Below are 113635 nucleotides of genomic sequence, written 5' to 3'. Positions count from 1 at the left end.
CACGGTCGCCAGCGACGACATCGCCGAGGGCGAGCGGCTCGCGGACCGGCACGTGTTCGACGACTGGGGTTTCAGCGGCGGCAACGAGTCCCCGCACCTGCGCTGGTCCGGGTTCCCGGACGCGACGAAGAGCTTCGCGGTGACCTGCTACGACCCGGACGCGCCGACCGGCAGCGGCTTCTGGCACTGGTCGCTGTTCGACATCCCCGCGAGCGTCACGGAGCTGCCGACGGGCGCCGGGACCGAGGACGCCAAGGTCGGCGTGCACGCCCGCAACGACTACGGGGGCAGGGCGTTCGGCGGCGCCGCTCCGCCGCCCGGCGACCCGCACCGCTACGTCTTCACCGTCCACGCGCTGGACGTGGAGTCGCTCGGCCTCGGCCCGGACACCTCCCCGGCCGTCGTGGGCTTCAACATCACCGCCCACACCCTGGCGCGCGCCACGATCGTCGCCGAGTTCGGCGTCTGACGCCGCACCGCCCCGCCGAAGCCGTCCCGGAGACCTTCCCGGGGCGGCTTCAGCCGGTTCCGGTGGGGTCTAGTCGGCTCCGATGACGACGTCGCCGACGGCCGTGCGGCGGTAGAGGACGGAGCGGCCGCTGCGCTCGCGCGTGACCAGCCCGGACTCCCGCAGCACCGCGAGGTGGTCGCCGATCCCGCCGACGCTCATCCGGAGGCGGGCGCTCAGCCAGCTGGTCGTGGCGGGCTCGGCGAGCAGGCGCAGCAGGTCGGCCCGCGTGCGGCCCACCAGCCTGGCCAGGGCGTCCTCGCCGCGCGGCTCCCGGCTCTCCCAGAGGGCCGCCACCCCCCTGGCCCGGTACATGAGCGTGTACGGCCAGTCCTGTTCGAGCGCCGCGCCGAGCTCGGCGAAGACGACGGGCACGAACGTCAGCCCGGCACCGCCGAGGCGGTAGGTGGCGTCGCCGTGGATGTCCGCCTCGATGAGGCCGTCGCGCCACCGCACCTTGCGGGACAGGCCGTCCAGCGCCGCCGCCCAGCCGTAGGCGGCGAGGCGTCCCGCGCGGTGGACGATGTCACGTTCCAGGATCGAGCGCAGCACCGGCCAGTCCGGCTCCAGGAGGGCGCGCCAGGCCGTCTCCAGGCCCGCCGCGAGCCGCTCGACGACGTCGGGGGCCTCCAGCACCTCCCGGACGGCGGCGTCCGGCTCGGGCAGCCCCTCGAGGTTGCGGGCGAGTTCGCGGCGCGCCTGGTCGAGCGGCGTCGCCCGGACGGTCGCCAGCTGGTCGGCGACCGTCAGGTTCGGGCGGGAGGGCGGCGGGACGACGAAGTCGGCCATGTACCCGTGCGGGCGGCGCAGGAAGGCCAGCGCGCGCAGGGCCGGGTCCCCGGCCACGCGGCGGTACGCCGGCCGGGCCCGCTCCACCCAGGGGCCGAGGGGCCCGACGGGCATCCGGCCCGCGACCACGCCGAGCGCGCTGTGCACCTCGATCAGGGGGGCGATCCCGAAACGGCTGGCCGCGAGGTCGCCCGGGCCCACCACGATGCGGTACATGTTTCGTTCCTCCCCGAAACATTGTCCCGTACGGGGCCGGCGCCCGCAGAGTCGCCGCCATGACCGCTTCTTCGACGACCTCCGCGCGGTACCGCGACGTGTTCGGCGTCCCCGAGTTCCGGACGCTGTTCTCCCTCCAGACGCTCCAGGTGGCCGGCGACTCGGTCCGCACGATCGCGCTGTCGGTCCAGACCTTCGAACGCACGGGCTCGCCGGTCGCGGCGGCCCTCGTCTTCGCCGCCGGAATGCTCCCGTACGTGGTCGGCGGGGCCCTCCTGCTCTCGCTCGCCGACCGCGTCCCGGCGCGGCGGCTGCTCACCGGCTACCACCTGCTGCGCCTGGCGGTCACGGCCGTCCTCGCGGTGGGCGGGCTGCCGCTGCCGCTGACCATGGCGCTGCTCGTCGCGGTGGGGCTGTTCGCCCCGGTCGGCAGCGCGACCGTCCAGGCCCGGCTGCCCGTCCTGCTGCCCGGGGACGGCTACGTGCTCGGACGGTCGCTGTTCACGATGACCAGCGCGGGCGCGCAGATCGCCGGCCAGGCGGCGGGCGGGCTGCTGCTGTCGGTGCTCGCCCCGGCGGGGACGCTCTGGCTCGCCGCCGCCAGCGCGGCGCTGGCCGCGGGCCTCGCCCGCTTCCGCCTCCCGGACGCGCCGGCGCCGGCCCCGTCGGCGTCCACCGGGGCGGCGCGGGCGACGTGGCGCACCAACCGGCTCCTGCTCGGGCGCCCCACGACGCGCGGGCTGCTGCTGGCCGGGTGGCTGCCGATCTCCCTGTCGGTGGGGGCGGAGGGGGTCGCGGTCCCCTACGCGGACGGCCTCGGCCGTCCGGACGCGGCCGGGCTGCTGCTGTCGGCCGCCGCGGCCGGGATGTTCGCCGGGAACCTGGTGGCGGCCCGCTGGATCCGCCCGGACCTGCGGGAGCGCCTCGCGCTGCCGCTGGCCGCGCTGACCGGCGCGCCGCTCCTGCTGTTCGCCTTCGGGCCGGGCCTTCCGGCGGCGTGCGCGCTGATGGCGGCGGGGACGTTCGGGCTGGGGTACGAGCTGGTCGTCCAGCGGCGGCTCGTGGACGCGGTGCCCGAGGAGATCCGCGGGCAGGCGGTCGGCCTGTACGGCAGCGGCCTCATGACCGGACAGGCCGCCGGAATCGGATTGGCGGGCGCCCTGGGCGAGGCGGTGGCGCCCGGACGGGTCATGGCGCTGTGCGGGGCCGCGACGCTGGTGGCGTGCCTCTGGCTCCACCGGCCGCTGCGCCGGGGGGTGTGGCGTGTTCGCCCTGTGAGAAGCGAACACGCCACGGACGCGGCTACTTCTGCCAGGGGAAGCGGTCGGCGAAGGCCGGCTTGAGGTGGTCCAGCCAGACCGCCTCAGGGTCGTACTGCGCGAAGAAGGGCTTGCCGACGAGATCGGCGTCGCGGCACTGGATGAAGTGCAGCGCGAAGACCTTCTGGCCCGCGATCTCCATGACCCCGTCCACGCAGACCTTGCCGGGCGTGGCCGACATGGACGGGCCGCGGACGGTCCGCGCCAGTCCGGAGACGTGCTTGTAGGCGTCGCGGAAGATCTCGTACGCCCGGCCGAGCGGCACCGCGAAGTAGTCCTGCGGGCCCGTGTCGCGCTCGACGAACATGTAGTACGGGATCAGACCCATCCGGGTCTGCGTCCGCCACATGCTCTCCCAGTCGGCGGGGTCGTCGTTGATCGTCCGGATCAGCGGCGCCTGGGTGCGGATGACCGCCCCGGTGTCGCGGATGCGGCGGCACGCCTCGGCGACCATGAGGGGTTCGAGCTCGCGCGGGTGCGTGAAGTGCGCCATGAACGCCAGGTTCTTGCCCGAGGCCACGACCTGCTCGAACAGCCGGAGCATGTCGTCGGCGTCGGGGTCGGTGACGAACTTCTGCGGCCAGTACGCCAGCGACTTGGTCCCGATCCGGATGGATTCGAGCTGCTCGATGTCGAGCAGCGGCTCGACGTAGCGGCGCAGCACCGGCTCGCCCATGATCATGGCGTCGCCGCCGGTGAACAGGACGCTGGTGACCTCGGGGTGCGCGAGGATGTACTCGCGCAGCGCGGTGGGCTCGTCGCCGGCCATCTTCAGGTCGGCCTCGCCGACGAACTGCGCCCAGCGGAAGCAGTAGGTGCAGTAGGCGTGGCAGGTCTGGCCCTGCTTGGGGAAGTACAGCACCGTCTCGTCGTACTTGTGCTGCATCCCGGGGATCTTGCCGTCCCCGAAGCTCGGGATGTTGAGCTCCATCTGGCCCGCCGGATGCGGGTTCAGCTTCATCCGCACCAGGTGGGCGGCGGCCTCGATCTCCGCCTTCGGCGCCTCGCGGCTCAGCAGGTCCGACAGGCGCGCGACGTCCTCGGCGGGAAGCATGTCCTCCTGGGGGAAGACGAGCCGGTAGATCGGGTCGTCGGGCGCGGCCGACCAGTCGATGAGCTCCTCGATGACGTATGCGTTCGTCCGGAAGGGCAGGACCGTCGCCACCGCCCGGGTCGCGAGCCGCTGCGCGGGTGTCAGCCCCGCGCGAGCGGTGAGCTCGTCGAGGTGCTTCGCCGTGAAGGCGCGGAACTTGCGACCGGTGGATCGCATTGCGGGAGCCGCGTCGTTCACCAGTGTCACGTGTTGGTACTCCTTGCTGTCAGCGGGGGAAGCGCACCCGGGCGCGCCGCCACGTACCGTGATCAGAACCGCTCGGGCCACCTCATTCAACCGTTTGGGGTGGCTTCATGCCGAATTAGTACCCCCTGTACGTCCCCGACAAAGCCATGGTCAGGACATCCCCGACAAATAGGCTCCGTCATCATCGTTGACGCCTCATGTCTTGTCCAACGGCTACAGGACGTCAACTTCTCCGTCAGCCGCCCCCAAGTCTTCGGCCAGCGGATACTCGGCAAAGAGCGCCCCAGGTCACACACCCGCGGCCGGTTCGGAAATACTGGGGGGCGGGTAGGACCGATCGGCGCGCGGGACCGCGCGCGCGTGAGGGGGCCGGGTGAACGCTGACCACCGGGGCGGGCCGGGTGTCGTCCCCATGCACCTGATCGTTCTCGCGGGGCTGGCGTCGGTCACCTACGCCAGCTTCGTGCTGGAGAACCTCCTCAGCCCCAAGCTGGACTTCTTCAACGGCTATGTGAGCGAGCTCTCGGCCTCCGACCAGCCGTTCCACTTCGTCTACAGCGCCGGCGACCTCATCACCGGCGTCCTGTCGATCCTGGTGGCGGCCGGGACGCTCCGCAAGCTCACCCGCGCGCCCCTCGCCACCGCGGGGTGGGTGTTCCTCGGCCTGTTCGGCGTGTGCGCCATCGGCGACGCGTCCTTCCCCCTGGACTGCGCGCCGAGCCTGGAGACCTGGTGCGCCCTCCGGGAGCGCTCCGAGAACGTGTCGTTCTCCCACGAGTTCCACTCGGTGACCAGCAGCGCCGTGATCGTCTGCGGGGTGGCGGCGCTGCTGCTGCTGTCCCTGGCCGCCCGCCGGTACGGCTGGTGGCCCGCCCTGGCCCGGTGGGGCTGGCTGCTGGCGCTCGCCGAGTCGGTGGCCGCGCTCGGGACGCTGGTGGCGATGTACGCGGGGCAGTGGCTCGGGATCGTCCAGCGCGTCCAGATCGGCATCCTGTGCCTGGGCCTGCTGACCATCGCGTGGGCGCTGTACTCCGACCGGAGGGACGCGGCGCGCGCGGCACGGGGCGCGCCGGACGAGCGGGCGGAGGCCCTTCTGTGAGCGGCACGGACGGCAGGGCGGACGGCGGCGCGGACCTCGGCCCCGGCGAGATCGTGAACGTGGGCCGCGAGCAGGTGCACGTCGTCGAGTCGGGCCCGGCGGACGGGCCGCCGCTGCTGCTCAGCTCCGGGCTGGGCGGAGCCTGGTTCGACTGGGAGCCCTCCGTCGCGCTGCTCCGGGAGGACCACCGGGTGATCGTCTACGACCGTCCGGGCCTCGGGCTCAGCCCCGCGGCCGCCGCGCCGCCCTCGCTGCGCCGCGACACCGCCGTCATGGGGGCCCTGGCGGAGCGGGCCGGCCGGCCGGTCACCGTCCTCGCGCACTCGATGGCCGCGTTCGCCGCCGAGGCGCTGGCCAGGACGCGCCACCGGCTCGTGCGGGGCATGGTGCTGCTCGATCCGAGCTACGAGGGCGACGCGTGGGTGCCCGTGCGGCTGGCCGCCGCGCTGGCCCCGCTCGCCGCGGCGGCGGGCGCGGTGCTCGGCGCGACCCGGCTGGCGCGGGTCGCCGGGCCGTTCGGCCGCCGCATGGTCCTCAAGCGCACCAGCCTCCGGGACGACACCGTCCCGGAGGAGGTCGTCCTGTCGGTGTACGGGCGCGGGACGGTCCTCGGCACGGTTCTCGCGGAGGACATGGCCTACCGGGAGATGGCCGCCGACCTGGCGGGTCTCCGCGCGCGGCGCCCCTTCCCGCCCGTCCCGCTGGCCGTGGTGACCGCGCTGGGCGACGTGGACGGCGACGACCGCAAGCGCGCCTGGGCCGAGGCGCACGAGCGGCTCGCCGGGATGACCCCGCACGGCACGCGGATCGAGCTGCCCGACGCCCTGCACATGGTCCCGCTCGACCGTCCCGACGCGGTGGCCGACGCGGTCGCCGGCCTCCGCCGGATGGAGGGGGCGGCATGAGGCGCCTCCCCGCCGCCGTGCTCGCCGTCCTGCTCGCCGTGACGATGTCCGGCTGCAAGGTCATGCAGAGGATCTCCGACGGGGCGTACCGCAACGCCGTCACCGACGGGGTCGTGGACGAACTGGGCGAGCAGGGCATCGAGCTGCGGGAACGCCCGGACTGCAGGTCGCCGGGCCGGGAGACCGACGCGGAGGTGCGCGTCGGCTGCACGGCCCTGACCACGACCGGGGAGCCGGTCACCGTGGAGGGCGTGGTCCACGACGCCGACACCGAGCGTCCGCGCGAGTCCTACGTGGTGAGCGTCGGCGGGCGCGAGGTGCTCCGCAAGAGCTGCCTCGGCCTCGGCTGCGAGCACCCGAACGGCTGACCGGGCAACGAATCCGCATACGGAACGGAAAATCCGAACACGCAGTGCATACGGGGCCGTACCGTCGGTGACGTAGCGAGTGTGAAGATTCCCAGCGTGAAGATGCCGCGCCTCCGGATCGGCCGCAAGCCGGCCCTGATCCTGGGGTCCGTAGCGCTCCTCGTGATCGCCGCCGTGGGCGGCGGCGCGTTCCTGCTGCTGTCGGGGGGCGAGGAGTTGCAGTACAAGACGCAGGCCGCACTGCGCAGGGCGCTTCCCGTGACGGCCACCGCCGAGCTGCAGAAGCGCGGCGTGCGGCTCGGGGCGCCGCTGCGGTGCGCGGACCTGCCCGGCTGGACGCGGACGAAGATGCGCGTGTCCTGCACCGGCATGACCTCGGACGAGAAGCCGGTCGAGGTCATCGGCAGCGGTGAGCAGGAGTCGCGCCGCAACTACTACACGATCCTCGTGGACGGCCGGCCTGTCGTGGAGAACGCGTCGTGCCTGGGCGCCGACTGCCGCAAGGACGAGGGCTAGGGGCCGGTCCCGGCGGCGTGAGGATCGCCACTCCGGGCGTGGGGCGCCGAGGCAGGCGAAAGGACGCCATACGATGCGATGAGCTGCGTTCTTGCGGCCCACCGTGTTTCCTTCCGTCCTCCTGGAGCGGCCATGACCGGCACCGGCGAGCCGTCGCGGCCCGTGACGCCTCGCCCGGCGGAGCCCGGCCCGCCCGAGCGGGCCCCCGCGGCGCCCCGCACCGCACCGTCCAGCACCGGGCCGTCCGGCGGCGCCCCGCCTCGCACGAGCCCGGCGCCGCCGCGGTCCGCCCCGCCGCCCGGAGGCACCGCGCCGCGCCCGGCGCCGCGCCGTCCCGCGCCGGTGCGCCCGCTGCCGATCGCGGTCGACACGATGGGCGGCGACCACGCCCCCGAAGAGATCATCGCGGGGGCGGTGGCCGCGGTCCGCGAGCACGGCGTCCGGCTGGTGCTGGTCGGGCGGGCGGCGCGGATCCGGCGGGAGCTGGACCTGCACGGCGTCCTCGGCACGATCCCCATCGTGAACGCCGACGAGGCCCTGGACATGGGCGAGGGCGCGCTCGCGAGCTGGCGCAAGCCCCGCTCGTCCATCGCGATCGCCTGCCACCTGATCAAGCAGGGCCGGGCGTCGGCGCTGGTCTCGGCGGGCAGCACCGCCGGGGTGGTGGCGACGTCGCGGCTGCGGCTCAAGGGCCAGCAGGGCGTGATGCGCCCGGCGATCGCGGTGGCCCTGCCGACACGGCCGCGCCCCACGATCCTGCTGGACGCGGGCGCCACCGCGGACGTCAAGCCGGAGGGCCTCGTCCAGTTCGCCGCGCTCGGCACCGCGTACGCGCAGATCCTGCTCGGGGTGGACCGGCCGTCGGTGGGCCTGCTCAACATCGGCGCCGAGGCGGGCAAGGGCAACAAGCTCACCAAGCGGGCGCACGAGCTGCTCGCGACGGGCAGCCACGGCATCGAGTTCGCCGGGAACGTGGAGGGCCACGACCTGCTGAGCGGGCGCGTCGACGTCGTCGTCGCCGACGGCTTCACCGGCAACGTCGCGCTCAAGGCCGTGGAGGGCACCGTCGCCACCGCGTTCGCGGAGATCCGCGACGCGATGACCTCCACCCCCGCCGCGCGGATGGGCGCGCTGCTGCAGCGACGCCGCCTCCAGGACCTGCGCGACCGCCTCGACCCCGACACCTACGGCGGCGGCGTCCTGCTCGGCCTGAACGGGACGGTGGTGATCGCGCACGGCGCCTCCCGGGCCCGCGCCATCACCTCGGCCTGCGACCTGGCGCACCGGCTGGCCGCCGGACGGATCGTCGAGCGGATCCGCGAGCAGGTCGCCGCGACCCGCACGTCCCGCTTCGGGCGCTGGACGCACGGCGAGCGCGACGGCGACAGGCCCGCCGACAAGCCGGCGGACCGGCCCGGCGAGAAGGTCCCGGAGGTCCCCTCCCCCGCCGCCGACACCGTCCCCGACCGCACGGAGCCGCCCACCGGGCACTAGCCCCGCCCAAAACCGATTCCGGGCCCCTCCGCGTCGCCGATAACCTTGGAACATGCCCGATCCGCAACTCGTACTCGCCGCCCGGGTCCAGGCCGCGCTGAGCGCCGCCTTCGGACCGTCGTACGCGGACACCGACCCGGTCATCCGGCCGTCGCAGTTCGCCGACCTTCAGGCCAACGTGGCGCTGCCGCTGGCCAAGAAGCTGGGCCGCAAGCCGCGAGACGTGGCCGAGGAGATCGCGGCGCACCTCGACACGGCGGGGGTCGTGTCGCAGGTGCAGGTCAGCGGGCCCGGGTTCATCAACCTGACGCTCAGCGACGAGTGGATCGCCGGCGAGGCGCAGCGGGCCCTGGAGGACGAGCGGCTCGCCGTCCCCCCCGCCGACAAGCCGCAGAAGGTCGTCGTCGAGTACTCCTCCCCGAACGTGGCGAAGGAGATGCACGTCGGGCACCTGCGGACCACGATCGTCGGCGACGCGATCGCGCGGATCCTGGCGTTCCTCGGGCACGAGGTCGTCCGGGACAACCACGTCGGCGACTGGGGCACCCCGTTCGGCATGCTGATCGAGCACCTGCTCGACCTCGGGGAGGACGCCGCCGCGCGGGACGACTCGTCCGTCAGCGACCTGACCGCGTTCTACCAGGCCGCGCGGGAGAAGTTCGACGGCGACGAGGCGTTCGCCGACCGGTCCCGGCGCAGGGTCGTCGCGCTCCAGGCGGGCGACGCCGAGACGCTGCGGCTGTGGAACGTCCTCGTCGAGGTGTCGAAGCGGTACTTCAACTCCGTCTACGGGCGGCTCGGCGTCACGCTCACCGACGACGACATCAAGGGCGAGAGCTACTACAACGACCTGCTGGCCCCGACCGCCCGGGAGCTGGAGGACAAGGGCATCGCGGTGATCAGCGACGGGGCGCTGTGCGCGTTCCCGCCCGGGTTCACCGGCCGGGAGGGCGAGCCGCTCCCGGTGATCATCCGCAAGAGCGACGGCGGCTACAACTACTCCACCACCGACCTCGCCACGATCCGGTACCGGGTCGACACCGAGCACGTCGACCGGATGATCTACGTGGTCGGGGCGCCGCAGGCGCTGCACTTCCAGATGGTGTTCGCCGTCGCGCGGATGGCGGGCTGGCTGAACGACGAGGTCAGGGCCGAGCACGCGCAGATCGGGAACGTCCTCGGCACCGACGGCAAGATCCTGCGGACCCGGGCCGGCGGCACCGTCAAGCTGGCGGAGCTGCTGGACGAGGCGGTCGAGCGGGCCGGCGCCGTGTTCGACGAGATCCAGCACGACGAGCCGTTCGACGACGCGACCCGGGCCGAGATCGTCCAGGCGGTCGGCATGGGCGCGGTGAAGTACGCCGACCTGTCGGTGGCGCGCGACAGCGAGTACACCTTCGACTTCGACCGGATGATCTCGTTCAACGGCAAGACCGGCCCGTACCTGCAGTACGCGACCGCGCGGATCCGGTCGATCTTCCGGAAGGGCGGCCTGGCCCCCGAGGACGCGACCGGCCCGATCACGCTCGTCCACCCGGCCGAGCGCGCGCTGGCGCTGGAGCTGCTCGGGTTCGGCGCCGTGCTGAAGCAGGCCGGCGAGACCGCCGAGCCGCACCGGCTGGCGAGCTACGTCTACTCGGTCGCCGACGCCTACACGACGTTCTACGAGAACTGCCCGGTGCTGAAGGCCCCCGACGAGCAGACGCGGGCGTCGCGGCTCGCGCTGTGCGCGGCGACGCTGCGCACGCTCGTCACCGGCCTCGACCTCCTCGGCGTCCCCACCCCCGAGCGCATGTGAGACGGGGCGCCGGGCGCGGCGCCCCGCGTCACGGCACGCTCGTGCCGCGCGGCGAGGGCTGTCCGGGAACGGACGGAGCCTGCGGCCGGGCCTCCCCCTGGGCGGGGCCCTGCGCGGGCCCGGCCCGTTCGCGGGTGACCTGCTCGCGGACGGCCGGCACGATCTCCAGGGCGAACACCGGGAGCTGCTCGGGGTCGCCCCCGTACAGGAACGTGTCGACGCCGTGCCCGACGGCCAGCTCGGTCAGCTCGTAGATCCACTGGCGCGGCGGGCCGTGCAGGAAGCCCCGCGACTCCCGCCCGTCGACCTCCCCTTCGAGGACGTAGACGCGGCGGATCTCGCCGGGCCGGCGACCGGCTCTCAGCGCGGCCTCGTCGACGCGGCGCTGCCCGTCCGCGAGCCGCTTCGGCGGGACGAGCGACGACGGCGCGATCCAGCCGTCGGCGACCCTCCCGGCGAGGTCGAGGCCGCGCGGCCCGGTGACGCCGAACCAGATGCCGATCTGGTGCGCGGGCGCCGGGCCCGCCTGCGCCGCCGCGAACCGGTAGTGCTCGCCCGCGAACCGCAGCCCGTTCTGGTCGCTCCAGTGCAGCCGGATGAGCTGCACGGCCTCCTCCAGGGCGCGCCGCGACGCCGCGTCGTCCAGGCGCGGCCCGCCGTAGGCCTCGACGCCGCCCGGCTCCATCCCCGTGCCGAGACCGAGCTCGGCGCGGCCGCCGCTCAGCCGGTCCATCGTCGCGATCGCCTTGGCGAGCGCGGCCGGCGGTCGCAGCGGCAGGCACGCCACCGCGGGCAGCACCCGGATCCGGGACGTGCCGGCCAGCACGGCCGCCATCAGCGCGAGCGCGTCGGCGGTGTCGCGCCGGTACGGCTGGTCGCGGATCCCGAGCAGGTCGAGCCCGAACCGGTCCGCCTCCCGGGCGGTGTGGAGCAGCGGAGCGGAGGCGTCCGGGACGACGGACAGGCCGAACCGCAGCGGGCGCCGCGGCCGGGACGCCGTCATTGCAGGTAGCCTTCGACCTCGTCCGGCGGCCGGACCTCCGCGCCGCCGGGGTCCTCGCCGGCCTCCAGCCTGGCCCGGCGGCGGCGCAGCAGGTCCCAGCACTGGTCGAGCGCGACCTCCAGCCGTTCCAGCCGCCGGTGCTCCTCCTCGCGGTCGAGCTCGTCGCGCTGGTACCGCTCGCGGAGCCGCCGCTCCTCCCCCACGTACTCGTCGATGCGCGCCAGGATGTCCTTCTCGTCCATCGCGGTCTCAGCGCTCGCGGCCGCGGTCGGTGAGCCCGCTCAGGAACCCGCCGTCCGTCCGCGTCGAGTGCTGGAGCGAGTTGGTCTTCGGCTCCACGACGGGCGGTGGCGGCGGCGCCGGCCGCGCGGCGGACGTGCCCGCGGTCGTCGTCCGCGCGGGCGTCCTGCGGGCCGGAGCCGCGGGCTTGGCGGTCCCCGATCTGGCCGACCCCTTCGCGGTGCCCGACCTGGTGCTCGCGGTCGTCCGCGACGACGTCGACTTGCGGGCGGCGCTGGCCCTGGACTTGGGCGCGGCCGGCTTGCGGGCCGTCCCGGACGCCTTCGCCGTCCCCGACGTCTTCGCGGTGCCGGACGTCTTCGCCGATGCCGCCGTCCGCGACGTTGCCGCCCTGGACGTGGACTTGCGCGCCGTGGACGACTTCGAGGCGGTCGTCCGGGCCGAGGCCGTCCCGGACCGGCTCGACGCCGCCGTGGTGGACTTGCGGGCCGTGGTCCGGCTCGTGCCGCTCCTGCTCGCCGCCGTGGTCCTCCTCGCCGGCGCGGCGCGGGTCCCCGTCGGCTTGGCGGTGGTGGTGATGACCTTCGCCGCCGCGTCCATCGCCTTCGCGGCGTCGGACATGGCCTTGGTGGCGCTGGTCATCGCCTTGGTCATCGCCGTCATGGCCTTGGCCGACGAGGACGCCTTGGTCGCCACCGACTTCATCTGCGTCGCGGCGGTCTTGGCCTGGCTCGCGGCCTTGGTGACGCGGGTCGCGGCCGCCGACGACGACGCCGACGACCGGCTGGGCGCGGCGGGCTTCCTCGCCGTGCCGCTCCTGGTCGCGGTCGTGCGGCTGGTCGTGGACCGCGACGGCGCCTTCGCCGCCGAGGTCCGTTTCGCCGCCGGCTTCCTGGCGGCAGTGGACTTGGTCGCTGATGTGCTCTTCGTACGGGCGGCCGACCCTCGGCTCGCCGTACGCGATTCGGTCTTGGTAGGCACTGATCTCCCCCCACTGTGATCAGTTACGGGGAGATCTATTCCACACTTCGTGACCCTCTACACACGCCGCGTCATTTCAGCTCAGACGCCCACCGGATGCCAGACGGTCTTGGTCTCCAGAAACGCGGTCATACGTGCGGTTCCCGGCTCATCGGTCCAGTCGCCGCCCGTCGGAAGCAGGACGCGCTTGAGGTTGCCCGCCGCCTTCTCCTCCAGTTCCTGGAGGTGCTCGGGGAGCGCGCCCGCGAGGTCGAGGGCGTTGACGTCCATGTGGGCGGCCAGCCAGGGGGCGATCTCAGTGCGGCGGCCGGTGAGGATGTTGACGACGCCGCCCGGCAGGTCGGAGGTCGCCAGCACCTCGGCGAGGGTGACGGAGGGCAGCGGAGCCGGTTCGGACGCCACCACCACGGCGGTGTTGCCGGACACGATGACCGGGGCCAGGACGGACACCAGGCCGAGCAGCGGCGAGTCGGGCGCGACGACGGCGACGACCCCGGTCGGCTCGGGCGTGGAGAAGTTGAAGAACGGCCCGGACACGGGGTTGGCGGCCCCGGCGACGGCGTCCAGCTTGTCGGCCCAGCCGGCGTACCAGACCCAGCGGTCGACGGCGGCGTCCGCCTCCGTCCCGGCGGCGCCCTTGGACGCGCCGGCCTGGCGCAGCTCGTCCACGAACTGGTCGCGGCGGCCTTCCAGCATCTCGGCGATCCGGTACAGGATCTGGCCGCGGTTGTAGGCGGTGCGTCCGGACCAGCCGGGGAACGCCTTGCGGGCGGCGACCACGGCGTCGCGGGCGTCCTTGCGGGACGCCTGGGAGGCGTTGGCGAGGAAGCGCCCCTTGGAGTCGGTCACGGGGTAGGACCTGCCGGATTCGGACCGGGGGAAGGCGCCCCCGATGTAGAGCTTGTAGGTCTTGCGCACGGAGAGACGGTCAGGCATTGAGGTAGGCCTCCAGTCCGTGGCGTCCGCCCTCGCGGCCGAACCCCGATTCCTTGTAGCCGCCGAACGGGGAGGCCGGGTCGAACTTGTTGAACGTGTTGGCCCACACCACTCCGGCCCGCAGCCGCTGCGCCGTCCACAGGATCTGCGACCCCTTCTCGGTCCAGATGCCCGCCGACAGCCCGTACGGGGTGTTGTTGGCCTTGGTGACGGCCTCCTCCGGCGTGCGGAACGTCAGCACGGACAGCACGGGCCCGAAGATCTCCTCGCGGGCGATCCGGTGCGACTGCGCCACCCCGGTGAACAGGGTCGGCGCGAACCAGAAGCCCTGGGCCGGCAGCTCGCAGGGCGGCGACCAGCGCTCGGCGCCCTCGGCCTCGCCCGCGTCCGACAGCTCCCGGATCCGCGCCAGCTGCGCGGCGGAGTTGATCGCCCCGATGTCGGTGTTCTTGTCGAGGGGGTCGCCGACCCGCAGCGTCGCCATCCGCGCCTTCAGCCGCTCCAGCACCTCCCCGGCGACCGACTCCTGGACGAGCAGCCGGGACCCGGCGCAGCACACGTGGCCCTGGTTGAAGAAGATCCCGTTGACGATGCCCTCGACGGCCTGGTCGAGGGCGGCGTCCTCGTAGACGATGTTGGCGGCCTTGCCGCCCAGCTCCAGCGTCAGCCTCCTGCCGGTCCCGGCGAGGGTGCGGGCGATCTGCCGGCCGACGTCGGTGGAGCCGGTGAAGGCGACCTTGTCGATCCCCGGGTGCGCGACGAGGGCCGCGCCGGTCTCGCCGGCGCCGGTGACGATGTTGACCACGCCGGGCGGCAGCTCGGCCTGGCGGCAGATGTCGGCGAACAGCAGCGCCGTCAGCGGCGTCGTCTCCGCCGGCTTGAGCACGACGGTGTTGCCGCACGCCAGCGCGGGGGCGATCTTCCAGGCCAGCATCAGCAGCGGGAAGTTCCACGGGATGACCTGCCCCGCCACCCCGACGGGCCTCGGGTCGGGCCCGAACCCGGCGTGGCGCAGCTTGTCGGCCCAGCCCGCGTAGTAGAAGAACCACGCCGCCGCCAGCGGCACGTCCACGTCCCGCGACTCGCGGATCGGCTTGCCGTTGTCGATCGACTCCAGCACGGCCAGCTCGCGCGCCCGCTCCTGGACGATCCGCGCGATCCGGTACAGGTACTTGGCCCGCTCGGCCCCGGGCATCGGGCCCCAGACCTTGTCGTAGGCGGTGCGGGCGGCCCGCACGGCGCGGTCGACGTCCGCCTCGTCCGCGCAGGCGATGTCGGCCAGGACGGTCTCGTCGGCCGGGTTGACGGACTTGAACGGCTCGCCGTGCCCGTCGGTGAACTCGCCGTTGACGAACAGCCCGTAGGAGCCGCGGATGTCGACGACGGACCGGGACTCGGGCGCCGGCGCGTACTCGAAAACCATGATCAGTCCAACGTGAAGTAGTCGGGACCGGAGTACACCCCGGTGGCGAGCTTGCGTCGCTGCATCAGCAGGTCGTTCAGCACCGAGGAGGCCCCGAGCCGGAACCACTCGGGCGCCAGCCAGTCGGGTCCCGCGGTCTCGTTCACCAGCACCAGGTACTTGATCGCGTCCTTGGTGGTGCGGATCCCGCCCGCGGGCTTGACCCCGACCTGCCGCCCGGTCGCGGCCCGGTAGTCGCGGACGGCCTCCAGCATGACCAGCGTCACCGGCAGCGTCGCCGCCGGCGACACCTTGCCGGTGGAGGTCTTGATGAAGTCGGCCCCGGCGCGCATCGCCAGCCAGGAGGCGCGCCGCACGTTGTCGTAGGTGGCCAGCTCGCCGGTCTCCAGGATCACCTTCAGGTGCGCGGTCCCGCAGGCGTCCTTGACCGCGACGATCTCGTCGTGCACCTTGGCGTAGTCGCCGGCCAGGAACGCGCCCCGGTCGATCACCATGTCGATCTCGGCCGCGCCCGCCGCCACCGCCGCCCGGGTGTCGGCCAGCTTGGCCTCCATCGGCGCCCGCCCGGACGGGAAGGCCGTCGCCACGCTCGCGACGCCGATCCCCGTCCCGGCCAGGGCCCGCACCGCGACCTCGACCATGTCGGGGTACACGCAGACCGCCGCCACCGCCGGGACCGAGGCGTCCGCCGGGTCGGGGTGCGCGGCCTTGGCGCACAGGGCCCGCACCTTCCCCGCCGTGTCCGCGCCCTCCAGCGTGGTCAGGTCCACCATCGAGATCGCCAGGTCGATCGCCGCGGCCTTCGCCGACGTCTTGACCGACCGGGTGGCGAGCCGCGCCGCCCGCTCCTCGGCGCCCACCCGGTCCACCCCGGGGAGGCCGTGCAGGAAGGCGCGCAGCTCGGCGGCGCTGTTCAGAGTCTCCATTGACACTCCCCCAGCATCGCCGAACTACGTCCCAGGCACAAAACGGGCGCTCAGCGCAGCGGTCCGGCTCCTCGACGAAGTTCGCCGCCCGGTGGCGCCGTCACCGGCCGTGGCCGGCGCGGGCCTCGGCGGCGGACTTCAGGTCGGCCAGCCAGGCCCGGAGCCCCTGACCGAGGATCTCCGTGGCCCGGGGGACGTCCGCTTCGACCTGGTCGCCGGTCCAGGTCTCCTCGGTGTGCACGCGGACGCCTCCCCTGACCCTGGTGAAGGTCCACAGGTGGACGCCCTCGTCGATGCGGACCCCCTCACCGATCGCGGGCCCGCTCCACAGGACGCAGACTCCGGGCCGCAGCCGCTGGACGGTGGAGGTGATGGTCAGCGTCGTGGCGGGCGTCGTCGGGGTGGGGGGCGCCGGCGTGGTCCACCGGAACCTCGACCCCTCGCGGAGGGGGCCCGGGTCGAGGCGCTTCATGGACAGGACGGGCTCCTGCCAGTCCGGCCAGCGCTCCACGTCCGCCTGGAGCCCGAAGACGGTGCTCAGCGGCGCCTTGATCAGGATGTCGCTCCGGTAGCGGATGAGGGCGGCGGGATCGACGCCCTCGCCCCGGCACTGCGACCGGCCGCCGCGGTCGGCCGGAGCGGCGTGCGCGGCCGGGACCGCGCCCGCGAGCACGCCCGCGGCGAGCGAGAGCGTGAGCGCGGTCGCGCGCGTCCGCCCCCCGGAACGGAGGCGGCGGACGGACGGGCCCGAGGTGCTGTTGCCGAACATGGTGTCCCCTTCGATAGAAGCTCGTGCTTTCGTTAGAAGTTATAACCATCCGGGCCGGGCCGCGTCAACGGGCTCGGTGATACCTTCTAACTAATTCTTGGCGGTGTAGCTTCGTCGGCGGAGAGGAGGCCCGTCATGGCGGAGCCGGACACCGGGAGCCCGCGCGGGCGCTACCGGGCGCAGGTGCGTGCGGAGATCAAGGAACGCGCGTGGGAGCAGATCGCCGCGGCGGGCGCGTCCGCGCTCTCCCTCAACGCGATCGCCAAGCGGATGGGCATGAGCGGACCCGCGCTCTACCGCTACTACGCCGGACGCGACGAGCTGATCACCGAACTCGTCCGGGACGCCTACCGGAGCCTCGCCGACACGCTCCGCTCCGCCGCCGAGGCGGGCGCCGGCCTGGCGGGCCTCGCGCACGCCGTGCGCGGCTGGGCCCTCGCCGACCCGCACCGGTACTTCCTCGTCTACGGCACCCCCGTGCCCGGCTACCACGCGCCGGACGACACGACGGCCGTCTCGGACGAGATCATGGCGATCCTGCTCGACGCCTGCGCGGCGCCTCCCGAGGAGGAGCCCGCCACGCCGTTCGACGCGCACCTGGAGGGCCACCGCGACTGGGCGCGCGGCCATCCGGCCCCGCCGGCGGCCCTGCACCGCGCCCTGACCTTCTGGACCCGCTGCCACGGCGTCCTGTCCCTGGAGCTCGCGGGCCATTTCGCCGGCATGGGCTTCGACCCGGCGCGGCTCTTCGCGGCCGAGGTGGACGGCCTGGCCGCGCACTGACCCGGAGGCCCGGGTCGCGGCGCGGCCCTTCCCTGCGCCCTCAGTGTCTGAGAAAATGGCGCTAATATTGTTGCGAATATAGGCACCCGTCGAGACCCGGCGGGCATCCGGAGGGAGAGTCCCCGTTGGTGTCCCGAAGGAGCGGTCCCGCCGCCGACGACCAGAGCCCGGCGGACCGGCTGCGCGCGCTGATCCTCGCGGGCGAGATGGCCCCGGGGCAGCGGCTGGTGGAGGGCGATCTCGCCGAGCTGCTCCAGGTGAAGCGGTCGGCGGTGCGCACGGCGCTGGTGGAGCTCACCGCCGAGAGGCTCGTCGAGCGGATCAAGAACCGCGGGGCCCGGGTCCGCGTGATCACCGTCGCCGAGGCGATCGCGATGTACGAGTGCCGCATGGTGCTGGAGGGCCTGTGCGCCCGCAAGGCCGCGGAGAACGTCACCGACGACGAGGCCGAGGAGCTGCGCACGATCGGCGCGAGCATGGAGGCGGCCGTCCGGGACGGGGACCCGCTCCGGTACTCGCAGCTGAACGAGCGGCTGCACACCCGGATCCGGGAGATCGCGGCCCAGCCGGTCGCGATGGAGATGCTCGAGGGCATGCACGCGCAGCTCGTCCGGCACCGCTTCCGGCTGGCCCTGCGCCCCGGGCGGCCGGGGCAGTCCCTGCCCCAGCATCTGCGGATCATCGCGACCGTCGCCGCCCGGGACGCCGAGGCCGCCGAGGCGGCCATGCGCGAGCACGTCCTCGATGTGATCAGGGCCCTCGGCGAGGGCGACGAGCTGGCGCTGGGACCGCTCCCGGCCGAGTGAGGCCGCCGGCGGCCGGGCGCCTCAGCCGCGGGGGAACGCCGTCCCGTCGAACAGCTTGCGCGCCGTCCGCACGACGCCGCTGCGCCGCACTACCGGCGGTTCGGCGGCCGGATCGACGTCCACCTCGATCACCAGGTGCCCCGTCGGGTGCTCGACGTCCACGCGGGTGCCGCCGGCCGGCCAGGACGCGGTGAGGTCGTGGCCGACGGCGCCGGGCAGGCGGACGGCGGTCACGGCGGAGATGGCGCCCAGCACGCCGATCGCGGTGTGCGGGGTGACGGGGATGAACGTCCGGGTGGCGAGCATGCCGCCGTCCCTCGGCTCGGCCACGAGCGTGGTCTTCGGGACGGACGAGGCGGTGACGTCCCCCAGCCCCATCAGCGCACCGGCCCGGATCCGCAGCCGGTCGACGCGTTCCAGCAGCCGCCGGTCGGCGGCCAGTTCAGCGTGGGACTCGTGGCCGCTCAGGCCGAACGACGCGGCGGCGGCGACGACCACCGGCATGCCGTTGTCGACGCAGGTGACGGGGATCCCGTCGACCACGTCCCGCACGCCGCCCGTGGGAAGCAGCCGGCCGGTCGCCGACCCGACGGTGTCGGCGAACTCCAGCACCACCGGCGCCGCCGTCCCCGGGACGCCGGCGATCGCGGTGCCGCCGGCGTACCGCACGACGCCTCCCGGAGTGGGGAAGCGCGTGCGGGCCACGCTGCCGGAGTTGACCATGCGGATGCGCACCACGGTCTCCGGGTCGCCGGCCGGAACGAGCCCTCGCTCCACGGCGAACTGCCCCACCCCGGCCAGGAGGTTGCCGCAGTTCTGCCGGTCGCTGACCACGGCCTCGTCCACACCCACCTGGAGGAAGAGGTAGTCGACGTCGACGCCGGGACGGGTGGAGCGCGAGACGACCGCGACCTTGCTGGTCAGGGACGTCGCCCCGCCCAGCCCGTCGATCTGCCGGGGGTCGGGGGCGCCCATGACGCGCAGCAGCAGATCGTCCCGTTCGGCGGGGTCGCCGGGAAGGTCCCCGGCGAGGAAGTACGCGCCCTTGGACGTGCCCCCGCGCAGGAGCATGCAGGGCACGCCGCCGTCCGCCGTTCCCGCCGTCACCGGGCGCTCCCCGTCGCCCGGTCCTCGGCCGCGCGCTCCGCGGCGTACTCCCGGGCGGTGACGTAGCGAACGCCGAGCCGGACGAGCGTGGCCCGCAACCCGTACCGGTCCAGACCGAGTTCGCCCTCCCGGAAGGCGGCGCGTGTGGCCTCCTCCTTCTCCGCGCGAGCCCGGGACGCCGCCAGCGCCCGGTCGACCGCGGTCCGGGGGACGCACACCACTCCGTCGTCGTCGGCCAGGACGGCGTCCCCCGGGCGGATCGTCTGCCCGCCGATGACGACGGGCGTGTTGACGCATCCGGCGGTGGCCTTGACGGAGCCCTGGGCGCTGACCGCGGCGGACCACACGGGGAAGCCGATGCGGTGCAGGTCGTCGACGTCGCGGACCCCGGTCGCGGTGACCAGTCCGCGCACCCCCCGCTTCATCAGCGCGGTGGCGAAGAGCTCGCCGAACAGGCCGTCCGCGCAGTGCGAGGTCGTCGCGACGACCAGGACGTCGCCGGGGCGGCACTGCTCGACCGCGGCGTGGATCATGAGATTGTCGCCGGGCCAGCAGAGCGCGGTGACGGCCGTCCCGCCGATGCGCGAGCCGAGGTGCACCGGCCGGATGCCCGGCCCGAGGTATCCGGCGCGGCCCAGCGCCTCGTGGACGGTGGCCACGCCGTGGGCGGCCAGCGCGTCGACCCGGTCCAGCGGGGCGCGCGGCGGGTCGGTGACGATCACCTTCTCCATCACGACTCCTCCCGGATCCGGCCGCCGCTCATGCCAGCGCCCCCGTGACCTGCGGGTAGAGCCGCGTGTAGGCCTCGCCCATCGTGGCGTGGGGCAGGCCGAGGTTCGGCCCGGCGTTCCGCTTCAGCTGCACGCCGCGCCGCCGGGCGAGATCGGTGTAGTAGTCCCACATGTGCTGCTGGGCGGGCAGGCACTCCATCGCGGCGCGCTTGCGCTCGAACGTGGACGTGATGTCGAGCAGGACGTCGGGACGGAACTCGCACATCTCCGGCTGGTGCGGTTCGAAGCAGAACACCGGCGGGGCGCCGAGGGGGTCGCCCGGCGCGTCGTACCCGATCGCCTGGGCGAGCACGCGCGCCTGCAGGGCCATGCGGGCGGCGGCCGGGTGATCGCCGTTGTAGGGGTCCGCGAGCGTGTGGGTCAGGACGACGCTCGGGGCCACGTCGCGGTAGACGCGGACGAGGCGGTCGACCAGCTCGGGGGTCTCCCGCAGGGGGTAGTCGCCGGCGTCGAGGAAGACGACCTCCGCGCCGAGGGCCTTCGCGGCGTTCTCGGCCTCGGCGCGCCGGATCTCCTTGATCTCGTCCAGCTGCCTGCCCTCGCGCCAGGCGCGGGCGGACTCCCCGCGCTCGCCGTAACTCAGGCAGACGACGGTGGCTCTCTCGCCCCGTTCGGCGGCCAGCGCGATCGCGCCGCCCGCGCGCCAGACGAAGTCGCCGGCGTGGGCGCTGACGACCAGGAGCGATGCCGGGCTCTCCGGTGGACGTGTGGACATGCTCTACCTCATCTCTGGGGGCTCCTCGCCCGCCGACCCGGCAGGTCGCTTCGGGGGTGCGGCGGGGGCGCGTCGAGTGGCGGGCCGCCTTCAGCATGTGAGGTGCCCGACGGATTGTCAACAATCTGGGTGCACAAAATTGTTCGCCAGAATAGTTGACAGCGCGGCGGGGGCGCGCCAACCATAGGGCCACCCACCTTTACCCAGGTCAACGGAGGGAGTGGGCTATGACCGCAGTCGACATCGGCGCCGCCGACGAGGAGCTGGCGCCCTCTGCGCGCATCGACCCGATCACACTGGAGATCCTCTGGAGCCGGCTGATCGCCATCGCCGACGAGGCCGCGACGACCCTGAAACGGACGGCCTTCTCGCCCATCGTCACGGAGTCCAACGACTTCGCCTGCGTCGTCTTCGACGCCCGCGGCAACGCGATCGCCGAGAACACCATCGGCATCCCCAGCTTCAACATGACGATGGGCGTGACCCTCGCGGAGATGCTCGCCTGGCGCCCCGCCGACCAGTGGCGTCCCGGCGACGTCGCCTGCACGAACAACCCCTGGATCACCTCCGGGCACCTGCCCGACGTGACGGTCATCGCCCCGGTCTTCCGGGAGGGCCGCCTCCTCGGCTGGACCGGCAGCATCGCCCACATGGCCGACATCAGCGGCGCCCTCTGGTCCGCCGACACCCGCTCGGTCTACGAGGAGGGCATGTTCATCCCGCCGATGCTGCTCATCGAGCAGGGCGAGCTCAACGAGACGCTGCTGAGGATCCTGCGGGCGAACCTGCGCATGCCGGTCGAGGTGGTGGGGGACCTGATGGCGCAGGTCACCGCAGGCAGAACCGCCGCCCAGCGCCTGGTCGAGTTCGCCGACGAGACCGGCGTCGACTCCCTCGACGAGATCTCCGGCGAGATCTGCCGGCTCTCCGAGCGGTCGATGCGCCGGGCCGTGGCCGCGATCCCCGACGGGACCTACCGCGCCGGTCACGACCTCGACGGGACGATGGACGGGGAGGCCGTCCACCTGGAGGTCGCCGTCACCGTCCGGGGCGACGCCATGACGGTCGACTACACCGGCACCTCCCCCGAGGTGACGCGGGCGCTCAACGTGGTCAAGCCGTACACCGACGCGTACACCTGTTACCCGCTCAAGTGCGTGCTCGACCCGAACACCCCGCGCGCCGAGGGCTCCTACCGCTGCATCACCGTCTCGGCCCCCGAGGGCTCGATCCTCAACCCGCGCTACCCCGCGCCGGTCAACGCCCGCCAGCTCGTCGGCCACTGCCTGGCCATCACCCTCTACAAGGCCCTGGCGCCCGTCATCCCCGACCGGGTGATCGCCGAGTCGGGCAGCGCGCCGTCGCTGCGCGCCGTGATCTCGGGCCCGCGCGACGAGTCCGGGAGGCAGTTCACCGCCATCCCGTTCATCAACGGCGGCATGGGGGCCCGCCCGGTCGCCGACGGCCTGTCGACGACGTGCTTCCCCTCGAACATCGAGGCCGGCTCCATGGAGGCCCTGGAGGCCACCGCCCCGCTGCGGATCCGGCGCAAGGAGCTCCTCCCCGACTCCGGCGGAGCGGGGAAGTACCGCGGCGGTCTCGGGCAGAACGTCGAGATCGAGCTGCTCGCCCCCGGCGAGTGCACGCTGTCCCTCTTCGTGGAACACGTCCGCAACCGCCCCGAGGGAATCCTCGGCGGCCACCCGGGCGGGGCCTCCCGGGTGACGGTCAACGGCCGCGGCGAGGGCTTCCCGCTCAAGGGACGCAGCAGGATCCGTCCGGGAGACCGGATCAACATCGACTATCCGGGCGGCGGCGGTTACGGCGACCCGGCCGAGCGCGACCGCGACGCCGTCCGGGCCGACGTCCACGCCGGACTCGTCTCGGAGACCGCGGCCCGGGAGGTCTACGGACTGTGAACGACATCCAGGTACCCAGAATCGCCGGCGTCGACGTCGGCGGAACCTTCACCGACATCGCCGTCCACGACCCCGTCCGCGGCGTGGTGGAGGTGCACAAGCTCCCCACCACCCCGGACGACCCGACCGACGCCATCATCGACGGCCTGAACGCCCTCGGCGGGGCCCCGCTCGTCGTGCACGGCACCACCCTCGTCACCAACGCCCTGATCGAGCGCCGCGGCGCCCCGACCGGACTGATCACCACCACCGGGTGGCGCGACGTCCTGGAGATCGCCAACGAGCTGCGCTACGACACCTTCGACCTCTTCCTGCGCCGCGCCGAGGCGCTGGTGCCCCGGCACCTGAGGCTGACGGTGGACGGGCGGATCGGGGCCGACGGCTCCGAGGTCGAGCCGCTCGACGAGGAGGCGGTGCGCGAGGCCGGCCGCCGGCTCCTCGACCAGGGCGTGCAGGCGGTCGCCGTCGGGTTCATCAACTCCTACCGCAACGGGGTGCACGAGCGGCGCGCGGTCGAGATCCTGCGCGAGGCGTTCCCCGAGCTCACCGTCTGCGCCTCCGCCGACGTGGCGCCCGAGATCCGGGAGTACGAGCGGTTCTCGACCGCGGCCGCCAACGCCTTCGTGCAGCCGCTGGCCACCCGGTACCTGCGGCGGCTCGCCGACCGGCTCGGCACCCCACCGATGATCATGCTGTCGGACGGCGGCATCACCACGGCCCGCGCCGCCTCCGAGCGCCCGATCGCCCTGGTCGAGTCCGGACCGGCCGCCGGCGCCATGGCCGCCGCCCACATGGCGACGACCTGCGGCTTCGAGGACGTCGTCGCGTTCGACATGGGCGGCACGACCGCGAAGGTCTCCCTGGTCCACGACGGCGCGCCCGCGCGCACCCACCTGATGGAGGTGGCCCGCGCCCACCGCTTCAAGCGGGGCAGCGGGTTCCCCGTCCGGGTGCCGACCGTCGACCTCATCGAGATCGGCGCCGGCGGCGGCAGCGTCGCGTGGGTCGACGACCTCGGGCTGCTCAAGGTCGGCCCGCGCAGCTCCGGCGCCGTCCCCGGCCCCGCCTGCTACGGCAAGGGCGGCACCGAGCCCACCGTCACCGACGCGGACCTGGAGCTCGGCTACCTGGCGCCGGACAGCTTCCTCGGCGGCGCCATGACGCTGGACACCGCCGCCGCGGGACGGGCCCTGGACCTGCTGGCCGCCCGCCTGCGCACCGACAGGCGCACCACGGCCGCCGGCATCGCCGACGTCGTCAACAACGCCATGGCGACCGCGGCCCGCCTCTACATCTCCGAGCAGGGGCGCGACCCGCGCCGCTACCGGATGGTCGCCTTCGGCGGGGCCGGGCCCGTGCACGCCTACGACGTCGCCCGCCTCCTCCACATCGGCGAGGTCGTCTTCCCGCGCGGGGCCGGCGTCGCGTCCGCGATCGGCATGCTGGTGGCGCCCCGCGCCGTCGAGTGCACGACGTCGCTGGTCGTCCCTCTCGACGAGCCGGACTGGAACGCCGTGGACGCCGTCCTGAAGGAACTGGAGAGCCAGGCGCGGGCACAGCTCGACGAGGCGGACGTCGACCCCGCGGACGTCAGGCTGGAGGCCGCGGCCGACATGCGGTACGTGGGCCAGGGATACGAGCTGACGGTGCCGATCCCGCTCGACGTCGTCCGCGACCACGACACGGCCGGCCTGGTCGAAGCCTTCGAGACCGAGTACCGCGCCCGGTTCGACCGGGTCCTCAAGGGCATGCCCGCCCAGGTCATCTCCTGGCGGCTGCGCGCGCTCTCCTCGCCCGTGGTGAGGACCGTGGAACTCGCCACCGGCGCCGCCGCGCACTCCGCGGCCCCCCTCGGCACCCGCCCCGCGTACTTCGCGGAAGTCGGCGACTACACCGACACGCCGGTGTACCGCCGCGTCGACCTCGCCCCGGGCAGCACCGTCGCCGGGCCCGCGCTGATCGAGGAGACGGAGTCGACGGTCGTCGTCGGCCCCTCCGGATCCGTCCGGGTCGACGACATGGGCAATCTCGTCATGACCATCACGAGCGGAGACGGCGAATGACCACCTCTCAGCGCCCCGAGCCGATCTATCCGGCCGGCATCCTGCCGAGCAAGTACACCGACACCGCGATGTACGAGGCGATCGGCGAGGCGACCGACCGCCGCACCCTCGTCGAGGAGTTCACCCTCCCCATCCGCACGGGGAAGGCGTGGCGCGTCGAGGCGGGCCAGGTCTGCCGGGTGTCGACGCCCGAAGGCCCGCAGGTCGGCGACTTCAACTTCTTCAACGCGGACAACCCGCGCGAGCGGTTCTGGGCCGCGCGCACCCGGCAGATCCAGGGCACGCACGTCACGACCGGCGACCGCCTGTGGTCCTGCCTGCCCTACCTGCGGCCGATGCTGACGATCACCGGAGACAGCGTCGCCTACGGCGTCGACGAGTACGGCGGCGGCTGCCACGACCTGCTCGGCTCCCGCTGCGACCCGCACATGAAGAAGCTGCTGACCGGCGAGGACGTGGACGACCACTGCCACACGAACCTCGTCTCCGCCGTCGAGCCGTTCGGGCTGGGCGAGATGGACGTGCACGACGTCCTGAACGTCTTCCAGCTGACGGGGCTGGTCGACGGCAAGTACTACACCGCGGCGTCCCCCGCGAAGCCCGGCGACCACATCGAGTTCCTCGCCGAGATCCCGCTGCTGTGCGCGCTGTCGAACTGCCGCGGCGGCGACCTCTCCCAGCCCCGCTGGGGACCGGGCGCGCAGGACACCACCGAGCACTGCCGCCCCCTGCACATCGAGATCTTCGACCTCGACCCGTCCCTGCTGGACGGCTGGACCACGCCCGAGCCGTCCACCTACGGCGGGCCCCAAGGACACGGCACGACCCGAACGAGGACCCCATGAACGTACTGCGACACTCTCGACGTGACCGCGCGCTGCTCCTGGCCGCCTCGGCGGCGGTGGCCCTGACGGCCTGCGGGGTCACCTCCGCCGAGGACGGAAAGGGACCCGACACCGGGGCGGCCCTCAAGATCGACGCGATCGCCGTCGACAAGAAGGCGCAGGCCGAACTGCCGGAGGCGCTGAGGAAGTCCGGCACCCTGAAGGTGGCGAGCGAGCTCGACTGGCCGCCGTTCTCCTACAAGGACGACAGCGGGCAGACCACGGGCATCGACGTCCTCATGGTCCAGGCGATCGGCAGGAAGCTCGGCCTGAAGACCAGCATCGCCGACCTCGGCGCCGACACCATCATCCCCAGCGTGCAGAACGGCCGCTACGACGTGGCGGTCAGCCAGCTCGTCACCACGCCCGAACGGCTCCGGGCGGTGAACTTCGTCGACTACATCCAGAACACGCTGGGGATCATCCAGCACAAGGACTACTCCCCCCAGGTCACCCCCGCCGACATGTGCGGGAAGACGTTCGTGGGCACCCAGGGGACCGGGCCCCTCGACTTCACGCGGCAGTACTCCGAGAAGGAATGCGTCGCCAAGGGCAAGCCCAAGATGACGATCCACGTCTTCGACAAGAGCGCGGCCACGATCCTCGCCGTGGGCAACAAGCGCGGCGTCTTCCTCACCAACCGCGCGGTGGGCGAGTACGTGGCGGCCACCTCGGGCAACGGCCTGGTGATGGGCAAGGAGACGATCCCCGGGTCCCGCACCCTCTCGGGGATCGCGTACTCCAAGAAGCAGCCCGAAGTCGGGAAGGCCGTGCAGGCGGCGCTGCTGTCCCTGATGAACGACGGCACGTACCAGAAGATCCTCGAAAGGTGGAAGGTCACCGACCAGGCCCTCAAGACGAGCGAGATCCGCAATGAAACCGGGTCCTGACGTCGCGCGGCCGGCCGCCTCCGGCGGGGGGCGGCCGAACCGCCCCCGCGCCCACGAGGTCGTCCCGCACCCCGATCCGAGCGAGGCGACGCCGGTCGAGGCCGGCCGCGCCCGGGAACCGGGCAACTGGATCGCGTGGCTCCTCGTGGCCTTCGTGGCGGTGTGGCTGACCCACGCCCTGTTCACCAATCCCGGATTCGAATGGGACGTCGTCGGCGAGTACCTCTTCGCCCCCGAGATCCTCAAGGGCACCGCCGTCACGGCGCAGCTCGTCGCCCTGTCGATGCTCATCGCCATCGCGCTGGGGATCGTCCTCGGCGTGATGCGCCTGTCGAACAACTCGGCGGCCTACCTCGCCTCGAGCGCCTACGTCTGGTTCTTCCGCGGCACGCCCGTGCTGGTCCAGCTGATCTTCTGGTACAACATCGCGACGCTCTACCCGCACTTCAAGCTGGGCGTCCCCTTCGGGGGACCGGAGTTCGCCGCCGTCGACAGCAACCGGGTGATGACGTCCTTCACCGCGGCCGTGATCGGGCTGAGCCTCAACGAGGCGGCGTACTACGCCGAGATCGTCCGCGCGGGCATCCTCTCGGTCGACCGGGGGCAGACCGTCGCCGCCAAGGCGCTCGGCTTCACCCCCGTCCAGGTCGTCCGGCGCATCGTGCTCCCGCAGGCGATGCGGGCGATCGTCCCGCCCACCGGCAACCAGATCATCGCCATGCTCAAGTACTCGGCCCTCGCGAGCGTCATCGCGGTGCCCGAGCTCCTGCACTCCGCCCAGACCATCTACAACCGCACGTTCGGCACGATCCCCCTGCTCATCGTCGCCTCGATCTGGTACCTCGTCCTCGTCACCGTCCTGTCGATCGGCCAGCGCTACGTGGAGCGGTACTTCTCACGCGGTCACCTCGACGACGGCGTCGACCGCTTCGCCGCCCTCAAGCGGCGCATGCCCATTCTGCGGAAGATCTAGGAGGAGGGCCGCCATGGAGCAACCGATGGTGCACGCCGACAACGTGCACAAGTCCTACGGCGCCACGCCGGTCCTCAACGGCGTGTCGCTGACGGTCGAGCGCGGCGAGACGGTCTGCGTGATGGGACCGTCCGGGTCCGGGAAGAGCACCTTCCTGCGCTGCATCCACAACCTGGAGACGATCGACGCCGGACGCATCCGGGTCGACGGGGAACTCGTCGGCTACCGCGAGGGGAGGGGCGGACGCCTCCAGCACCTCGGCGGCAGGGAGGTCTGCCGCCAGCGGTCCCAGATCGGCATGGTCTTCCAGCACTTCAACCTCTTCCCGCACATGACCGTGCTGGAGAACGTCACCGCCGCCCAGATCCGGGTGAAGGGGGTCAGGCAGGGCGAAGCAGAGGCCACCGGCAGGAAGCTCCTCGCCGACGTGGGGCTCGCCAACAAGGCCGGCAGCTATCCCCGGCAGCTCTCGGGAGGGCAGCAGCAGCGCGTGGCGATCGCCCGCGCCCTCGCGATGGACCCCAAGGTGATGCTGTTCGACGAACCCACCTCCGCGCTGGACCCCGAACTCGTCGGCGAGGTCCTCGCGGTGATCCGGGACCTCGCCCGCACCGGCATGACGATGATCGTCGTCACCCACGAGACCGGGTTCGCCCGCGAGGCCGGCGACAGCCTCGTCTTCATGGACCAGGGCCGCGTCGTCGAGGTCGGCCCCGCGCGCGACGTGATCGCCGACCCCCTGCACGAGAGGACCCGCGGGTTCCTCTCGACGATCCTGTGAAAGGCGGCACGGCATGAAGGACCACGTCGACGTCGCGATCGTCCAGTTCGATCCGCGGCCGCTCGACCTGGCCGGCAACCTCGAGGCCATGGCCGCCGCCGTGCGGGCGGAGGCGGCCGGCCGGCCCACCGACCTCGTCGTCTTCCCCGAGCTGGCCACCACCGGCTACCTCCCGCCGGACGGCGGCGACGACTTCCGGCGCCGGCTGGCCGCCGCCGCCGACACCATCCCCGGCCGCACCACCGAGGCGCTCGGCCGCGCGGCACGCGAGACCGGAACCCACGTCATCGTCGGCCTGGCCGAACGCGGGGGCGGCGAGGAGCTGTACAACACGCTCCTCCTCATCGGCCCGGACGGCGAGACGATCGGCGCGCACCGCAAGGTGCACCTGTGGGACCAGGAGCCGAAGTACTTCGGCTCCGGGCACCGGTTCGACGTCCTGGACACCGGCCTCGGCCGCGTCGGGCTGTCGGTCTGCCACGACTCGCGGTTCCCCGAGGCCACGCGCCGGCAGGTCGTGGCCGGGGCCGAGATCCTGGTCTGCGTCTTCGCCTACGCCCCCGACCCGGGCGTCCCCGAGGACATCCTCGCCCACCGCGCGGTGACGCGCGCGTGGGAGAGCACCGCGTACTACGTGCTCGCCAACCGTCTGGGCAGCGAGCACGGCGCGGACTTCGCCGGCCGCAGCCTGGTCGCCGGGCCCACCGGCCAGATCCTCACCGGCGACCACGGTCCGCGGGATCCCGTCGTCCGCGCCCGCCTCCACCGCCGGCCTCTGGCCGACGCCCGCCGCGTCGTGGACGTCGCCCGCGAGCGGCGGCCCGACGTCTACGGCGACCTCTCCCCCACCTCACCGGAAACATCAGCGACGAGCCAGCAGGAGCGCCCGTGACCGCATTCACCCCGTCGGACCGCGTGCGGGAGGTCCTCCGGCACTCCCTGCGGCCCTCCACCCGCCCGCCGGCGGACGTGATCTCCCTGGCGTCGGGCGAGCCGGACTTCGCGACCCCCGAACACATCCGCGCGGCGCACGCCGCCGCGGTCGAGGCGGGCGCCACCCACTACGCCGCCTGGAGCGGCGCCCCCGACCTCCGGGAGGCCCTGGCCCGGCAGGCCGGCGGCCCCGGCAGGCCGGGGCGGGCGGCGGACCAGGTCCTCGTCACCCACGGCGGCAGCGGAGCCCTGGCCGCGACGATCCTCGCCTGCGTCGACCCCGGCGACCGGGTCGTCATCCCCGTCCCGACCTACTCCCTCTACGCCGACCTGGTGCGGATGGCCGGGGGCGAGCCCGTCCTCGTGCCGCAGCGCGACGACCTGCACCTGGACCTGGACGCGGTGGCCGCGGCCGCTCCCGGCGCCCGGATGGTCGCGATCTGCAACCCGTGCAACCCGACCGGCGTCGTGTACTCGGCGGAGGAGCTGGAGGGGCTGCGGGACATCGCCGAGCGGCACGGCCTGCTGGTCCTGGCCGACGAGGCGTACGACGAGATCGTCTACGACCCCCGGCGGTTCACCTCCGTCCTGGACATCCCCGGCCTCGCCGAGCGGGTGCTGTACGTCCAGACGTTCTCCAAGACGTACGCGATGACGGGCTGGCGCATCGGATACCTGGTCGCCCCGCCCGACGTGGTCGCCGCGGCCGCGGTGGTGCACACCCGCATGGCCGGTCCCCTCAACACCGCGGTGCAGCACGCGGCGCTGGCGGCTCTCACCGGACCCCAGGAGCCCGTCCGGCGGATGCTGGACGAGTACCGGGGGCGGCGCGAGCTGGTGATGCGGCTGCTCGACGGCGTGCCCGGCACCCGGCTGCGGGCCCCCGACGGCACGTTCTACGCGTTCGTCGGGCACGACTCGCGGCTGACGTCCGTGCAGGTGGCCGCGAACGCCCGCGAGCGGGGGGTGGCGGTCCGCCCGGGAAGCGAGTTCGGCGGTGAGGGCTCGGTCCGGCTGTCGTTCGCCACGGACCGGGAGACCCTGACCAAGGGGCTCCTCATCCTGCGCGACATGTTCGAGGACATGGCGACCGGGTGAGCCGGCCGGGGTTTCCGCTTCCGACCAGTGGAAACTTCGATCACATGAGCCAGCGAACCCACGAGCACGTCGACGAGCGGACGGCCCGCAAGGTGGCCGAGGAGGCCCGGGAGTCCGAGTGGCGGCTGCCGAGCTTCGGCAAGCAGCTGTTCCTCGGCGACCTGCGCCTCGACCTGATCCATCCGCACCCCCGCCCGTCGCCGGAGCAGCGGGCGAAGGGCGAGGGGTTCCTCGCCAAGCTCGCCGCGTTCTGCGCCGCCGAGGTCGACCCGGCGCGAATCGAGCGGGAGGCGCGCATCCCCGACGAGGTCGTGCGGGGCCTGCGCGACCTCGGCGCGCTCGGCATGAAGATCCCCGAGAAGTACGGGGGGCTCGGGCTCAGCCAGCTCTACTACGGCCGCGCGCTGATGGTGGCGGGGTCGGTCAGCCCGGCCCTCGGGGCGCTGCTGTCGGCGCACCAGTCGATCGGCGTCCCGCAGCCGGTCAAGATGTTCGGGACGCCCGAGCAGAAGGACGCCTGGCTGCCGCGCTGTGCCCGGGAGGTCAGCGCGTTCCTGCTCACCGAGCCCGACGTCGGCTCCGACCCGGCGCGGCTGCGCGCCACGGCCGTCCCCGACGGGGACGACTACGTCCTCAACGGGGTCAAGCTGTGGACGACCAACGGCGTCGTCGCCGACCTCGTCGTGGTGATGGCGCGCGTGCCGAAGTCGGACGGGCACCGCGGCGGCATCTCCGCGTTCATCGTGGACATGGCCACGCCCGGCATCACCGTCGAGAACCGCAACGCGTTCATGGGGCTGCGCGGCATCGAGAACGGCGTCACGCGCTTCCACGACGTGCGGGTCCCGAAGGCGAACCTGATCGGCGCGGAGGGCGCGGGCCTGAAGATCGCGCTGACCACGCTCAACACCGGGCGGCTGTCGCTGCCCGCCATCTGCGCGGCGGGCGGCAAGTGGGCCGCCGGGGTCGCCCGGCAGTGGTCCAGGGAGCGGGTGCAGTGGGGGCGGCCGGTCGGCGAGCACGAGGCCGTCGCCACCAAGATCGCCTTCATCGCGGCGACCGCGTACGCGATGGAGGCGATGCTCGACCTGTCCGGGCAGCTCGCCGACGACGAGCGGAACGACATCCGGATCGAGGCGGCGCTGGCCAAGCTGTGGTCGTCGGAGATGGCGTGCCGCGTGGCCGACGAGCTGGTGCAGCTGCGCGGCGGGCGCGGCTACGAGACGGCCGAGTCGCTCGCGGCGCGCGGCGAGCGGGGCGTGCCCGCCGAGCAGCTGCTCCGCGACCTGCGCATCAACCGGATCTTCGAGGGCTCCAGCGAGATCATGCATCTGCTGATCGCCCGCGAGGCCGTCGACGCGCACCTGTCGGTGGCCGGGGACATCATCGACCCGGACGCCTCCGCCGGGCGCAAGGCGCGGGCCGCGGCGAAGGCGGGCGGGTTCTACGCGCGCTGGCTGCCGACGCTCGTCACCGGCGCCGGGCACCGGCCGAACGCCTACGCCGAGTTCGGCCCGCTGGCCCGGCACCTGCGGTACGTCGAGCGGGCGTCCCGCAAGCTGGCCCGGTCGACCTTCTACGCGGCGGGACGCTGGCAGGGCGGCCTGGAGTACCGGCAGGGGTTCCTCGGCCGCATGGTCGACATCGGCGCCGAGCTGTTCGCGATGAGCGCGGTCTGCGTCCGCGCGACCGCCGACGCGTCCGACCAGGGGCCGCTCGGCAGCATGGGCGCGAACGGCACGGGGCCGGCCACGGCGCCGGGCAGATCCGCCCTGCTGCTCGCCGACGCCTTCTGCCGGCAGGCGCGCGTCCGCGTCGAGGAGCTGTTCGACGGGCTGTGGCGCAACACCGACGCGATGGACGTGAAGCTGGCGCGGGCCGTCCTCGCCGGGGACTTCGCCTGGGTGGAGGAGGGCGTCCTGGACCCGTCCATCCCGGGGCCGTGGATCGCGCCGTCCGAGCCGGGCCCGAGCGAGCGGGAGGACGTGCACCGGACGATCGGCTGACCCGGCGGGGGGGGATCGGCCGCGACACGCCCGGCGGATCGCGGCCTCGGGAGGGCGTCCCGCCGTCGCGGGGCGTCCGGCTTCGGCGCGGGAGTAGACTGACCCGACCTTCGCGCCAGAGATCGAACCGTCCCGAGGGGGCGGGGGAACGGTCCGGCGAGCGAGAAGCCGAACGCCAACGCACCCAGCGAGCGGGAAGTAATGCAGTCATCTGGTCAGAAGAAGTCCATCGCAGGCACCCTCCTCAGCCTCCTCGGCAGCGGTCCGAAGAAGGCCGGAACGGCCGCCGGGCCCGCCCCTGACGGGGACGTCGTCCAGCCCGCCGCCGGAGAGGGCGCGCTGGAGAACCACCTGGGCGGGGACGAGGCCCGCAACTACCGCGAGTACGAGTACCAGACCGTGGCCCCGCACGTCGGCCGCTCCATGCTGGAGGTGGGCTCCGGCCTCGGGCACTTCTCCGAGCAGTTCGCCGGGCGCCTGGACTACCTCGTCGTCAGCGACAACGACCCGTACTGCGTCGGCGAGCTGCGCAAGCGCCACGAAGGCAACGACGACGTCGAGGTCATCGACCTGGCCCTGCCCGCCGACATCAAGATCCGGCGCAAGGTCGACACCGTCGTGATGATGAACGTGCTGGAGCACATCAAGGACGACGTGCAGGCGCTGCGCGACCTCGCCGCCGTCACCGAGCCGGGCGGCCGCATCGTCATCTGGGTGCCCGGCTACATGCAGCTCTACGGCGACTTCGACCGCAAGGTCGGGCACGTCACCCGGTACACGCCGGCCACGCTCGAGGCGTCGGTCCGGGAGGCCGGGCTCGTCCCCGAGGTGCTCAAGCCGATCAACTTCCTGGGCGGGATCGCCTGGTGGTTCGCGGTCCGCCGCGGCGGCGCCGGCTACCCCGACCCGAAGCTCGTCAAGATCTACGACCGGACGGTCGTGCCGCTCACCCGCACCATCGAGCGCTTCGTCAAGCCGCCGTTCGGCCAGACGGTCTTCTGCGTCGCGCGCGTCCCGCGCTAGCGCCGCGTTCCGCGCGCGGACGGGGACGGGTCACCACCGGTGGCCCGTCCCCGTCGCTTTTTTCTTGACGCCGAAACGGTATGTCTCGCATCGCCGTCCGGGCCCGGGACCGCAAGACTGTGCAGTGGCCGGACGGGGTCCCGGTCCGCCTCTCCGGGCGGAGAAGCACCGCCTGCTTCCGTGGGCCGCGTCCCCGAAAGGCCAGCCACGAAAGTTCCCGTGTGGTCCGACGGTTCGCGGTGGGGAATCCCGGGAGGGGAGATTCCCCGCCGTGAATCAGGCGGGCGGGCGCCCGCTCAGGCGCCGACCTTCGGGGTGGCGAACAGGGCCAGCCGGTGCGCGGTCGCGGCGGCCTCGCCGCGGCTCGCCACCTCCAGCTTGCCGAGGATGTTCGACACGTGGACGCTGGCCGTCTTCACCGAGATGAACAGCGCCTCGGCGATGTCGCGGTTGCTGCGGCCCTCGGCGACCAGGCGCAGCACCTCGAACTCGCGGGGCGTCAGCCCGAGCGGCGCGGCGGCGTCGCCGCGCCGCGGCATCCGGGTGCGGCGCAGCAGGTCGGCGACCCTCTCCGCGAGGGGCCGGGCGCCCAGCGCGTCGGTGATCAGCGCGGCGGTGTGCAGGACCGACGCGGCGGCCTCGTGGTCCCCGGCCGCGAGCGCGGCCTCCGCCGCGCGGGCCAGGGCCCGCGCCCGGTAGTAGGGGTTGCCGAGGGCCTCCCACGCGGCCGCGGCCTCCTCCCAGGCGGCCCGGTCGAGGATGCCGCGCGCCCGGGACAGTTCGGCGGCGAACGTGAGGCAGTGCGCGTGCTGGAGCGGGCCGCTCGTCCCGAGGGCGGCGGCGCGCTCCTCCAGGCGGCGCAGACGCTCCTCGGCGGTGGCGCCGATCTCGCCGCAGGCCGCCGCGCCCACGACGAGCGCGGGCCAGGTGTAGCGGGCGTCGTCCGGCATGCCGGTGTGCTGCAGGACGGGCTCCAGCGCCGCCAGCGCGGCCTCGGGGCGTCCCTCGGCGAAGGCGATGTTCGCCTCCAGCCAGAGGGTGCTGAAGTAGTCCTGCGTCTTCATCCACTTCAGCTTGAGCTTCATGATCTCGCGCGACCTCGCCAGCCGCGCCTTGGCCGTCGCGATGTCGCCGCGCACGAGCGCCACCCAGCCGGACAGGACGAGCAGCGAGGTGCGGGTCGTGATGGCGGGGTCCTGCTCCAGGGCGTGGTTCATCACGGCCAGGGCCTCGTCCCACCGGCCGAGCGAGACCAGCGGCTCGGCCTCATTGATGGACAGAAACGTTCCCTGCGTGCGGCCCACGCCGTACTGGCGGGCCAGCTCCGCGCCGTGCCCGGCGACGGCGGCGGCCTCCTCGTGCCGTCCGGAGCCCTCCAGGAAGTGCGACCTGATCACGTAGTAGCGGAGCAGCACCCGGTGGTTGCCGCTGCGCTCGGCGCTCTCCCCGACCTCGGCGAGGCGCGTCTCGTCGTCGTAGTCGATGTCGGCGCAGAACAGCGTGATGAGCGCCTCGGTCTCCGCGACGGGGTCGCCGAGGGCGCGCGCGATGGACAGGGACTCCAGCGCCGCCTCGCGGGCCGCCTCGATGGAGGTGGTGATGCGCACGTAGTTGCCGAGCGTGGACAGGGCCCGGGCGCGCAGGATGGTCGGCGGGTCGGCCGGCAGCGCGTCCACCGCGGCGCGCAGGTCCTCGACGAAGCCGGGGCGCGCCACGTGGTAGAGCATGCGGCCGCGCTGTTCGAGCAGCGCCGCCCAGCGGGCGGTGTCGCGCTCGCCGTCGGCGGCCTCGACCTCCTTCAGCGCGGCGGTCGTGAGCTTGATGCCGCGGTCGAACTCGCCGGCCAGGTCGGCGGCGTTCGCGGCGTCCTCCAGGACCGAGACGTGGTCGGCGCCGATGCGCTCCGCCGCGTCGGGGACCTTGTCCCACAGCTGGAGCACGCGTTCGAGCATCGCCAGGCACTCGGCGTAGGCGACCGCCTTGCGGGCCTCGCGCGCCGCGCGCCAGGACGCGACCAGCGCCCACGTGCTGTCGTGGGCCTGCGTCCAGTGGTAGCTCAGCTCGACCCAGAGCCGCCGGGCCGGGACGAGCCCGGGGTCCTTCTCCAGGGCCTCGGCGTAGCGGGTGTGCAGGCGCGTGTACTCGCCCGGCAGCAGGTCGTCGTGGACGGCCTCGCGGATCAGGGCGTGCCGGAACGCGTAGCCGTCGCCGTCCACGACCAGGACGTTGGCGGCGACGGCGGGCCGCAGGACGCGGGTCAGCGCGGCGTCGTCGAGCCGGGACACCGCGGCCAGCAGCGCGTGCTCGATGCGGGTGCTGCCGCCGCTGGCGTCCCGCAGGACGTCCTGCGTCTCCTCGGGGAGCCGCTGGACGCCCGCCAGCAGCAGGTCGCGCAGCGACTCGGGCAGCTCGCAGGCCAGCGTGCCGTCGTCGTCGAGCAGCGCCTCGATGAACAGGGGGTTGCCCTCGCTGCGGGCCTCGATCCGCTCGACGAGGCCGGGCGGCGGGATGTGGCCGAGCAGCTCGGTGACGAGCGCGGCGACGTCGGCGCGGGCCAGCCGGCCGATCTCCGTCCGGCGGACGCGTTCGAGCCGCTCCAGCCCGGCGAGCAGCTGGCGCAGCGGATGGGTGCGGTGCAGCTCGTCCGACCGGTAGGTCATGACGATCAGCAGCGGCGCCGAGCCGAGATTGCGGATCAGGAAGGCCAGCAGGTCGCGGGTGGACCGGTCCGCCCAGTGGGCGTCCTCGATGACGAGCACGACCGGGCCGCGCTCGGCGAGCCGCTCCAGCAGCGTCAGCACGACCTCGAACAGCCGGGCGCGCTCCTCGCCGGACGCGGCGTCGCTCTCCGGCTCCCCGAACTCGGGCAGCAGCCGGGCCAGGGCGCCGGTGTCGCCGCGCGGGACGAGCCCGGCGACGCCGTCGACGCCGATGTCGCGGACGAGCCCGCGCAGGATCGTGGTGAACGGCGCGAAGGGAAGGCCGTCGGAACCGAGCTCCAGGCAGCCGCCGACCAGCGTCCTGGCGTCGGCCTCCCGGCTGAACTCCCTGACCAGGCGGGTCTTGCCGAGGCCCGCGTCGCCGCCGAGCAGCACGGCGCCCGGCGCGGCGGCGAGGGCGTCCCGCAGCTGCCGCAGTTCGGCCGACCTGCCGACCAGGACGGGACTCATCGCACGCGCGTTCACGTCACAAGCATGCCAAAGGGATCGGACAATCCCACCCGTATATCACTCCGTGAGACGCCAGCCCTGGCCCCGGTGCTCGTCCAGCTCCGGAACCGCTCCCCGCGGGAGCGGCGGGTGGACGGCCGTCCGCACCGGTCCCTCGTCCTGGACCCTGCGCGCCCTGAAGTGGTCGAGTTCGAGCATCTCGGCGCGGGACAGCAGGGGCGCCACCGGGGCCCCCGCCCGCGCCAGTCGCTCGACGGCCTCCTCCCGGGTGAGCCCGGCGACCGCGGAGGCGACCGCGCCGTCCAGCTCGCGGATCCGCTGGAGCCGCTCGGCGAACGGGACGGCGGCGTGCTCGCCGATGCCGAGCGCGCGGCAGGTCGCCGCCCAGAGCTTCTCCTCGGACACGACGCCGAGGGTGATCTTCTGGCCGTCCCTGGTCGGGTAGACGCCGTAGCCCGGCACCGGCCCCGCGCCCGACCGGCGGGTCGCCGCCGGAACGGTGCCGACCCAGTGCGCCAGGACGTCCGCCATGCCGAGGTCGATGCGGTCGCCGACCCCCGTCTCGCGGGCCTTGAGGCAGGCGGCCGTGATCGCGAAGGCGGCGGTCGTCGCGGCCGCCATGTCCGCGAGGGGAAGCTCGTCGGCCTCCGGCGACACGGCGTCGGGGGGCAGCGCGGCCGCGTGGGCGCGGTAGTTGATGTCGTGTCCCGGAACGTCCCTGAGCGGGCCCTCCGCGCCGTATCCGGAGATGGAGCAGTAGACGAGCCGCGGGTTCAGCGCCCTGAGGGTCCGGTGGCCCACGCCCAGCCGCTCGGCGACGCCCGGCCTGAACCCCTCGACGAAGACCTCGGCGTCCGCGGCCAGTTCCCTGAGCGCCGCGAGCCCGTCCTCGGACTTGAGGTCGAGCACCATGCCGCGCTTGTGCCGGTTGAGGACGTCGAAGTGGTCGCGGAACATCCGCATCGGCTCCCCGCCGGGCGGCTCCACCTTGATCACGTCGGCGCCGAGCTGGGCGAGCAGCTGCGTCGCGTACGGCCCGGGCCGCCACATCGTCAGGTCGAGGACGCGCAGTCCGTCCAGCGGCGCCATGGTGCTCCTCGCGTGTCGGGGACCATCACCGTGCCGTTCCGCCGCATCCGGAGTCAAGCGAGCGCTTGGTCGTCAAGGGTCGCGGGAGCGGCCGCCGCCCCGCCGTCCCGAAGAAGAACGGGCCGCACGCCCGGCGCCGGTCGCTCGGAAGCGACCGGCGCGGGGTGCGGCCCGCCGACTGCTCGGGGAGGCCCGGCGGGCCTCCCCGTCGTCGTGTCCGCCCGGCGCCGGGCGCCGGACGGACACGCTCAATGATCAGAACGCGTCCCTCACATCCGGTCGGGTGAGGGAACGCCGAGGAGCTCCAGGCCGGTGACCAGCGTGCGCAGCGTGACCGCGCACAGGGCCAGCCGGGACGCCCTGGTCTCCTCGTCGACGCCCTCCTTGAGCACCGGGCAGGCCTCGTAGAAGGCCGTGTAGCGGGTGGCGAGGCCGTAGAGGTACTCCGCCACCAGGTGCGGCGCCGCCGCCGCGCCCGCCTCCTCCAGCGTGACGCCGAAGTCCAGCAGGTGCAGCGCCAGGTTCCGCTCCTCCTCGGTCCCGATCACGATCGGGCCCGTGGCCGACTCCGGCGTCAGCCCGGCCTTGCGCAGGACGGACTTCATCCGGACGCCGGCGTACTGCACGAAGCCGGCGGACCTGCCGGTGAACGCGATCATCCGTTCGAGGTCGAACGGATACTTGCTGCTCCGCGCGACCAGCAGGTCGGCGAACTTCACCGCGCCCACGGCGACGTCGCGGATGATCGCGGCACGGGTCGCGGCGTCGAACCGCTCGCCGCGACCGCTCTCGTCGAACTTCGCCGCGGCCCGCTCGTACGCGCCGTCCAGCAGTGCGGACAGCGGGACCGCGTCGCCGGACCGGCTCTTCAGCTTGCCGCCGGTCGCGGGGTCGGTCACCATGCCGATCTTGGCGTGTTCGAGCACGGTACCCCTGAGCAGGAAGTCCGCCTTCTCCGCGACGGCGAACAGCAGCTCGAAGTGCTCCGTCTGCTCATCGCCCACCACGTAGACCACCCGGTCGGCGCGCAGGACGGCGACCCGGTAGACGATCGTGGCGAGATCGGTGGTGGTGTAGTTGTACCCGCCATCGCTCTTGCGGACGATGACCGCCTTGTCCTCGCCGTCCCTGCCCTTGAAGTCCGGCAGGAAGACGCACAGGGCGCCCTCGCTGGGCACCGCGAGGCGGCGCTGCTCCAGCTCGTCGACGATCTCGGGGAGGAGCCCGTTGTAGAAGCTCTCCCCCTTGGCGTCGTCGGCGGTCAGCCTGACGCCGAGCCGCTCGTACAACGCGTTGTAGGAACGCAAGGAGACGTCCACGAGGAGCTGCCAGTACCGCAGCGTCTCGTCGTCGCCCCGCTGGAGGGCGACGAGCCGCCGCCGCGACCGTCCGGCGAACTCCTCGTCCGACACGAACTTCGCGTTGGCCGCCTTGTAGAAGGCGCCCGTGTCGCTCACGAACGCGTCGAGCCCGGCATCGGTGCCCCCCTCGAAGTCGAGGAGGTGCTCGATGAGCATGCCGAACGGCGTGCCCCAGTCACCGATGTGGTTGTCCCGGATCACCTCGTGCCCCAGGAACTCCAGGATGCGGGCGACGGCGTCGCCCACGATCGTCGTCCGCAGGTGGCCGACGTGCATCACCTTCGCGACGTTGGGCGAGGAGTACTCCACCACGATCCGCTCCGGCCTCAGGGCCGACAGCACCCGCAGGCGCTCGTCGGCCGAGATCCGCCGGAGCTGTGCCGTGATCCACTCGTCGCTCAGCGTCAGGTTGATGAAGCCGGGCCCGCTGATCCGGACCTCGGACACGACGTCACCGACGTCGAGATGGTCCACGATCTCCTGCGCCACGACCCGGGAGTCGAGGTTCAGGTTCTTGGCCAGCATCAGGGCGACGTTGGCCTGCAGATCGGCCTGCTTGCCCCGCCGGATGACGGGGTCCGTCCTCCAGTGCTCCTGCCCGAAGGCGGCGGCGATCGCGTCCTTGAACTTCCTGGTGAGCACGTCCACCGGCGACGGGCCGGTGATGTTCAACCTGTCTTGGTCGGGCATCATCGCGTGTCTCTCCTGTTCTTGTTTGTCGGTTTGCGGGTCGATCCCGCAACGGTGACCGTCCGCGTCCGCCGGGCCGCGTCAACCCGGCGCCCGCCGCTCCCTACGACTTGATGGACGGACGTCCGGCGATCAGATCGCTCAGCCGGTCCCCGAGGCGCTGGACGGGGAGGCGGTACCGGCGCTCCCTCGTCCGCGCCCGCCGCTCCTTGCGGGACCCCTCCGCGTAGCGGCGCCGGGCCCACGGCGAGTCCGGCCGGGCCAGCCGGATCGCGCCGACGATCGCGACGAGCCCGATGAACAGGCCGATGACGCCCGTCCAGACCTTGCCCTTGAGGAGGGCGATCACCGCGACGCACAGGTTGAACAGCAGGACGCCCGCGACGCCCCACACCCCGTCCCCGGCGGCGTCGTCCACGCCGAGGGGCCGCAGGCCCAGCAGCATCAGCCCGCAGAGCGCGATCATGATGAAGACGACCTCGACCGACAGCCGGCCCTGCTCGCTCCAGTAGACGTCCTGGAGGTGCAGGACCAGGGCGAACTCGTCGAGGACGAGTGCGGTGCCCGCCCCGAACACCGCCGCGGCGGCGGCCGCCCACCCGGACGAGTCGTCCGTGAGGGCCAGTCCGCCCACGCCGCCGACGCACATGAGCACGAGCCCGAACACGACGTGGTGGATGTGCCGTCCGCCGGGCGTCACGTTCCCGGGCCACCACCGCACCTGCCGCCGGATCATCCGCACGCTGAACCGGATGAACAGGAACGCCGCGATGAAGGCCACGATGAAGCAGAACAACCGGAGCCGCCCGGCGTCCGCGATCTCCCGCGTGAACCACTCCTCCACCCCCGCCCCCTTCCCCGAGGCGGGCAAAGCCCACCTTTACCCGCCGGCCCCTTCCGCGGGGCGGGGGCGCAGGCCGAACCAGACGAGGCCCGCGCCGGCGAGCGTCACGGCCACGTCCACGCTGAGCGCGAGGCGGATGCCGGTCAGCTCCGCGCCGCGCGTCGCGGCGATCGAGGCGAGGATCGGGATGCCGACGGTGATGGCCACCTGCTGGGTCATCAGCGTCAGCCCGGTCGCCAGGCCCTGCTCCTCGTTCGGAAGCCCGGAGGTGCCGGTCACGGTGTACGCCACGATGGACGTCACGTGCCCGAAGAAGCCGATGAACAGCGCTGGGACCAGGATCAGGAGCGCCGTCCTGTCGGTGCCGAGGAGCACCAGCGGCAGGGTCGCCAGGCCCTGCACGGCCAGGCCGCAGGTCAGGACGGTCCGGCCGCCGAAGCGCCCGATGGCCCGTCCGGCGAGCACGCCGGCGCCGACGGACGCCAGGCCGGGGACGCCGAAGACCAGTCCGGTCGCCAGCGGCGAGAGGCCGAGGACGTTCTGCAGGTAGAGCGTCGTCAGGAAGATCATGGCGGGCTCCATGGCGAAGACCACCAGGCCCGCGGCGTTGCCCCACTTCACCGTGGGGCGGCGGAGGATGCGCACCGGGGCGAGCGGCGCGGGAGAGCGCAGTTCGATCACCCAGAAGGCGGCCAGCAGCACCACGCCGGCGACGGCGGCGGCGGCGTTCTGCTCGATGACCGCGTAGATGGCGGCCAGCAGGCCGCCCGTCACGGTCACCGCGCCGGGCAGGTCGAGCCGGAGCCGGGCGGGGCGGCTGCTCTCGCCGATCAGGGCGGGGGTGGCCAGCAGCACGGCCACGGCGACCGGGACGTTGATGAAGAAGGCCGCCCGCCAGCTCAGCAGGCTGACGAGGGCGCCGCCGACCAGGGCGCCGACGGTGAAGCCCGCGGAGAGCAGGGCGCCGTTGAGGCCGAGGACGCGCTCGCGCAGCGGGCCCTCGGCGAACGTGCTGGTGATCAGTGACAGCGCCGCGGGGGTCGCCATCGCGGTGGCGAACCCCTGGAGGGCCCGGGCGGTCAGGAGCGTCCCGGGGCCGGCCGCGAAGCCGCCGAGCAGGGAGGCCGCGGTCAGCAGCGCCATCCCGGCGAGGAACAGCCTGCGGCGGCCGAGCAGGTCCGCCAGCCGGCCGAACACCAGCGTGAAGCCCGCGGCGGGGAGCGCGTACGCGGCGGCGATCCAGGGCAGGCCGTCCACGCCGAGCCCGACGCCCTCGCCGACCATCGGGAGGGCGACGTTCAGAATGGAGAAGTCGACGGACAGCGTGAACCCGGCGCCGAGCAGGACGAGCAGGATCAGCCGTTGCCTGCGGTCGATGCGCGGGGGTCCGCCCGCCGCCCCGGGCGGGGCCGCCGCTGTGGGCGGGGTGGTTTCCGTGGGCGGGGTGGTTTCCGTGGGCATGGCGAAGCGCCCTTTCCGCAGGGGGTTCCGGGGGCGCCGGACGATCAGGGCGTCGTCCGGCGTGAGGCGGCCGTGAGCGGCCGCCGGCTCGGCGGGGGGCCGGGCGGGGCTAGCGGGCGTCGCGCTCCGCCGCTTCGGCGATGCGCTTGATGTTCGCCAGGCGGCGGTCCCAGTCGGCCGCCAGCGAGGCCATCCACCGCGCCGTCGCGTTCAGGGCCGCGGGCCGTACCGCGTACCGCACCTCGCGTCCGACCCGGCTGCTGGAGACCAGCTCGGCCGCGTCCAGGACGCCCAGGTGCTTGACCACCGCCTGCCGGGAGACCGGGAGCCGTTCGGCGAGGGTCGTGGCGGTGGCCTCGCCGTGTTCGGCGAGGAGGTCGAGCAGGCGGCGCCGCGTCGGATCGGCCAGCGCGTTCAGGACGCCGTCGACCGGCGCGGCGCCGCCGTCAGGACTGTCGGTCACGCGGCTTCGACGCGGGTCTTGAAGGCGTCCAGCACCTGCGGCCAGCCGCCCGTGTTGTCTTCCACGGCCCTGCGGCGCAGGTCCTCGGATCCGGCGAGCTCCGCGAACCCGCTCTCGACGACGCGCAGCCGCGTCTTGCCGCCCTCGGGGGTCAGCGTGAACTCCACGAGGGTGCTGTTGTCGTCGCGCAGTTCCTCCCCGGGGAAGGCGCTGACCCATCGGTAGGCGACATAGGTGGGCGGATCGACCTTCTCCACGCGCACGGGGAAGTCGCCGTGCGCGGCGTTCCTCACCACCATCGACTCGCCCTCCGCCGCCCCGCCGGGCGGGCCCGGAACGTCGGCCACCCAGAACCCGGGGTCGGCCACCAATGACCAGACCCTCTCCAAGGATGCCGCGATCAGGGTTTCGCGTTCAATTCGGTTCTCGCTCATCCGGCCGCTCCCATGTTCGTCATTCTTGCAACCTCAGGGTTGCACATGGGGTGTCAGATGCGCAACCTTACGGTTGCACGTTGAGGGAGGATCTTGTCTGGGCAGGTCAGGGGCGGGTGATGTCCGGTACGCGCAAAGCGCGGCGTCCGTCACAGGAAAGACCGGGAGCCCGCCCGGGGGTTCACTCGCGGGAACGCACCGCGAGAGGAGCCGTTCCCATGCCGGAGACCCCTGGTTCGGAGTTCTGGAAGAACCTCAGGCCGATCGAGAACTCGCAGAAGCCGGACGCGCTGCCGGAGGTGTACCTGCCGAAGGTCGCCACCGACGACGACCGGTACTACGTCCCGTTCACCGAGACGGTCGGGTCGCGGCCGCTGTGGATCAACGTGAAGGACAACACGTGGTCCGACATCCTGCGGTCCAAGGAGGCGGTCCTTCCTGTGGACGGAGGCCACCTGGCCGTATGACGCGGATCACGTCATAGGCTCCGTCGCGGGGACGCGCCCCGCGTCGGGAGGAGCGGATCATGCCGGCACCAGCACCGATGATCTCCGAGGCCAGCACCGTGGAGGTCGCCCCGCGCGATCGCATCGGGTTCTGGGAGGACTACAACCGCAGGGCGCTGGTCGGGCTGTCGTGCACCTCCTACTCGGAGCGGGGGCTGCTGGCCCGGCAGGCCAACTTCCGGCTCGGGACGGCCCGGGAGGGCGCACTGGTGGTGGCGCTGCGGGCCGTCCTGGAGAACCCGGGGGCGCGGTCGCGGGAGAACGTCCTCGACCTGCTGCGGATGATCGCCACGGAGCGGTCGGGCGGGCGGTCCGCGCCCGCCGCCTACCAGACGCAGCTGATCGTCGCCGAGGACTACGTCGATCGGCACCTGCACGATCCCGGCCTCACCCCCGGGGAGGTCGCGGGCGTGCTCGGGGTGTCGGTGCGGCATCTCGGCCGGATCTTCGAGACGGCCGGCACCACCCCGGCCAGGCACATCCTGGAGCGCCGGCTCCAGCGGGCCCGCGACGAGCTCGCCTCCCCGGCCGCCGCCCGTACGACGATCGCGGACGTGGCCTACCGCTGGGGCTTCTCCAGCCAGGCGCACTTCGCCCGCCGCTTCCGCGCCCGCTTCGGCCTGACCCCCTCGGAGGCGCGGGCCGCCTCCCGCTGACCTGCGGTTGCGCCGGTGAGCGAGCCCGGAAAGGATGATCCACACGTTAAGCAAAGGCGGCGTTGTGGACATCTCGGTCAAATATCAGCCCACCAAGGACGAGGTGACCCGGGCTTTCACCCAGGGTTTCAAGAGGCAGCTCACGATCCTGTACGCGGTTCTCGTCATCGCCCTGATCGGGGGCGCGGCCTACAGGTTCGCCTCGGGCGACCCGGGAATGGGCATCGGCGCGCTGGTGGCGGCGGTCCTCAGTCCCCTGGCGGGGACGTGGTGGCTCCGCAGACGCGCGCGGAAGATGCTCGCGTTCCTCTGCGTCCCGACGACGGTGCGGGTGACCGACAGCGGCTACGAGTGCCGGACGGAGGAGTCCACCACGGAGATGCGGTGGACCCTGTTCTCCCACGTGTTCCCCACCCCGGAGTTCTGGCTGCTGTACGTGAACGGCCAGCCCGCCGCCTTCCTCCCCAAGGCGGCCTTCGACACCGCCCAGCAGGCCGAGATCGACGCCTTCCTGGCCGCTCGCAAGATCAGTCGGAGTCGGTGACGGCCAGCACGGCCACCGTCCGGCCGTCCGGGCGCAGGACGGCGATGCCCGCGTCCAGCGGCGGGACGACCTGGAGATGCCAGTCCGAGCCGTAGAAGAGCCAGGTGCACCGGTCGGCGGCCCGCTCGATCGCCGCCAGGCCGGTCTCCTGGACGCCCGCCAGCGCCGCCAGCGACTCCCATGCGGCCTTGCGCGCATAAGCGCCGTGCATGCGGGGCCCGTACGCGCCACCGGAAGCGGCTCCGCTGAAGAGCGTCCGCAGGACGTCGACGGTGACGACCCGCCGTACCCCGGCCACAGTGGCGCCGGTGCTGGCCGCCGGGAGGAGCCGGAGCAGCGAGGCGCCGAAGTCGGAGGGAGCCAGCGCGCGGTCCAGCCGGAACAGTCCGGCCTCCAGGGCGTCGGCCCCCGACGGCCAGTTGCGGTAGGCGCTCAACGCCTGCCGAGCCCCGGGCCAGTCGACCGCTGCCGCGTCGACGTCGAGTCCGGAAGGGCCCGGCGCGTCCGGCGCCCCCTCACCGGGCGGCCGCCAGGGCTCCGCCCGGCCGGGATACCGGGGCAGCCCGAGATGCCGCTCGGCCCCGACCGGCCGAAGCGGCAGGTCCGCCAGCGGATGCCCGGCGGCCCGCAGCCTCGCGGCGAAACCGCCGGCGGACGTCGCGTCGTGGCGCAGGGCCGTCTCCTGGAGGAGGCAGGCCGCCAGTTCGTCCGACGCCTCGGCGCCGTCGAACACCGCGAGGAGATGCTCGGGAGGCTGGGCGCAGGCCAGCCATTCCGCGACCTCCGGCAGGCTGTAGCGAAGGTCGCCGCCCCCGGCCCGCCCCTCGACCGCGAGGGCACGGACGCGCGCGGTGCGCTGCGCGTCCCCGGGCGCGCTCGCCAACCGCTCCAGCGCGGCCTCGAACCCGTACCGCATCGGGTAGGTCGGCTTCTCCACCTCCAGCAGCGCGGCCAGCAGCCGTTCGAGCCACTCCGGCTCCGCCTTCTGGACGGCGTTGTCGGTCACTTTGACGGCCCTGTCCCAGTGGCGGTCCTCGTAGGTGTCCGCCAGCCCCATCCGCCGGACGGCCTTCTCGATCTCCACACCGCGCAGTCTCACACCCGAGACGCCCGGAGAGCGACCTCTACGCTGACCCGGTGATCACAGTTCCACGGCACGCCTCGACCTACACCCTCTTCGTCCCGGACGAGGAGGCCGCCCGCGAGGGGGCCCGGGCGCTCACCGGACGCGGCCACGCGCTCGTGCGCGTCGCCCCCGACCCCACGACCGGCTCCGGATGGCGGATCGACAGCCTCGACGAGGGCCCCTACCCGGACGACGACGAGCGCTGGTGGAGGGCCGCCGAGCACCGCGCCGTCGCGGTGCTGGCCGAGGGGCTCGGCGGCCGGCTCTCAAGCACGATGGCCCTGACCGAGACCGCCCGCCACATCTTCCCCGGGGGAGAGCGCGTCTGCGACCGGACCGCCGGCGACGTGCGCGAACTCCGGGTGGGCGCCCTCTCCCGCGAGCCCTCCCGCACGCCCGCGCCGGCCATCGTCCACGGCCTTGCCGAGGAGGAGCCGTCCGGCGCCCCCTCGGGCGAGCCGATCGTCCTGCAGGGGCTGGACGACGTCGACTGGTCGTCTCTCACCGGCGCCTACGGACCGGCCGGCGAAGTCCCGGACATCCTGCTCGGCCTCGCCGCCAACGACGAGGGCTGGGAGGACGCCGTCGAGGAGTACTTCAGCACGGTCGTCCACCAGGACACGTGCTACGACTGCACTCCGGAGACCATCAGGTTCCTCGTCCAGCTCGTCCGCGCGCCGCAGCTGTTCCCCGCCTACCGGCTCCACCTGCTGATCCACCTGGCCTACATCGCCACGATCGACCCCGTCCCGGCCGCCGGCGAGCCCGACTCGGACGAGGCCGCCACCTGCCGGGCCGTCCTCGACCGCCTTCCCGACCTGCTGGCCCTCTGGCCGGACGCGCCCGCGGCGGTGCGCGCGTGGCTGATCGTCCTGGCGGCGGTCCGTCCCGGCGCGGCGCCGCGGCCCGAGTTCCACGAGTTCCGGGGACGGTTGGACGGCCCCAGCCCCGCCCTCGACCTCGCGCTCGCCCTGATCTCCGGTGACGACGGCGCCGTCCGCGACCTGACGCTCGCCGCGGCCGCGTGGGACGAGGAGGTCTCCGCCAAGCTGGAGGAGCCGTTCCCCCGCCGCACCCGCGACCTGAAGGTCCTGTTCCACCTCGCCCTGGCCGAGCTCGCGCCGCGCTAGGCGGCTCAGCGGCCCTGGAAGTCCGGGGGGCGGTTCTCCAGGAAGGCGGTGATGCCCTCCTTGGCGTCCTCGGTGGCGGTCAGCCCGACCAGCTCGGACAGCAGGTGGGCGACCTGGTCCTCCAGGGGGCGGCCCTCGATGGCGAAGAACGCGTCGCGGCCGCGGCGCAGGCCGACGGGGCTCTTGGACGCGATCAGGCGGGCCAGCTCGTCCACACGGGCGTCCAGCTCGGCGCGCGGGACGACCTCGGTGACCAGGCCGATGTCGCGGCCCTCGGCGGCGGTGACGCGGGCGCCGGTGTAGTAGAGCTTGAAGGCGTGCTTCGGCGCGACGTTCCGGTTGATGATCGCCATGATCATCATCGGCCAGAGGCCGACGTTGACCTCGGGGGTGGCGAGTGCGACGTCGTCGGCCGCGATGACCAGGTCGCAGGCGGCGGCGAGGCCGAGGCCGCCCGCGACGGCGTGCCCGGCCAGCCGGGCGATGATCGGCTTGCCGAGCCGGGGGAACGCGGTGAAGAGGCGGAAGGGGGCGCTGTCCCGGACGGCGGCGGCGTCGGCGACCGGCCGGCCGTCCGCCTGCGCCTGGCCGAGGCCGCCGAGGTCGGCGCCCGCGCAGAACGCACGGTCCCCGGCGCCGGTCAGGACGATCACCCGGACGCCGGTGTCGGCCTTGGCCCGCTCGAACGCGTCGAGGAGCTCGCCGATCATCTGGTCGCTGAGCGCGTTGCGGGCGTCGGGGCGGTTCAGCGTGATCCGCGCGATCCGCTCGTCCGCCGAATACAGGATGGTCTCGTACATGTCCCCGGCCACCTCCGGACGGTACCGCCCCCCGGAGCGGGCTCCGGGGGGCGGTTCCTCGACGGGCTCAGATGCGCTCGATGATGGTGGCGTTGGCCTGGCCGCCGCCCTCGCACATCGTCTGCAGGCCGTAGCGGCCGCCGGTGCGCTCCAGCTCGTGCAGCAGCTTGGTCATCAGGACGCCGCCGGTCGCGCCGAGCGGGTGCCCGAGGGCGATGGCGCCGCCGTTGGGGTTGGTCCTGTCCAGCGAGGCGCCGGTGTCGTGCGCCCACGCCATCGGGACCGGGGCGAACGCCTCGTTGACCTCGAAGACGTCGATGTCGTCGATCTTCAGCCCGGCGCGGTCCAGGGCCTTCTCGGTGGCGGGGATCGGGCCGGTCAGCATGTAGACCGGGTCGGAGCCGCACACCGCGAGGGTGTGGATGCGGGCGCGCGGGGTGAGGTTGTACCGCTTGACGGCCTCCTCGGAGGCGATCAGCACCGCCGAGGCGCCGACGGAGATCTGCGAGGCGACGGCGGCGGTGATCCGGCCGCCCTCGCGCAGGGTCTTCAGGCCCGCCATCTTCTCCAGCGTGGTGTCGGCGCGGGCGCCCTCGTCCTTGGTCAGCCCGGCGATGGGGGCGATCTCGCGGTCGAAGTAGCCGGCCTCGATGGCCTTGGCGGCGCGCTGGTGGCTCTCCAGCGCGAACCTCTCCAGGTCCTCGCGGGTGAAGCCCCACTTCTCGGCCATCAGCTCGGCGCCGCGGAACTGGGAGATCTCCTGCATGCCGTAGCGCTCGGCCCAGCCCTCGCCGAAGGGGAAGGGCATGCCCTTCTCCAGCGCCATGGCGACGGAGGAGCCCATCGGGACCATCGCCATCTGCTCGACGCCGGAGGCGACGACGAGGTCCTGGGTGCCCGAAAGCACGCCCTGGGCGGCGAAGTGGATCGCCTGCTGGGACGACCCGCACTGCCGGTCGATGGTCACGCCGGGCACGCTCTCGGGCAGCCCGGCCGACAGCCACGCGGTGCGCGCGATGTCCAGGGACTGCGGGCCGACCTGCATGACGCAGCCCATGATCACGTCTTCGACCCCGGAGGGGTCGACCCCGGTGCGGTTGACGAGCTCCTTGAGCACGTGCGCCCCGAGGTCGGCGGGGTGGACGTCCTTGAGCGCGCCCTTCTTGGTACCGACGGGGGTACGGACCGCGCCGACGATGTACGCCTCGGCCACTACGCCTCCAAAGATCTGGGGTTCCGTCCCGAAACCGAGTGTGATTCGGTTAGTCAGTATGAGATTACATCCTCCCGGCGCGGCGCGCTGTGAGGTGGGTCTCGGGGGACCTACGTCCCCTGCCCGGCGGGCCGCGTGCGGGGCCTGAGGACCTCGCCGTCCGCCTCGTCGCCGAGGGACGCCTCCGCCAGTCGCGACAGGACGTCCGCCAGCTCAGGATGCTCCTCGGGAGCCCAGCCGTCCAGATGGCGGGCGAGCCCCTCGCGCCGGACGGCGAACAACCGCTCGGCGGCGTCCCGCCCGGACGGCGTGACGGTGAGGGCGCCCTCGCGCCGCAGGACGTAGCCCGCGTCCACGAGCCGGTCGACGTACGGGCGGCCCTGCTCGACCCGGACGCCCGCGCGGTCGGCGAGGTCCCGGCCGGTGACGGACTCGTCCTTGGCGATCCGGCACAGCGCCCACACGCTGCCCGCGGGCAGGGACACGCCCGAGAGCGCCGCCAGCCTGTCGTACAGCTCGAAGGCCCGGGCGTCCCTGCGCATGAGCTCGCTCAGGGCGCGCTCCATCTCGTGCCTGGACGACCGGACGGTCGGCGCCGCGCCGAAGCCCTCCCCGTAGTCGGGCGTCTGCGACGTCGCGCGCAGCGGGACCTCGCGCAGGAACCAGGTCAGCACGAACGCGGCCGCAGCCACCGGGACCGCCCAGAAGAACACCGAGTCGATCGACTCCGCGTAGGCGTGCAGGACGGCGTTCTTGACCGCGACCGGGTACCGGTCGAGCAGCCCCGGATTGCCCTGGACGGCCGCGGGGTCGAACCCCGGCGGCAGGATCCGCGCCAGGTCCGCCACGTGGCCGGCGAGCTGGTTGCTGAAGATCGAGCCGAACACCGCGACGCCGAACGACCCGCCGATCTGCCGGAAGAAGGTGACGCCGGACGTCGCGGAGCCGAGGTCCTCGTACGACACCGCGTTCTGGACGGCGATGACGAGCACCTGCATGACCAGGCCCAGCCCGAAGCCGAGCAGCGCGAACCGCAGGCTCATGCTCAGCGTGGTCGAGTTCTCGTCCAGCGCCGAGCACAGGTAGAGCGCCAGCGCGATGATCGGCGTGCCGATCATCGGATAGATCTTGTAGCGGCCGAACCGGGTGATCAGCTGGCCGGAGCCGATCGAGCTGAGCAGCATGCCGAGCATCATCGGCAGCAGGTAGACGCCCGACAGCGTGGGCGAGACCCCGTGCACCACCTGCAGGAAGATCGGCAGGAACGTCAGCGCGCCGAACATCGCGAAGCCGACCGCGAAGCTGATCGCGGCGCCGAGGGCGAACACCGGGTGGCGCAGCAGCGAGGGCGGCATGACCGGCTCGGCGGCGCGCCGCTCGACCAGCAGCCACACCCCGATCAGGGCCACCGAGCCGGCGCCCAGGCCGATGATCGGCGCGGACGTCCAGGGATAGCGCGTCCCGCCCCAGGTCGCCATCAGGACCAGCCCGACGGCCCAGCCGACGATCAGCAGCGTGCCGAGGTAGTCGATGCGGTGGCGCTCCCGCTCGCCCTTCGCGTGCAGCACGGCGGCGATCACCGCCAGCGCCACCACCCCGATGGGCAGGTTGATGTAGAACACCCAGCGCCATGTCAGGTTGTCGACGAACCAGCCGCCGAGCAGCGGCCCGCAGACGCTGGCCACGCCGAACACCGCGCCGAACAGGCCCTGGTAGCGGCCGCGCTCGCGGGGCGGCACCACGTCCCCGACGATGGCGACGGCGAGCACCATCAGTCCGCCGCCGCCGAGGCCCTGGAGGGCGCGGAACACGATCAGCTGCGACATGTCCCGCGACAGCCCGCACAGCGCCGACCCGATCAGGAAGATGACGATCGACGCCTGGAACAGCCGCTTGCGGCCGTACTGGTCGCCGAGCTTGCCCCACAGCGGCGTGGACGCCGTGGAGGACAGCAGGTACGCCGTGACGACCCACGACAGGTGGTTGAGCCCGCCGAGGTCGCTGACGATCGTCGGCAGCGCGGTGGACACGATCGTCTGGTCCAGCGCCGCCAGCAGCATGGCGAGCATGAGGGCGCCGAGGACCACGTAGAGGTCCCTGCCCTTCGGCATGGCCCGCTCGTCCCGCGCCGTCGCCGTCGCCGTCATGTCGCCGCCGCCGTCATGCCGTCGTCCCCCTGCCGCCGCCCAGATGCCGGGTACGTGCGGGGAGATGCCTACCCACGAGCCGGACGGGATCACCCGCCACGGGCGGGCGGCCCGAGGGGGCGGGTCAGCGCACCAGGTCGCGGGCGACCTTCGCGGCGCCGATCGAGGCGGCCCCTCCGGCGACCGCCACCGCGCCCGCGGTCACCCACAGCGGCATGCCCCTGCGGGTCTTCAGGCCGCTCACCACGTCGATCGAGTCGACGGCGAGGCCGATCCGGGCCCACAGCCGGCGCCCGGAGTCGTCGCCGCTGAGCAGGTAGCCCGCGCCGAGCGCGATCTCCCGGGCGGCGAACATGCGCGCGACGTAGTCGCGGCCCGGGTCGGCGGAGCCGCCAAGGCCCATCAGCTTCACGGTCAGCCTCGGCGCGGCGAGCGCCGCGAGTCCGAGGGCGACCCGGCCGCGCGCCAGGCTGGTCGCCAACTCGTCCACTTTGTCCCGGCCGTCTTCTTCCTTCGCATCTGCCACGAGGCTGAGGGTATCGGCCCGCCTCCGCCCCCCGACCGGCGGGTAACCCCCGCCTTACACGTCTATGGTTCTGGGAGGCGGCTCTCCCCGGACGAAGGTGGCCATGGAAGGCATCCTCACTCTCATCGTCGCGTCGCTGCTCGCGGCGTTCTGCGTGCGCTGGGCCGCCGGGCGGCTCCGGCTGAACCTGCCGACCCGGGCCGCGGTGATCATCGTGTTCGTCATCGTCGTCCTGGCGCTGTACGGCGAGCACCTGCGGAACTGACCGGCGGAACCGGCCGGCGGAACCGGCCGGCGGGTGAATTCTCGGCGCCGGCCCCGAACCTCCCGGCCCTTCGGGGAGTCATAAGTGGCGAAACCGGCTTCACGCCCGTTCGCTGTCCGCCGGCGCCGACGCGTCCCGCCCGTCTGGGCGGGGTCCCCCCGGCACGCGCCCGCACGGTGGACGCGAACGGGACCCCGTACGGCGAAGCCGGCCGAGCCGAGGGAGAGCACCCGTGCCGCATCCGGCGCCCGCCGTCCAGGAGACCGGGGGCACGATCGCCCCGCATCTCAGGCGCCTGCTGGAGTTCGTCGAACCCCAGGCCGGCGACGTGTGCCTGGACGTCGCGCGCGGGCGCGGGCCGATGCCCGCCGCGCTCGGCCCGCACGTCCGCCATGTGACCGCGGTGGACGCGACGCCCGTGGCGGCGGCGTCCGCGCGGGCCAGGCCGGGCCGGATGGAGACGGTGGAGTTCGGCACGGGGCCGGTCCGCATCACCGGCGAGGCCCGCGGCCCGGACGGCTCCCGCGACGGCCGTGGCGGCGGCGGCCGTCCGAGGCCCCCGGCCGCCATGACGCGCGAGGACCCGCGGCCAGGTGCCGCGCGTTCCGCCCCGCGCGTCCCGGTCAAGGCGGACGCCACCGCACTGCCGTACCGGGACGCCATGTTCTCCCTGGTCACCGCCCGGTTCTCGCTCTACAACCTCGGCGATCCGGGCGACGTGCTGCGGGAGCTGCTGCGGGTCTGCCGGCCGGGCGGGCGGGTGGTCGTCGCCGACCTCGTCCGCGGCAACCTCGCCGGGCCCGAGCGCGACCGGATCGAGCGCCTGCGCGACCCCGACCACCCCGGCACCCCGTCCATCGCCCGGCTCACCGAGATGATCACCTCGGTGGGCGGCAGCATCCGCCGGCTGGACGTGTTCACCGTGGAGCGCCCCGTCGAGCCGTGGCTCGCCGGGGCCCGCGACGGCGCGGCGGCCGACCGCATCCGCGCGGCCATGCTCGACGAGGTGGACGGCGGTCCGCGCACCGGCGCCAAGCCGCGCGTCATCGGCGGCGAACTCTGGTTCACCCAGTCCTGGGCGCACGTCGCCGCGGAACCCATCTAGCGCCGCGGGAGCCGCGGGCTCCGGACGCGCCCACCGGCCGCGCGCCGGGCCGAGCAGCGCGAAGGCCCGCGCCGGGGAGCTCGGCACGGGCCCGTCGTCAGCGTGCGGACGTCACTTCTTGCGGATGCCCATCGCCGGGTACATCTCGGAGTACCCCTTGCCGCCGAAGTACGAGGTGAGCTGCGCGTGGTTCGCGCCGGACGCGGACGGGAGGCCGCCGCGCAGGTCCGCGATCGGCGCGGCGAACCCGCACCCGCTGGTCTTCGGCACGGCGAACGTGTCGTCGGTCGAGTTGATCTTGACCCAGAACGTGCCGTCCGGCCCGGAGGCCCCCGTGATCTCCTTCAGGTCCAGGTCGAGGGAGACCGGCGCCGCGTTCGAGCCGACGTAGCACGTGTCGCCCAGCAGCTGGTTGACGAGCTTCAGCTTCAGGGCCAGCCGGGTCCTGCGGTTGGGGATGTCGAGGTCGATCTTCCCGGCGTACTGGGGCTTCACCTTCAGGGAGAACAGCGGGATCCCCTCGGTCCCGGGGACGCCGAGGGCGCCGCCGGCCACGCTCATCGCCGTGCTCCGCATCTTCACGAACTTGGAGATCTCGGCGCCGGTCTTCGGGTCGTAGCCGGCCAGCAGCGTGATCCGCATCGGCGCGGTGATCTGCTGGTCGATGTTGCCGATCTTCATCCTGCCCCCGCTGGTCACCAGCACGTTGCAGTACCAGTTCGCGGGGTCCGCGCCGACCGGCAGGACGTCGGGGCAGTCCGAAAGGTCCAGCGTCGCGGGCGGCGCGTCCGCGGTCGCCCGGGCGCCGGGCTTCGGGGCGGTCTCCGCGGTCGCCGCGGGCGCGGCGGCCAGGGCGGCGGCCGCGAGGCCCGCCGAGAGGGGCAGCACGGCCAGGCGCTTCAACATTGACGACACGGGGGTCCTCTCGCTGGGGGTGGAAACGCGGCGGGGGGCCTCCCGAGGCGCCGGCCCGAGCTGGCTACTCGCGAGTATGGAGCGATCCAACGGCATAGGAGACGCACTGTCAATAGAGTCCTCCCGCTACCGTCCGGAGCCGGTGAGGGGCACGGGTCGCGGAGAGACGCCGAGCTCAGGGGCGCGCCGGGGACCCGTCCGGCACGCGCGGCATCCGCGGGGCCCGCCGGCGCCCGGCGCCGAGGGTCACGCGATCAGCACGGCCGCCCCGGTGAAGCGGTCCGCGGCGAGGTCGGCGAGGGCGCGGTCCGCGTCGTCCAGGGGGTAGGCGTGCGTCGTGACGGCGACGTCCAGGCGCGCGGCCAGCGTCAGGAACTCCTCGCCGTCGGCGCGCGTGTTCGCCGTCACCGACCGGACCTCGCGCTCCTGAAACAGGTGCCGCTGGTAGTCCAGGGACGGGACGTCGCTCAGGTGGATCCCCGCGACGGCGCACGTCCCGCCGCGGTCGAGGCGTTCCAGCGCGGCGGGCACCAGCTCGCCCGCGGGCGCGAACACGATCGCCGAGTCCAGCGGGGCGGGGGCCGCGTCGAAGGAGTCGCCGGCCCAGGACGCGCCGAGCTCGCGGGCCAGCTCGCGGGCGGCCGGGCTGCGGGTGAACACGTGCACGTCGGCGCCCTCGGCGAGCGCGACCTGCGCGGCCAGGTGCGCCGAGCCGCCGAACCCCCAGATGCCGAGGCGCCCGCCCGGCGGCAGGGCCGCGCGGCGCAGCGCCCGGTAGCCGATGATCCCGGCGCACAGCAGCGGGGCGGCGCGGGCGTCGTCCAGCTCGGCGGGCAGCGCGTAGGTGTAGGCGTCGACGGCGAGCGCGTACTCGGCGTAGCCGCCGTGCGCGTCCCAGCCGGTGTAGACCGAGGACGGGCACAGGTTCTCGGCGCCCCGGCGGCAGAACCGGCACGCGCCGCACGTCCCGCGCAGCCACGCGACGCCGACGCGGTCGCCGGGCCCGTGCAGGCACCCGGGGCCCGCGGCCTCGACCCGGCCGACGATCTCGTGGCCCGGCGTCACGCCCGGCAGGTGGACGGGCAGGTCGCCCTCCGCGACGTGCAGGTCGGTCCGGCAGACGCCGCAGGCCAGCACGCGGACCAGCAGTTCACCCGGGCCGGGCGAGGGCGTCTCGCGGTCGGCGCGCCGCAGGGGCCCCGCCTCTATCGGGGACGGTGTCTCCACCACCCAGGCGCGCACCGGCTCACCCCGGGTTCAGCGGCAGCTCGAACCAGACGGCCTTGCCGTCGGACGTCGGGCGGGCGCCCCACCGGCTGGCGAGCTGGTCGACGAGGTAGAGGCCGCGGCCCCCCTCGTCGGTCTCGCCCGCGCTGCGGATGCGCGGCAGCCGCATGTCGGAGTCGAACACCTCGACCCAGATGGCGTCCGCGCCGCGCCGCAGCCGGAGCCGGAACTCCTTGGTCGGCGGCTCGCGGCGGCCGAGGTCGGCGCCGAGGTTCCAGTCGTCCTCGTCGAACGCGCCGCCCTCGAAGGGGTCGGCGTCCAGGGAGCCGAAGTCGGTGTTGAACTGCACGGCCGGCGGCGCGCCCAGCGGCTCCCCGCCGCGCCCCGGCTGCCCCGCCGGGACCGGCACGACCATCTCGCGGCGCGGTGACGGCGTGGCGGTGGCGTGAAGGACGACGTTCGTGACGACCTCCGACACCAGCAGGCACGCCAGCTCGGCCTGCTCGTCGAGCATGCCCCAGTTCGCGAACGCGTCGGAGGCCATCCGGCGCGCCTCCGACACCATGATGGGCTCGGCGGCGAAGGTGCGCTCCTCCACCGCCAGCTCCTCGGCGGCGGTGCGGATCACCACGATCGCGACGTCGTCGTCGATGTCGCCGGGCACCGCGTCGTAGGCGGCGTTGGCGATCGCCTCGACCCCGCCGCGGGCGACCCCGGCGACGGCGGCGCGGACCATCTCCCGCGCCTCCTCGCGCGTGTGGTAGTCGCCGTCGTCCTTGGAGCGGCGGTCGATCAGGCCGTCGGTGTAGAGGACGAGCGTGGAGCCCGGCTTCAGCTCGGCCGACTCCTCGTTGAACAGCAGCTCGCCGCCCATGCCGGGGGAGCGCAGGCCGAGCATGCCGCCCTCGCTCTCGAAGTCGAGCTCGCCGACCTCGCCGTCGACGATCAGCAGGGGCGGGTCGTGCCCGGCGTTGGCGAACTCCAGGACCCGCGACCAGGCGTCGTAGACGAAGTAGGTGCACGACACCAGCGGCGGGCGGACGAGGTCGTCGCTGTTCCAGCCGGACCGCATCCGCTCGGGCCGCGTCATCGTGCGGACCCACTCGTCGAGCTTGCGCAGGATGTCGGCGGGCGGCTTGTCGTCCTGGGCGAAGGCGCGCAGCGCGGCGCGCAGCTGGCCCATGACGGCGGCGGCGCGGGCCCCGCGCCCCTCGACGTCGCCGATGACGAGGCCGACCCGTCCGGCCGACAGCGGGATCACGTCGTACCAGTCGCCGCCGACCTGCGTCTGGATGCCGTGCCCGTGCGACTCCAGGGGCCGCGCCGGCTCGTACCGCCAGGCGATCTGCAGGCCGTCCAGCGGGGGCGGCCGGTCGCCGGGCAGCAGGTGCTTCTGGAAGGCGAGCGCGGTCTCGCGCTCCTCCTCGAACAGCAGCGCGTTGTCGACGGCGAGCGCGACGCGGCTGGCGATCGCGCCGAGCAGGTCGCGGTCGAAGCCGTCGTAGTGCGGGTCGGGGCGCTTGGACAGGTTCGACAGCGCCAGGCTCATCACGCCGAGCAGCTCGCCGCGCACCAGCAGCGGCGCGGAGATCACCGAGGTGATGCCCATCTCGTGGCCGAGCCGCTGGGACGACTCGCTCGGCGCGGTGAACCGGTGCTGGATCATGTCCTCGACGAGGACGGCGTCGCGGCGGTCCATCGCCTTGGCGCTGAAGTGGCCGGGCGGGTAGGAGACGGGCTCGCCGACCTCCGCCCAGGTGCCGGGCGGCGGCTCCCAGCCGCCCGCGTGCCGCGACACCCGCCGGTAGAGGCGGTCTCCGCTGTAGAGGTCGATGAAGCAGTGGTCGGCGAACTGCGGGACGAGCGTGTCGGCGACGCGGCGCAGGGTGCTCTCCAGCTCCAGGGACCCGGCGAGCCGCTCCCCGATCCGCTCCAGGAGGCCGTAGCGGTCCTGCTCGCGCTGGTTGGAGCGCAGCGCCTCGCGCGCGAAGATCACCACTCCGTCGACGGCGCCGGAGGGGTGGCGCAGCGGGACGGCGTGCGCCCGCGTGTACACGGTGGTGCCGTCGGCGCGCAGGTTGCAGAAGGTGCCTTCCCACACCCCGCCCTTGAGGACGTGCTTGGCCAGCTCGGTGGCCTGCTCGTGGTCCTCCTCGGCGATGCCGAGCGACAGGATGGAGTGGCCGATGATCGCGTCGCCGCCGAAGCCGAACAGCTGCCGGGCGAACGCGTTGCCGTAGATGATGTTGCTGAACCGGTCGCAGACGATGACCGCCATCTCCATCTGCGCGAGGACGGTCTCGGGCGGCAGGTGCGCCTCGTCAGGCGCTTCCCCCCAGTGGCTCATCTCCCCATCCCGATACCCGTCCCGATCCTCGCCCCGATGACCACCGCGCGTCGCGGCGCGGACGTCCTACGTGGTTGCCTCGTCGTATTGAACGACGAACCCGCCGCCGGGATACGCCCGAAAGGCGCGATGTTATGGAGATCTTCGGTATAGACCGTCGAGGCGGGGGTGCACACGCCGACCGTGTCAGCGCCTGCTGACGAAGACGTGCTCGGCGATGCCGCGTGACAGCTCCGTCGCGGGACTGTCGTCCTCGTCGTCACCGACCACCCGCACCCCGTCGTCGGTCGCCCGGAGAATCACCTCTCGTCCCGGTTGTATCCCTATCTGCTTGAGTCTAAGCATCAGGTCGCTGTCGCTCTGCACCTGCTCGCTGATCCGGCGGATCACCGCGCCAGCGCCCTGCGGGCTCGCCACCGCGGTCATCACCGCGAGCGGCGGCTCCTCGGCGTCGTCGCCGTGCCCGCCGAGCTCGTCCAGGCCCGGGATCGGGTTGCCGTGCGGGCAGGTGGTCGGGTTGTCCAGCAGCGCGACCAGGCGGCGCTCGACGTCCTCCGACATCACGTGCTCCCACCGGCACGCCTCGATGTGGACGTCCTCCCAGGGCAGTCCGATGACGTTGACCAGGAGGCATTCGGCGAGGCGGTGCTTGCGCATGACGCGCGTCGCGAGACCCCGCCCGCTGTCGGTCAGTTCGAGGTGCCGATCGCCCTCGACCCGCAGCAGCCCGTCGCGCTCCATCCGCGCGACCGTCTGGCTCACCGTCGGGCCGCTCTGGGAGAGCCGCTCGGCGATGCGCGCGCGAAGAGGGATGATCCCCTCTTCCTCCAGCTCGAAGACCGTCCGGAGATACATCTCCGTGGTATCGATCAGGCCGTGTGAGGTCACAGCTCCCTCCAGTCTTATGGGCAAGAGTCTACTTGCTCGGGCCCCACGTCGCCGGGCCCTGCGAATATCCCCCTGAAGCCGGGTACCAGGAAACGCGAGATGAACGCGAAACCTTCCCACGACGCGGAGCCGTTCCTGCCCGGGACACCCGAGGAGCGGGCCGACCTGGACGCGCTGCGCCGCGCGGCGGCCGACTGCCGGGGCTGCGACCTCTACCGGAACGCCACCCGCACGGTCTTCGGCGAAGGCTCCCCCGGCGGGCGGATGCTGCTCGTCGGCGAGCAGCCCGGCGACCAGGAGGACCGCAAGGGCCATCCCTTCGTCGGCCCCGCGGGGCGCGTCCTCGACCGGGCGCTGGAGGAGGCCGGGATCGAGCGCGGCGACGTCTACGTCACCAACGCCGTCAAGCACTTCAAGTTCAAGCGGCAGGAGGGCGGCGAGCGGCGCATCCACGAGACGCCGAACGCCGGCGAGATGCGGGCGTGCCGCCCCTGGCTCCTCGCGGAGCTGCGACTCCTGGACCCGGAGGTCGTCGTGGCGCTGGGGGCGACGGCGGGCAAGGCGCTGCTCGGCTCGTCGTTCCGGGTGACCAGGCAGCGCGGGCGGCTGCTCCCGCTGCCCGACCTGGAGGCGGTCGGCACTCCGGCCGCCGGGCGGGAGTCCGGGGACGAGCCGTCCGCCGAGGACGGCGCACGGCTCCTCGCGACGATCCACCCGTCGGCGGTCCTGCGCGCCGAGGACCGGGAGGACGCCTACCAGGGCCTCCTGGACGACCTGAGGATCGCCGCCTCGGCCCTGCGCTGACGGCGGCTCAGTCCTCGACCCGCACGGGCTCGGCCGGCACGGCCTCGGCGGTGCGGGTGTCGTAGCGGAGCAGGGAGGGGACGGCGAACCCCGCGACGACGACGAGCGCGGCGCAGGCCAGCCCGCCGCCGACCCAGGAGGCGGTCGCGCCCGCGACGCTCGCGGTCGCCCCCGCCCGCACGTCCCCGAGCCGGGGGCCGCCCGCGACGACGACGGTGAAGACGCCCTGGAGCCGTCCGCGCATCCGGTCGGGCGCGTACGTCTGGAGCATGGACCGGCGGAAGACCGACGACACCAGGTCGGCCGCGCCGCCGACGGCGAGCAGGACGACCGCGAGCCAGAGGCGGCCGGCCAGCCCGGCGGCCGCGACGGCGAGGCCCCAGACGGCGATGGCCGCCACGAGCGCGATCCCCTGCCGGTGCACGCGCCCTATCCAGCCGGACGACAGGCCGCCGAGGAACGCCCCGACCGCGATCGCGGCGAACAGGTAGCCGACCGCGCCCTCGCCGCCGAACCGGGTCTCGGCCACCTCGGGGAACAGGGCGCGCGGCATGGCGACCGACATCGCGATGACGTCCACCACGAACGACATGAGGAGCACCGGCTGCGTCGCGAGGTAGCGGAGCCCGTCGAAGACCGACCGCAGGCCGGGCGTGCCGGTGACGTCGCCGAGCGGCGGGATCGGCGGCAGCCTGAGCGCCGCGTACAGCACGACGGTGAACAGCACGGCGTCGAGCGCGTACGCCGCCGCGTAGTTCCAGTGGGCCAGCAGGACGCCGGCGAACAGCGGCCCGGACAGCATCCCGAACTGGCTCGCGGTGAAGTTGAGGGTGTTGGCCGCCGGGACGAGCGGCCGGTCGACCAGCCGGGGGACGATCGCGCTGCGGGTGGGCGAGGACACCGCGAACCCGACCGCCTGGACCGCCACCACGACCATGATCAACGCGAGGCTGCCGACCCCCAGCAGCGCCTGGACCAGCAGCAGCAGCGTGGCCGCCCACATGACGCAGGACGAGGCGAACAGCAGCCTGCGGCGGTCCATGTGGTCGGCCACCGCGCCGCCCCAGAGCCCGAAGACGATCAGCGGGACGAGGTTGACGACGCCGAGGGCGCCCACCCAGGCCGAGGAGCGGGTCATGTCGTAGACCTGGACGGGGACGGCGACGGCGGTGACCTGGAACCCGACGAACGACACGCCCTGGCCCAGCCACAGCCGCCGGTAGGCCGGGTGCCGGAGCGGCCGGGTGTCGATCGCGAGCCCCCGCAGCCGCCTGCGGCGGACCGTTCCAACGGGCGGCGGGGGTTTCTCCGGCTCGGCGTCGTCCTGCTCGGCGGACCGGCCGCGCCTTCCGGTCTCCCGTGGGTCGGCGCCGTCGGCGGGGGGCGGCTGCTGTTCGGGTGTCACGGAGCCAGTCTCTCCGTCACCCATCCCTCCGGGTCCCCGGGGGTCGCCCTCCGGTAGCGGATCCGGTCGTGCAGCCGGTCGCGGCGGCCCTGCCAGAACTCGATCGTCTCGGGCTCCACGCGGTAGCCGCCCCAGAAGTCCGGCAGCGGGACGGCGCCGGCCGCGTCCCCCTCCGGCGCCTCCGCCCCGCCGAAGGGGGACGCGGCCGGATCCGGCCAGCGCTCGGCCGCCTCGGCGTAGCGGCGCTCCAGCACCTCGCGGTCCCGGATGACGCCCGACTGGTCCTCGCTGGCCCACGCGCCGATCCGGGACCCGTACGGGCGGGTCCGGAAGTAGGCGGCCGCCTCCTCGCGCGAGAGCTCGGACACCGGCCCCGCGACCCTCACCTGCCGGTACAGGGGATGCCAGGGGAACACCAGCGCCGCGCGCGGGTTCTCCGCGAGGTCGCGGCCCTTGTGGGACGTCAGGTTCGTGAAGAACCGGAAGCCCTGCGGCCCGTAGCCCTTGAGCAGGACCGTCCGGGCGCTCGGGACCCCGTCGCCGGAGGCGGTGGCCAGGATCATCGCGTTCGGCTCGGCCAGCCCGGCGGCGTGCACCTCGGCGAACCACACGGCGAACAGGGCGAGCGGGTCGGCGGGGAGCGCCGACTCGGACAATTCGCCCACCTCATAGGATCTGCGGAGCCGTGCGGGGTCCGGCGTTGGGGAATCCACAGCGTCAGAGCCTCTCACCCCGAGCCCTGTGCAACTTGCAGGACCCCGGGGTACTGGTCAGTAAGGCGGGCAGGGTTCAATGGCACGGCACCGCCTTATCACACGGGACGAAAGGCAGGACGACACATGTCCGACTTCAAACCCGGTCTCGAAGGAGTCGTCGCCTTCGAGACGGAAATCGCGGAACCGGACAAGGAGGGCGGCGCCCTCCGCTACCGGGGCGTCGACATCGAGGAACTCGTCGGGCGTGTCTCCTTCGGCGACGCCTGGGGGCTCCTCGTGGACGACAGCTTCACCCCCGGCCTGGCCCCAGCCGACCCCCACCTGCTCCCCGTCACCTCAGGGGACGTGCGGGTGGACGTGCAGAGCTCCCTCCCCACCCTCGCCACCGCGTACGGGATGAAGCCGCTGCTCGACATCTCCGACGAGGAGGCCCGCGCCGACCTCGCCCGGGTGTCGGTGACGGCGCTGTCGTTCGTGGCGCAGTCCGCGCGCGGCGTCGGCAAGCCGATGGTCCCGCAGCGCCGGATCGACGAGTCCGGAACCATCACCGAGCGGTTCATGGTCCGCTGGCGCGGTGAGCCCGACCCCAAGCACGTCCGGGCCATCGACGCGTACTGGGTCTCCGCCGCCGAGCACGGCATGAACGCCTCCACCTTCACCGCCCGCGTCATCGCCTCCACCGGCGCGGACGTGGCGGCCAGCATGTCCGGCGCGATCGGCGCCATGTCGGGCCCGCTGCACGGGGGCGCCCCCGCCCGCGTCCTGCCGATGATCGAGAAGGTCGAGCAGCTCGGCGACGCCCGCAAGGTCGTCACCGACATCCTCGACTCCGGCGACCGGCTGATGGGCTTCGGGCACCGCGTGTACCGTGCCGAGGACCCGCGCGCCCGCGTGCTGCGCCGCACGGCCAGGGAGCTGGACGCGCCCCGCTTCGAGGCCGCCAAGGCCCTGGAGGACGCGGCGCTGGCCGAGCTGCGCGAGCGCCGCCCGGACCGCCCCATCGAGACGAACGTGGAGTTCTGGGCCGCGGTCATCCTCGACTTCGCCGAGGTCCCGACCTCGATGATGCCCGCGATGTTCACCTGCGGCCGCACCGCCGGGTGGGCGGCGCACATCCTGGAGCAGAAGCGCACCGGCCGCCTCGTCCGGCCGAGCGCCCGCTACACCGGCCCCGGCAGCCGCTCCCTCGACGAGGTCGCCGGTGCGGCGGAGGTCCTCAAGCGCCAGGCCGGCTGACGCGGCCGGTCCCCCGCCCCAACGCGCCTGAGGCCCCCGGTCGAACCGGGGGCCTTTGCCGTGCACGGAGGCGCCGGCCCGTCCGAGCCGCTTCGCGCAGGCGCCGCCGTGCCCGGGCTACTTCACGGCGGCGCCGCTCCCCTCCCCCGGCGGGCAGTCGGCCCGGCCCTGCCCGCGGGCGACGAGGCGGCCGCACACCTGCCTGACCTCCGTCGTCCCGTCCTGCCGGATCGTCGCGAGGATCACCGGCCGGTCGATCACCTGGTGGCCGGCGCCGCGGGAGGCGAACCGCAGCACGCCGCTGGCGCCGTTGCGCAGCACGTCGTGGTCGGGGTCGTTGAGCGCCGCGAACACCGAGCCCGCCGACGGCAGCGCCTTCTCCTGCCAGTACACCTTGCTCGCCACGGTCGCCACGAGGGTCGCCGCGTCGTAGCCGACGGCGGCGCGGGTGATGGACGGGCGCCGCCCCGACGGGTCGTCCTCGTCGTCGGTCATCTCCCGGACCCCCGGGTCGTAGTCGGAGTAGAACGTCTGCGGCGACTGGTCGCCGATCCACCGCCACGTCCACGCCTCCCGGGCGGCCAGCGGCGTGAAGTACAGGTCGAAGGTGTTCTTGCGGCCGAGCTCCTCGGCGTTGTCGCTGACGTACTTGGCGATCTCGTCGTCGGCGAGGACCAGCGGGCGCTTGGGGCAGGAGAGCTCCAGCACGTTGACGAACGAGCGGAACTCGTCCGACCGCCCCGCGTAGTAGAAGAGGTCGGGCTGGTCCTGGCAGGCCTCCCTGACCGACTTGTTCAGCTCGCCGGGGTTCCTGTACGGGCGCATCAGCGCCTTGCCGGGCCGGAACGACCGCTGGAAGTCGGTCGCCAGGTTCGCGCTGTAGAGGTCGTCGGGGTCGCCGTCGTAGATGACGACCGCGTCGTCCACCTTCCCGCCGCCGACGTCGCCGTGCCGCGCCCAGTACGCGGCGTGCCGGGCGGTCCGCGCGTTGGGGGACGCGAGCCGGAAGTAGTAGGGCGAGTATCCGGCGTCGCCGTCGAGCAGCGCCGTCCCGTCGTAGCTGTTGGCGGTGCCGACGAGCGGAAGCGCCGACTTGGCCAGCAGCCTGATCGCCTCCTGGGTCTGCCGGCGGCTCTGCTCGAACCCGATCACCGCGACGATCGAGCGGTCCTTCAGCGCCCGCGCGCGGATCTGCTCGGCGACGTCTCCGGCGTAGCGGAACTTGGCGCCCGCGTTGGCGACCAGCACCCGCAGCCGCAGGTCGTCGCCCTCGGCCGCGTCGTTGAACCGCTTCTGCGCGATCGCCAGCCCGATCAGCTCGCCCTGCACCCCGGCGAGCAGGTCGATCCGCTTGTTCTTGATGGACGGGTCGGCGGTCACCGGGCCGAGGTAGACCACGGTCGCGTACGGCTTGCGGGACTCCATGACGTGGTCGTTCAGCGACTCGATCCGGTCGAGGACCCTGTTGAGCCGGTTGTCGTTGTTCTTGCCGCCGGAGTCCTCGCCGAAGCGGAACGACCCGTCGGTGATGCCGACGCACTCGCCGTTCGCCATCCGCCTGATCCCGAACGGCGAGCAGTACCGCTCCACCTGCACGGAGATGACGGAGACGGACGCGGCGGCGACCGCGACCATCGCGATCCACGGCAGCGCCGGATGGGCGAGCCGGGGCCTGCGCCGCACCGGCCGGACGGGCGGCAGGTCGCCGCCCGGGTCGCGGGTGACGTCCACGCGCAGCTCGCGGCGCGATCCGAGGGCGCCGACGCGCCGCTGCTCGCGCGTGTAGCGGTCCCACAGGCCGCGCGCGGCGATGACGCTCTGCGGCTCGTCCGAGCCCACGTCCACCCGGACGGCCCGCGCGAGCCGCTCCAGCAGCCGGGGCCCGGACGGGTCGGACGGCTCCGCCGGGGCGGCCGGGTCGACTCCGGCGACGACGACGAGCGGGTCGAAGCCCGGCGGCCGGTCGCTCGCCTGGCCGTCGGCGCGGACCCGCTCGACCAGCTCGACGAACGCCACCCCCGGATGCCCGGCGGACAGGTGCTCGAAGATCAGCACCGGGTAGCGGACCCGGGCCCACGCGGCCCGCCGGTAGTCGCGCCGGTAGTTGCGGCGCAGGTCCTCCAGGAACGCGGCGACGAGCAGCAGGTCGAGCTGCTCGCCGTGGTCGTCCGGCTCGACCGGGCGGGGGTCGAACACGCCGAGCGCGAAGCCGAGGAAGCCGGTGGAGTCGCGGTCGACGTAGGGCTGGCGCAGGAACCAGCCGAACCGCCGCACCCCGTACCAGCCGCGCGTCCGGGCGACGATCTGCACGGTCACGAACGCCAGGCCGACGACCGCCGCGAGCACGGCGGAGGCGAGGTCGAGCGCCGCCGCCGTCCCGGCGCTGATCAGCGCGACGGCGGCGATGCCGATCGGAGCGATCTGCTCCAGGAACGATAAGAAGGTGGCGCGCCTGCCGGGCACCTCTTCGAGGTCGCGCAGGACGTCGCGCCCGCGCCGCCGGATCACCCGGTTGAGCTCGCGGCGCCGCGCGTTCTCGTTGTCGCCGACCGGCGGGTGCGTCAGCCGCCGGACGAGCAGGTGGTTCTCGCGCTCGGACGAGGAGGCGCCGCGCGGCGGGGGGCGCTCGCCGGCCAGCCGGATCTCCCGCAGGTCGCGCAGCCACAGCGCCATCTCCAGCAGCGGGAAGCGCAGCGCCGGCTCGCCCCGGGCGCGGCTGCTCGGCTGCGACAGCTCGCGCTTGGCCTCCCGCAGCACGCCCGCGACGCCGGTGGCGGGCGTGTCGGCGGCGATGTGCGACACCGGGGCCCGCTCGTCCTCGCAGCGCGCCTTGAGGATCTCGGCGGCGTGGGAGGCGGCGCGCTCCGGCCCGAGCAGCAGGAGCAGGGGCCGCAGCCGCTCCCGCCACCGCCACGGCGGCCGCTCGCGCAGCCGCTCGAACAGGTCGAGGACCCCGCGCAGCCGATCCTCGCTCAGGATCCGGTCGCCGTCGCCCGCCATGCGCCACGCCTCGCTTCCGTGCCTCGCCCGCTTCTGCCCCGCAGCCCCCCGACTCGCCGTCCCCGTTCAGGTTGGACGCGCGGAACGGTCGATCGGATCGAAACTTTCCGCTGATCATGCGCCGGTTCCCGAAACCCGGCCACTTTGCCATCATGGGGCGGCATGAGAGCAGCCCGCGGCGGAGACGACGAGCCCCTCGAAGGCGACATCGGCCCCGCGGCCGGCGCCGTGTCCGGTGCGGGGCACGGCCGCGCGGCGGCGCCCGCGCTCTCGGAGGCCGCGGAGGCGGCGCAGGCGCTGAGGCGGTTCGACGCGGAGCGCGAGGAGCGCCGCCGCGCCACCAACGCCGTCGCGGGACGGATCGCGGTCGCGCTCGCCGCCCTCTTGCTGGCGTTCCTCACCTACGACTCCACCGCCACGGCCGTGCGGGCGCACTCCCGGGGCGACGCCTGGATCTACCCGCCGGCCGTCGTCGGCGGCGTCTGCGCCGCCGGGCTGGTCGCCCTGCTGACCTGGGGGTGGCGCCGCCGGCGTCTCGGGATGTGAACTCGACCCACGATCTTCGCCGCAGGTCAGATAGCCTCGGGTGAGTGACCGACAGCGCGAATCCCACCATCGACATCCCCGCCGATCTCAGGCCCGCCGACGGCCGTTTCGGGTGCGGTCCCTCCAAGGTCCGTCCCGCGCAGCTCGCCGCCCTGGCCGAGTCCGGCTCGACCTACATGGGCACCTCGCACCGGCAGAAGCCGGTGAAGTCCCTCGTCGGCCGCGTCCGGGAGGGGCTCGCCGAGCTCTTCTCGCTGCCCGAGGGGTACGAGGTCCTGCTCAGCAACGGCGGCACCACGGCGTTCTGGGACGCGGCCGCGTTCGGCCTCGTCCGGCAGCGGTCGCAGCACCTGACCTTCGGCGAGTTCTCCAGCAAGTTCGCCAAGGTCACCACGGGTGCGCCCTGGCTGGGGAACCCCACCGTCATCTCCGCCCCGCCCGGCACGCACCCCGAGGCGTCCGCCGAGGAGGACGTGGACGTCTACGCGCTCACCCACAACGAGACCTCGACCGGCGTCGCCATGCCGATCAGGCGCCCGGCGGGCACGACCGCGCGGGACGGCCTCGTCCTGGTGGACGCCACGTCCGGCGCGGGCGGCCTGCCCGTGGACGTGTCCGAGACCGACGTCTACTACTTCGCGCCGCAGAAGTGCTTCGCGGCGGACGGCGGCCTGTGGGTCGCGCTCGCGTCCCCGGCGGCGCTTGAGCGGATCGACGAGATCGCCTCGTCCGACCGGTACGTCCCGGAGTTCTTCAACCTGAAGACGGTCGTCGACAACTCCGCCAAGGACCAGACGTACAACACCCCGGCCGTGGCCACGCTGCTGCTGTTCGCCGAGCAGATCGAGTGGATGAACGGGCAGGGCGGCCTCAGCTGGACGACGTCCCGCACGGCCGACTCGTCCCAGCGGCTGTACACCTGGGCCGAGAAGACCTCGTACACGACGCCGTTCGTGGTCGACCCGGCGCAGCGTTCGCAGGTCGTCGGCACGATCGACTTCAGCGACGACGTGGACGCGGCGGCCGTGGCCAAGGTGCTGCGCGCCAACGGCATCGTCGACACCGAGCCGTACCGCAAGCTGGGCCGCAACCAGCTGCGCATCGGCATGTTCCCGGCGATCGACCCGGGCGACGTCGAGGCGCTGACCGCCTGCGTCGACTACGTCGTCGAGCGCCTCTGAGACGAGCCGGAGCCCTCGGGGGGCCACGCCGCTCCCCCGAGGGCCGGTTCAGGCGACGGTCAGCAGACCGCCGGTGCCGCCCGCCTGCCGCACCACGCGATGGAGCAGGCCGGCTCGGTCGCCCTCGGCGTCGGCCGGGGTGAAGCCCGTCCAGACGCGCGGGTCCATGTCGGTGTCCCGCGCCGTGGGCACGAACGCCGCCGTCGCGAGGACCTCGGGCAGGTCGCGGCGCCCGGGGCGGCGCTCCATGCCGACCTTCAGGTAGGTGCCCTCGCGCAGCAGCACGACGGCGGCGAAGCGGACCCGGGTGTGCCGCTCGACCTCCCGGAACCAGCGCGGGTTCGACGCCCAGTAGATGTTCTGGTCGGTGTCCACGGCCATGGTCAGCGGGCTGAGCGCGCCGCGCGCCAGGTGCACCTCGGTGGGACGGTCGCGCTCGACCCACGCCAGCGCGACCCGTCCGACCAGGGCCCCCAGAACGCCGGTGATCTCGGCCGGGGGCCGGCGGCCGGCCAGCAGCCGGAGGATCGGCTCGCTGCCGGTGGCGCCGGACGCGGGCGGCGGCGCGAACCGCGCCCGCAGCCCGGCGGCGTCGATGTCGCCGTCGTACGCGCCCACGACCGTGGCCGGCGAGCCGGCGACGACCATGGGGCCGGCGTCGGCGGCCTCGGCCGGAGACCCCTGCGCCGCCCAGCGGGTGTGCCCGACGGCCGCGGCGGCGCGGTCGAGTTCGTGCAGGAACTCCGGCCGCCAGACCCCCGAGAACCGGCCGCGCCCCTTCACCACCCGGCAGCCCCCGCCGCCGGCCCCGCCGAGCCCCGGGGCGGCGCCGAGCAGCGCCAGGCCGGCCGAGTCGGTCCCCCGCTCCTCGGCGAGAGCGCCCAGCATGACGAACACGTCCGACGCCCGACCCGGGTCGGCCGCGAACGGCGAGCGCACCACCCCGAACAATCCGCACATGCAGGATGAGATGCGGATCGCGGGCGGGCGGTTCACCCCCGCGGCCTGGGCACGCACCGTGACCGGCCTTACCGGTGCTTATCACCCCATCAGCCACATTGGCCCCGATTAATTCCCACCATTGATCAGGGGCCCGGCACCCCGCCCTGTCCAGGGCCCTGGGGCCTACTTCTATGGCCGCATGTGGACCTTTCGTCCGCCGTTGATCAACGCTCCGCACGTCAGAGAGAATGGCCAGGCGGGGGCGACCTCTGGAGAGGAGAGTGAAAATTCCACTCTTCTGGGAGCGCACCGGCGACGGCGGCGGACGACTCCCGCGATCATCCGCTCCGACCAGGCGAAACACCATTCTCACCGACCGCCTGTCAGGACGGATGTGACAGGTTTTCTCGAACGTGTCACCACCATCGGGAACCTTGGTGGCGGACGCGGCATCGAACAATGCGATGCTCCCCGGTTTTGACGCCGGCACCCCTGCCGGAAGGACTAATCCCTTGAATGGTGACAGCCGTAATGACTATAGTCATCGATTCCGTGACCAGACGAATATATCGTCTGCCGTTCGGTCGCCGTTCAGGACGGGAGGGTTCCGCCCGGTGAGGCCTAGAGATCATCTGAGGTGCCCGTGACCGCGGTGGTGCTGGTCGGCGACTTCCCCAGCACGGGAGTCCTGCAGGCCACGGTGGCTCAGCGGGTGGCCGTGGAGGGCCGCGGCGACGAGGCCGCGCCCGCCTTCGTCGACCACATGGAGTACGCCCTCCGGCGGCGCGGCGCCGTGCTGGTGCTGTACCCGGCGTGGAAGAGGAGCCGTGCGCAGCGGCTGGTGCGCCTGGCACGCTCCGCGCTGCTCACCGACCGGATCGCCGGCCTGCCGCTCGACGTGCCGCCGCTGGCGCTGTCCCTGGTCGCCGACCAGTTGACGTTCGCGTCGGCCCACGCGCGGCCCGGAGTCCTCGCGACCCTCGCCCACCGGCTCTGCGCGACCCTCCACGCCGGAGCCTGGGTGAACAGCGTGGCGCGCCTCGAGCACGTCAAGACCGGACTCGGGGCGCACGTCTCGTCCTACCTGCCCGGCGGCGGGTTCTCGGTGACGGCCGGCGCCCACCCGGAGGTGCACCGCATCACCGCCGCCAAGCCCGTCCCGCGCCTGGCGTCGCGGCCCGCCGACCCCGTGCTGATGCTGGTGGCCGACGCGAACGGCGACGCCGGTTGGCTCCAGAGCAGGATGCGGCCGGTGCTCGCGGCGGTGACGTCGACCGCGGTGGCGCCGCAGCCGATGAGCGCGGAGTACTGGGGGACGAAGAAGTACACCGAGTTCGTGGCGTTCAGCGGTCACCCGCACGCGCTGCGGAGCCTGCTGGCCGGTTCTTCGTACAGGGCGTGCGGATGGTGCGGCGAACCGACCGCGCTGCCCGAGTGCCCGTTCTGCCTCATGGTCCAGCCGGTCCGGGAGGCGGCGCCCACCGAGGCCGTTCCCCCTGGTCACCCGCAGCGGCCGCACCCTCAGCCCTCTGGGGCCCAGCCTCCCCGTCCCCAGCCCCAGCCCCCGGCTCCCCAGCATGTCCAGCGACCGGCCGCCCCACCGCAGCCGTCCTGGCCGCAGGCTCCGCATCCCCCCGCGCCCCACCCCGTCCAGCCTCCCCAGGTCCGGCCCGACGAGGAGGCGCCGCCGACACGCCCGCAGTACCCGCGCCAGGACGGCGGTCCGCCGTCGGCGCCCCCCGACCAGACCGATGACGCCCCGTCCCTCACCACGCTCCTCGACGACGCGGCGCCCCGGCGGGCCGCGGCACCGGACTCCCCGCCCGAGCGGACGCCCCGGACGACCCCCGACGACGAGTGGCGCGATGGAACCGTCATCTTCCGTCCGCAGCGCCGCCGGTAAGCCTCCCTGCCCCCCGACCAGAACGGAGTCCCATGAACCCGCGCCAGCGACGTGGAGTTCTGCTGATGATCCTGGCTGCGCTCGGCGCCGTTGCCGTGTTCATCAGCATCATCGGCTATGTCGGCTCTGTTCGGGCCGAGGTCGGTGTGAAGACCGACGTGCTCATGCTCAAGCGCGCCGTCCCCGCCTTCAGCCCGGTCACCGCGGCGGACCTCGACCGCATCCGGGTGCCGAAGCGGTGGTCGCCGGAGACGATGGTGACCGACACGGCCGCGCTCAACGGCAAGGTCGCCGCCGCCGATCTTCCGGCGGGGGCCTACTTACAGACGGGCATGCTCGTCCCCGGCCCGACCCTGCAGCCCGGCCAGCGCGAGATCGCGATCATGATCGACGCCGAGACGGGCGTGGCGGGCAAGGTCCACGAGGGCATGCCGGTCGACATCTACGCGACCTACCAGACGCAGAAGGGGAACCAGCAGCAGTCCTGCGCGGCGCGGATCGTCCGGGCGGCCAGGGTCATCCAGATCGGGCAGACGACCCAGGTCAAGGACGAGAAGAACAGCTCGGTGACGCAGTCCCAGGTTCCGATCACCTTCGCGCTGAGCGCGCAGGACAGCCTCAAGCTCACCCGCGAGGAGAGCTTCGCGACGAAGATCAGGCTCGCCCTCATCGGCGGGTCCGGAACCGGCCTGGACGGCACCCGGCTCCCGCCGGTCTGCGAAACGCTTCCGGCGAGGTGAGACCGGTGAACATCCACGTCCTCCTCGGCGTCGAGGACCGCGATCTCGCCGCCGCCCTCAGCGGGCAGTTCCGCGAGATCCCCGACATCGAGCTCGTCGCGGTCGAGACGACGTCCAACCATCTGGCGGGGACGGTCGCGACGACCCCGAACCTCGACGTCGTGCTGGTGCACCAGGGGCTCGGGCCGCTGCCGGCGCTCGACCTCATCCGCGACCTGGTGATCCGCCAGCCCCAGCTCGCCGTCATCCTGATCGCCGACGACGCGACGGCCGAGATGCTGGCGGCGGCGATGGCGGCCGGCGCGCGCGGGGTGATCTCCAACGAGCCGACCCTGTCGGAACTGCAGAACCGCGTCCAGCAGGCGTCGGAGTGGTCGCGCAGCATGCGCCGGCACTTCACCTCCGCCGAGATCCCCGGCCGGCCGGGCCGGATGGCCAGGCTGGTCACGCTCACCGGCGCGAAGGGCGGCGTCGGCACGACCACGCTGGCGATCCACCTCGCCATCGCCGTTTCCAGTGCGGGGAGGACGGTGTGCCTGGTCGACATGGACCTGCAGAACGGCGACATCCCGGGCTACCTCGACGTCCAGCACCGGCACAGCCTCGCCGACCTCGCCGCGGCCGCCGGCGACCTCGACGGAGCGGTCGTGGCAGAGGCGCTGTTCGTCCACCCTGCCGGACCGCACCTGCTGCTCGCGCCCGCGCACGGCGAGGACGCGGAGGAGATCTCGGCCCGTGCCGTGCGGCAGATCCTCACCGTCATCCGGTCCCGGTACGACGTGGTGATCGTGGACGGCGGCACCCATCTCGCCGACGCCAACGCGACGGCGGTGGAACTCGCGGACGAGGCCGTCATCGTCACCACCCCCGACGTGCCGGCGCTGCGCTCGGCCCGCCGGCTGGCGCAGATGTACGCGCGGCTCGCGGTCCGCAAGGAGGACGAGGTGAGCGTCCTGCTCACCCGGCACGACAGGCGCAACGAGATCCAGCCCGAGCTGGCGAAGAAGATGGTCGGCTCGCCGCTGCGCGGCGTCACGGTGCCGGCGGTCTTCCGCGCCCTGGAGGAGGCGGCCAACACCGGCTCGCCGGGCGCGGTGAAGAACGCCGACTTCCGCAAGGCGATCGGCAAGGCGGCCCTGGACCTCGGGCTGCTCGACGCCGGGGGCGGGCAGGGCGCCGGCGCGGCGGCGGCGCCGGACACCGGCGACCGGGGCGAGGCCGCGATCGGGTTCGCCGGCGTCTTCCCGCTGATCCTGCTGGTCCTCGTGCTGGTGTGGCAGATCGTGCTGGTCGGGCTGACCTCCACCTACTCCAGCCACGCGGCGAACGAGGCCGCGCGGGCGGTCGCCGTGATCGGCTACGACAAGCGCGACACTCCCGAGGCGCGAGCCAACCGGGAGGAGGTGCGGCGCCGCGCGGTGGCCCGCATCAAGGGCAGGTGGAAGGACCGCGACCACCTCACGCTCGACGTCGTGGACGGCTACGCCGTGGTCACCATCGACACGCCCGTCCTGATCCCCGGGCTCCGCAGCTCGTGGGGCATCCGGACCCGAAGCAAGATCGTCTACGAGGGCGAGGGGTGAGGGACGTGGCGGCGCACGACGCCCGGCGCCGGGACGCGGGCGCGGCCGCGATCGAGTTCGCGGGCGTCCTCCCGATCGCGCTCTTCGTCATCTTCGCGGCCTTCCAGGCGTACATCTCCTTCACCACGGTGTCGCGCGTGGAGAACATCGCCCGCACCGGAGCCCGCGAGGCCGCCCAGCACTACGACCCGTCCCTCTGCGTCGAGTACGCGAACCGGGTCAGGCCCTACTGGCTGAACGACTACAAGATCGATGGAGGGCGGACCGAGGTGGCGGGAGCCGACGCCGTGTACTGCCATGTCGAGGCCAAGCTGCCGCTGCTGTTCAAGGGGGTCCCCTTCGACTACACCGTGAACCGCACCGTCACCATGCCGCTGGGATAGCCGATGGCACTCAAGGACCGTCTCGACGACGACCGGTCGTCCAACGACCGGATGAGCAAGAGCACCGTCCAGCACTGGCGGCAGCGCCTGCTGGAGGAGGTCAACCTCGACGAGCTGGCGCGGCTGACGATGGCGCAGCGGCGGGCCCGGCTGGAGAAGGTCGTCGGCCTGCTGGTGACGCGGGAGGGGCCGGTGCTGGCGGCCGGGGAGCGCGCCAACCTGATCCGCCGGGTGGTGGACGAGGCCCTCGGCCTCGGCGTGCTGGAGCCGCTGCTCGCCGACCCGACCGTCACCGAGATCATGGTGAACGGCCCGGACTCGATCTTCGTGGAGCGGGCGGGCCGGGTCCACCGGCTGGACGCGGGGTTCGCCAACGAGGACCAGCTGTACCAGACCATCGACCGGATCGTGGCCCAGGTGAACCGGCGGGTGGACGAGTCGAGCCCGATGGTGGACGCCCGGCTGCCCACCGGCGAGCGCGTCAACGTGATCATCCCGCCGCTGTCGCTGGTCGGCCCGATCCTCACGATCCGCCGGTTCCCGCGCTCCTACAGCATCGAGGAGCTGGTCTCGATGGGCTCCATGGACCAGGCCACCGGCATGCTGCTGGCCGCGTTCGTGCGCGCCCGGCTCAACCTGGTCATCGCCGGCGGCACCGGCACCGGCAAGACCACCATGCTGAACGCGCTGTCGGCGTTCGTGCCCGAGTCCGAGCGCATCGTCACCATCGAGGACTCGGCGGAACTGCGGCTCAAGCAGGAGCACGTGCTGTCGCTGGAGTCGCGTCCGGCCAACATCGAGGGCAAGGGCGCGATCACCATCCGCGACCTGGTGCGCAACGCGCTGCGCATGCGGCCCGACCGGATCATCGTCGGCGAGGTCCGCGGCGGCGAGACGCTGGACATGCTCCAGGCGATGAACACCGGCCACGACGGCTCGCTGGTGACCGTGCACGCCAACTCCACCGAGGACGCGGTGTACCGGCTGCAGACGCTGGCCAGCATGAGCGACGTGCGGCTGCCGTTCGAGGCGATCCGCGACCAGATCGGCAGCGCCGTCAACGTGATCGTGCAGCTCAACCGGGGCCCGGACGGGTCGCGGCGCATCGTCGAGGTGGCGATGCTGGAGCACGCCCGGCGCGGCGAGATCACCACGCGTCCCGTGATGCGGTTCGAGTCCGATCCGATCGGCGCGGACCGGGTGGTGCGCGGGCGCTTCCGGCCGGTCCCGCTGCCGCGGGACCTGCTGACCAGGCTCTTCCACGCCGGGGAGAGCGTGCCGCCCGCGTTCGCCGGCGCGCCGTCCCCGAACGGGACCGCGCATCCCGGTGGCCGCCCGCGAGGGGAGCAGTCCCGATGAGCCTTCCACTTCCGGTGATCCTGGCGATGCTGGCCGCCGTCCTCGCGCTGGCGACCTGGGGCATCGGCGACCTGGTCGCGGGCTGGGGGCAGCAGCGCCGGCTGGTCGCGCGCTCCGAGATCGGCGGCGACGGCGACCGCGTCGACGGCCTGCTGGGACGGCTGGACGTCGCCCTGCGGCGCACCGCGGTCGGGCAGGCGCTGGCCCGGCGGCTCGCGGCCTCGGGGATGCGGATGCGGGTGTCCACGCTCGTGCTGCTGATGGCGGGCAGCGGCCTGGCGGCGATCGTGCTGATCAGCCAGTGGATCGCGCCGGTGTTCGGGGTGGCCGCCGCGATCGGCGTCGGCTTCGCCTTCCTCGCCTACCTGCGCCGCAAGGAGGACCGCCGGCGCGAGGCGTTCATCGCCCAGCTGCCCGAGCTGGCCCGGGTGCTGGGCAACGCCACGCACGCCGGGCTGGTGATGCGCACCGCCATCGAGATCGCCGCCGACGAGCTCGCCGATCCGGCCGGGGAGGAGGTGCGGCGCACCGCCGACGCGCTGCGCCTCGGCCAGTCGGTGGAGGACGCGCTGCGCGACCTCGGCGGGCGGCTGCCGTCCCGGGAGCTCGGCGTGCTGATCAGCACCCTGCTGGTGTCGGCGCGGGCGGGCGGGTCGCTGGTCACCGCGCTGCGCACCATCGCCAGCACCCTGGAGGAGCGCAAGGAGACCCGCCGCGAGGTCAAGACGATCATGGGTGAGGCGGTGGTGACCAACTGGGTCGTCGGCGGGTTCAGCGTGGTCGGCGTCATGATGATCAACTTCATGGTGCCGGGGGCCCTGCGCACCATGAGCGAGCACCTCGGCGGGCAGGTCATCCTCGCCGCGGCGGCCGCGATGTTCGTGGTCGGCCTGGTCGTCATCGGCCGGATCACCCGGATCGACGTGTGAGGCGGTGGACGAACAATGATCATTCTGGCCATGGCGGGCGCCGCGGCGCTGTGCGTCATCCTGGCCGCGTGGGGGTTCGGGCTGGTGGCCGCGGGCCAGCGGGTCGCCGCCTCGGCGGTGCCCGAGCCTCCCAAGGCGGACAAGAACGAGGTGTTCATCCTCGACGCCATCGCGGACCGGGTGGGGCGGCCGTTCACCGGCGCGGCGATGGAGCTGCTCAGCCCGTGGCGGGCGGCGATCCGCAGACGGATCGACGCGGCGGGCCGTCCCGGCGGCATCACCGTCGAGGGCTACGCGCGCCGGACCGCGGGCTACGCCGTCTTCTTCCTCACCTTCGCGCTGCTGCTGGCCCTGAACGGGCATCCGCTCTACGGCACCGTCTGCCTGATCGGCTGCCTGCAGAACGAGTTCGTCATGTACGGCAAGAGGGTGGCCAGGCAGGACGAGATCCAGCGCTCCATGCCCGACTTCCTCGACGTGCTGGCGGTCACCGTCAGCGCCGGTCTGAGCTTTCGCCTGGCGCTGCACCGCGTCGCCGAGAGCATGCCGGGCGCGCTGGCCGACGAGTTCATGGTGGCGCTGCGCCAGATGGAACTGGGCACGCCGCGCCGTGAGGCCTTCGAGGACCTGCGCGACCGCAACAACTCCGAAGCGGTCAACCAGTTCGTGACGGCGCTGCTCCAGGCGGAGGAACTGGGCGCGCCGCTCACCACGGCGATGATGGACATCGGCAACGACATGCGCCGCGAGTCGGCGCAGTGGGCCAAGCGCAAGGCGCAGCGCACCACACCGAAGATCACGGGGATCACTCTGGGGCTGACCCTGCCGGCGCTGATGCTCGTGGTCATGGGGGCCGTCTACTACGGGTCGGGAGTGGGGGCCGGTGGTGGGCTCTTCGGCAACTGACCACGTCTTACCCACAGGGGGCATGATGGGCGACGCGCCGGCACCGCTGGGCGGCACCCGGGCCGCGGCCTGGGAGCGGCCCGTCCAGGGGGAACTGACCGAGCAGGTCGGCGGAGCCTTCCAGATGCTCCTGCAGATCCGCATGTTCATCGCGGCGGTGACGCTGTCGCTGGTCCCGCTCGAAGTCGAGTACCTGGACGTCTTCCTTCTCGTCCTGACGGTGGCGCTGCTGTCCTGGCTGGCCGGGCGGTACTGGCGCTACGTCGCCCCCCGCCTCGCGCGCCACCCCCTGCTGTTCGCGCTCGACATGGCCGCCTCGTTCACCGTCCTCGGCCTCGGCGGCACGTCCGGCCCCTACCTGCTGGCGACCGTCGCCACCGCCGCCCTCGCGGGCCTGCTCTACCACTGGCGCGGCATGCTGACGGTGGCCGGGCTCCAGACCCTCTGCTACTACGTCACGTTCGTGTTCACCATCGACTCCGCGCCGGACGCGCAGCCCCCGACCTTCCAGGACGTCCTGGGGCAGCCGCTGTGCTACCCGCTCGCGGGGTTCGCCGGGGTGGCGCTGCGCCGCCTGCTCGACGCCAACGCCGAGCAGGAGTCGGCCCGGCGGCTGGCCGAGGTGAAGGCGGCCGCGGCGGAGGAACGCGCCCGCCTGGCCCGCGAGATGCACGACTCGCTGGCCAAGACCCTGCGCGGCATCGCCCTGGCCGCCACGGGGCTGCGCGTGTGGGTCGAGCGGGACCGGGACCGGGCGCTGGACGAGGCCGACCGGATCGCCACCGCCTGCCAGGTCGCCTCCCAGGAGGCGCGGAGCCTGCTGTCGGAGCTGCGCCGCGACACGATCCCGCGCTCGCTGTCGCAGGTGGTCGCCGAGACAGCGCGGGACTGGTCCGACGCCGCGGGCGTCCCGGTGGTCTGCGAGATCGCCCCGGACATCGATCTGCCCTTACGGGTGCGGCACGAGGCCGTGGCGATCCTGTCCGAGGCGCTGACCAACGTCGAGCGGCACGCCGGAGCCGGCTCGGTGCGGGTCCGGCTGGCCCGCGGGGACGGCGAGGTGCGGCTGACGGTGTGCGACGACGGAGCGGGATTCCGCCCGCCCGAGCTCACCGCGCTGGCGCGGGAGGGCCACTACGGCCTCATCGGCCTGCACGAGCGGGCCCAGCGGGTCGGCGGCGTGGTGAAGATCCTTTCGACCCGGGGGAAGGGCACCACCGTTCTGGTCCGGCTGCCCATCGACGAACGAGCGCACCGATTGGCCGAGGTGAGTTGAACGATGGCCCGAGTCGTGGTGGTCGACGACAATGTCGTCGTGCGGTCCGGATTAGTGTCGCTGCTGGAGGCCTCGGGCATCGAGGTGGTGGGCGAGGCCGGCGACGGCCGGACCGCCATCGAGATCGTCGAGCGGGTGCGGCCCGACCTGGTGCTGCTGGACGTGCAGATGCCGCTGGTCGACGGCGTCACCGCCGCGCAGACGCTGAGCCGCCTCACGAGGGTGATCATGCTGACCTACACCGAGGATCCGCGGATCGTGCGGGAGGCCATCGGCAACGGCGCCTCCGGCTACCTGGTGCACGGCCAGTTCTCCGCGCAGAAGCTGGCCGACGCGGTGCACGGCGCGCTGCGCGGGGCGAACCCCCTGTCGGAGGCCGCGGTGTCGGCTCTCGTGGGGGCGTTACGCGAGGTCTCCGCCCGTCCTGAGCCGCCCGGCGCCGACGCCGGCACCGAACCCGGCGGGGAGCCGCGCGACGACACGCCCGCGGCGTCCGGGCCGTCGGGACCGTCCGGGCCGGCCGGAGCGCCGTCCGACGACGGCGAGCGGCGGGTCGCACGGTTCGGGCTCTCCGCCCGGGAACTGGACGTGATGCGCCTGATCGTGCAGGGCAGGACCAACGTCGAGATCGCCGGCCACCTGTTCCTGGCGGAGAAGACCGTGAAGAACCACGTGAACCGGATATACGCGAAACTCGGCGTCACCTCCCGCGCCGCCGCCATCGCGCAGTGGATGGGAACCGCAGGGGAGGACACCCGGTGACCGCGTCCGGGAATTCCCGCCCCTTAGGTCCGAGGGCCCTATCGGAATTGGGTCCGCGCCGGGTCCGTGATTGGGTCGACGGGCCCTGGGAGGGCACCGCCGATTTCCGTAATGTTCCAGTCAATGGAGCAGATGGAAACGGCGGTCAGGAGGCAGAAAATGAGCCCGATCCTTCCCCTGTACGTGCACACCGAGACTTTCATGCGGAATCGTGCCGACGACGTCCAGGACTTCGTCCGGACCCGGATCGCGCGCATCCGCGACGCGGAGGACCGCGGGGCCAGCGCGATCGAGTACGCCGGCCTGGTGCTGATCGCGGGCATCATCATCGTCTTCCTCATCACCGCCGCCAAGTCGACCATCAAGCCGAAGGTCGAGGGGGCCATCAACGAGATCTTCGGCGGCGGCGGCGACGGCGGGGACCCGAAGAAGAAGTAACGCCTCGACTGACCGCGGTCGCCGAGCTGCGGCGCACTCGACAGGGAGAGCCACCGGAGGGTGGCTCTCCCTGTCTTTTTCATGTGGATTATCCATTCCGTGTGACGGGAGCAGACAGATGTTCGAACCTGGCCGGGGACATTCTTGGGGCTTTCGAGCCGGAGTGGGCGCGGCCGCCCTTCTCCTGGCCCTGTCCGCTTGCGGCGGTGGCGACGACGGTTCCGACCCGCCGAAGAAGACCGGCGGACCGGCCGGCAAGGCGCCCGGCACCGGAATCTCGGTGCCCATGGCGCACCGTGCGGGGCCTGCGCACGTGGAGCTCCTCGCGTTGAGCCGGACCTCCGGCAGCGCCGTCACCGGGCAGTTCCGCATCGTCAACGACGGACAGAGCCAACTGAACCTGCATATCAGCCTGTTCGAAGGCGGCCGTGAGGGCGACATCCGAAGTCTGGAGGCCAACGGCATCGGATTACTCGACGGCGCGGGCGGCAAGCTCTACATGCCGTTGAGGAAGGCCGACGGCACCTGCCTGTGCTCCTCACTCGCCGACAAGGAACTCGCCCCCGGCGCCTCGCTGGACGTCTACGCCGTGTTCCCCGCGCCGCCCGCCGGGGTGAACAGGGTGACGGTGACGCTTCCGCTGACGGTGCCGATGCAGGACGTCCCGCTCTCCAGCGGCCCCGTCCGGGCGCTGCCGGACCAGACCGATCCGGCCTCGGTGTCGCTGGCGTCGCCCCGCATCCTCACCGTGGCGGGAGTCGCCGAAGGCGACGAGCAGTCCGTGGACGACGACGGCGACAAGCGTGCCGTGCGGTTGTCGTCGGACGTGCTGTTCGCGCTGAACAAGGCCGATCTGACCCCGCAGGCCGACAAGCTCCTGCGCGGCGTGGCCAAGCAGATCGACGCCTCCCGGGGCAGCACGGTCAAGGTCGACGGCTACACCGACTCCAGCGGCAACGACGCCATCAACCAGCCGCTGTCCGAGCGGCGCGCCAAGGCCGTGGCCGACCGGCTCAAGCAGCTCGTCACCCGCACCGGCGTGACCTTCCAGACCGCCGGGCACGGATCGGCCGACCCCGTGGCCCCGAACGACACCGAGAGCGGTCGCCGCAAGAACCGGCGGGTCACCGCGAGCTTCACCATGCCTTCCCCGCCGGCCGCTCCGGCGGGCGGGCGGCCCTACCGCTGGGCGCCCGGCAAGCCGGCCTCGTCCAAGACGGCCGCCTTCACCGCGGCGGAGGCCAGGAACCTCCAGGTGGAGGTGAACTCCATGCACCGCGATCCGGCGGGCCTGACCACCTTCGTCTGGACGCTGCGCAACAACGGCCGGTCCCAGGCGGACGTGGGCTCGGCGTTCCAGCTGGACCTCCAGTACAACGGCAGGCTGAGCCCCGTGTCGCAGAGCACCGACGGCATCTCCATCCGCGACACGGCCGGCGACGTCTGGTACTACCCGCTGCGCGCGTCGAGCGCCGAGTGCGTCTGCACCTCCCTGCCCCGGGCCGACGCCAAGAAGGTCCTCGCCCCCGGCGAGAGCGTGACCTACGCGGGCGTCTACCGGCTTCCTCCCGAGGCCCGGACCGTGGACATCGACTTCCCCTGGTCCGGCCAGGAGGGGCTCCGCATGAAGGGCGTCGCGGTCAGGTAGCCGACACGGACCGGCGTGGTCCGCGCGGCCCGCGAGGCCGCACGGGCCACGCCCGTCAGCGGCGGTTCATCTTCAGCAGCTCGAACAGGGCGGAGTGGGCGTCGGTCCACACCGGGCCGCCGCTGCGGATCCCGTGCCAGCGGGTGGAGCGGGCGGCGAGAGGGCGCAGGTCGTCCGCCGACCGGGCCATCGCCACCCACTCGGACGAGAACGACAGCCTGTCGCCCTTCGGGGCGGTGTCCGACGCGGTGAGCGTCGCCATCCCGGCCGCCCGGCCGGTCGCGCCCAGCATGGGGGCCAGCTCCAGGTTGCGGTTCGACACGTTGAAGACCAGGACGCCGCCGGGCGCGAGCTTGGCGGCGTACAGCCCGATGGCCTGCCGGGTGAGCAGGTGGGTCGGCACCGCGTCGGAGCTGAAGGCGTCCAGAAGGATCATCCCGTACGAGCGGTCCGGTGCGCGCTGGAGCTCCAGGCGGCCGTCGCCGACGATGGTCCGCACGCGGCAGGGGCAGTCGCGGAGGTAGGTGAAGTAGCGCGGGTCGCGGGCGATGCGGACCACCGCCGGGTCGATCTCGAAGAAGTCCATCCGCTGGCCCGGGCGACCGTACGCGGCGAGACCGCCTGCGCCGAGCCCCACGACGGCCACCCGCCCGGACCGCGGCCCCGCGCCGTACGCGGCGAACACGTCGCCGATCGGCCCGCGCCGCGCGTAGTACGAGACCGGCGTCATGCGCTGCCCGGGCGCGCGCAGCTGGAAGCCGTGGACGGTCGTCCCGTGCACGAACGTGGCCCGCTCGGGGGTGAGCCGCACCTGGTACTGCCCGAAGAACGTGCGCTCCCGGTCGATGCTGTGCGACTGCTTGACCGTGAACGGGACCAGCACCGCCGCCACCGCCACGGCCGCCAGTACACGGGGCCGCCGGACGATCAGCAGGATCCAGGACGCGGCGAGCGCGAACCCGGCGCAGCGCAGGGCCGTCGTGTCCATGAAGCACAGCAGCAGCGCGGCGAGCGGCGCGGTCACCAGGAACGCCCACCGGGTGGGCGCGGACCCCGGGATGCTCCGCGCCGGCCACCGCGCCGCCAGGGGCAGGAGGCCGAGGCTCGCCACGACCACCGGCAGTTCGGCGGTCCAGTTGAACACCAGCGGGGCCACGATGCCGTTGAACAGGCCGCCGAGCGCGCCGCCGACCGAGGTGACGAAGAAGAACTCCGTCAGCCGCCGGGGCGCCGGCCGGTCGGCGGCCAGCAGGCCGTGGCAGGTGAGGCCCGCCAGGGCGAGCAGCGCCAGGTCGAGGGCGATGGCCGCCGGGGCGTACCCGATGCCTCCTCTGATCAGCGTCCAGGGCAGCACGACCGCGGCGATCGCCGACGCGACCACCGCTGCGGGCAGCCGGCGATGCGTGCGCAGGGCGAACGCCACGATGAAGGTGACCAGGTACAGCGCCAGCGGGATCACCCACATCAGCGGCACGGGCGCGATGTCGGTCGACATGTGCGCCGTGACGCCCAGCATGAGCGAGGACGGCACGAACGCGAGGAACAGCCAGCGCCCGCGGCGGCGCCATCCGATGGGCTCCTCCCCCGCGTCCTGAGCGGGGGCCTCCTCCGCGGGCCCGGTCTCCGGAGCCTCGCTCTCGGGAGCGCCGGCCGCGCCGGGCCGGACCGCCCGGCGGACCACCACCGCGCACGCGGCCATCAGCGTCACGAAGACGCCGTAGCCGATCGCCCACCAGGTCGCCTGCCCGCCCACCTCGGCCGCCGGCTCGATGAAGAGCGGGTAGGACAGCAGCGCCAGCAGGCTTCCCGTGTTCCCGGCCGCGTAGAGGAAGTACGGGTCGCCGGAGCGCGGCAGGTCGGACCAGGAGTACCAGCGCTGGATCAGCGGGCTGGTCGCCGCGACCGCCGTGAACGGCGCGCCGACCATGACGGTCAGCACCAGCAGCAGCCACAGCGCGGGGGGAGCGGACGCCGGGGCCCCCACCCATTCCGGCGCCGCGATGGGAAGCAGCGGGAGCGGCAGCAGAATGAGGACCGCGTGGAGGATCGGCTGCTTTCTCGCGCCCAGCCGCTGAGCGAAATGCGCATATCCGTAACCGAGCAGCAAGGCCCCCTGAAAGAACAGCACCGCCGTGTTCCACACCATCGGCGATCCGCCATAGGCCGGCAGGATCATCTTGGTGACCATCGGCTGCACCACGAAGAGGAGGCCGGCCCCGACCAGGCTGGCCAGGGTGTAGATCCCGACCAGGGCGGGCAGCCGCCACCGTCCGCTCCGCGCTGCCCGCTCGCTCCGGCTCGGGGACTCGACGACGACGCTCAACTGCGCGCTCCTCGCGATAGATCGGTGTCCGCATGCGGCGGTATTCGTCGATGAAGACCTCTCCGCGGCCGAGCGTAACTGTGCCCAGGACTCATTTTTGAGGGCCCGGAGACCCAAATGCGACACGGTTTATCAGGGGCGGAGAACCTGGGTCCGCGGGCCTAGCGAAACCACTCCGAGCAAAGGTGAGGAGTCGGCCGGGGCCGGGCGGGCGGCGGCGGAACGGGCCGCCTCGCTCAGCGGTCGAGGCCCCAGCGGTAGATCACATCGCGGCCGCGGGTCAGCCATGTTCCGTCGCCGAACGGCACGGCCGGGGTGAGGTCGTCGAGGTGGCTTTCCTCGGGGTAGGCGACCATCCCCAGCGGGCGTCCGGATCTCACCAGCCAGTGGCTGGACGGGCGCCACCGCTCCGCTCCGAAGAGCTCGGTCTCGATCTCGTCGTAGGCGTCCTCCAGTTCGAGGAGCAGGAGATCGTCGCTCAGATGGCCACCGCTGTGGCCGGTGATATCGGGGGCGATGTGCACCGGTTCCGTGTCCCGTTCGGAGGCGAGGAGGTCGGCGCAGGTGACCACGGTGGCGGTGTCCTTCCCGCGGGCGGAGTGCCACCGCACGTCGGTGGTGTCGCCGCCGTCGCTCAGGCCGACGGTGACGAACCCCGAACCGGAAGGGTCGCCGTCCAGGAGTGCGCGGTCCGCGGCGTGCGAGACCGCTCCGCCGGAGCCGACCCGGAAGGTCATCGCTCGGGCGGCGACGCGGAGGCCCACCGCTAAGGGGCGCGCGTCAGGCCCTAAGGCGAGGTCGACCGAACGCTGACGGCCGCCGGCCGGGACGACCAGCCGGTCGAGTTCGTCGCCCGCGACGCTGAAGAGCGCCAGGTCGATCGCGTCGTTCGGGTCCGCGCCACCGGCGGGGACGGCCAGCCACACCCGCGGCTCGGCTCCGGACGGCCGGACCCAGCGCACGTAGCGGACGGGGTTGCCGGCCGGGCCCGTGCACGGGCGTTCCCACAGCAGGGTCCCGTCCCGGGTGACGAGCCGGTAGGAGTTCTCGTCCACGAGCACGGCGTGGGACAGGTCCGGGGCGACGGGACCGGCCCCGATGATCGGTCGTCCCCTCGCGCGGCCGGGGAAGAAGGCCACCGGCTCGGCGGACCGGGCGCCTTCCGCCGTCATGTCATGGACGGCCAGGCCCTTCTCGGTGCGGACGAGCAGGCGCGGCACGGGACCGGTGCGATCGATCACCCCGGCTCCGCTGCCCAGGAGCCTGGCGTTCTTCGTGCGGTACACGAGCAGAAGCCGTGGACGGATCACTCTGCCTACCTCCTCCCGGCGGCGCCCGCCGCCGAAGACGATGCTCGGGGACCACGACTCGCCCCCACCGTGCCACACCCCGAATCGGCGGCACGGTGAGGCCGTCATGGCGGATTCAATGCCTTGACCGGATCGGGATACATGGTGTAGAGGTACGGTTTCCCGTTCGCGTCCAGCTTGTAGATCGCGCGGATCGTCGCGTTCTGGAAGTTGATCGCCTTGAACTGCGTGGGGTCGGCGGCGTTGCGGTACCACCCCTTCATCCGGCTCGCCGCCCCGGCCGGCAGGTCGTTGATCGAGAGCTCCACCGCCTGCGTGCCGCTCGGGGGGAAGGTCGTGAGCTTCGCCCGGGCGGCGCCCTCCGCCAGCGCGAAGTCGAGCGGGTCGCTGAACTTGGTGGAGAAGGGCCCGACCTTGTGCGTCCCGCCGGTGATGGCGTCGGTGTTGTCGAGCGTGCCGTCCGGACGGCGGGGGTTCGGGTTCATGGGGTCGACCTTGGTGGCGTTGTCGCCCTTGACGTACCCCTGGTAGTTGCTGGTCGGGCCGTAGAGCTGCGGTGTCCCGTCCGGGTTGTACTTGGGCTCGCCCAGACGGAGCCTGATGCGGTCGTCGGGCGGGTCGAGGTGGCGCTGGACGCCATGGGCGCCGGGCCCCGCGTTGCGGAGCTGCGCGATCTTCTTCAGGGCGGCCTCGCGCAGGGCCTGGTCGACCCTGGTCTTGCTCGCGTCGGCCTTCTCGCACGGGGTCGGCGCGGCCGCCCGCACCTGGACGGCGAGTCCCCGCGCGCCGCGCAGGACCGGCAGTGTCAGCGCGCCCGCGGGGGCCGTGAAGGATCCCCCGCGGGGCGGGCCTAAGGCCCCGGGTTTGCAGCCGGCCGCCCGCTTGGCGTCGTCGGCCTTCCGTTTCGCCTCGTCGGCGGCCTTGCGCGCGCCGACCAGATCGCCGGACTTGGCGGCCTTGCCGGCGCGTTCCGCGGCGCCGGCCGACTCCTCGGCCAGCTTGCCGGCCTTGCCGAGCTTCGAGGCGGCCCTGCCCAGCCTGCCGAGCTTGCCGATCTTGCCGATGCCCTTGCCGACGTCGTAGTAGGGGATGGCCCAGGAACCGACGTTCCAGATGGTGCGGCCGGTGGCGCCGAGGTAGTTGCCGTCCTTCCACATGTCGACGGTCTCGTCGTCGACCACCATCTGGCGGAGGGCGTCCCAGGGATGCTCGAAGACGTACTTGCCGGCGTCGATGATCGTGCCGGGGTCGGTGACGAGGTCCACCAGGCCGGTGACGTCGTCGACGATCGCCTTGCCGAGGCCGTCCCACACCAGTTGCTTGATGCCGGTGCCGAGGCCGCTGAAGAAGTTGCCGACCTGGTCACCGAAGCCTTGGGTGACCGCTTGCAGCGGCGACAACCCGGTGTACGCCTGGTTCCAGCCGGGCCCACCGCTGTCGTTGCCGCCGTTACCGGTTCCGCCGTCGGTTCCGGTTCCGCCGTCAACGCCGTTCCCGCCGTTCCCTCCCTCGGTGCCCTGGCCCGTGCCGCCGTCCGGATTCCCCGTCCCCCCGTGGAGGCCGTTCCCTCCCCCGCCTTCGGGTGACACGCAGCCGTCGCCCTGGAACACCTTGCAGATCGCGCCCCTGGTTCTGGGCGAGACCACGTTGGGAATGGACATGGCCAGCAGCCCGACGATGATCGCGGACGCGACGAGCACCAGGCTCGCGTACTCGATCGCGGAGGCGCCGGAATCCCTTTTTCGGCCCTGCCAACGACCGCACCACATCGCGCGAACCCCCGATACCCCGTGCATATCAAGATTGATGAGAGTAGACGGAGTTCTTCGGTGGGGCTTGGGCCCTGGGACCTAATTAAGTGGCCGGTGGTTAATGCCGCGCCACCATGGTCGGCACATGGCACGCCGAGGCCGGGTCCGCAGGCCCAGAACCGCACGGAAATGCCAGAACGTTCACGATCGGGCGGGGCCCGGGGGCCCTGGGGATTGCCTCGTTAAATGTTTACCGTGCTGAAGTATGCGCGCTGTGCTTTCGGCCTGGTTCTCGGCCGCGCTCGTGGCGGCGCTCGCGGTCTGCACGCTGAAGGTGACGGCCCCCGCGATCGAGCGCGGCGAACCCGTCGACGAGTACGCCCAGGTCCTGCGGGTCCACCTGCCCTGGCTGCTGTTCTGCACCTTCATGGCCGTCACCGCCGGCAGCTACGTGCGCGACCGGGACGGCGGCCGCGGCCGGGTCCTCGCCGCGCTCCCCGTCCCCCTGCTCGGCAGTCTCGCCGCCGCCGTCCTCGGCATCCCGTTCTCCGACACCGCGGTCGGCCTGATCCTCCATCTCATCGAGGCGGTCCTCGGCGTCGCTCTCGGACTGGCCCTTTCCAGAACCCTTTCCCGGCGCTGGGCGGCCGAGGCCGTGGAGGCCCGGGAACGCCGCGGCCGGCGAAAGGCCCGCCGGTGAGCGGCGGGCCCGGAATTGGGTCCCTGAAAAGGCCTGGGGGCGCGGTCGCCCGCGGCCAAAGCGGGCCGGCGGGCCGCCCGCGCCATTCCTCATTGGGCCTCAGGGCCCTGTCTTCCCGATCAACGGCTCCTTAGAGTTCTCCGGGGGTCATGGGGCCGATCTCGCGAAGATGGGGCGCAGATGCTGCGACGGATCAGATCCGCTGGCGGACACGGGGGCGACGCGGGGGTCGCCACGTCGGTCCTGGTCATGGGCGTGGCCATCATGCTCGCCGGCGGCTTCCTCATGTTCGGCCGGATCGCCCAGGCGGGCGACATGCGGAACCAGGCGCAGATCGGCGCGGACGCGGCGGCGCTCGGCACCCTCGCGCCGCTCCGCGACAAGGCCGTCGACCAGTTGGTCGGGTGGGGCCGCGACCCGTCGTCGGTCGGCTACTGGATGGTGGACTCCCCGCCCGAGAAGGTCGCGGAGAAGTACGCGGACAAGAACGAGTCCCGTGCGACCAGGGTGCGGTTGAGCGGGATGCTGGGCTACACGGCCATGGTGGAGGCCGCCACGAAGCTCTGCCAGCTCAAGCAGGAGGACGAGCTGACCGAGAAGGAGAAGGACGATCTCCGGAACGGTCGGAACCTGTGCACCGACAGGGCGGGGAGGAAGGGCATCGGCCGGTCGGGGACGGCGCGGGCCGTCGCGAGGATGATCCCGCCGCAGTGCGAGTACAGGACCGGGCCGGGCCCGGAGGGCTCCACGGGCAGCGGACCGGTCGTGGAGATCACGTGCGGCGACCGCCACGTCCGGGCCTTCCCCAACGGTGACCGGGCGGCCATCACCCGGCTGTTCAAGATCAGGCTGGTCGACGACGAGGACCCCGTCGCCTACACCGGCGCACCCGACGGGCTGAGCGGCGGCAGCGGCGCGGTCGTGTCCGAGTGCGCGAAGACCGGCAAGAAGCCGGCGGAGGACCTCGAGTTCGGCGCGGCGGTGGTGGCCTGGTCGTTGTGCTGGCTGGGCACGCCGTACGCGTGGGGCGGCGGCAACTACAGCGGGCCCACCAGGGGCATCTGCTGCTCCCCCGGCGGTTATGACGGGCGCCTCTACTTCGGGTTCGACTGCAGTGGCCTGACGCTGTACGCGGTGTACCAGGCGTCCCGAGGGCGGATCGCGCTCGGGCACTACACCGGCGACCAGGTCAGCGACCCGCGCGGAAGCTATGTGCCGACGAATGCGCTCAAGCCCGGCGACCTCCTGTTCTTCGGCGCGCCCCCGCATCACGTCGCCATTTATTACGGGGACGGGAAGATGGTGGAGGCTCCGCAGACGGGGGACGTCGTGAAGATATCCCCTCTGCGGCCGGTGACCTCGGCCCGCCGATTCGGCTGAGCGCCTACGGCAGGGGCCTATGGCACATCGGGCCCCCACCCGGGTCCGCAGGCCCTGGAAGTCGAGAAAAGGCCGGTCTACCGTTCCCGGCATGCGTGAGGGATCTCGCCGAAACGTCGGCGCACAATGGCGGGACGCCGGAGCCAGTGCGATCGAGTACGCGGCATTGGTCGGCATCGGATCGATCCTTATCGGCATGCTCGTGCTGATGATGCCCAATCCCGTCCTCCCGGCGGCGAAGAAGGCGATCTGCGAGATCTTCGGCTCCGGCTGCGAGGCGCCGGAGTACGACTACAAACCTCCGGCTTCGGCGTGCGTCACCGGCTCCGACTCCAGGAAGGTCGGTTATTCGATCACCGCCTTCTCCGTGAAGTTCGGGCAGAACTTCCAGTTCGTGAAGGTCAAGTACGCCGACGGTTCGACGCGCATCACGATCGTGCCCGCCGACTACAAGCTCGGCGCGGAAGCCGAGATCGGCGCCAAGGCGCAGTTCGGCAAGGGGAGTTTCGGCGGGGATCTGGGCGCGAAGGTGGAAGGGTCCGTCAACTTCAAGTACGGCGACACCTGGGTCTTCCCCAACGACAAGGCCGCCGACGACTGGCTCGACGACGTGAAGTGGGACCTGGCGCGCAAGGAGGCGGAGAAGGTCAGCCCCGGGCTCTGGGCCTTCGACAAGATCACCGGATGGGAGCCCCGGACCCGCGACCCCGAGATCACCCAGTGGGAGGTCGGCGCCGAGGGCGTGTTCAAGGTGGCCGCCGCTCTCGGCAACCTGACCACGAGCACCTCGGGTGAGAAGAAGGTGAAGGACATGGCGACCGGGCTCGAACTCGAAGGCAAGGCCGGGGACGCCGCGCTCGTCACGACGGACCGGAGCGGGTCGGCGAAGGACGGCTACCCGAAGACCACCTACACCTTCCAGGTGAAGGGGTCCATCAAGGGCGGCGCCAAGGTGCTCGGCTACGGGACGGGCGGGGAGGCCACCTACCTCGGCCAGACCAGGATGACCTTCGACAAGGACGGCAGATTAGCGAGCATCACCTGGCTCACGACGCAGGAGAGCAACTCCAACCAGAGTCTGAAGAACCCGGGGAAGAAGAACGGGAGCGGAACGGGCACCGGCAAGCAGGTGACCACCACCGCCACCACGGTCAACTTCGACGATTCGAACCGGGCGATCGGCGAGAAGTGGATCCGCGACAACGCCTTCATGATGCCGTTCCAGACGATCCGGAACGCCGTCGACGAGAACGGCTCGATCGTCTCCAAGGACCCCGGGCCCAACGCCGACCCGCTCGACCGGCTGATCTACGAGCGCGGCCTGGTCAGCAGGAACGTCTACACGGGCGAGGTGGACGAGTTCAAGATCGCGGCCGAACTGGCGGCGGAGATCAAGTTCGGTGTCGAGGGCGGCTACGAGGGGGAGAAGCAGAAGATCACCGACTCCCAGTACCTCGGCCCCCCGCAGAATGGTGAACGGACCTTCCAGCAATGGCCGGAATGCGCGAAGAACTGAGAGGGCGGCGATGGGTGCGAAGAGACTGACGACGGCGGCGGCGGGCGCTCTCGCGATCATCGCCGCGGTGGCCGGGTGCTCGTCCGGCGGGTCGGGGAAGACCCCCGGCGGATACGTCCGGGGCGACGCGAAGGTGCTCACGGTCGCCTACCCGAAGGACTGGGGGCGGGGGCCGGACGGCGGCGCCGCGCTGTCGGTGCAGTCCCCGCGGCGGACGGCCACCCTGTCGGTGGTCACCGATCTGGGCGAGCGGGGCCGTCCGGAGATGCTGGAGGCGACCATCGAGGCCGCCTCGATGATGAACGCCAGGGACTACCACCGGACGGGATCGAAGTCGATCAAGGTCGCGGGGGCGAAGGACGCCCGGCGCGTCGACTTCACCTTCAGCGGCTTCCTGGGGACGGGCGCCCCCGGGCAGGCCGCCGACGTCGGCGTGATCGGAGGGAACGGCAGGATGCACGTGGTCCGGCTGATCTGGCGGCGGGGGGAGCTCAAGGACGACGTCGTGGACGGCGTCATCGACTCGATCAGGGTGCGCTGAGATGGTCCGGATGCTGGGCGCCTGGGGCGCCGCGCTGATCGTCTGGCTGCTCGGCTTCTCGATCGTCGCGCGGCTGGCGGCCGGGGCCGGGGGCGGCGGCGAGCCGCTCTCCGACCTTGACCGGATCGTCCGTCTCGACCTCCCGTGGATCCTGGTCAGCGTGTCGATGGTCGTGGTGGCCGGCGCCGTCCAGCGGGACCGGGCGCGGCGGGTGCGCTGGTTGGCGAGCGTCCTCGCGGTGCCGCTGCTGGCCGTCCTCGCCGGGGTCGCGGCTCCGGTGGGCGGCGGCACCGACGCGCTGTCCGCGGTCCTGTACGTCGCCGAGGGAGTCGCCGGGACGGCCGGAGGCCTGGCCCTGGCCGCGCTCGTCGGCGTCGACCGCGAGGAACTCGGCGGGTACTGGTGATGCCGTCGTGGTCGTTCGGTCTCATGGCGCTGGGGTTCGGTGCGGCCTTCTGCGCGGTCGGCGTCCACCGCTACCGGGCGGGCCGGACGTTCCTGGCCTCCGCGCACCGGGTCGCGGGAGTCGTCGCCGGGATCCACCGGGTCGAGAGGACCGACACCTACGAGTTCTTCCCGGTCCTGCGCTTCCGCACGCTGGACGGCGCCGAGATCGAGACGGTCGCCCAGACCAGGGGCGGGTCGTTCGAGCTGACCCGGCTCAAGGGCCGGCAGGTGGCGGTGTTCTACGACCCGCGCGATCCGCGCACGGCGCGGATGGACACCTCGTCCGGGAGGGGGACGGCGGGCTCGGTCGGCATGGTGGTCTTCGGCTTCTTCCTCGTCGTCCTCGGCGTCGGCCTGGTCTTCGCGAGCCTGGCCTGAGGACGGGCCCGCTCCGCGGCGCTTCCGGGGGTCAGAAGTAGGAACCGGTCGCCGGCGCCTTTCCGCCGAAGTAGGCCTTCGCCTCGGGGCGGAACAGCAGGACCAGGATGACGATCGGGAGGATCAGGTTGAGGACGCCCCGGGGGTCGCCCTCCCCGACCCTGGCGAGCGAGAGCAGGATGTAGAAGATCTCGAGCGCGATGATGCCGCGCCGCAGCCCCGTCCCGCCGTTCGGAACGCGCAGCGCCAGCAGCAGGCTGAGGACGCCGGGAAGGGCGAACCAGAGCGCGGCACCGATCGCGGCGGCCGTGACCCCGACGGCGGCGAAGAACGCCAGGGTCATGACGAGCGTGAGCCCGGCGGCGACGAACATCAGCACGCGCACGGTCCTGACCTGATTCGGCATGCGTCCACCATCGCGTGTCAAGGGCGCTTCGCACAATGCCCGACCGTGGTGCCGGCGGCAAATCGGGCCCTTGCGCCAGCCATTTTAGGTCCCAGGGCCTAATACGGAGCTTCAGTGGAAGCATTCCGCATTCCACGCGGCATGATTATGGCGCGTGAGCCGCGCTTTTTCTCGATGCCCGCGCCCTGATTGGGCCCTGGGGCCCATGTGCGGGGCCGGTGCGGCGGATTGAATGGTGCGGGGCGCCCCGCAGCCGGCGTCCGTCCGGTCAGGTGCCGGGGCGTGGACAGGGGCGGATCGGGGCGAGGGTCGATGGTCGCGTTGGTGCTGGTGCCCGTCGGGCTCGTCGTCGGCGTTCTCGCGGCGCCGCTGGCGGCGCCGTACGTCGGTGACGTCACCCGCCGGCACCGCGCCGTCCTGGGCCTGGTCACCGCGGCGCTCTTCGGCGTGCTCGGCTGGCGGGTCGGGTTCGAACCCGTCCTGCCCGCGCTGCTGTACCTCGCGGCCGCCGGCGCCCTGCTCGGCTTCATCGACCTCGGCGTCAGGCGGCTGCCCGACCGGTTCACGCTCCCGTCCTACGGCGTCGCGGCGGTGCTGCTCGCCGCGGCGGCGCCGTTCACCGAGGACGGCGCGCGGCGGTTCGAGCACGCGCTCGCCGGCATGGCCGCGCTGTTCGCGCTGTACTTCGCGCAGGCCCTGCTCGTCCCGTCCGGCATCGGCCTCGGGGACGTCAAGCTGTCCGGCGTGCTCGGCCTCTACCTCGGCTGGTTCGGGCAGAACGCCTGGATCACCGGCCTGCTCACGACCTACCTGACGGGCGGCCTCGTCGCCCTCGGCATCATGATCGCCCGCCGCTCCCGCAAGGGCGACTTCCCCTTCGGCCCCTACATGCTCGCCGGCGCGCTCGTCGCGGTGGTGTCCCCGGGCGCGGGATGAGATGCAGATCATGGGTGGACGGTTCGAGGCGGCCGGGAGGCCGAATAAGCTCAGGAGCGTGAACCGCGCGCCCCAATGGCTGCTGCCCACCGTGCTGACCGCGCTCATCCTGGCCGTGGTCGTCGGGGCGCTGCTGGGCTGAGCGGCGCGGATCAGTGATCGTCGGGGCGCGGAACGGGGATGATCGATCCATGTCAGCACGCCGGGCCGCCGTCCGTGCGGGCACCGCGATCGCCCTCGCCGGCGCCCCGGTCTGCCTGCTCTCCCCCTCCGCCTCCGCGGGTCGTGGCGACGCGGTCGCCTTCACGATCAAGGACACCCGGATCACCGAGTCCAGCGGGCTCGCGGCCAGCTCCCTGCACCGGGGCGTCGTCTACACCCACAACGACTCCGGCGGCGTCCCGAAGGTCTACGCGCTGGGCCCGGACGGAAGGGTCGTCGCCGTGCTCACGCTCGCCGGCGCGGGAGCCCGCGACTGGGAGGCGATGGCGATCGGCAAGGACGGCCGCGGCCGTCCGGCGATCTTCGTGGCGGACATCGGCGACAACCTCGGCGGCGCCTGGCCGTACGTGACCGTGTACCGGATCCCCGAGCCGGCCCGGCTGGTGAGCCAGGCGCTGCCGGCGACCCGGTTCCGGATGAAGTACGAGGACGGGCCGCGCAACGCCGAGACCATGATGATCAACCCGCGCACGAACCGGCTCTACATCGCCAGCAAGCTGTTCGGCGGCAAGGTCTACGAGGCGCCGGCGCGGCTGCGGACCGGCGGCTCCAACGTCCTGCGCCAGGTCGGGGACGCCCCGCCCATCGCGACCGACGGCGCCTTCGCCCCCGACGGGCGGACCTGCGTCATCCGCACCTACTTCGGCGCCCGGCTGTACTCGGTCGGCGCCGACGGCCGCCCCGCCAAGACGATCAAGTCGCTGGACCTGCCCCGGCAGGTGCAGGGCGAGTCGGTGACCTACACCCCGGACGGGAGGTCGCTGCTGGTGGGCTCCGAGGGCGTGAACCAGCCGGTCTACCGGCTGCCGCTGCCGGAGGAGGCGCGGCCGTCGCCGGCGTCCTCCCCCGGGAGCGCGGGCGCGGGCCACGACACCACGAGCGGCCGCCGGGACGCCACCAACACCCGGATGGCGCTGTTCCTCGCCCTCGCGATCGCGGGGGCGGTCGGCTACGGCCTGGTGCGGCGACGGCGGTGAGGGTACGGCGGCGGTTCCACGGAGGCTCGGCTCACGCGACCGGTGAGCCTGATGTGACGGCGGTGGAGTCCCGACCTGACCGGCGCGATGGATGTCGGTTCCGGAGGGCGACCGGATCGTGGAAGGGGGCGACGGTCCCGCGGGGACCCGTGTGAGGATGCGGACTGTGGAGCATGAGCTGGTGGGCCTCGCGGGATCCGGCGGCCGGTGGCGCCCGGTCGCCGCGGGTCCGTTCACCGTCCTCGCGGTGGCGCTGGCGCTGCTGCCGATCAGGCCGGTGTGGCTGTGGGCCGCGCTGATCGGCGCCGTCGCCGCGTTCCCGTGGCTGCTCGGCGCGGTCCCGGAGGCGCGCCGCCGCCGCCCGCGCCCGTACTGGCGGCTGTCGGCGGCCGGTCTGGAGCGCGTCGGCCCCGGCGGGCTGACGATGGTCTCCTACGAGCGGTCCCGGATCGACGGCCTGGCCATCACGACCGGCGACGGCGTCCTGACCGTCTTCCACCGGTTCGGCCGCACCGCCGTGGGCGGGATGACGGCGATGGGGCTGGAGCCGCTCGCGGTGTTCGTGGCGGCCCGCAGGCTCGGCATCCCCATGCACGTCCTGGACGGCGAGGCCGCCGACCTGCTCGACCCGGCGCTCGACGAGGCCCTGCGCGTGTCCGGGCTGGAGGACGACGTCCCCGGCGGCGGCCCCCTGCCGCGCGACCACGCGGCCGAGAAGCGCCTGCTGGACCAGGAGGCGGCCCTGCTGGCCGCGGCGCACGAGCCGCCCGCGCGGGCCCCCTCCGGCCGCGCGTCCCGCACGACGCCCGAGGAGCAGCGGCTGGCCACGCCGGAGCCGCTTCCGAGCCGCCGCCGGATCATGCTCCTCGGCGCGCTCACCGCCCTGCTCGGCGCCGTCATGATCGTCCGGATCGCGCTGGACGGGACGGGCCAGTTCGGCGCCCGGCTCGCCGCGGGCTGCTGGGCGCTCGCCGCGATCGGCGGCGTCCTCGCGGCGCGCCGCCGGCTGCTGCGGGCCGCACAGGTCCGCTGGACGATCACGGCGGAGCGGCTGCTGGTGCGGGCCCGCCCCGGCCGCCGCCGCGAGATCCAGGACCTGCGCGCCGAGAACGTCGCCGCGGTCGTCGTCGGGCCCGGCCTGCGGCTGGACCCGGTGAGCGGCGAGCCGCGCCGCGCCGACCTCGCCGCGCTGGCGTTCGGGCACCGGCTGGAGCTGGTCGCCCGGCTGCCCGCCCACGGCCTGGACGGCTTCCAGCTCGCGCACGCCCTCGACGACCACGGCTACCGCGTGATCACTCCCGGGGCGCGGTCGCCGCGCCGTCCCGACTACGGGCTCGAAGGGCTGCCGGAGATCTTCGCGCAGGTGCCCGGCGGGCGCCTGGTCGTGGAGGGCGACGGGCTCGGCTGGGCGGACGCCGCCGGCGACGTGGTGCTGAAGATGCCCCAGGACCGCATCGGCGGCATCGAGCTGCTGACCGTCTCCGGGCACGCCTGGGTCCGGCTGTACGACTCCGACGGCGACGAGTTCTTCTCCGCTCCCCTCTCGGCGCTGCGGATCTCCCGCACCGACCTGCGCGACTCCGCCCGCCGCGCCGGGCTCCCGGTCAACGACGCCGAGTACGACGCCTACCTGAGCGCCGCGTTCCACTCGGCCATGTCCTCGCTGTCGGCCCCCGGCCCCGAGCCCGCCCCGGCCCTGTCGGCGCAGGGCGCCGCGCACGAGGGCGCGGCCGCCCGGCCGGAGCCGCCGGAGGAGTCCGGTTTCGTCTTCCCCGCCCACACCCCGCCCAGCCCGGTGACCGCGCCGGGCACGGTCCTCGACGCCACCCGCCGGTCCCGCGTCGGCACCTACGGCATGAGCGTCCTGCTGTGCGAGGCGGTGGCGCTTCTGGGCGCGGTGTGGCTCGGCCCAGACCTGGGCGGGTTCAACGCCACGGCGATGTGGTCGATGCCGACCGGGGCGTTGGCCGGGCTCCTCGGCTACTGGCTGTACGACCGCAACCGGTCGCAGCTGCGCGTGTCGGCCGCCGGGGTCGCCGTCGTCACCCGGCGCGGCCGGGTCGAGTGGGACCTGCCCCGCGACCGCCTCGGCGGCGTCGGCATCGACGACGCGGTCGAGCGGATGCCCCGCCTGGTGGTGTGGGGGCCGTCCGGGCGGGTGCTGCGCCAGATCACGTTCCCGCCCGACCTCGGCGAGCTGCGCCGCGCCTGCGAGCGCTACGGAGTCCCCTGGGGCCCGCCGGACGCCGACCGTCCCGCCCCTCCGCCGCCGGAGCTGTGACGCAGCGGCCACGTCGTCAGCGCCTCGTACTCCAGCTGGGCGTTGTCCTTGCCGGGTAGGTGGCTGCGCATCAGGTGGACCGAGTCCGCCGTCCACGGCATGCCCGCGAACGATGACAGCGCCTCGACGAGCGACCGCACGTCGACGGGCCGCCGCGACCGCGCCAGCGTCATGTGCGGGCGGAAGCCGCGGTGCTTGTCGGGGATCGTCCCGACCCGGCGGCCCGCGGCGGTGGTGGAGGCGGCCAGCCTCGCCAGGGCGCGGCGGTCGCCGTACAGGCCCGTCCACAGCACGCGGGCGTGCGCGCCGTTGCCGGGGAACGCGCCCGCGCCCGCCAGCGACAGCGTCATCCGCTCGTGGCGGCGGACGGCGCGCTCCAGCCTCGGGAGCAGGCGCTCCAGGGTGCGGTCGTCGACCTCGTCGAGGAACGTCAGCGTGACGTGCATCAGATCACGCCGGATCCAGCGCAGCTCGGAGACCGTGCCGAGATGGGGCCGGACGGCCTCCGCGAGCTCGTCCAGAACCTCCGGCGGCGGGACGAGCGCCACGAAAAGCCTCATGAACGCTTCCACAGGGCCACCCCGCCAGCTTTTCAGCAGGCGGCGTTCCTTGTCACGCAAATAGGGTCAACCGAATCGCCGTACCGCGCCGGTCTTATGGGGCCCGTGCGAGCCCTTTACCGCTCGGCGACCCGGGCGCGGCGAAACCGGGCGAGGGCGGGACGCACCGTCCCGCGCCCCGAAGACGCGGCCCGCTGCTCGTCGGTCCTCCACCGCAGGGCCAGGGCGCCCACCGCGAGGGCGGCGACCGCGGAGACCAGCCCGCCGAGGACGAGGGAGGCCCGCGCGCCGAAGTGCTCGGCCAGCCAGCCGACCGCGGGCGCGCCCAGCGGGTTCGTCCCGAGGAACACCAGCATGTAGAGGGCCATGACGCGGCCGCGCATCTCGGGCGCGACGCCGAGCTGCACGGACGCGTTCGCCGCCGTCATGATCGTCATCATCGCGATCCCGGTCGGCACCAGCAGCGCCAGGAACGACCAGTACGTGGGCATCAGGCCGGTGAGGACCTCCAGCGCCCCGAACGCCAGGCCCATCGCCACCAGCAGCCGCAGCCGGGGCCGGGCGACCCTGCGGGCGGCCAGCAGGGCGCCGCTGAGCGCGCCGAGCGCCAGCATGCTGGACGCGAGGCCGAACGCGGAGGCTCCGGTGTGGAAGACCTCCTTCGCCACCAGCGCGACCGTGGTGTTGAAGTTCATCCCGAACGTGGCGAGGAACCCGACGAGGATGAGCACGAGCATCAGGTCGCGGCGCCCGCGCACGTAGCGGAGCCCCTCGCGGAGCTGGCCCTTGGCGCGCTTGACGGGGGCGGCCTGGTTCAGCTCGTCCGTCCGCATGGCGTAGATGCCGAAGAGGACCGCGCCGAACGACGCGGCGTTCACCAGGAAGACCGGGCCGGTGCCGATCAGCGCGATCAGCACCCCGGCGACGGCGGGGCCGAGCAGCCGCGCGCCGTTGAAGGTGGCGCTGTTCAGCGCGATCGCGTTCGGCAGGTCGCGCTTGCCGACCATCTCGACCACGAAGGACTGGCGGGTCGGGTTGTCCACGACGGTCGCGACGCCGAGCCCGAACGCCAGCACGTACACGTGCCACACCTGCGCCGTGCCGGAGATCGCGAGGAGGCCGAGGACCAGCGCGAGCACGCCCATCGACACCTGCGTCAGCATCAGCACGCGGCGCTTGGAGTAGCGGTCGGCGATGACGCCGCCCCAGAGGCCGAACAGCAGCATCGGCAGGAACTGCAGGCCGGTCGTGATGCCGAGCGCGGTGCCGCTGCCGTGGGCGAGATCGAGGACGAGCCAGTCCTGCGCGATCCGCTGCATCCACGTCCCGGTGTTGGAGACGACCTGGCCCGCGGTGTACAGGCGGAAGTTGTGGTTGCGGAGCGAGCGGAACATGCCGGCGCGGCCCCCGGGGTCCTCGGCGGGCGCCTCGTCGCGGTCGGCCGGTTCCGGGCCCGGGGTCTCGGGGACGGCGGGTCCGGACGGTCCGGAGGGCTCCGAGGATCCGGCGACGGTGGGTGCGGACGCGGATTCCGGGACGTCCGCCACGGTCTCGTGGAACGTTCCGGCCTGGTCCGTCGCGGCCGCGGAGGGGGCGGCGTCCGGGCGCGCGGCGGGGCGGGCGGGCGCGTGCGCGGCGGGACGCGGGGCGGGGCGGCGACGGCGGGAGCGGGCAGGGCTCGCGAGGGCGGCGGCCCGGGCCGGATGTGCGGCTCGCCGCCCGCGGGCGCCGCGCGTCGCGGTCCCCTCGGGTTCGTCGGGGGTTTCGTTAGCAGAAGTCATTACCAAGGCTAACGGTAATCAACCCGCCCGCATTCCGGCAAGCGCCAACGAATCCGATCAAGTCGATCCAGGCGCCCGCGGCCCCCTGACGGCGGCTTCAGGAGCGGCTGAGCTTGTCGATGACGGGGGCGGCGCGGCGGAGGATCTCCCGCTCCTCCTCGGTCAGCTCGCCGAGGCGCATGGCGAGCCAGGCCTCCTTGCGGCGGCGCTCGTCGGCGAGCAGGGCGGCACCCTCGTCTGTGGCGTTCAGCACGACCTGGCGCCCGTCGGTCGGGTGCGGGCTGCGCGCGACGAGCCCCCGCTCCTCCAGGTAGGCGATGACGCGGGTCATCGAGGGCGGCTGCACCTTCTCGTGGTCGGCCAGCTCGCGCGGCGTCATCGACCCGTGCCGCTCGATGGCGGCGAGCGCGGCGAACTGCGTGAGCGACAGCGGGCTCGGACCGCCCTCGCCCGCCGCGGACGGCCGCAGCGTGCGCAGCCGGCGCGACAGCCGCGCGATCGAGATGCGCAGCTCCTCGGCCAGGCCGGGCGCGGACGCCGTGCGGCCCCGGATCGGTGGCAATGTCATCGTCTTCGGTCTCCTGTGCTGCCCATGCTGCCACGCCGCCACTTGACACTTTCGCTAAGCTCCTTAGCCTGTTAGCTAAAGAGACATAGAGGAGGGTCGCGATGCCCCGTGCGGGACTGTCGCCCGACGCGGTCGTGGACGCCGCCGTCGCCGTCGTGGACGCCGAGGGCCCCGGTGCCCTCACGCTGGCGGCGGTGGCGGGAAGGGCCGGGGTCGCGACGCCCTCCCTGTACAAGCATGTCCGCAATCTCGCGGAGTTGCGACACCTGGTGACCGCGCGCGTCCTGGAGGAACTCGCCGAACGGCTCGGGGAGGCCGCGCTCGGACGGTCCGGCGACGACGCCGTCCGGGCGCTGATGTACGCCTACCGGGCCTACGTGGTGGAGCATCCGGGCCGCTACGGGGCGATGGAGCAGACGGCGGACCCGGAGGGCGGCTCGGCCGGCGACGCCGCGGAGCGGCTGCTGAACATCCTGTACGGGGCGCTGCGCGGCTACGCCCTGGAGGGGCCGGAGCTCGTCCACGCTGCGCGCTGCCTGCGCTCGGCCGTCCACGGGTTCGCCGTCCTGGAGGCGGCGGGCGGCTTCGGGCTCCCCGCCGACCTGGAGGGCAGTTATGAGCTGCTCATCACGATGGTCACCGGCGGACTGGCGGGCCGGGGCCGCGTAGCCTGAGCGCATGAGCCCTCCGCGCCGCCCGGACCCGCCGCCGATGCAGACCAACGACGTCCGCATCGCGGCCGCCGGAACGGCCGCCTGGGCGGTGGCGCTCGCCGTGCTGCTGATCGTCGGGCTGCCGTCGCAGGACCGCTGGTGGCTGTGGGTGTGCGGCGCCGGCATCGGCATCGGGCTTTTCGCCATGTGGTACGTCCCCCGGCTCCAGGCCGGCCGCGCCCGGCAGGAGGCCGAGCGCGCCGCCAGGCGCGAGACGCCCTCCTAGGGCTCCCTAGGCCTCCAGGTCGTCTTCGGCGAGCAGGACGGGCAGGGTCTCGGGGGCCCGCAGGACGGCCTCCAGCAGGAGCCGGTCGCCCCAGTGCCCGGTGGACCAGGCGAGCGCCCGCGCCAGGCCGGCGACGCCGCTCGCGTGGACCTCGCCGTCCCTCGTCCACCACGGGACGTCCTGGCCGTCCACGATGAGGCGCTCGTGGGCGACGTAGTCGGCGGGGGCGCCGGGCATCACCGCCCTGACGGCCTCCGGGACGGGACGCCTCTCGCCGTCCGACCCCACGAGCCCCGGGATCTCCTCCCCGGCGAGCGGCAGGTCCAGGAGTTCGGCCAGGCGCGCGTCGCGCCCCTCCCCGGCGATGACGAGCGGCTGCCCTTCGAGGAGGGGGAGCAGGTCGGGGCCGTCGAGGACGAGGGCGTCCGCCGCGTCGACCACCTCGACGTCGCCGTCGACGACCGCCCGCACGCGCTCGGGCGGCTCGACGGCCGCGTCCGGGGCGTCGGCCAGCGCCGTCCAGAGCCCGCCCAGCTGGGACCGTCCCACCGGCCGCCGGGCATCGCCCAGGCGATCCAGCAGCTCCTGCGCGCCCCCGGGCTCATCGAGCAGTTCCACCAGTGACGTGCGGACGCCCAGGGCGAGTAGGAAGTGCTCGTCGAGGCCCTGCGGCGCGACGTCGTAGAGCCCTGCGAGCGCCTCGTCGCCGCCCAGGCGGAACTCGCCCGGTCTGCGGCCGTCCAGCACGGGACGGCGGCTCAGCCACCACGCCGTGTAGGACGGGACGACGACACGCCGCCCGTCGTGCAGGGCGACATGGGCGGGATCCACGATCGCGGACCGGCACGGCGGGGCGGCGAGAACCCTGAGCGCCGCCGCCCAGTCGTCGACGAGTTCGAGATCGCGGACCGCCGCGAACTCGGGGACGAGCGGGGGGAGGTCCTGCTCGCCGGTCCGGCGCAGCACCTCGTCCGCCCATAGGTCCTCGTCGTCGAGTTCGAGGCTCTCGGCCTCGTCGGCGAGGCCCGTGAGGTTGACGTCCTCGGCCCTGGCCATCGCGAACCCGTCCAGGACGCCCGCGGCCGTGAGCGTCTCCGCGCCCCACCGCTCCAGGACCTCCGCGTCCACGACGCCGAACGGCGCGTCGCCGGCCATGATCTCGCGCAGCGGGCTCTCCGGCAGCAGCAGCTCGCCCGCCGGGTAGAGCTCGCCGTCCTCGCCGGGCAGGGCCAGCTCGGCCAGCCACGGCTCGTCGCCGGGATCGGCGTGCGCGGCCGCGACCAGGCCCAGCACGGCCTCGGCGACCGCGTCGGGATCGTCGGCGTCGAAGGACTCCTCGACGGCCGCCCGCACGGCGGCGTCCGCCAGCACGGCCCGCGGCCCGGCCTCGACCGCGCCGAGCCGCGCCAGGAGCGGGTGCACGGCGTCCGGGTGGACGAAGTGCAGCCCGAGCACCTCCAGGCCCGCCGGATCCACGCCGTCCGCGATCAGCAGGCCGCGCGGCCCCCGCACCACGCGCCCCGTCCCGCCCGCCAGCGGCACCGGCAGGGCCCCCAGAGCGTCGGTGGCGGCCCCGGCGAGCGCGTCGTACACCCGGTACCACCACGCCGGTTCCCGGTCCACAGCGGCCAGCTCGTCGATCACGTCGGCCAGTTCCACCCGCCGCACCCCGAGCGCCGCCAGCGCCGGGCTCCGCGCGGGCCACTCCGGCGGCAGCAGGCCGCCCACGACGGTGTCCGTCTCCTCCTCGGCGCCCCGGCCGCCGAGCACGTCGACGAACGCGGCGGGCGCGTCCACCGCGATCGCGTCGCGCCCGCGGGTCCGGTGGGGCAGGACGGGCGCCTCCGGGAGCCGCTCCCGGATCCCCCGCCGGATCCGCGCGTCCAGCTCTCCGGCGGCGATCGGCCCCGGCACGAGCTCCAGCACCTTCGGGGAGACGGGCAGCTCGGCCAGCAGCCGCACGTAGGCCTCGGCGGCCCGGTCGGCGAGGAGGTCGGCCAGCGCGCCCGGCGCGACGTGCCGCCGGTCGGGCGCGAGCGGGAAGGACGCGATGAGCAGCGCGGGCAGGTCGAGGCGCTCGTCGCTGGGCGTGGGCGCGTGCAGGACGCCGGGCGTGTCGCCGGGGAGCCCGTCCTCGGGCAGGGCCCACCGCACCTGCCAGAACGGCCGGGCCCGCTCCTCCACGGGACGGTCCCGCAGGAGCTCCGCGGGGATCTCCCCGTGCGCCTCGACCGTCCGCCACCGGCCGCCGTCGATGATCACCTCGCCCGGGGCGCGCCGTTCGGCGGTCAGCGTCCGGACGTCCCCGTCGACGTCGATCTCGACGTGCTCCAGCGCGGGCAGCGCCAGCATGAGCGCCGCCCCCACCTGCCGGAGCTGCCGCCGGACCGGCTCCACCGCCTCGCCCCGCAGCGGCAGCCGCACGACGCTGTCGAAGCCCGCCGGGACCTCGGGCGGCCGGTCCAGGGCGAACGGCAGCCGCAGCAGCGGGACGTGCCCGCCGCGCCGCCCCAGCTCCCCGGCCAGCCCCGGAATCCCCTCGACCAGGTCCCGGGCCCGACTCAGCGACCACTCGACGCCCGCCGTCCCGGACGCGATGGCCGGGGTGTCGGTCACGGCGACGACGGCGGCGAAGCCGACGCCGAAGCGGCCGGCGGCGGCCGGCTCGTCGCGCTTGGCCGAGGCCCGCAGCGTCGAGAGGGCCTCCACCCCGGCGGCGTCGAGCGGCGCCCCGGTGTTCGCCGCGGTCAGCAGCGGCTCCCCGCCGGTGCGCAGCGCCAGCCTGAGGCGGCCCGGCACGGCGGCGCGCCGCGCGGCGTCGGCGGCGTTCTGCGCCAGCTCGATGACGACGCGGTCGCGGTAGCCGCCGAGGGCGTGGTCCTCCTCGGCGTTGGCGTCCTCGCGGAAGCGCGCCGGGGATTCGGCCCAGGCGCGCAGGACCCGCTCTCGCAGCGCCCGCGCGCCGAACACGTCCTCCATGGGATCAGCTGTGGCCGAGCGCCTCGTCGTCGAGGGACGCGGCGTCCTCGTCACCGCCGGTGGGGACGACCTCGTAGCCGAGCTCGTCGATGACCGGCGGGTTGTGCTCGGACACCGCCGGGAGGGAGACGGCCTCGGAGTGCGCGCCGCAGCCGTGGTCGGCGGAGACGACGCGGCCGTCGTCGGGCGCGTACTCGTTGGCGCAGACGCCGAACACCTGCCGCAGCGCGCCCGCCAGCACCACGTAGAAACCGCAGGTGGAGCACTGGGCGGGGGCGGACGCGGCGATCGGGGCGCGGGGCCCGGCGACGCCGTCGTACCAGCGGGCGGCGGCCTCGTCGCGGCCCTCCCGCGACAGCACCCGCACCCGCCCGAGGCCGAGCTCCCACTGGGTCTCGCGGTCGGTCGACTCGTCGACCTGCGTGAAGCCGGGCGCGAGCCGCACGTCGTCGGGCGCGGTCGGCAGCAGGTCGCCGGGGCCGAGGTCGCCCGGGCGCAGCCGCTCCAGCCACGGCACCCACGGCGGCGCGAGGAGCGCGTCGTCGCCGGGGAGCAGGACGCACTCGCTGACCGTGACGTTCCTGGCGCGCGACGCGCGGGTCACCGTCACGGCCCACCGCCAGCCCGTGTACGCGGGGTCGAGGCAGACGAAGTAGTGCGTGACCACCCGGTCGCCCTCGGCGCGCAGGCCGAGGTGCTCGCCGACCTGGGTCTGGCCGGCGGTCTCCTCGGCGGCCTCCCGGGCGAGGTCGACCGCCTCGGCGCAGGCGGAGTCGACGGCGGGTGTGCGGGACCGGCGGGCGGCCCCGGACGTGGTGCGCGCGGCGGCGGAGCGCGCGGGGCTGGACTGGCGCTGTGGGCTCACATGTCAATTCTCGCCCATGCGGGCACGTGGCCCGCACAAGGCGGGCGCCGTCCGCGAGGTGATCCCTCATTCCAGCGGGGAACGTACTCTCAGTCGAGGACTCCGATGGCCGCCCCCGGCCCCCGAGCCGGGACGACCGCGAGGAGAGAACAGGGCGGATGGCAGACCGGACACGGGCAGGTCGGTCCGCGCGCGCCGTCGCCGGGGGTGCGGCGCGGGCGTGCCGCGCAGCGCGCTCGGCGGCGCTCGGGACCGGACGGCTCACCCGCCGCGTCACCCACGCCCAGGGCGCCGGCCGCAGCGGGCTCGGCAGCCTGATCGAGGCGTGCGCGTTCAACTCCGCCGGGGACGCGCTGGTCACCGTCGCGCTCGCGGGAACCCTGTTCTTCGGCCTGGACGTCAACCAGGCGCGCAGCCAGGTCGCCCTCTACCTCGTCGTCACGATGGCGCCGTTCGCGCTGGTCGCACCGCTGATCGGCCCCGCGCTGGACCGGGCCAGGCACGTCCGCCGGTACGCGATCGCGAGCACGTTCGTGATGCGGGCGCTGCTGTGCTGGGCGCTGGCGAGCGCGCTGCCCCACGGCGACCAGGTCACCTTCCTGCCGGCCGCGTTCGGCGTGCTGGTGCTCTCCAAGGCCTTCGGGGTGCTGCGCGCCGCGGTCACCCCCCGCGTCCTGCCCGAGGAGATCTCGCTGGTGACGGCGAACGCGCGCTGCTCGTTCGCCGGGCTCATCGCCGCGTCGATCACCGCGCCCGCCGGGGCCGGCCTCGCCGTGCTGGTCGGGCCGGGCTGGGTGCTGCGCATCGGCACGGTCCTGTTCCTGCTGGGCGCCGTGTTCACCATACGGCTGCCCCGGCACGTGGACGTCCCCGAGGCCGAACCGGCGGCGGAGAAGGCCGCCCCGCGCCGCGCGTGGCGGGCGCTGCCGCGCGTCGGCCCGGTCGTCGCCGAGGCGATGCAGGCGAACGCGGTGCTGCGCGCGTTCTCCGGCTTCCTGATCATCTATCTGGCGTTCCTGCTGCGCCAGGAGCGGTTCGACCCGGTGTCGCACCACGTCGCCCTCGGCCTGCTCGCGGCGTGCGCGGGCGCGGGCGGGCTGATCGGCACCGCGCTCGGCGCCTGGATGAAGGCGCGGGCGCCGCGGTTCATCGTCTCGGCGACGCTGGCGTGCGTCACCGGCGTCACCGCCGCGGGCGCCGCGTTCTTCGGGCTGTGGGCGGCCCTCGCCGTGGCGACCGCGGCCGGGCTCGGGCAGGTGCTCGGCAAGCTGTCCATGGACGCGGTCGTGCAGCGCGAGATCGGCGAGGAGGTGAGCTCGTCCACCTTCGCGGTCTCGGAGACCCTGCACCAGCTCAGCTGGGTCCTCGGCGGACTGCTCGGCCTCGGCATGTCGATCGTCGCCGACGGGCGGCTCGCGCTCGCGGTCGTCGCGGCGGCGCTGGCCCTCGCGTCCGGGCTGCTGGTGCTGCGGCAGGCCGGAGTCCAGCGCCGGGCCGGCGGGCCCGACCGCACCGGCCCGCTCAAGGACGCGCACCACGAGATGCGCGCCTGACCTCCGGCGCCGCGAGGCGCCCGGACGGCCGGGAGCGGGCGGGGACGGTCAGGGCGCCAGGTCGTCGGCGACCGCGCGCAGCACTATGGCGATCTTCTTGGCCTCCGCGGGGGCCGGGTGCTTGCCCCGCCGGTAGGTGTTGGAGATGCCGTCCAGCAGCTTGATCAGGTCCTCGGTGATGACGACCATCTCGTCGGGCTTCTTGCGCCGCTGCTTGGCGATGGTCTTCTCCACCGACGGCAGCGTCTCCAGCACCCGCACCTGCAGGGCCTGCTGACCGCGGCGCCCCTCGACCACGCCGAACTCGATGCGCTGGCCCGGCTTGAGGGTCGTGACCCCGTCCGGCAGCGCCGACGAGTGCACGAAGACCTCACCGCCGTCGTCGCGGGTGAGGAAGCCGAACCCCTTGTCGGAGTCGTACCACTTGACCTTGCCAGTCGGCACCGGAGACCTCGTTCGGTAAGCGTCCTGAATCGACCCCAAGATTAGTGCCTCGCCGCGGGCCGGTGAACATGCCGGGGGCGCCGCGAGGCCTACGGGGCAACGCGATCGACGCTATCCCGGCCGCCCCGGAACGGCATCCGAATATCGCCGCGCAGCTCAGCCCGCCGGGGGGCGGGTCAGCCCGCCGGGAAACCGCCGAGCCAGCCGGGGAACGCCAGCAGGTCCGGCAGGACGACGTCCGCGCCGTAGGCGGTGAGGGCCGCCGAGTCGTACGCGCCGGTCGCGACGGCCACCGCCACCGCCGAGGCCGCCCGGGCGGCGTCCACGTCGCCGGTGTGGTCGCCGATGTAGGCGCCGGCGCCGTGCTCGCGCAGGGCGGCGCCCTTGTCGGCGCCGAACAGGCCGCCCACCACGGCGTCCGCCGCCAGCCCGAGGAACCGGACGGTCCGCTCGGTGTCGGCCTGGTTCTTGCCCGACACGACGACCACCCGCCCGCCGCGGGCCCGCACCGCCTCCAGCGCGGCGGCGGCCCCCGGCATGAGCACGGTCGCCGGGACCGCGACGTCGGCGTAGATCGCCCGGTAGCGCGCCGCCATCGCCGGCACCTCCTCCGGCGGGAACCAGTACGCCAGCTCCTCCTCCAGCGGGGGCCCGATGCGCCGCACCACCTGCGCGGTGTCGATCGGCACGCCCGTCTCCGCCGCCAGGGCCGCGTAGACGGCGCTGATCCCGGCGCGGGTGTCGGCGAGGGTCAGGTCGAGGTCGAAACCGATCGCGAGGCCGTCGCGGGACGGCGCGGAGGAGGAAAGATCGAGCACGTCCACAGGGTAAGGGGGTGGACACACGGAAGGACCCGCGCTCTCCTGGTAGTGGCGATGCGACGGGATCCGAGTAGGAGAGCGCGGGACCGTGTCTCGGATATACCCGGGCCCTCGACCACAAACCACCTGACCAGGGAAAACGCAGCATACGAACGCACCACCCCCGCCCCAAGGACGACCCGGGCCCGGCCCGGTGAAGGAGGCCGCACATGGCAGGGACCCAGACCGAGCCGGGCGGTGACCACCGCGCACCGCGCGCCCGCCGGCTGCCCGCCGCCGCGGCGACCCGTCGCCGCGCCGCCGGCCTGCTCGCGGCGGCGGTCTCCGTCGCCACCACGCTCGTGGTGGTGATCCTGGCCGTGCACATCGTCTTCGTCGCGTTCGAGGCCAACACCTCCAACGACCTCGTCCGCTGGTTCGGGGACCGGGCCACCGACCTGTGCTGGCAGTTCAGGGACGTCTTCCAGCCGGAGAACCCCAAGGTGGAGCTCGCCGTCAACTACGGCCTGGCCGCCCTCGTCTACCTGGTGGTCGGCCGCATCCTCGTCGGCCTCGTCCGCCGCCTGGGCCGGTAGCGGGCTAGTCGCGGCCGGGGAAGCGGACCTTGTCGAAGGGCCACGCCGTGCTGAGCCATTCGCGGACGAACCCCTCCAGCTCCTTCTCCAGGACGGAGTTCTCCTCGTCCGCGCGCACCCAGAACACCACCACCGCGTCCGAGCCGGGACGGTCCGACGGGGCGACGTGGATGCGGCCGAGCTGCTTCTCCCCGTCCGGTGTGATCACGACGTAGCTGAACGAGCGCCGCAGCTGCCCCTGCTTCTGCAGCCACGCGACGTCGATCAGGGCCTGCTCGAAGGTGAACTCGCGGTCGGGCCAGCCCCACTCGGGCCCGAACCGGCCGGCCAGCCGGTCCAGGCTGCCGATCACGGCGCCGTAGTCCTTGACCACGTCGTGCACGGTGATCGGACGGATCTGGAAGTCGGGCCCGGCCACCAGCGTGGGCACCACGAAGTCCTCGGGCAGGAAGGCCCCGTCGGCCGCCTTCCGCGGAGACTTGAACATCGCCGACCTTTCCGACGACGCCCCTTCCGGCGACGGGGCGCGGACGAAGGAACTCTAGTCCGCGGGCACCCCGCCGCGAGCGGCATCACGGATTCGGGCGCGCCGCGCGCGACGCGGGGGACCGGCCGCGTGAACATGCCTTACTGTTCTTGCGGAGGGAATTCATCACCATGACGACATCTACGCGCGACCGCATCGTGGCCGAGTCGCTCCGGCTGTTCGCCGACCGGGGCTACGCGGCGACGTCGGTCGCCGAGATCGAGGCCGCGGCCGGCCTGTCCCCGGGCGCGGGCGGCCTCTACCGGCACTTCCGGTCCAAGGAGGAGGTGCTCTCCTCGGCCATCCGCGAGCACATCGAGCGGACCCGCCGGCAGATCAGCGACGTCCTCACGCAGTCCACCGCCTTCGAGGAGCGCCCGCTCGAAACCCGGCTGCGCATGACGTGCCAGGCCGGGCTCGCCAAGATGCGCGAGGAGCAGGACCTCATCCGGGTCCTGTTCCGCGACCTCGACCAGTTCCCGAACCTGGTGGCGGAGATGCGCGAGGGCATCGTCAACCCGCTGTACGACGGCATCGCCACCTGGCTGGCGGCGCAGCCCGAGTTCGAGGGCTTCGACGAGGACTGGCCCGCGGTCGCGTCGATCCTCGGCGGCGCCGTGGTGAACTACTGGCTCGCGAACGAGGCGATGTACGAGCCGCCGACGCGCATCGACGAGAAGCGGTTCGTGGAGAGCTGGGCGCGCCTCGGCCTCGGGCTGGTGCATCTGGACCGCACGCCCGCCACCTGATCGCGGCCGGCCGGCGTTCCCCACCTCGCGCGGGCCTCTAACCTGGAGGCCCGCGTGCCTGCGGCATGCACGCGACTTAAAGTTGGGGAACGGCATGGAAACGTATGCGGACTGGTTGCGCGCGCGCGGCGACGACGAACTGCGCGCGCTGCTGGCCGCGCGTCCCGAGCTGCTCGCCCCCGTCCCCGCCGACCTGACCGCGCTCGCCGCCCGCGCCGCCACGCCCGCCGCCGTGTCCCGCGCGCTCGACCGCCTGGACCGCTTCACCCTCGCCGTCCTGGAGGCCCTGCTCGTCCTGCCCGCCCCGGCCGGGCCCGACGCGCTCGCCGCCGCCCTCGACGCCACCCCCGGGCAGGCCGAGGGCGCGCTCGCCACCCTCCGCCGGTTCGGCCTGGCGTGGGGGGACGGCGCCCCGGCCACGGCGCCCGGCGTCCGGCAGAGCCTGCCGCACCCGGCCGGGCTCGGGCCGCCCGTCCGGGAGGTCTTCGCGGGCTACCCCGCCGAGCGGCTCACCGACCTGGTCACCGACCTGGACGGCGAGGCCCCGCGCGGCTTCGCCGACTCCGGCCGCCTCCTCGCCCGGCTCGCCGAGCTGCTGAGCGACCCCGCCGCCCTGATCGAGGACGCCGGGCCCGAGGCGCGGGCCGCCCTCGACCAGCTCGCGTGGGGGCCTCCCGTCGGGCGGGTCGCCGACGCGCGCCGTCCCGTCCGGCTCGACACCGCGACCACCCCCATCGAGCGGCTCCTGGCGCGCGGCCTCCTCGCCGCCGAGGACGACCGCACGGTCACCCTGCCCCGCGAGGTCGCCCTGCACCTGCGCGGCGGGCGGCTGTTCCGGGACGTCCCCGCCGAGCCGCCGCCGCTCGCCCCGGCGGCCGAACCGCGCCGCGAGGACGTGGTCGTGCGCGCCGCGGCGGGCGAGGCCGCGGGCGCCGTCCGGCTCATCGAGGACCTGCTGGAGCGCTGGGGCCTGGAACCGCCGCCCGTCCTGCGCAGCGGCGGCCTCGCCGTCCGCGACCTGCGCGCCGCCGCGACGCTCCTGGACGTCCCCGAGTGGAAGGCGGCCCTGCTCGTCGAGGTCGCCTACGCGGCGGGCCTGCTGACCCGCAGCGGCGACCTCGACGGCGAGTGGCTGCCCACGCCCGCCTACGACCTGTGGCTGATGCGCGACACCGCCGGGCGCTGGACGGAGCTGGCCCGCGGCTGGCTGAAGTCCGACCGCGCCGCCGGGCTCGCCGGCGACCGCGACGACCGCGACCGGCTCATCAACGCCCTCAGCGAGGCGATGGTGCGCAGCAGCGCGCCGTCCACCCGCCGCGCCGTCCTCGACGTCCTCGCCGGCGCGGGCCGCGGCGTCGTCGTCGGCGAGGACGCGCTCCTGGCGCGGCTGGCGTGGCTGCGGCCCCGCCACGGAGGGCCCGCCCGCGACCGCCTCGTCGGCTGGACGCTCCGCGAGGCCGCCGCCCTCGGGCTCACCGGCTTCGGCGAGCTGGCCCCGTTCGGCCGCGACCTGCTCGCCGGCGACGACCCCGAGCCCGCGCTGGAGAAGTACCTCCCGGAGCCCGTCGACGAGATCCTCGTCCAGGCCGACCTGACCGCCGTCGCGCCCGGCCCGCTGGTCACCGAGCTCGCCCGGGAGCTGGCCCTCGCCGCCGACGTCGAGTCGACCGGCGGTGCCACCGTGTACCGCTTCACCCCCGAGTCGATCCGCCGGGCCCTGGACGCGGGGCGGACCGCCGCCGACGTCACCGACCTGCTGACCCGGCACTCGGCGACCCCGCTCCCGCAGCCGCTCCTCTACCTGATCGACGACGTCGCCCGCCGCCACGGGCACCTGCGCGTCGGCGCCCTGTCGTCCTACGTCCGGACCGACGCGCCCGCCACCCTCGACGAGATCCTCGCCGACCGGCGCGCCGCGCCGCTGCGGCTGTACCGCCTCGCCCCGACCGTCCTGGCGTCCGGGCTGCAGCGCGCCGACCTGCTCGACGGCCTGCGCGCCATGGGCCTCGCCCCGGTCGCCGAGGCGCCCGGCGGCGGCGTGATCGTGACCCGGCCGGACGCGCAGCGCGCCGACCCGCCGCCCACCGCCGAGATCGTCCGGTTCCGTCCCGACGACCGCACCGACGCCTCGATGATCTCCGCGGCCGTGCGGGCGCTGCGCGCCGGCGACGAGGCGTCCCTGCACGGCGCCGAGCACGCCCGGCAGGCCCCCTCCGGCGAGCCGCCCCGCTCACCCGCGATGGCCACCGTCGAGCGGCTGCGCGGCGCCGTCGAGCGCGGCGGCCGCGTGTGGATCGGCTACCTCGACCAGCAGGGGCAGGCGTCCAGCCGCATCGTCGAACCCGTCCGCGTCGAGGGCGGCTTCCTCACCGGCTACGACGCGACCCGCGCCGCCGTGCACCGCTTCGCGCTGCACCGCATCACCGGGGTCTCCGAGCTCGACGACGCCTCCTGAGCCGTCCCGGCGCGATCCGCCGATGTCCGGAACCGGACGCCGCGAACGACGGGAACCGGCGAACCTCGCATACGGTCCAATCAACAACCCATCGGACGGGATAGCGTGTCCGGGCGAACGGTGCGAGGGAGGCTCCCGATGAGCGGGTACGGAGGGCGTCCGCCGTCGGGCTGGGACGACCCCTACGGCGGGAACCGGCAGTGGGACACGGGCGGCGCGTACGGGCAGGGCTACGGCTACGGCCAGCCCGGCTACGGGTACGGGCCTCCGGGGGTCCCCCACCAGGCCACGAGCAACGGCTTCACCATCGCCGCGCTCGTCTGCAACGCCGTCGCGATCGTCATGTGCTGCAACATCGTGGCGATTCCCGGCGTCATCACCGCGGCGATCGCCCTCGGCCGCGTCCAGACCGACCCGGAGTCCGCCCGGAGACTGACGATCTGGAGCTGGTCGCTCTTCGCCGCGTCCCTCGTCATCGGCATCGCCCTCCTGATCGTCTGGGTCCTCTTCGGCATCATGTCCGAGCCCGACTACGGCTCCACCGAGGGGATCTGACCCGCCGCGCGCCGCGCCGCCGGACGACGGCGCGCAATAAACGCGGTGGCCGGGGCGTTGAAGACCCCGTCCTCTCCGGAACGCGCGAAGTGCGGTCGCCGCTCGGGTAGCGTGCGGCAGCGATGCCGGTGTCCGGACGAGGCATCGATCTTCCGAAACCCGACGGGGGCTTCTGCTTTGACCGACGGTCCGCTCATCGTCCAGTCCGACAAGACGCTGCTGCTGGAGGTCGACCACGACCTGGCCGACGCCTGCCGCAAGGAGATCGCCCCGTTCGCCGAGCTCGAACGGGCGCCCGAGCACGTCCACACCTACCGGGTGACGCCGCTCGCGCTGTGGAACGCGCGCGCCGCCGGCCACGACGCCGAGCAGGTCGTCGACACCCTCATCCGGTTCTCCCGCTACCCCGTCCCGAACGCCCTGCTCGTGGACGTCGCCGACACCATGGCCCGGTACGGGCGGCTGCGGCTGGAGAAGGACCCCGTGAACGGGCTCGTCCTGTCGTCCTCCGACCGGTCGGTCCTGGAGGAGGTGCTGCGCGCCAAGAAGATCAAGGGCATGATCGGCGACCGGGTCGGCGACGACGCCGTGGCCGTCCACCCGAGCGAGCGCGGCGCCCTCAAGCAGGCCCTGCTCAAGCTCGGCTGGCCCGCCGAGGACCTCGCCGGCTACGTGGACGGCGAGGCCCACGCCATCTCCCTCGCCCAGGACGGCTGGGAGCTGCGCTCCTACCAGAGCGAGGCCGCCTCGGCGTTCTGGCACGGCGGCTCCGGCGTCGTCGTCCTGCCCTGCGGCTCCGGCAAGACGATCGTCGGCGCCGCCGCCATGGCCCGCGCCCAGGCGACCACGCTGATCCTCGTCACCAACACCGTCTCCGCGCACCAGTGGAAGCAGGAGCTGCTGCGCCGCACGTCCCTCACCGAGGACGAGATCGGCGAGTACACCGGCACCAAGAAGGAGATCCGGCCGGTCACCATCGCCACCTACCAGATCATGACCACGCGCAGGAAGGGCGCCTACGCGCACCTGGAGCTCTTCGACGCCCGCGACTGGGGCCTGGTCGTCTACGACGAGGTCCACCTGCTGCCCGCGCCGATCTTCCGGATGACCGCCGACCTCCAGGCCCGCCGCCGCCTCGGCCTCACCGCCACCCTCGTCCGGGAGGACGGCCGCGAGGGGGACGTGTTCTCCCTCATCGGCCCCAAGCGGTACGACGCGCCGTGGAAGGACATGGAGGCGCAGGGCTGGATCGCGCCCGCCGACTGCGTCGAGGTCCGCGTCACCCTCACCGACTCCGAGCGCCTCGCCTACGCGACCGCCGAGCCCGAGGAGCGGTACCGCTTCTGCGCCACGACCGACACCAAGACCAAGCTCATCCAGGCGCTCGTCGACCGGCACCGCGGCGAGCAGACCCTCGTCATCGGCCAGTACATCGACCAGCTGGACGAGCTCGGCGCGCTCCTGGACGCGCCGGTCATCAAGGGCGAGACCCGGATCCGCGAGCGTGAGCGGCTGTTCGACGCCTTCCGCAGCGGAGAGATCAGCGTTCTCGTCGTCTCCAAGGTGGCGAACTTCTCCATCGACCTTCCCGAGGCGTCCGTCGCCGTCCAGGTCTCGGGCGCCTACGGGTCCCGGCAGGAGGAGGCGCAGCGGCTGGGTCGCCTGCTGCGGCCCAAGGCGTCCGGCGCGGGAGCGCGCTTCTACGCCGTCGTGGCCCGTGACACCCTCGACCAGGACTACGCCGCCCACCGGCAGCGCTTCCTGGCCGAGCAGGGCTACGCGTACCGGATCGTCGACGCCGACACCGTCCTCGCCGGCGACGAGTTCTGACGCCTCACCGCGACACCGCCCACCGGCCGAGAGCCAGCCGGCCGGTGGGCCGGACGGCGCCTTCTCGGGATCGGCGTCAGCCGCCGCCCGCTCCTCGGTCGACCCGACGAACGGGCCGACCGTCCGGATCCGAGGTCAGCCAGGAACCGTCCCCCAGCGGCTCCAGATCGTAAGAATGGCGGGAATGCGCCTCGAACCGGTCGACCACTCCCCCGGTGCGCAGATCGATCCGGTAGTGGACGTGCCATTCCCGTTCGTCGTCCGGCACATCGTCCTCTTCCCGCTCGCCGCCGATGGTGACGATGGCCGTGTCGGCGTCCAGATACCCGCCGCTCCACTCGAAGGCCGCGGTTTCGGGGTCGTGGCCGAACGCCGCCACCGGCAGGCTCAGCACCACCTCGCCGCTCGGACACTCGTGGAAGGCCACATCGGCCTGCCCGTGGTCGATGCTCATGAACTGCCCGCCGCCCGGCGCCAGGGCCATGACGCACCGGTCGTCCCACGGGTACTGCTCCACTTCCAGCGTCGCCCCCTTGAGGGAGCCGGCGAAGACGAGCGCACCGTCCTGGCCCTCGCCCACGTCCAGCAGCATCCGTGACCCGTCCGGCAGTGGCAGGTGCTCTCCGCCGTGCCCGCAGGACCCCAGATCGGCCTGCGCCCGGACTTTTCCGGACCCGGCGTCGAGAACCACCCAGGTGTCGGGGCTTCCGCGGCCCGCCATCGCATCCGGCCGGTACACCCAGACGAGCGTCCCGTCCGGCGAGAAGGCGACCGTCGGCCTGTGCCCGTACTTCTCCGCTGACCTGGGCAGCAACGCGTATCGCCACAGCTCGGCACCGTCGCGGCGCAGGCGGACGATGTCGTGCTGCGTCGCGTAGACGAGGGAGTCGCCCAGAGGGGCGACGGCGAGACTGCTCACGTCCAGGCCGGCGCCGACGTCGACGGACCAGGCCGCCTGGAGGGGGCCTTCCGCGGCGGCGTCGACCTCGTAGACGCAGAGACGCCCGTCCAGAGACCGGGCGAACAGGTGATCCATGGCGCGCAGGCTAACAGCGCACAGGGACAGAAAATGGAAAAGGGCCCCGCCGTGACGGCGGGGCCCTTTCCTAATATGTGTCCGGCGGCGTCCTACTCTCCCACACGGTCTCCCATGCAGTACCATCGGCGCTGAAGGGCTTAACTTCCGGGTTCGGGATGGGACCGGGTGTTTCCCCCTCGCCAAAACCACCGAACGTCTCAAC

The 113635-nt window shown here is 73.3% G+C and carries 104 protein-coding genes and 1 rRNA gene (1 of these 105 cut by a window edge); 60 read left to right on the top strand and 45 right to left on the bottom strand.

Features of this window, described 5'->3' with window-relative positions:
• On the top strand, positions 1-469 hold the 3' portion of the coding sequence (locus ABD944_RS06295) for a YbhB/YbcL family Raf kinase inhibitor-like protein (RefSeq protein WP_345173601.1). The gene continues 53 nt to the left of window position 1, outside the view; the window shows 469 of its 522 coding nt (coding positions 54-522); the start codon falls outside the window, past its left edge; it ends in the stop codon at positions 467-469.
• A 69-nt stretch (positions 470-538) separates the two neighbouring features.
• Here ABD944_RS06295 and ABD944_RS06290 read toward each other — a convergent pair whose 3' ends face one another.
• A complete protein-coding gene (locus ABD944_RS06290; RefSeq protein WP_345173283.1) occupies positions 539-1513 on the bottom strand; it encodes an ArsR/SmtB family transcription factor in 975 nt (324 codons plus the stop codon).
• Between the two features lie 59 nt (positions 1514-1572).
• On the opposite strand from ABD944_RS06290, the gene ABD944_RS06285 reads away from it, so the two are divergent.
• On the top strand, positions 1573-2856 hold the full coding sequence (locus tag ABD944_RS06285) for an MFS transporter (RefSeq protein WP_345173281.1): 1284 nt from the start codon (positions 1573-1575) through the stop codon (positions 2854-2856).
• Here the strand turns inward: ABD944_RS06285 and ABD944_RS06280 are convergent.
• Entirely contained in the window at positions 2816-4102 is a 1287-nt protein-coding gene (locus tag ABD944_RS06280; protein WP_345173280.1) for a KamA family radical SAM protein, read from the bottom strand. The genes ABD944_RS06285 and ABD944_RS06280 overlap by 41 nt on opposite strands.
• 403 nt (positions 4103-4505) lie before the next feature.
• Between ABD944_RS06280 and ABD944_RS06275 the strand changes: the two genes are divergently transcribed.
• The 6 genes from ABD944_RS06275 (at position 4506) to argS (ABD944_RS06250) (ending at position 10312) form a co-directional block, all read left to right on the top strand.
• Positions 4506-5231: a DUF998 domain-containing protein gene (locus ABD944_RS06275; protein WP_345173278.1), complete on the top strand. Its 726-nt coding sequence runs from the start codon at positions 4506-4508 to the stop codon at positions 5229-5231.
• On the top strand, positions 5228-6136 hold the full coding sequence (locus ABD944_RS06270) for an alpha/beta fold hydrolase (protein ID WP_345173277.1): 909 nt from the start codon (positions 5228-5230) through the stop codon (positions 6134-6136). Before ABD944_RS06275 ends, ABD944_RS06270 begins: the two co-directional genes overlap by 4 nt.
• Complete coding sequence (locus ABD944_RS06265) at positions 6133-6504, top strand: hypothetical protein (RefSeq protein ID WP_345173275.1); 372 nt, start codon at positions 6133-6135, stop codon at positions 6502-6504. Before ABD944_RS06270 ends, ABD944_RS06265 begins: the two co-directional genes overlap by 4 nt.
• Before the next feature lie 102 nt (positions 6505-6606).
• On the top strand, positions 6607-7020 hold the full coding sequence (locus ABD944_RS06260; RefSeq protein ID WP_345173599.1) for a hypothetical protein: 414 nt from the start codon (positions 6607-6609) through the stop codon (positions 7018-7020).
• 132 nt (positions 7021-7152) lie between these two features.
• Positions 7153-8514 carry a phosphate acyltransferase PlsX gene (plsX, locus tag ABD944_RS06255; protein ID WP_345173274.1) on the top strand — a complete coding sequence of 454 codons (1362 nt, stop codon included), beginning with the start codon at positions 7153-7155 and terminating at the stop codon, positions 8512-8514.
• Positions 8515-8566: 52 nt separating this feature from the next.
• Positions 8567-10312, top strand: coding sequence for an arginine--tRNA ligase (gene argS, locus ABD944_RS06250; protein ID WP_345173272.1), 1746 nt, complete (start codon positions 8567-8569; stop codon positions 10310-10312).
• A gap of 28 nt (positions 10313-10340) precedes the next feature.
• Here the strand turns inward: argS (ABD944_RS06250) and ABD944_RS06245 are convergent, their stop codons facing one another.
• Both ABD944_RS06245 and ABD944_RS06240 read right to left on the bottom strand, forming a co-directional pair.
• The gene (locus ABD944_RS06245) at positions 10341-11315 is read right to left on the bottom strand and encodes an LLM class flavin-dependent oxidoreductase (protein WP_345173271.1); all 975 of its coding nucleotides are present in this window, start codon (positions 11313-11315) and stop codon (positions 10341-10343) included.
• Complete coding sequence (locus ABD944_RS06240) at positions 11312-11557, bottom strand: DUF2630 family protein (protein ID WP_345173269.1); 246 nt, start codon at positions 11555-11557, stop codon at positions 11312-11314. Before ABD944_RS06240 ends, ABD944_RS06245 begins: the two co-directional genes overlap by 4 nt.
• A gap of 29 nt (positions 11558-11586) precedes the next feature.
• On the opposite strand from ABD944_RS06240, the gene ABD944_RS06235 reads away from it, so the two are divergent.
• On the top strand, positions 11587-12555 hold the full coding sequence (locus tag ABD944_RS06235) for a hypothetical protein (protein ID WP_345173268.1): 969 nt from the start codon (positions 11587-11589) through the stop codon (positions 12553-12555).
• Between the two features lie 62 nt (positions 12556-12617).
• Here the strand turns inward: ABD944_RS06235 and ABD944_RS06230 are convergent, their stop codons facing one another.
• The 4 genes from ABD944_RS06230 to ABD944_RS06215 all read right to left on the bottom strand — a co-directional run bounded on the left by ABD944_RS06230 (position 12618) and on the right by ABD944_RS06215 (position 16590).
• Complete coding sequence (locus tag ABD944_RS06230) at positions 12618-13472, bottom strand: aldehyde dehydrogenase family protein (protein ID WP_345173266.1); 855 nt, start codon at positions 13470-13472, stop codon at positions 12618-12620.
• On the bottom strand, positions 13465-14895 hold the full coding sequence (locus ABD944_RS06225; protein WP_345173265.1) for an aldehyde dehydrogenase family protein: 1431 nt from the start codon (positions 14893-14895) through the stop codon (positions 13465-13467). The genes ABD944_RS06230 and ABD944_RS06225 overlap by 8 nt, the downstream gene beginning before the upstream one ends.
• 2 nt (positions 14896-14897) lie before the next feature.
• Complete coding sequence (gene deoC, locus ABD944_RS06220) at positions 14898-15821, bottom strand: deoxyribose-phosphate aldolase (RefSeq protein ID WP_345173263.1); 924 nt, start codon at positions 15819-15821, stop codon at positions 14898-14900.
• Between the two features lie 100 nt (positions 15822-15921).
• Positions 15922-16590 carry an SRPBCC family protein gene (locus tag ABD944_RS06215; RefSeq protein WP_345173262.1) on the bottom strand — a complete coding sequence of 223 codons (669 nt, stop codon included), beginning with the start codon at positions 16588-16590 and terminating at the stop codon, positions 15922-15924.
• 135 nt (positions 16591-16725) lie between these two features.
• Between ABD944_RS06215 and ABD944_RS06210 the strand changes: the two genes are divergently transcribed.
• The gene (locus ABD944_RS06210) at positions 16726-17373 is read left to right on the top strand and encodes a TetR/AcrR family transcriptional regulator (protein WP_345173260.1); all 648 of its coding nucleotides are present in this window, start codon (positions 16726-16728) and stop codon (positions 17371-17373) included.
• 128 nt (positions 17374-17501) lie between these two features.
• Entirely contained in the window at positions 17502-18179 is a 678-nt protein-coding gene (locus ABD944_RS06205) for a GntR family transcriptional regulator (RefSeq protein WP_345173259.1), read from the top strand.
• Between the two features lie 21 nt (positions 18180-18200).
• On the opposite strand, the gene ABD944_RS06200 is transcribed toward ABD944_RS06205, so the two are convergent.
• The 3 genes from ABD944_RS06200 to ABD944_RS06190 are packed head-to-tail and all read right to left on the bottom strand — an operon-like array spanning position 18201 to position 20792.
• On the bottom strand, positions 18201-19286 hold the full coding sequence (locus ABD944_RS06200; RefSeq protein ID WP_345173257.1) for a 4-oxalomesaconate tautomerase: 1086 nt from the start codon (positions 19284-19286) through the stop codon (positions 18201-18203).
• Positions 19283-20017 (bottom strand): 4-carboxy-4-hydroxy-2-oxoadipate aldolase/oxaloacetate decarboxylase, encoded by a 735-nt coding sequence (locus ABD944_RS06195; protein ID WP_345173255.1) that lies wholly within the window; start codon positions 20015-20017, stop codon positions 19283-19285. Before ABD944_RS06195 ends, ABD944_RS06200 begins: the two co-directional genes overlap by 4 nt.
• A gap of 28 nt (positions 20018-20045) precedes the next feature.
• Positions 20046-20792 carry a PIG-L deacetylase family protein gene (locus ABD944_RS06190; RefSeq protein WP_345173254.1) on the bottom strand — a complete coding sequence of 249 codons (747 nt, stop codon included), beginning with the start codon at positions 20790-20792 and terminating at the stop codon, positions 20046-20048.
• A 227-nt stretch (positions 20793-21019) separates the two neighbouring features.
• Between ABD944_RS06190 and ABD944_RS06185 the strand changes: the two genes are divergently transcribed.
• The 10 genes from ABD944_RS06185 to ABD944_RS06140 all read left to right on the top strand — a co-directional run bounded on the left by ABD944_RS06185 (position 21020) and on the right by ABD944_RS06140 (position 33362).
• Positions 21020-22711, top strand: a complete 1692-nt coding sequence (locus ABD944_RS06185) for a hydantoinase B/oxoprolinase family protein (protein WP_345173252.1) — start codon at positions 21020-21022, stop codon at positions 22709-22711.
• Positions 22708-24774, top strand: coding sequence for a hydantoinase/oxoprolinase family protein (locus tag ABD944_RS06180; RefSeq protein ID WP_345173251.1), 2067 nt, complete (start codon positions 22708-22710; stop codon positions 24772-24774). Before ABD944_RS06185 ends, ABD944_RS06180 begins: the two co-directional genes overlap by 4 nt.
• Positions 24771-25619, top strand: a complete 849-nt coding sequence (locus ABD944_RS06175; protein WP_378188426.1) for an urea carboxylase-associated family protein — start codon at positions 24771-24773, stop codon at positions 25617-25619. Before ABD944_RS06180 ends, ABD944_RS06175 begins: the two co-directional genes overlap by 4 nt.
• Positions 25616-26548 (top strand): transporter substrate-binding domain-containing protein, encoded by a 933-nt coding sequence (locus ABD944_RS06170; protein WP_345173249.1) that lies wholly within the window; start codon positions 25616-25618, stop codon positions 26546-26548. Before ABD944_RS06175 ends, ABD944_RS06170 begins: the two co-directional genes overlap by 4 nt.
• Entirely contained in the window at positions 26532-27521 is a 990-nt protein-coding gene (locus tag ABD944_RS06165) for an amino acid ABC transporter permease (RefSeq protein ID WP_345173247.1), read from the top strand. Before ABD944_RS06170 ends, ABD944_RS06165 begins: the two co-directional genes overlap by 17 nt.
• Positions 27522-27534: 13 nt before the next feature.
• On the top strand, positions 27535-28302 hold the full coding sequence (locus ABD944_RS06160) for an amino acid ABC transporter ATP-binding protein (protein WP_425550301.1): 768 nt from the start codon (positions 27535-27537) through the stop codon (positions 28300-28302).
• 13 nt (positions 28303-28315) lie between these two features.
• Positions 28316-29194, top strand: coding sequence for a carbon-nitrogen hydrolase family protein (locus ABD944_RS06155; protein WP_345173246.1), 879 nt, complete (start codon positions 28316-28318; stop codon positions 29192-29194).
• Positions 29191-30333: a pyridoxal phosphate-dependent aminotransferase gene (locus ABD944_RS06150; protein ID WP_345173244.1), complete on the top strand. Its 1143-nt coding sequence runs from the start codon at positions 29191-29193 to the stop codon at positions 30331-30333. Before ABD944_RS06155 ends, ABD944_RS06150 begins: the two co-directional genes overlap by 4 nt.
• Before the next feature lie 44 nt (positions 30334-30377).
• Positions 30378-32339 carry an acyl-CoA dehydrogenase family protein gene (locus ABD944_RS06145; RefSeq protein WP_345173242.1) on the top strand — a complete coding sequence of 654 codons (1962 nt, stop codon included), beginning with the start codon at positions 30378-30380 and terminating at the stop codon, positions 32337-32339.
• 201 nt (positions 32340-32540) lie between these two features.
• A complete protein-coding gene (locus ABD944_RS06140) occupies positions 32541-33362 on the top strand; it encodes a class I SAM-dependent methyltransferase (protein ID WP_345173241.1) in 822 nt (273 codons plus the stop codon).
• 296 nt (positions 33363-33658) lie between these two features.
• On the opposite strand, the gene ABD944_RS06135 is transcribed toward ABD944_RS06140, so the two are convergent.
• The 7 genes from ABD944_RS06135 to ABD944_RS06105 form a co-directional block, all read right to left on the bottom strand.
• The gene (locus ABD944_RS06135) at positions 33659-36547 is read right to left on the bottom strand and encodes a helix-turn-helix transcriptional regulator (protein ID WP_345173239.1); all 2889 of its coding nucleotides are present in this window, start codon (positions 36545-36547) and stop codon (positions 33659-33661) included.
• A 42-nt stretch (positions 36548-36589) separates the two neighbouring features.
• The gene (locus ABD944_RS06130; RefSeq protein ID WP_345173238.1) at positions 36590-37621 is read right to left on the bottom strand and encodes a CaiB/BaiF CoA transferase family protein; all 1032 of its coding nucleotides are present in this window, start codon (positions 37619-37621) and stop codon (positions 36590-36592) included.
• A gap of 269 nt (positions 37622-37890) precedes the next feature.
• A complete protein-coding gene (argS, locus tag ABD944_RS06125) occupies positions 37891-39675 on the bottom strand; it encodes an arginine--tRNA ligase (RefSeq protein WP_345173236.1) in 1785 nt (594 codons plus the stop codon).
• Between the two features lie 100 nt (positions 39676-39775).
• Positions 39776-40516 carry a hypothetical protein gene (locus ABD944_RS06120; RefSeq protein WP_345173235.1) on the bottom strand — a complete coding sequence of 247 codons (741 nt, stop codon included), beginning with the start codon at positions 40514-40516 and terminating at the stop codon, positions 39776-39778.
• A gap of 36 nt (positions 40517-40552) precedes the next feature.
• Complete coding sequence (locus tag ABD944_RS06115) at positions 40553-41977, bottom strand: MFS transporter (RefSeq protein WP_345173233.1); 1425 nt, start codon at positions 41975-41977, stop codon at positions 40553-40555.
• Positions 41978-42086: 109 nt separating this feature from the next.
• Positions 42087-42440, bottom strand: a complete 354-nt coding sequence (locus tag ABD944_RS06110) for an ArsR/SmtB family transcription factor (protein WP_185031921.1) — start codon at positions 42438-42440, stop codon at positions 42087-42089.
• The gene (locus ABD944_RS06105) at positions 42437-42874 is read right to left on the bottom strand and encodes an SRPBCC domain-containing protein (protein ID WP_345173231.1); all 438 of its coding nucleotides are present in this window, start codon (positions 42872-42874) and stop codon (positions 42437-42439) included. Before ABD944_RS06105 ends, ABD944_RS06110 begins: the two co-directional genes overlap by 4 nt.
• 218 nt (positions 42875-43092) lie before the next feature.
• Between ABD944_RS06105 and ABD944_RS06100 the strand changes: the two genes are divergently transcribed.
• From ABD944_RS06100 to ABD944_RS06090, 3 genes are all read left to right on the top strand, one after another.
• A complete protein-coding gene (locus ABD944_RS06100; protein WP_345173229.1) occupies positions 43093-43341 on the top strand; it encodes a hypothetical protein in 249 nt (82 codons plus the stop codon).
• A gap of 59 nt (positions 43342-43400) precedes the next feature.
• Positions 43401-44036 (top strand): helix-turn-helix domain-containing protein, encoded by a 636-nt coding sequence (locus tag ABD944_RS06095; protein ID WP_345173228.1) that lies wholly within the window; start codon positions 43401-43403, stop codon positions 44034-44036.
• Positions 44037-44100: 64 nt separating this feature from the next.
• Positions 44101-44580 (top strand): YcxB family protein, encoded by a 480-nt coding sequence (locus tag ABD944_RS06090; protein ID WP_345173226.1) that lies wholly within the window; start codon positions 44101-44103, stop codon positions 44578-44580.
• On the opposite strand, the gene ABD944_RS06085 is transcribed toward ABD944_RS06090, so the two are convergent.
• Entirely contained in the window at positions 44564-45664 is a 1101-nt protein-coding gene (locus ABD944_RS06085; RefSeq protein WP_345173225.1) for a DUF6183 family protein, read from the bottom strand. The genes ABD944_RS06090 and ABD944_RS06085 overlap by 17 nt on opposite strands.
• A gap of 53 nt (positions 45665-45717) precedes the next feature.
• Between ABD944_RS06085 and ABD944_RS06080 the strand changes: the two genes are divergently transcribed.
• Positions 45718-46836, top strand: a complete 1119-nt coding sequence (locus ABD944_RS06080; protein WP_345173223.1) for a hypothetical protein — start codon at positions 45718-45720, stop codon at positions 46834-46836.
• A gap of 5 nt (positions 46837-46841) precedes the next feature.
• Here ABD944_RS06080 and ABD944_RS06075 read toward each other — a convergent pair whose 3' ends face one another.
• The 4 genes from ABD944_RS06075 to ABD944_RS06060 form a co-directional block, all read right to left on the bottom strand.
• Positions 46842-47648 (bottom strand): enoyl-CoA hydratase-related protein, encoded by an 807-nt coding sequence (locus ABD944_RS06075; protein WP_345173222.1) that lies wholly within the window; start codon positions 47646-47648, stop codon positions 46842-46844.
• A 55-nt stretch (positions 47649-47703) separates the two neighbouring features.
• Positions 47704-48849 (bottom strand): acetyl-CoA C-acetyltransferase, encoded by a 1146-nt coding sequence (locus ABD944_RS06070; RefSeq protein ID WP_345173220.1) that lies wholly within the window; start codon positions 48847-48849, stop codon positions 47704-47706.
• 110 nt (positions 48850-48959) lie between these two features.
• On the bottom strand, positions 48960-50996 hold the full coding sequence (locus ABD944_RS06065; RefSeq protein ID WP_345173219.1) for an MFS transporter: 2037 nt from the start codon (positions 50994-50996) through the stop codon (positions 48960-48962).
• A gap of 124 nt (positions 50997-51120) precedes the next feature.
• Entirely contained in the window at positions 51121-51522 is a 402-nt protein-coding gene (locus ABD944_RS06060; protein ID WP_345173217.1) for a hypothetical protein, read from the bottom strand.
• A gap of 103 nt (positions 51523-51625) precedes the next feature.
• On the opposite strand from ABD944_RS06060, the gene ABD944_RS06055 reads away from it, so the two are divergent.
• Together ABD944_RS06055 and ABD944_RS06050 are read left to right on the top strand one after the other, a co-directional pair.
• Entirely contained in the window at positions 51626-51787 is a 162-nt protein-coding gene (locus ABD944_RS06055; protein WP_345173215.1) for a hypothetical protein, read from the top strand.
• Between the two features lie 232 nt (positions 51788-52019).
• A complete protein-coding gene (locus ABD944_RS06050) occupies positions 52020-52892 on the top strand; it encodes a class I SAM-dependent methyltransferase (protein ID WP_345173214.1) in 873 nt (290 codons plus the stop codon).
• Between the two features lie 111 nt (positions 52893-53003).
• Here the strand turns inward: ABD944_RS06050 and ABD944_RS06045 are convergent, their stop codons facing one another.
• The 4 genes from ABD944_RS06045 to ABD944_RS06030 form a co-directional block, all read right to left on the bottom strand.
• Positions 53004-53807: a hypothetical protein gene (locus tag ABD944_RS06045; protein WP_345173212.1), complete on the bottom strand. Its 804-nt coding sequence runs from the start codon at positions 53805-53807 to the stop codon at positions 53004-53006.
• 246 nt (positions 53808-54053) lie between these two features.
• Complete coding sequence (locus ABD944_RS06040; protein WP_345173211.1) at positions 54054-55049, bottom strand: zinc-dependent alcohol dehydrogenase family protein; 996 nt, start codon at positions 55047-55049, stop codon at positions 54054-54056.
• Between the two features lie 4 nt (positions 55050-55053).
• A complete protein-coding gene (locus ABD944_RS06035) occupies positions 55054-57381 on the bottom strand; it encodes an ATP-binding SpoIIE family protein phosphatase (protein WP_345173209.1) in 2328 nt (775 codons plus the stop codon).
• Between the two features lie 186 nt (positions 57382-57567).
• On the bottom strand, positions 57568-58269 hold the full coding sequence (locus ABD944_RS06030) for an iron-dependent transcriptional repressor DtxR (RefSeq protein ID WP_345173208.1): 702 nt from the start codon (positions 58267-58269) through the stop codon (positions 57568-57570).
• A gap of 99 nt (positions 58270-58368) precedes the next feature.
• Here ABD944_RS06030 and ABD944_RS06025 point away from each other — a divergent pair, with 99 nt between their 5' ends.
• On the top strand, positions 58369-59073 hold the full coding sequence (locus ABD944_RS06025) for a UdgX family uracil-DNA binding protein (RefSeq protein WP_345173206.1): 705 nt from the start codon (positions 58369-58371) through the stop codon (positions 59071-59073).
• A 7-nt stretch (positions 59074-59080) separates the two neighbouring features.
• Here the strand turns inward: ABD944_RS06025 and ABD944_RS06020 are convergent, their stop codons facing one another.
• Both ABD944_RS06020 and pdxH read right to left on the bottom strand, forming a co-directional pair.
• Positions 59081-60478 carry an MFS transporter gene (locus ABD944_RS06020; protein WP_345173204.1) on the bottom strand — a complete coding sequence of 466 codons (1398 nt, stop codon included), beginning with the start codon at positions 60476-60478 and terminating at the stop codon, positions 59081-59083.
• Complete coding sequence (gene pdxH / locus ABD944_RS06015) at positions 60475-61143, bottom strand: pyridoxamine 5'-phosphate oxidase (RefSeq protein ID WP_353832468.1); 669 nt, start codon at positions 61141-61143, stop codon at positions 60475-60477. The genes ABD944_RS06020 and pdxH overlap by 4 nt, the downstream gene beginning before the upstream one ends.
• A gap of 174 nt (positions 61144-61317) precedes the next feature.
• On the opposite strand from pdxH, the gene ABD944_RS06010 reads away from it, so the two are divergent.
• Positions 61318-62430 (top strand): citrate synthase 2, encoded by a 1113-nt coding sequence (locus ABD944_RS06010; RefSeq protein WP_345173201.1) that lies wholly within the window; start codon positions 61318-61320, stop codon positions 62428-62430.
• A gap of 117 nt (positions 62431-62547) precedes the next feature.
• Here ABD944_RS06010 and ABD944_RS06005 read toward each other — a convergent pair whose 3' ends face one another.
• A complete protein-coding gene (locus tag ABD944_RS06005) occupies positions 62548-65430 on the bottom strand; it encodes an ABC transporter substrate-binding protein (protein WP_345173200.1) in 2883 nt (960 codons plus the stop codon).
• 162 nt (positions 65431-65592) lie between these two features.
• Between ABD944_RS06005 and ABD944_RS06000 the strand changes: the two genes are divergently transcribed.
• Positions 65593-65976: a hypothetical protein gene (locus ABD944_RS06000; RefSeq protein ID WP_345173198.1), complete on the top strand. Its 384-nt coding sequence runs from the start codon at positions 65593-65595 to the stop codon at positions 65974-65976.
• 44 nt (positions 65977-66020) lie between these two features.
• Positions 66021-67157 carry a phosphoserine transaminase gene (serC, locus tag ABD944_RS05995; RefSeq protein WP_345173197.1) on the top strand — a complete coding sequence of 379 codons (1137 nt, stop codon included), beginning with the start codon at positions 66021-66023 and terminating at the stop codon, positions 67155-67157.
• Positions 67158-67205: 48 nt separating this feature from the next.
• Here the strand turns inward: serC and ABD944_RS05990 are convergent, their stop codons facing one another.
• Entirely contained in the window at positions 67206-68117 is a 912-nt protein-coding gene (locus tag ABD944_RS05990; RefSeq protein ID WP_345173196.1) for a class II glutamine amidotransferase domain-containing protein, read from the bottom strand.
• A 625-nt stretch (positions 68118-68742) separates the two neighbouring features.
• Here ABD944_RS05990 and ABD944_RS05985 point away from each other — a divergent pair.
• From ABD944_RS05985 to ABD944_RS05935, 11 genes are all read left to right on the top strand, one after another.
• Complete coding sequence (locus ABD944_RS05985) at positions 68743-70002, top strand: hypothetical protein (RefSeq protein WP_345173194.1); 1260 nt, start codon at positions 68743-68745, stop codon at positions 70000-70002.
• A 65-nt stretch (positions 70003-70067) separates the two neighbouring features.
• Positions 70068-70742: a Flp pilus assembly protein CpaB gene (gene cpaB, locus ABD944_RS05980; RefSeq protein WP_345173193.1), complete on the top strand. Its 675-nt coding sequence runs from the start codon at positions 70068-70070 to the stop codon at positions 70740-70742.
• A gap of 5 nt (positions 70743-70747) precedes the next feature.
• On the top strand, positions 70748-72325 hold the full coding sequence (locus tag ABD944_RS05975) for a CpaE/TadZ family protein (RefSeq protein ID WP_345173192.1): 1578 nt from the start codon (positions 70748-70750) through the stop codon (positions 72323-72325).
• Between the two features lie 5 nt (positions 72326-72330).
• Entirely contained in the window at positions 72331-72708 is a 378-nt protein-coding gene (locus ABD944_RS05970) for a TadE/TadG family type IV pilus assembly protein (RefSeq protein ID WP_345173190.1), read from the top strand.
• Positions 72709-72711: 3 nt separating this feature from the next.
• Complete coding sequence (locus ABD944_RS05965; RefSeq protein WP_345173189.1) at positions 72712-74067, top strand: TadA family conjugal transfer-associated ATPase; 1356 nt, start codon at positions 72712-72714, stop codon at positions 74065-74067.
• Positions 74064-74996 carry a type II secretion system F family protein gene (locus tag ABD944_RS05960; protein ID WP_345173187.1) on the top strand — a complete coding sequence of 311 codons (933 nt, stop codon included), beginning with the start codon at positions 74064-74066 and terminating at the stop codon, positions 74994-74996. Before ABD944_RS05965 ends, ABD944_RS05960 begins: the two co-directional genes overlap by 4 nt.
• 15 nt (positions 74997-75011) lie before the next feature.
• Positions 75012-75902: a type II secretion system F family protein gene (locus ABD944_RS05955; protein ID WP_345173186.1), complete on the top strand. Its 891-nt coding sequence runs from the start codon at positions 75012-75014 to the stop codon at positions 75900-75902.
• Between the two features lie 22 nt (positions 75903-75924).
• Complete coding sequence (locus ABD944_RS05950) at positions 75925-77178, top strand: sensor histidine kinase (protein WP_345173184.1); 1254 nt, start codon at positions 75925-75927, stop codon at positions 77176-77178.
• Between the two features lie 3 nt (positions 77179-77181).
• A complete protein-coding gene (locus ABD944_RS05945; RefSeq protein ID WP_345173183.1) occupies positions 77182-77940 on the top strand; it encodes a response regulator in 759 nt (252 codons plus the stop codon).
• Between the two features lie 159 nt (positions 77941-78099).
• Positions 78100-78378: a Flp family type IVb pilin gene (locus ABD944_RS05940; RefSeq protein WP_345173181.1), complete on the top strand. Its 279-nt coding sequence runs from the start codon at positions 78100-78102 to the stop codon at positions 78376-78378.
• A 286-nt stretch (positions 78379-78664) separates the two neighbouring features.
• The gene (locus ABD944_RS05935; protein WP_345173180.1) at positions 78665-80026 is read left to right on the top strand and encodes an OmpA family protein; all 1362 of its coding nucleotides are present in this window, start codon (positions 78665-78667) and stop codon (positions 80024-80026) included.
• 55 nt (positions 80027-80081) lie between these two features.
• Here the strand turns inward: ABD944_RS05935 and ABD944_RS05930 are convergent, their stop codons facing one another.
• The 3 genes from ABD944_RS05930 to ABD944_RS05920 form a co-directional block, all read right to left on the bottom strand.
• Positions 80082-82349 carry a spermidine synthase gene (locus ABD944_RS05930; protein WP_345173178.1) on the bottom strand — a complete coding sequence of 756 codons (2268 nt, stop codon included), beginning with the start codon at positions 82347-82349 and terminating at the stop codon, positions 80082-80084.
• Positions 82350-82585: 236 nt separating this feature from the next.
• Complete coding sequence (locus tag ABD944_RS05925) at positions 82586-83659, bottom strand: hypothetical protein (RefSeq protein WP_345173177.1); 1074 nt, start codon at positions 83657-83659, stop codon at positions 82586-82588.
• A 104-nt stretch (positions 83660-83763) separates the two neighbouring features.
• A complete protein-coding gene (locus ABD944_RS05920) occupies positions 83764-85428 on the bottom strand; it encodes a hypothetical protein (RefSeq protein ID WP_345173175.1) in 1665 nt (554 codons plus the stop codon).
• Between the two features lie 247 nt (positions 85429-85675).
• Here ABD944_RS05920 and ABD944_RS05915 point away from each other — a divergent pair, with 247 nt between their 5' ends.
• From ABD944_RS05915 to ABD944_RS05890, 6 genes are all read left to right on the top strand, one after another.
• A complete protein-coding gene (locus ABD944_RS05915; protein ID WP_345173174.1) occupies positions 85676-86110 on the top strand; it encodes a hypothetical protein in 435 nt (144 codons plus the stop codon).
• Positions 86111-86290: 180 nt separating this feature from the next.
• Complete coding sequence (locus ABD944_RS05910) at positions 86291-87490, top strand: C40 family peptidase (RefSeq protein ID WP_345173172.1); 1200 nt, start codon at positions 86291-86293, stop codon at positions 87488-87490.
• A 91-nt stretch (positions 87491-87581) separates the two neighbouring features.
• Positions 87582-89006 (top strand): hypothetical protein, encoded by a 1425-nt coding sequence (locus tag ABD944_RS05905; protein WP_345173171.1) that lies wholly within the window; start codon positions 87582-87584, stop codon positions 89004-89006.
• Between the two features lie 10 nt (positions 89007-89016).
• Positions 89017-89547: a hypothetical protein gene (locus tag ABD944_RS05900; protein ID WP_345173169.1), complete on the top strand. Its 531-nt coding sequence runs from the start codon at positions 89017-89019 to the stop codon at positions 89545-89547.
• Position 89548: 1 nt separating this feature from the next.
• The gene (locus tag ABD944_RS05895; protein ID WP_345173168.1) at positions 89549-89953 is read left to right on the top strand and encodes a hypothetical protein; all 405 of its coding nucleotides are present in this window, start codon (positions 89549-89551) and stop codon (positions 89951-89953) included.
• Positions 89953-90372: a DUF3592 domain-containing protein gene (locus tag ABD944_RS05890; protein WP_345173166.1), complete on the top strand. Its 420-nt coding sequence runs from the start codon at positions 89953-89955 to the stop codon at positions 90370-90372. The genes ABD944_RS05895 and ABD944_RS05890 overlap by 1 nt, the downstream gene beginning before the upstream one ends.
• 31 nt (positions 90373-90403) lie before the next feature.
• Here ABD944_RS05890 and ABD944_RS05885 read toward each other — a convergent pair whose 3' ends face one another.
• A complete protein-coding gene (locus ABD944_RS05885) occupies positions 90404-90778 on the bottom strand; it encodes a hypothetical protein (protein WP_345173165.1) in 375 nt (124 codons plus the stop codon).
• Positions 90779-91090: 312 nt separating this feature from the next.
• Here ABD944_RS05885 and ABD944_RS05880 point away from each other — a divergent pair, with 312 nt between their 5' ends.
• The 4 genes from ABD944_RS05880 (at position 91091) to ABD944_RS05865 (ending at position 95194) form a co-directional block, all read left to right on the top strand.
• Positions 91091-91714, top strand: a complete 624-nt coding sequence (locus ABD944_RS05880) for a prepilin peptidase (protein ID WP_345173163.1) — start codon at positions 91091-91093, stop codon at positions 91712-91714.
• Positions 91715-91724: 10 nt separating this feature from the next.
• Positions 91725-91856, top strand: a complete 132-nt coding sequence (locus ABD944_RS05875) for a hypothetical protein (protein WP_268248262.1) — start codon at positions 91725-91727, stop codon at positions 91854-91856.
• Between the two features lie 49 nt (positions 91857-91905).
• Entirely contained in the window at positions 91906-92913 is a 1008-nt protein-coding gene (locus ABD944_RS05870; protein ID WP_345173157.1) for a hypothetical protein, read from the top strand.
• A gap of 166 nt (positions 92914-93079) precedes the next feature.
• A complete protein-coding gene (locus tag ABD944_RS05865; RefSeq protein ID WP_345173156.1) occupies positions 93080-95194 on the top strand; it encodes a hypothetical protein in 2115 nt (704 codons plus the stop codon).
• Here ABD944_RS05865 and thpR read toward each other — a convergent pair.
• The 3 genes from thpR to ABD944_RS05850 all read right to left on the bottom strand — a co-directional run bounded on the left by thpR (position 95131) and on the right by ABD944_RS05850 (position 98103).
• On the bottom strand, positions 95131-95754 hold the full coding sequence (thpR, locus tag ABD944_RS05860) for an RNA 2',3'-cyclic phosphodiesterase (protein ID WP_345173154.1): 624 nt from the start codon (positions 95752-95754) through the stop codon (positions 95131-95133). The two genes, ABD944_RS05865 and thpR, sit on opposite strands and share 64 nt — an antisense overlap.
• Before the next feature lie 116 nt (positions 95755-95870).
• A complete protein-coding gene (locus tag ABD944_RS05855; RefSeq protein ID WP_345173594.1) occupies positions 95871-97148 on the bottom strand; it encodes an MFS transporter in 1278 nt (425 codons plus the stop codon).
• Between the two features lie 484 nt (positions 97149-97632).
• Positions 97633-98103 carry a MarR family transcriptional regulator gene (locus ABD944_RS05850; RefSeq protein WP_345173153.1) on the bottom strand — a complete coding sequence of 157 codons (471 nt, stop codon included), beginning with the start codon at positions 98101-98103 and terminating at the stop codon, positions 97633-97635.
• Positions 98104-98204: 101 nt separating this feature from the next.
• Between ABD944_RS05850 and ABD944_RS05845 the strand changes: the two genes are divergently transcribed.
• Positions 98205-98777 (top strand): TetR-like C-terminal domain-containing protein, encoded by a 573-nt coding sequence (locus ABD944_RS05845; protein WP_345173151.1) that lies wholly within the window; start codon positions 98205-98207, stop codon positions 98775-98777.
• A 4-nt stretch (positions 98778-98781) separates the two neighbouring features.
• Positions 98782-99042, top strand: a complete 261-nt coding sequence (locus tag ABD944_RS05840; protein ID WP_345173149.1) for a DUF2530 domain-containing protein — start codon at positions 98782-98784, stop codon at positions 99040-99042.
• A 6-nt stretch (positions 99043-99048) separates the two neighbouring features.
• Here the strand turns inward: ABD944_RS05840 and ABD944_RS05835 are convergent, their stop codons facing one another.
• Positions 99049-102021 carry a sacsin N-terminal ATP-binding-like domain-containing protein gene (locus ABD944_RS05835; RefSeq protein ID WP_345173147.1) on the bottom strand — a complete coding sequence of 991 codons (2973 nt, stop codon included), beginning with the start codon at positions 102019-102021 and terminating at the stop codon, positions 99049-99051.
• Positions 102022-102025: 4 nt separating this feature from the next.
• A complete protein-coding gene (locus ABD944_RS05830) occupies positions 102026-102886 on the bottom strand; it encodes a DUF3027 domain-containing protein (protein WP_345173145.1) in 861 nt (286 codons plus the stop codon).
• Positions 102887-103044: 158 nt separating this feature from the next.
• On the opposite strand from ABD944_RS05830, the gene ABD944_RS05825 reads away from it, so the two are divergent.
• Positions 103045-104439: an MFS transporter gene (locus ABD944_RS05825; protein ID WP_345173143.1), complete on the top strand. Its 1395-nt coding sequence runs from the start codon at positions 103045-103047 to the stop codon at positions 104437-104439.
• Positions 104440-104487: 48 nt separating this feature from the next.
• Here the strand turns inward: ABD944_RS05825 and ABD944_RS05820 are convergent, their stop codons facing one another.
• The gene (locus ABD944_RS05820; RefSeq protein WP_345173141.1) at positions 104488-104883 is read right to left on the bottom strand and encodes a cold-shock protein; all 396 of its coding nucleotides are present in this window, start codon (positions 104881-104883) and stop codon (positions 104488-104490) included.
• Between the two features lie 176 nt (positions 104884-105059).
• Positions 105060-105701, bottom strand: coding sequence for an HAD family hydrolase (locus ABD944_RS05815; protein WP_345173139.1), 642 nt, complete (start codon positions 105699-105701; stop codon positions 105060-105062).
• A 212-nt stretch (positions 105702-105913) separates the two neighbouring features.
• Between ABD944_RS05815 and ABD944_RS05810 the strand changes: the two genes are divergently transcribed.
• The gene (locus tag ABD944_RS05810; protein ID WP_345173137.1) at positions 105914-106279 is read left to right on the top strand and encodes a hypothetical protein; all 366 of its coding nucleotides are present in this window, start codon (positions 105914-105916) and stop codon (positions 106277-106279) included.
• 4 nt (positions 106280-106283) lie between these two features.
• On the opposite strand, the gene ABD944_RS05805 is transcribed toward ABD944_RS05810, so the two are convergent.
• Complete coding sequence (locus ABD944_RS05805; RefSeq protein WP_345173135.1) at positions 106284-106766, bottom strand: GNAT family N-acetyltransferase; 483 nt, start codon at positions 106764-106766, stop codon at positions 106284-106286.
• Positions 106767-106936: 170 nt separating this feature from the next.
• On the opposite strand from ABD944_RS05805, the gene ABD944_RS05800 reads away from it, so the two are divergent.
• The 4 genes from ABD944_RS05800 to ABD944_RS05785 all read left to right on the top strand — a co-directional run bounded on the left by ABD944_RS05800 (position 106937) and on the right by ABD944_RS05785 (position 112394).
• A complete protein-coding gene (locus ABD944_RS05800) occupies positions 106937-107554 on the top strand; it encodes a TetR/AcrR family transcriptional regulator (RefSeq protein ID WP_345173134.1) in 618 nt (205 codons plus the stop codon).
• A 94-nt stretch (positions 107555-107648) separates the two neighbouring features.
• Positions 107649-110009, top strand: a complete 2361-nt coding sequence (locus ABD944_RS05795; RefSeq protein ID WP_345173132.1) for a helicase-associated domain-containing protein — start codon at positions 107649-107651, stop codon at positions 110007-110009.
• Between the two features lie 138 nt (positions 110010-110147).
• Positions 110148-110564 carry a DUF4190 domain-containing protein gene (locus tag ABD944_RS05790; RefSeq protein ID WP_345173131.1) on the top strand — a complete coding sequence of 139 codons (417 nt, stop codon included), beginning with the start codon at positions 110148-110150 and terminating at the stop codon, positions 110562-110564.
• Between the two features lie 177 nt (positions 110565-110741).
• A complete protein-coding gene (locus ABD944_RS05785) occupies positions 110742-112394 on the top strand; it encodes a DNA repair helicase XPB (protein ID WP_345173129.1) in 1653 nt (550 codons plus the stop codon).
• A gap of 76 nt (positions 112395-112470) precedes the next feature.
• Here ABD944_RS05785 and ABD944_RS05780 read toward each other — a convergent pair whose 3' ends face one another.
• Positions 112471-113430 (bottom strand): hypothetical protein, encoded by a 960-nt coding sequence (locus ABD944_RS05780; RefSeq protein WP_345173128.1) that lies wholly within the window; start codon positions 113428-113430, stop codon positions 112471-112473.
• Between the two features lie 79 nt (positions 113431-113509).
• A 5S ribosomal RNA gene (rrf, locus tag ABD944_RS05775) occupies positions 113510-113626 on the bottom strand.
• Positions 113627-113635 lie beyond the last annotated feature (9 nt).

Source organism: Actinomadura verrucosospora, from assembly GCF_039540335.1.
Classification (GTDB): domain Bacteria; phylum Actinomycetota; class Actinomycetes; order Streptosporangiales; family Streptosporangiaceae; genus Spirillospora; species Spirillospora verrucosospora.
Note: the sequence above shows the minus strand (reverse complement) of the source record. Positions and strands in the feature narration are given on the sequence as shown.

Bases quoted from the DNA above. Each gene is read 5' to 3' on its own strand.
- ABD944_RS06210 (WP_345173260.1), top strand. From the start codon at position 16,726: ATGGCGGAGCCGGACACCGGGAGCCCGCGCGGGCGCTACCGGGCGCAG.
- ABD944_RS05840 (WP_345173149.1), top strand. From the start codon at position 98,782: ATGAGCCCTCCGCGCCGCCCGGACCCGCCGCCGATGCAGACCAACGAC.
- ABD944_RS06165 (WP_345173247.1), top strand. From the start codon at position 26,532: ATGAAACCGGGTCCTGACGTCGCGCGGCCGGCCGCCTCCGGCGGGGGG.
- ABD944_RS06225 (WP_345173265.1), bottom strand. From the start codon at position 14,895: ATGGTTTTCGAGTACGCGCCGGCGCCCGAGTCCCGGTCCGTCGTCGAC.
- argS (WP_345173272.1), top strand. From the start codon at position 8,567: ATGCCCGATCCGCAACTCGTACTCGCCGCCCGGGTCCAGGCCGCGCTG.
- ABD944_RS06245 (WP_345173271.1), bottom strand. From the start codon at position 11,315: ATGACGGCGTCCCGGCCGCGGCGCCCGCTGCGGTTCGGCCTGTCCGTC.
- ABD944_RS06160 (WP_425550301.1), top strand. From the start codon at position 27,535: ATGGAGCAACCGATGGTGCACGCCGACAACGTGCACAAGTCCTACGGC.
- ABD944_RS05990 (WP_345173196.1), bottom strand. From the start codon at position 68,117: ATGTGCGGATTGTTCGGGGTGGTGCGCTCGCCGTTCGCGGCCGACCCG.
- ABD944_RS05790 (WP_345173131.1), top strand. From the start codon at position 110,148: ATGAGCGGGTACGGAGGGCGTCCGCCGTCGGGCTGGGACGACCCCTAC.
- ABD944_RS05895 (WP_345173168.1), top strand. From the start codon at position 89,549: ATGGTCCGGATGCTGGGCGCCTGGGGCGCCGCGCTGATCGTCTGGCTG.
- ABD944_RS06155 (WP_345173246.1), top strand. From the start codon at position 28,316: ATGAAGGACCACGTCGACGTCGCGATCGTCCAGTTCGATCCGCGGCCG.
- ABD944_RS05920 (WP_345173175.1), bottom strand. From the start codon at position 85,428: ATGTGGTGCGGTCGTTGGCAGGGCCGAAAAAGGGATTCCGGCGCCTCC.
- ABD944_RS05850 (WP_345173153.1), bottom strand. From the start codon at position 98,103: ATGACATTGCCACCGATCCGGGGCCGCACGGCGTCCGCGCCCGGCCTG.
- ABD944_RS05945 (WP_345173183.1), top strand. From the start codon at position 77,182: ATGGCCCGAGTCGTGGTGGTCGACGACAATGTCGTCGTGCGGTCCGGA.
- deoC (WP_345173263.1), bottom strand. From the start codon at position 15,821: ATGGAGACTCTGAACAGCGCCGCCGAGCTGCGCGCCTTCCTGCACGGC.
- ABD944_RS05900 (WP_345173169.1), top strand. From the start codon at position 89,017: ATGGGTGCGAAGAGACTGACGACGGCGGCGGCGGGCGCTCTCGCGATC.
- ABD944_RS06025 (WP_345173206.1), top strand. From the start codon at position 58,369: ATGAACGCGAAACCTTCCCACGACGCGGAGCCGTTCCTGCCCGGGACA.
- ABD944_RS06290 (WP_345173283.1), bottom strand. From the start codon at position 1,513: ATGTACCGCATCGTGGTGGGCCCGGGCGACCTCGCGGCCAGCCGTTTC.
- ABD944_RS05855 (WP_345173594.1), bottom strand. From the start codon at position 97,148: ATGTTCCGCTCGCTCCGCAACCACAACTTCCGCCTGTACACCGCGGGC.
- ABD944_RS05965 (WP_345173189.1), top strand. From the start codon at position 72,712: ATGGCACTCAAGGACCGTCTCGACGACGACCGGTCGTCCAACGACCGG.
- ABD944_RS05935 (WP_345173180.1), top strand. From the start codon at position 78,665: ATGGCGCACCGTGCGGGGCCTGCGCACGTGGAGCTCCTCGCGTTGAGC.
- ABD944_RS05780 (WP_345173128.1), bottom strand. From the start codon at position 113,430: ATGGATCACCTGTTCGCCCGGTCTCTGGACGGGCGTCTCTGCGTCTAC.
- ABD944_RS06010 (WP_345173201.1), top strand. From the start codon at position 61,318: ATGTCCGACTTCAAACCCGGTCTCGAAGGAGTCGTCGCCTTCGAGACG.
- ABD944_RS06140 (WP_345173241.1), top strand. From the start codon at position 32,541: ATGCAGTCATCTGGTCAGAAGAAGTCCATCGCAGGCACCCTCCTCAGC.
- ABD944_RS05835 (WP_345173147.1), bottom strand. From the start codon at position 102,021: ATGGAGGACGTGTTCGGCGCGCGGGCGCTGCGAGAGCGGGTCCTGCGC.
- ABD944_RS06190 (WP_345173254.1), bottom strand. From the start codon at position 20,792: ATGTCCACACGTCCACCGGAGAGCCCGGCATCGCTCCTGGTCGTCAGC.
- ABD944_RS05955 (WP_345173186.1), top strand. From the start codon at position 75,012: ATGATCATTCTGGCCATGGCGGGCGCCGCGGCGCTGTGCGTCATCCTG.
- ABD944_RS06280 (WP_345173280.1), bottom strand. From the start codon at position 4,102: ATGCGATCCACCGGTCGCAAGTTCCGCGCCTTCACGGCGAAGCACCTC.
- ABD944_RS05795 (WP_345173132.1), top strand. From the start codon at position 107,649: ATGGAAACGTATGCGGACTGGTTGCGCGCGCGCGGCGACGACGAACTG.
- ABD944_RS05845 (WP_345173151.1), top strand. From the start codon at position 98,205: ATGCCCCGTGCGGGACTGTCGCCCGACGCGGTCGTGGACGCCGCCGTC.
- thpR (WP_345173154.1), bottom strand. From the start codon at position 95,754: ATGAGGCTTTTCGTGGCGCTCGTCCCGCCGCCGGAGGTTCTGGACGAG.
- ABD944_RS05825 (WP_345173143.1), top strand. From the start codon at position 103,045: ATGGCAGACCGGACACGGGCAGGTCGGTCCGCGCGCGCCGTCGCCGGG.
- ABD944_RS05890 (WP_345173166.1), top strand. From the start codon at position 89,953: ATGCCGTCGTGGTCGTTCGGTCTCATGGCGCTGGGGTTCGGTGCGGCC.
- ABD944_RS05810 (WP_345173137.1), top strand. From the start codon at position 105,914: ATGGCAGGGACCCAGACCGAGCCGGGCGGTGACCACCGCGCACCGCGC.
- ABD944_RS06260 (WP_345173599.1), top strand. From the start codon at position 6,607: ATGCCGCGCCTCCGGATCGGCCGCAAGCCGGCCCTGATCCTGGGGTCC.
- cpaB (WP_345173193.1), top strand. From the start codon at position 70,068: ATGATCCTGGCTGCGCTCGGCGCCGTTGCCGTGTTCATCAGCATCATC.
- ABD944_RS05805 (WP_345173135.1), bottom strand. From the start codon at position 106,766: ATGTTCAAGTCTCCGCGGAAGGCGGCCGACGGGGCCTTCCTGCCCGAG.
- ABD944_RS06095 (WP_345173228.1), top strand. From the start codon at position 43,401: ATGCCGGCACCAGCACCGATGATCTCCGAGGCCAGCACCGTGGAGGTC.
- ABD944_RS06115 (WP_345173233.1), bottom strand. From the start codon at position 41,977: ATGCCCACGGAAACCACCCCGCCCACGGAAACCACCCCGCCCACAGCG.
- ABD944_RS06185 (WP_345173252.1), top strand. From the start codon at position 21,020: ATGACCGCAGTCGACATCGGCGCCGCCGACGAGGAGCTGGCGCCCTCT.
- argS (WP_345173236.1), bottom strand. From the start codon at position 39,675: ATGATGCCCGACCAAGACAGGTTGAACATCACCGGCCCGTCGCCGGTG.
- ABD944_RS06175 (WP_378188426.1), top strand. From the start codon at position 24,771: ATGACCACCTCTCAGCGCCCCGAGCCGATCTATCCGGCCGGCATCCTG.
- plsX (WP_345173274.1), top strand. From the start codon at position 7,153: ATGACCGGCACCGGCGAGCCGTCGCGGCCCGTGACGCCTCGCCCGGCG.
- ABD944_RS06105 (WP_345173231.1), bottom strand. From the start codon at position 42,874: ATGAGCGAGAACCGAATTGAACGCGAAACCCTGATCGCGGCATCCTTG.
- ABD944_RS06195 (WP_345173255.1), bottom strand. From the start codon at position 20,017: ATGGAGAAGGTGATCGTCACCGACCCGCCGCGCGCCCCGCTGGACCGG.
- ABD944_RS06265 (WP_345173275.1), top strand. From the start codon at position 6,133: ATGAGGCGCCTCCCCGCCGCCGTGCTCGCCGTCCTGCTCGCCGTGACG.
- ABD944_RS06240 (WP_345173269.1), bottom strand. From the start codon at position 11,557: ATGGACGAGAAGGACATCCTGGCGCGCATCGACGAGTACGTGGGGGAG.
- ABD944_RS06130 (WP_345173238.1), bottom strand. From the start codon at position 37,621: ATGGCGCCGCTGGACGGACTGCGCGTCCTCGACCTGACGATGTGGCGG.
- ABD944_RS06100 (WP_345173229.1), top strand. From the start codon at position 43,093: ATGCCGGAGACCCCTGGTTCGGAGTTCTGGAAGAACCTCAGGCCGATC.
- ABD944_RS06065 (WP_345173219.1), bottom strand. From the start codon at position 50,996: ATGACGGCGACGGCGACGGCGCGGGACGAGCGGGCCATGCCGAAGGGC.
- ABD944_RS05885 (WP_345173165.1), bottom strand. From the start codon at position 90,778: ATGCCGAATCAGGTCAGGACCGTGCGCGTGCTGATGTTCGTCGCCGCC.
- ABD944_RS05880 (WP_345173163.1), top strand. From the start codon at position 91,091: ATGGTCGCGTTGGTGCTGGTGCCCGTCGGGCTCGTCGTCGGCGTTCTC.
- ABD944_RS06215 (WP_345173262.1), bottom strand. From the start codon at position 16,590: ATGTTCGGCAACAGCACCTCGGGCCCGTCCGTCCGCCGCCTCCGTTCC.
- ABD944_RS05940 (WP_345173181.1), top strand. From the start codon at position 78,100: ATGAGCCCGATCCTTCCCCTGTACGTGCACACCGAGACTTTCATGCGG.
- ABD944_RS06000 (WP_345173198.1), top strand. From the start codon at position 65,593: ATGAGAGCAGCCCGCGGCGGAGACGACGAGCCCCTCGAAGGCGACATC.
- ABD944_RS05905 (WP_345173171.1), top strand. From the start codon at position 87,582: ATGCGTGAGGGATCTCGCCGAAACGTCGGCGCACAATGGCGGGACGCC.
- ABD944_RS06035 (WP_345173209.1), bottom strand. From the start codon at position 57,381: ATGAGCCACTGGGGGGAAGCGCCTGACGAGGCGCACCTGCCGCCCGAG.
- ABD944_RS05875 (WP_268248262.1), top strand. From the start codon at position 91,725: ATGGGTGGACGGTTCGAGGCGGCCGGGAGGCCGAATAAGCTCAGGAGC.
- ABD944_RS05950 (WP_345173184.1), top strand. From the start codon at position 75,925: ATGATGGGCGACGCGCCGGCACCGCTGGGCGGCACCCGGGCCGCGGCC.
- ABD944_RS06230 (WP_345173266.1), bottom strand. From the start codon at position 13,472: ATGCCTGACCGTCTCTCCGTGCGCAAGACCTACAAGCTCTACATCGGG.
- ABD944_RS05800 (WP_345173134.1), top strand. From the start codon at position 106,937: ATGACGACATCTACGCGCGACCGCATCGTGGCCGAGTCGCTCCGGCTG.
- ABD944_RS06285 (WP_345173281.1), top strand. From the start codon at position 1,573: ATGACCGCTTCTTCGACGACCTCCGCGCGGTACCGCGACGTGTTCGGC.
- ABD944_RS06170 (WP_345173249.1), top strand. From the start codon at position 25,616: ATGAACGTACTGCGACACTCTCGACGTGACCGCGCGCTGCTCCTGGCC.
- ABD944_RS05870 (WP_345173157.1), top strand. From the start codon at position 91,906: ATGTCAGCACGCCGGGCCGCCGTCCGTGCGGGCACCGCGATCGCCCTC.
- ABD944_RS05960 (WP_345173187.1), top strand. From the start codon at position 74,064: ATGAGCCTTCCACTTCCGGTGATCCTGGCGATGCTGGCCGCCGTCCTC.
- ABD944_RS05915 (WP_345173174.1), top strand. From the start codon at position 85,676: ATGCGCGCTGTGCTTTCGGCCTGGTTCTCGGCCGCGCTCGTGGCGGCG.
- ABD944_RS05910 (WP_345173172.1), top strand. From the start codon at position 86,291: ATGCTGCGACGGATCAGATCCGCTGGCGGACACGGGGGCGACGCGGGG.
- ABD944_RS06055 (WP_345173215.1), top strand. From the start codon at position 51,626: ATGGAAGGCATCCTCACTCTCATCGTCGCGTCGCTGCTCGCGGCGTTC.
- ABD944_RS06145 (WP_345173242.1), top strand. From the start codon at position 30,378: ATGAGCCAGCGAACCCACGAGCACGTCGACGAGCGGACGGCCCGCAAG.
- ABD944_RS06005 (WP_345173200.1), bottom strand. From the start codon at position 65,430: ATGGCGGGCGACGGCGACCGGATCCTGAGCGAGGATCGGCTGCGCGGG.